A 115343-nucleotide genomic window follows, 5' to 3' on the forward strand; every position below is an offset into this window, starting at 1 on the left:
GTCTTCGGTGCCGGCTTCGCCAACGTCCAGCCCCACTCGGGGGCACAGGCCAACGCCGCCGTGCTCGCCACCCTGGCGAACCCGGGCGACAAGATCATGGGCCTGTCCCTCGACCACGGTGGGCACCTCACCCACGGCATGAAGCTGAACTTCTCCGGCAAGCTCTACGACGTGGCCGCCTACCAGGTGGACCCGGAGACGATGCGGCTGGACATGGACCAGGTCCGTGAGCAGGCCATCAAGGAGAAGCCGCAGGTCATCATCGGTGGCTGGTCGGCGTACCCGCGCCACGAGGACTTCGCGGCCTTCCGCGCGATCGCCGACGAGGTCGGGGCGAAGCTGTGGGTCGACATGGCCCACTTCGCCGGGCTCGTCGCCGCCGGGCTGCACCCCTCGCCGGTGCCGTTCGCGGACGTCACCTCCACGACGGTGCACAAGACCCTCGGCGGTCCGCGGTCGGGCATGATCGTGCTCAACGACCGTGAGCTGTTCAAGAAGATCAACTCCGCGGTCTTCCCCGGCCAGCAGGGCGGCCCGCTGATGCACGTCATCGCCGCCAAGGCCGTGGCGATGAAGATCGCGCAGACCGAGGAGTTCCGCGACCGGCAGGCCCGCACCCTCGAGGGCGCGAAGATCCTCGCTGAGCGGCTGACGGCGAAGGACGCGGTCGAGGCGGGCGTCAACGTCCTCACCGGCGGCACCGACGTGCACCTGGTGCTCGTCGACCTGCGCAACTCCGAGATGAACGGCCAGGAGGCAGAGGACCTGCTGCACGACGTGGGCATCACGGTGAACCGCAATGCGGTGCCGTTTGACCCGCGCCCGCCGATGGTCACCTCCGGGCTGCGCATCGGGACGCCCGCCCTGGCGTCCCGTGGTCTCGACGCCGCCGCCTTCACCGAGGTCGCCGACATCATCGGCACTGCCCTGGTGCAGGGGAAGAACGCGGACACCACCGCGCTGCGCGCCCGGGTCGACAAGCTCGCCGAGCAGTTCCCGCTGTACCCGGGCCTCGAGGACTGGAAGCTGGCCTGACCGGTGCGTGCCCTCATCGTGGTCGACGTCCAGAACGACTTCTGTCCCGGCGGCGCCCTGGCGACCGACCGCGGTGCGGAGGTCGCCGCGGACATCACGACGTACCTGCGTGCCGCCCGCGAGGCCGGGACGTACGGTGCGGTGGTCGGGACGAAGGACTGGCACATCGACCCGGCGGGACATTTCGCCCCGGAGGGTACGGCGCCCGACTTCGAGGAGACCTGGCCGGTGCACTGCCTGGCCGACAGTGACGGGGCGCAGAGCCACCCCGCGCTGGACACCTCGCTGATCGACGCCTGGTTCCTCAAGGGTGAGCACACTGCCGCCTACTCCGGTTTCGAGGGGCATCCCGCAGGTGCTCCGGAGTCGTCACTCGCGGACTGGTTGCGGGATCACGACGTGGACGCGGTCGACGTGTGCGGCATCGCCACGGACTTCTGTGTCCGCGCCACGGCACTGGACGCCGTCGCCGAGGGCTTCGACGTCCGGGTGCTCACCGACCTGTGCGCGCCGGTGACGCCCGGTGGTGGGGCGGTCGCCTTCACCCAGATGTCGTATGTCGGCGTCGACCTGATTGACAATCATTTCCATTAGCGGGTTAGAGTGGGGCCGTGAAGAAAATCCGGTCCCACGTCTCCGTTCCCGCCGCCCTGCTCGCCGTCGTCCTGCCGGTGGCGGTGACGGTCGCCGGCTGCAGCCCGGCCGACCAGAAGGACAGCCCCGGGACCACCGCCACGGCCTCGGCTGCCACCGGGCCCGTGGAGGTCGACCCGCTGGGTGATGTCACCCCGGTGACCGACGATCCGGGGGAGGGGCGTCCCGAAGCCGCCCGCATCGTCGCCCTCGACCAGTACGGGACGTTCACCCGGATCCTCGACGGGCTCGGTCTCGCCGACCGGATCGTGGGGCGGTCGGTGGCGTCCTCCGAGCCGGCACTCGCCGATGTCCCGGTCGTCACCCGCCACGGCCACGAGATCGACGTCGAATCGGTCCTGGAACAGCACCCCGGCCTGGTCCTCATCGACGAGAAGGACCCGGCCGGCGGCGCGTCGGCCGGTGCGGTCTCCCAGCTGCGCGGCGCGGGGGTGACCGTCGAGACGGTCGACCTGACCCGCAACCCGGACACGGTCGCCGACAACATCCGGACCGTCGCCCGGCATGTCGGACTGCCGGAGGTGGGGGAGAAGCTCGCCGACCGGTCCGCGGAGAGCATCGCGCGGGCGAAGGACACGGTCGCCGGACTCGCCGGATCCGCCGGTGGGGACCGCCCGCGGATGGTCTTCCTGTTCCAGCGCGGGACCGGCACCTTCCTGCTCATGGGCGGCCCCTCGGGCGGCGCCCCGCTGATCCCCGCCCTCGGCGGCCGCGATGTCGCAGGGGAGCAGGGCGTGGACCGCTCGGTCCCGGCGACCGCCGAGGCACTCGCCGCGATGGATCCCGAGATCATCCTCACGGTCCGCACCGGGGGCGGGGTGGACGCCCTGCTCCGGCAGCCGGGTGTCGCGCAGACGACCGCCGGCCGGGAACAGCGGGTCATCGCCCTGCCGGACGCCGAGGCGATGTCCTTCGGCCCGCAGACGGGGGAGTCCCTGGCCCGCTACGCCGAAGCAGTCTGGCAGGGGCGGTAGGCGCGGTAGGCTCATCCTCCATGAGCCTTGTCGACATCAGGGACGCCGCGGGCGTCCGTACCATCACCATCAACCGCCCCGACGCGTACAACTCGCTGAACCGGGAGCTGCGTCTCGCGCTGATCGACGCATTCTCCGACGCCGCAGCGGCCTCGACCGCCGGCGGCCCGGTGCGCGTCGTCGTTCTCGCCGCGGCCGGCAAGGCATTCTGCTCCGGCCAGGACCTCAAGGAACAGCTGCGCGACGCCCGGGAGGGGACCGGCACCGGCAAGGTCGTCGAGGAGTACAACCCGATGATGGCGGCCCTGCTGTCGATCCCGGTGCCCGTCATTGCGGCGGTGCAGGGGCCGGCCGCCGGTGCCGGCTGGGGTATCGCGATGGCCTGCGACTTCCGCGTGGTCTCTGCTGCGGCGAGTTTCAAGGGGGCGTTCTCCGGGGTGGGGCTGGCCAGCGACTCCGGACTCTCGCAGTCGTTGACGGACGCCGTGGGACAGGCCCGCGCGCTGGAGCTGCTGCTGTTCGACGAGAAGATCCCCGCCGCCCGTGCCGCGGAGCTCGGGTTCGTCACCTCGGTGGTGGAACCGGCGGAGCTCGCCGACGCGGTCGCGGGGCTGGCTCAGCGGTTCGCGACCGGGCCGACGGCGTCCTACCGGGAGATCAAGGCGTTGGTGCGGGATGCGGCCGCGGTGAATGCGCGGGCCGACGAAGAGGGGGAGGCCCAGCGGCGGTTGTTCACCACCGCGGACCACACCGAGGCGATGGCGGCCTTCCTGGAGAAGCGGGCCCCGCAGTTCCGCGGGGAGTGAGCGGGCCCCGGTGCGGGCCGTGGCGCGATGTCCCCGAGTCTGCGCCGACAATTCGCCGTGACCCCTCTTTGCCAGGCTGTGTGTGAGTCACTCCGACTCCCGCACAGAAAGGAGTCCCCGGCGATGAGCATCGCACCGGGCTACACCAACGACCAGATCCGCGAGTTCGTCTACGAATACGACCGGCAGCCCCACGGCACGAAGGCCACATGGCTGGCAGGAACGGAAGTGTCCCGCGGCGTTCTCCGCCGATGGCGCTCCGCGGTCTACGACGGGGACATCGACAAAGGACTGGTACCCAGGGACAGTGATGGGGTGAAATCCTCCAATTCCCAACGCCGGGCCGTCGCAAGTCGGCAGGACACCGAAGCTCGTCGTATCGCCGAGCTGGAAAAACAGGTCGCCGAACTGAAGTCGTCCAACTCCAAACTGGAGGCGACCAACGATGCACTGGGAAAAGCTATCGGGCTCTTGCACGACTTGAACGCGCACGGGCCCGACGACAACCCGGATCAGACCAGGCCCTCCGATTCCTGAGGATCGACAATGACCTGGTCAACGAGCTGAAACGCCCGGAATACCTCGGATCTCTGCGCAAGGCACTGAACCTGGTCGACCTGGCCCGGTCAACGTGGCACTACCGTCACCAGCCCCGTACCACGGTCGCTGATCCGGTCCACCAGGCCGACCGGGCCTACGAGTCACGCATCGACCTGGCAGACCGGGCGGTCATCGCCGCATTGATCCAGTTGGCCTGGGCGGCCGGCAATTCGGTGGACTACGCGTTCGCCACCGCGTGGGACGCCGGGATCATGATCGCGTCGAAGCGGTCCTGGTGGCGCATCGCCGGTGACCTGGACCAGGCCACCCGCCCGGTTGCCCCGACGAGGGGCACCGGCACGTCGAAGAAGCGGCCCACACCGGTGGTGGTCGCCACCGGCCCGAACCAGGTGTGGAGTTGGGACATCACGGATCTGAAGTCGCCGTACGCCCGGAAGACGTTCAAAGCGTACTCGGTGATCGACATCTACTCGCGGATGATCATCGCCTGGCGGGTCGCCGACCGCGAGGACAAGTCTCTGGTCAACGAGATGTTCTCCCAGGCGATCGAGGCCTACGGACCTCCCGGGGTCGTGCACGCTGACAACGGGACGGTGATGAAGTCCAACGACCTGAAGAACCTGCTCAGTGACCATGGTGTGCAGATGAGTCACAACCGGCCGTACGTGTCCAACGACAATCCGTACTCCGAGTCAGAGTTCCGAACGATGAAGTACCGGCCGGACTACCCGGGCGTCTTCGACTCACTCGAGGATGCCCGGACGTTCCTGCGGTCGTATGTGCCCTGGTACAACACCTGCCACAAGCACTCGGGAGTTGCGTTGTTCAGCCCGCAGGATGTCTTCGACGGGACGTGGAAGACCAAACACCAGCGCCGGGATGATGCACTGCAACGCTACTTCGACCGGCATCCGGAGCGGTTCCGTGGCAGGCCGAGGACCCGGAAGCCGGCGGAGGTCGTCGGCATCAATCACAGGCAGGAAGCAACGGTTTAGGGTCGGGTGACTCCACACAGCTTGACAGCGAGCGGACCGTGGCAACGGAAGGCCGGAATGTCGGCGCATCCTCCGGACGTCCCGCCGGACGCCGCTTTGCGGACTCAGCCTCCACCGCAGTGGAGCCGCGGTGTCCCGAGCTGACCCGAGTTGACCCGGATCGGTCAGTTCCGTCGGACCGGAAACGCAGAATCGGGTCAGCTCGGGACAACTCCGGCCGGGTCGGCCGGTAAAAGACATGCATTCTGACCATTGGCCCCCGGTGAGGCTGCGCAGGGTGACCGTACAGAGTGAGGCCCCGGTTCCCCTGGGTGACGAGCCAGGGGCCGGGGCCTCGGGTGGAAGCGCTGTGTCCGCGGGTGACGAATCCGCGGCAGCGAAACTTCCGGTTCGCCGCGGTGGCGGACGGACTGCAGTCCAGGGCGCGCGTTGGAGGTGCCGCAGCTCCGGGGCGCGGATCCGGTGAGAAGAGGAAGCCGGATCGTCGCGGGTCCCGGGGCCGAACCCTGGTATCCGTCTGCCGTTGCGGCTGATCCACAACTGCAGTGCGCCGTAGGTGACTAGCCTTCGACACGCCCATGAGGTTAGCGAGACCTAACGCAGCGTGTCAATAATTCGGCAACATAAACGTTGCGTAATTCACCGGAGCAGCGGAAAAATGTCGTCTGACCTGCGGAATGTTTATGTCATGGCCGACCGTCGAGTGGTCACCCCCGCATCATCCCCCCGTCGGCTGCGCGCGGTGGATCCGTAGAGTGGGCGATCGGGCACCCCCGCCACAACGGCCCAGGTTTGCGCGGGACGGGGTCTGCAGGGTTAGTATGATTTTGTAACAACCGGGAGACATGGATCACACCGGACATGTCAGTGCGACGCAGGTCGTCGCCCCGCTCAACCACCTCCGTCGGAAGGATGAGGATGAAGAACTTCCTGCCCCGCACCATTTTTGAAGAAGAGCACGACATGTTCCGCGAGACGTGCCGCGACTTCGTCAACTCGGAGATCAAGCCCAACGTCGACAAGTGGCACGAGCAGGGCTTCTGCGACCGCTCCATGTACAAGGCCGCGGGCTCGCTCGGCCTGTTCGGCATGACCTCCCCCGAGGAGTTCGGCGGCGGCGGAATGGACGACTACCGCTTCAACGCGATCCTCTCCGAGGAGCTCGCCGAGGCCGACTGCGGTTCCGTCATCGTCTCGATCCAGGTCATCAACGACCTGGTCATCCCGTACCTCGAGAACTTCGCCAACGACGAGCAGAAGAAGAAGTACCTCGCACCGCTGTGCGCCGGTGACAAGATCGGCGCGATCGCGATGACCGAACCGGGTGCCGGTGCGGACCTGGCGGGTATCCGGTCCACCGCCATCAAGAACGAGGACGGCGACTTCGTCCTCAACGGCTCCAAGACCTTCATCTCCAACGGTATCCAGGCCGACTTCACCATCGTCGTCGCCATCACCGACCCCGCCCAGGGTCGTGCCGGCGTCTCGCTGCTCGTCGTCGAGGACGGCATGCCCGGGTACACCAAGACCGGTCCGCTGAAGAAGGTCGGCCTCAAGGCCCAGGACACCGCCGAGCTCAACTTCGAGAACGTCGTCGTCCCGGCCGAGAACATCCTCGGGGAGGAAGGTGCCGGCTTCGGCTACCTGCGCCACAACCTGGCGCAGGAGCGCGTCTCCATCGCCGTCGGGTCGATCGCCACCTCGCGCCGCGCCTTCGACCTCGTCTACCAGCACTCCCAGGACCGGAAGACCTTCGGCAGCCGCCTCGTCGACCACCAGGCCTACCGGTGGGAGCTGGCGAAGATGGCGACGGAGATCCAGTCCGCGCAGTCCTTCGTCGACGCCTGCGTGGCGGCCAAGGTCAAGGGTGAGCTCGACGAGGTCACCGCCTCCATGGCCAAGTATCTGACCACTGAGCTGCAGATCAAGGTCGTCAACACGGCGCTGCAGCTGCACGGCGGCTACGGGTTCATGATGGAGTACCCGATCGCCACGCACTACCTCGATTCGCGTGTCCAGCCGATCTACGGCGGCCCGAACGAGATCATGCTGGAGATCATCTCCCGTCGTCTCGCCAAGGGTCTGAAGTAACCCGGCGGGACAACAGGGACGGGACCTACGCGCCGCGGTTCTCCGCGAGCGCGGTCCGGGCCGTCCGCAGCCACTCCGGCTGATCGGCCAGCAGTGCCTTGATCTCGGCGGTGGTCAGCGGGCGGTCCATGTCGTTGTTCTTCAGCGCCGTGATGGTCACGCCCAGCTTGCGGGCGACCTCGGCGCGGGGGTGGGGGCCCTCCCGCCGGAGGGTCTGCAGCCACTCCGGGGGATTCTTCTGCAGTTCCACGAACGCCTCGTGGCTCAGCGGCGTCCCGCGGAACTCCTCCGGGGCGGCGGGCAGGTAGATTTTCAGTTTCTTCGCCGCGGTCAGCGGCTTCATCTCATTCGACGGTGCGGCACTCATGGTCGATCAGTCTAGTGGGCGGGGCCGGTGCCGGTACCGCTGGCCGATAGGATGGCGCCATGCGCTATCTCAAGGTCGTGTTCACTCCGGGAGCGGCCCCCGGTAAATGGTTCGGCCGCTTCGACGACCGGATGGCGGGATGGCGGGCGGCAGGTGCGGCCGCCGACGATCCACTGGCGCACATCATGGCGGGGACTGCGGACATCGCGCTCGCCAGGTTCCCCGGGCCGGCGTGGTCCGGCGGGCTGGGTTCAGGGGAGTTCGCCGGACTCGACGATCTCACCCCGGCGGACCTCGACCGCTTCGACCTGCACCGCGTCCGGCTCTATGAGGAGCAGCCCGGCGTGGCCTTCCCGAAGGACCACGCCCTCGGGGCGCTCGACGAGACCGAGACCGCCACGCCCGGCGACCTGACTGACGAGATGGAGCTGTACCGGGGCTGTGATCCGGCGCAGGTCCGGGAGAACCTGACCGTGGTGGCCGCGAATGTCGGCATCGTCGTCGCGCCGCGACCGCTGCTCCGGGCGGTGAACCAGCGCGGCGTGGCCCACCGCGGACTCGCCGGGCTGCCGCCGACCGGCATCGGTCTGGTGTGGCGCCGGGACCGGGACGACGAGGTCATCCAGCAGTTCGTGGGGATCTGCCGGGGTCGTCGGAACGGAAGTTCACGCTGAATTTATGTGACAGTCATCACACGGTCGGCGCCATTTCTGATACACATTAAGTGTACGGCTTTAAGAAAAGCGACCCCCGACCGACACAGGAGATGCATCCCGTGAAGAAGACCACGTTCCGCCGCCCCAGCCGCACCGCCGCCATGAAGACCGCCGCCGTCTTCGCCGCCGGTGGACTCGTCCTGGGCGCCGCGGCCTGCAGCGACGACGACGATTCCGGTGACTCCGGCACCTCGACCTCGGCCAGCTCCGCGGCGGGATCCGGCGCCTCCGACAGTGCCGACGCCACCGCATCCGGGGCCGCCGGCGCTTCCGAGGGGGCAGGCGCCTCAGGTGCCGCCGGCGCCGCCGGTGACGTCACCTCCGCCGACCAGCTGCCCGACGAGGTCAAGGCCGCCTACGAGCAGGCCGGTGGAGAGAGCGGCGAACTCGGCGCCTTCACCTCCTTCGAGACCTCCGGGGACAATTCGCTGGCGACCTTCGCCAACGGCGTCATCGCCACCTCGCCGGAGACCGGAGCCCAGCCGATCATCGGCAAGATCGCCGAGACCTGGGTCGCGCAGGGATCGCTGGAGAACCCGGTCGGCCTGCCGACCGCTCCGGAACAGGGCGACGCGACCTCCGGCTGGGACCAGGAGTTCCAGAACGGCACGGTCGGCTGGCACACCGACGAGTCCGGCACCTGGGCCGCCACCGGTGCCGGTGCGGAAGGTGCAGCAGGCGCAGAAGGCGCAGCAGAAACAGCCGGATAGGACCGGTCCGACGGTTCACACACTGTTCATCTCACACCCGTGTGAGCCACACGTCGCGGCGCTAGCGTCGGCCCCATGACCGACACCACCACGACCTCACCACCGCGTCCCGCAGGGGCCGCCGCCACCGACCACGGTCAGTGCGCGGCGGCCCCTGTCGCCGTCCGGACCTACGTCCTCGACACCTCCGTCCTGCTGTCCGACCCCTGGGCACCCCTGAAATTCGCCGAACACACCGTCGTACTCCCCGTCGTCGTCATCACCGAACTGGAGGGCAAACGCCATCACCCGGACCTCGGCTGGTTCGCCCGTCAGGCGCTCAACCTCCTCGAGGATCTGCGGCGCGCCGGTGGGAGACTCGACCGTGGCGTCCCGGTCAGTCCGGACGGTGGGGTGCTGCGGGTGGAACTCAACCATGTCGACGACAGGGTCCTGCCCGCCGGCCTGCGGTTGTCGGCGGGCGGCGGCAACAGCGGCAACAGCGGCGACAGTGGCGACAATGACCGCCGGATCCTCGCCTGTGCCCTCAACCTGCGGGCCGACGGCGGCGACGTCACCCTCGTGACGAAGGATGTCCCGTTGCGGGTGAAGGCCGGCGTCGTCGGACTCCCCGCCGACGAATACCGCGCCCAGGACGTCGTGTTCACCGGCTATGACGGCATGTCCCGCGCGGAGGTCCGCTCCGGCCTCATCGACGAGCTCTATGCCGGGGGAGTGGCCGACGGCTCCGGGATCACCGACGATCTCCCGGTCCACTGCGGCGTCCAGCTCGTCTCCGGCAGCCAGAGCACCCTCGCCCGCGTCGCCGCCGGCGGCGTGCTGCAACAGGTTTCCGACCGGGAAGCCTTCGGCCTGCGGGGACGCAGCGCCCGGCAACGCATCGCCCTGGACCTGCTACTCGATGAACAGGTCGGCATCGTCTCCCTCGGCGGCTCCGCCGGCACCGGGAAATCGGCCCTCGCCCTGTGCGCCGGACTCGAGGCGGTGCTGGAGCGGCGGACGCACCGGCGGATCGTCGTCTTCCGGCCGGTGTACGCCGTCGGCGGGCAGGACCTCGGCTTCCTCCCCGGCGACGCCGACGAGAAGATGAACCCCTGGGCCCAGGCGGTGTACGACACCCTCGAGGGGATCGTCAGCGACAACGTCCTGGACGAGATCGCCGACCGTGAGCTGCTCGAGGTGCTGCCGCTGACCCACATCCGCGGCCGCAGCCTCAACGACAGCTTCGTCATCGTCGACGAGGCACAGTCGCTGGAACGCAACGTCCTGCTCACCGTGCTGTCCCGGACGGGCCGGAACTCCCGGGTGGTGCTCACCCACGACGTGGCCCAGCGGGACAATCTCCGGGTCGGCCGCCACGACGGGATCCAGGCGGTCATCGAGAAGCTGAAGGGGGAGCCGCTGTTCGCCCACATCACCCTGACCAGGTCGGAACGGTCCGCCATCGCAGATCTCGTCACTGACATGCTCGAGCAGGGGTGAAGACCGTACAATGCGCCCATGACTTTCACCATCCGCCCCATGCGCGAGGATGACTACCCTCAGGTGACGGCGATCCAGCAGGCCGGGATGGACACCGGCCATGCCACCTACGAGACCGAACCGGTGAGCTGGGAGGAGTTCACCGCCTACCGTCGATCCGGTCTCATGTTCGTCGCCGACGAGGACGGTACCGTCCTCGGCTGGGTGACCGGCTCCTGGTACTCCCACCGGGCCGTGTTCAGCGGCGTGATCGAGGACTCGGTCTACGTCTCCCCGGACGCCACCGGCCGCGGCGTGGCCGGTGCGCTGCTCGACCACCTCATCGAGGAGGCCACCGGGCAGGGTTTCTGGGCGGTGCACGCCGTCGTCTTCCCGGAGAACGCCGGTTCGATGCACCTGCACCGCTCCCGCGGCTTCAAGGAGATCGGGGTCGCGCACACCATGGCGAAGATGACCTACGGTCCGATGGCCGGCAGCTGGCGGGACATCGTCAGCTTCGAGAAAGTGCTCGAAGGGGGCCCGGCCCACCCGGAATACCATGACCGTGTCGTCAACGGCGACGGGACGACGGACGCGGCGGCGTCCTGACAGGAAGTCCGGCGGACGCACCGGACACGGCAGAGGCCCCGGTCACCGTGACGGTGACCGGGGCCTCGTGCAGATCGTGACGGGGGTGTGACGCTCTACTCGACCTCGTCCTTCAGCCTCTCCTCACGGGTGAAGAAGAGGATGACACCGGCGACGATCGCGAACGGGATGAGCACGGTGAAGATCGGGACCAGCGCATCGTTGTAGCTGGTGGTGATCGCCTCGTGCAGCGGTCCCGGCAGCGAGTCGACGATGCCCGGGGTCAGGCTGTGACTGTCACCGGAGAACATCGACATGAAGTCCTTGGCCTTGTCACCGAGCTGCTGCATGGCACCGGGGACACGGTCACCCATGTTGTCCGCCAGCCGGGAGGTGAACACCGAACCGACGACGGCGGAGCCGACGGACATGCCGATCTGCCGGAAGAAGTTGTTCGAGGCGGTGGCCGTACCGACCATGGCGACCGGGAAGGCGTTCTGGACCATGAGGACCAGGATCTGCATCGCCATACCGATACCGAAACCGAAGACGAACAGGACCAGACCCAGGTGGACCAGACCGTCGTGGGTCTCCAGACCGCCGAGCAGGAACAGGCCGACGGCGACGACGAACATGCCGACGACCGGGTACCACTTGTAGCGGCCGGTCCGGCTGACGATGAAGCCGATGACGATGGAGGTCGGCATGAGACCGGCGACCATCGGGATCATCATCAGTCCCGCCTTCGTCGGGCTCAGACCGTGGACCATCTGGATGTACGTCGGCATGTAGGCCAGCGTGCCGAGCATGACCACGCCGATGACGAGGCCCGCGCCGGTGCACAGCAGGAAGTTCCGGTTCTCGAACAGGGCCAGCGGGATGATCGGCGACTCGGCCTTCGACTCGGCGAAGAGGAAGAGGACCGCGCAGACCACGGTGGCGATGATCAGACCGATGATGGTCGCGGAACCCCAGGCGTAGTCCTTACCGCCCCAGGTGATGAACAGGATCAGGCAGGTCGCGAAACCGGCCATGAACAGCGTGCCCCAGAGGTCCAGCTTCGCACCGTGGCCGCGCTTCGGGATGTGCATGGCGAAGACCGTGATGGCGATGGCGATGACGGCGATCGGGATGTTGAACCACAGTGACCAGCGCCAGCCGGGACCGTCGGTGAACAGACCACCGAGCAGCGGGCCGAGGACACTGGAGAAGCCGAAGACCGCACCGATGATGCCCATGTACTTGCCGCGCTGCCGGGCCGGGATGACGTCGGCGATGATGGCCTGGGACAGCACCATCATGCCGCCGCCGCCGATGCCCTGGATGGCGCGGGCGACGATGATGATCCAGATGTTCGGGGCGAGCGCACCGACCAGGGATCCGATGAGGTACATGGTCAGGGCGAAGATGAACAGCGGCTTGCGGCCGACCTGGTCACCGAGCTTGCCGTAGATCGGCAGACCGATGGTCTGGGCCAGCAGGAACGCGGTGATGACCCAGCTCTGCTGGTCGGTGCCGCCGAGCTCGCCGACGACGGTCGGCAGTTCGGTGGCGAAGATCGTCTGGCCGAGCGAGACCAGCAGCATGCCCAGGACAAGACAGCTGAAAACCAGGGGCACATTGTTGTGCGACGCCGCGGGTGCGTCCGGGGTCGGGGACGCAGCGGTGGACTGCTCTTCCGTGAGTTTTTCCATTGATGTCCTCGTTAAAGTTCTCTTCTGCCGTGCGCGGTGGCGTACGGCGGTCGTGCAGTGTGGATGTCAGTCCCAGCCGTCGCTGTAGGCGGCGGCGAGACGGGTGAGTTGACGTCCGGTCCGGTTCAGTGTCTCGGTCCGGGTGTCGTCCTCGGTTCCGTAGACGAGGGGGCCGGCCACCAGAACCTGACGGATGACGGAGGTCAGCAGCAGTGCCTCCTGGTCGACCGTGAGGTCGGTGGCCTTCCGGTTGTCGGGGAACCCGGTGAGCTGACGGCGGATCGTGTCGAGGACGGATCCCGCGAGCTGGTCGAACCGGCGCATGCCGGAGATCATCAGTTCCGGGGTTTCATTGACGATCCGCCGCCGGCGTGCCCGGACCTTCATACTGGTCTCCCGGTCGGGGGAGTACCTGAGCGAGCGGTCCGGGTCACTGTCGATACAGTCGCCGATGTAGCGGAGGATGTCGCGGACGACATTGTCCGAATCGGTGGTGGCGAAGGTGTCGAGATCGTCCCGGGACAGGGGCGGTACACCCGTCCCGGCGGCGACCTCGTCCTTGGAGTTGAAGTAGTTGAAGAAGGTGCGGCGACTGATGCCGGCCTTCTCGCAGATCTCTTCGAGCGTGACATCGTGGAAACCGCGGTCGAGGATCAGCTCAGTGGCACAGTCCTCGATGCGCAGTCTCGTCTCCCGGCGCTTGCGTTCCCGCAGTCCAGGGCAGTCGGTTTCTCTTTCAGTCACGAGAGACTGTTGTACACCCGGTGCATTCTTGCACGCAATGCAAAATTGCCACCGGTCGACCCGCGGACGGGGGAGCCCCCTTGCGCCGGACGCCGGTGACGGCTAATCCGTCGGCCGGTCACTGTTCGGGAGTTGCCTGGTGGTGGCGCAGTAACCAGGATTCACCGTCGCGGACCCACAGGGAGGACCGGTGAACGGTCCCGCTCGCCCCCGAAGTGGTGTAGGTGAGCAGAATCACAGCCGGGGCGATCCGCTCCGCGGTGATGTCGGCGGCGCAGACCTGGTCGACGGCATCGAATCCGACCAGCGGGGACAGGGTGTCGAGGACCTCGTCCCGGGTGTATCGGCGTCCGGACGCGCCGGTCTCCGTCATCTCCGGGTGGAGCAGCCGGCCGGCGAGGTCCCGGTCGCCGCGGACGGCATCGGAGAGCAGGGCGAGTTCCCGGGCGACGACGTCATCTGTGTCACTGCCCACCTCACTGCCTGTGTCACTGTCGGCGACCCCGCCCGCGGCCGGCGCGGCGGGAGCGACGGCGGGGGAGGACGCCGCGGCGGCCCCCGCACCGGCACCGCTGAACCCCGGGCCCTCCTGCGGCGCCTGCTTCTTCTGGAACGCGGTGGCCGCAGCGTTCGCCCGGCGGTCGGCCGCTTCATTCATCGCATGGCCGGCATGCCCCTTCACCCACTCGAACTGCACCCGCCGGCCCTGCAGGGCAGCATCGAGGGCCTTCATGAGTTCGACATTGAGCACCGGCTTGCCGTCGCGCTTCTTCCAGCCCTTCCGCTTCCAGCCGGCCATCCACTTCGTCACCGAGTTGATGACGTACTGGGAGTCGCAGAGGACGAGCAGCTCCTCGTCGGCCAGGCCGGCGTCCGCGGTGGACTCCAGCAGGTCGAGCACCGCCTTGAGTTCCCCCATGTTGTTCGTGCCGTGCGGCCAGCCCCCGGCCCGCCAGGTGTCGTCGTCGATGTACCAGGCCCACCCGGCGGGGCCGGGGTTGCCGAGAGCGGATCCGTCAGCGGCTGCGGTGATTGTCATGCGACTCACCGTACAGGTGGGCCCGGAGGTACCGTCCGGTGACCGAGTCCGGGTCCGCGGCGACCTCCTCCGGGGTGCCGGTGGCCACGATCCTGCCGCCGTCCGCGCCACCGCCCGGGCCCATGTCGACGATGTGGTCGGCATTGGCGACCATGTCGAGATCGTGCTCGATGACGATGACCGTCGCGCCCCGGTCGCACAGCCGCTGGAGAACCTGCAGCAGGGTACGCACGTCGAGCGGATGCAGGCCGACGCTCGGCTCGTCGAGGACGAACACCGCGTCCGACTGGTCCCGGTGCAGTTCATTGACCAGTTTCAGCCGCTGCGCCTCGCCACCGGACAGTTCCGGTGTCGCCTCCCCCAGGGTGAGATAGCCGAGTCCGAGGTCCGCGAAGGCGGCGAGACGACGGTGGGCCCTGCGCAGTCCCGCCACCGCGGTGAGCGCCTCGTCGACCGTCATGGTGAGCAGCTCCGGCAGACTCACCCCGTTGCGGCGGTAGCGTGCGGCGGCCGGGGCATAGCGGGTGCCGTGGCAGTCCGGGCAGGGGATGTCGATGTCCGGCAGGAACTGCACGTCGAGTGAGATCCGGCCGGTGCCCTCACAGCGGGGGCAGGCCAGCGAGTGCTTCCGGGACCCCGTGTTGTAGGAGAAATCGCTCGCGGTGAGCCCGTCGGCCTTCGCCTCCGGCAGCCGGGCGTAGGCGGCACGGAGATCATCCATGACACCGGAGTAGGTCGCGACCGTCGAGCGGACGTTGATGCCGATCGGCGTGGCGTCCACCACATGCACCCGCGTCCCGGCCGGGGCGTCCAGTGCGGTGACATGGTCGACCGACTCCCCGCGCAACGCGGGCACCAGGGATTCGAGGACCAGCGTGGTCTTCCCGGACCCGGACATGCCGGTCACCGCGGTCAGCCGGCCGAGCGGGAACTCGACGCTCAACGGATGGACGGTGTGCACCGCCGTGGTCGACAACCGGAGCCGACCCCGGGAGAAGACCTCCCCGGCGGCCCCGCGCGGCCGCACCACGACGTCCTCGGCACCGGTGAGGAACCCCGCCAACCTGGAGGCGCCGGACGCCACGAGATCGTCGACGGTCCCGGAGGCGATGACCGTCCCGCCGTCGGCGCCGGAGGCCGGCCCGATCTCGACGAGATGGTCGGCGCGGCGCAGGACCTGGACGTCATGGTCGACGAAGACGACGGAGTTCCCGTCGGCGAGCAGGTCGACCATCACCCCGAGCAGACCCTCGACATTCGCCGGGTGCAGCCCGATCGACGGTTCGTCGAGGACGTAGAGCACCCCGGTCGTGCGGTTGCGGACCGCGCGGGCGAGCTGGACGCGCTGGCGTTCCCCGGTCGACAGGGTCGATCCCGCCCGGTCCAGGGAGAGGTAGCCCAGACCGAGTTCGGTGAGCCGGCGTGCCATGGACTGCAGCGTGTCGACCAGCCGCCCGGCCATCGGACGCATCTCCTCCGGCAGGGCGTCCGCCACACCGTCCGACCACCGCAGGACGTCGTGCAGCGGCATCGCCGTGACCTCCGCGAGATTCCGGGACCCGTCCGCCGTGGCGATCTGCGGGGTGCGGGCCGCCGCTGACAGGCGCGTCCCGCCACAGTCCGGACAGGTCCCCGTGGACAGGAACCGGTCCACCCGGGCGAGCCGCTTGCCGGACTCGTCCGCCCCGGCCCGCTCCAGCTCCTTCAGCACGGTCAACCGCGCGTTGCGGAAGGTGAAGTCGAGATCGTGGACACCTTTCACCGAGGTCACGGTGATGTGCTTCTTCTCCTCGGGACCGTCCAGCACGATCTGCCGTTCCGCCGCCGTCAGATCCCGCCACGGCACACCGGTACGGACCCCGAACTCGCGGGCGATGGCGGGCTGGACATTGAATCCGAACATGTTCCAGGGTGCCACGGCACCGTCATCCAGGGACTTCGACGGGTCGGGGACCAGGGTGGCGTCATCGACGGTCCGGACCGACCCGGTGCCGCCGCACCGTGGGCAGGCGCCGGCGGAGTTGAAGGCCAGCGCCTCCGCGCCGGGCGCGTGGACCTCGGCCCCGCATTGCGGGCAGAGCAGGGGAGTTTCCGCGGCGACGGCCAGCGAGGGCGGGACGCGGTGGCCGTTCGGGCAGCGGTGGGAACTCAGCCGCGAGAACATCAGACGCAGGACGTTGAGCAGTTCGGTCGACGTGCCGAAGGTGGAGCGGACACCCGGGACACCGGGCCGCTGGCGCAGGGCGAGGGCCGCGGGCACGTGTTCGACGGCGTCCACGTCGGCGCGGGCCGACTGTGCCATCCTGCGGCGGGTGTAGGTCGACAGTGCCTCGATGTAGCGGCGGGAACCCTCCGCGTAGAGGACGCCGAGGGCGAGGGAGGACTTGCCCGACCCGGACACCCCGGCGATGCCCACCAGCTTGTTGAGGGGGATGTCGACGTCGACGTCCTTCAGGTTGTTCACCCGGGCACCGCGGACGCTGATGTGGTCGGGGAGCGGGGGTCGGGAAGTGTGCATGGTCCCCAGGGTAGGTGCGCCGGACGCGGTGGCGCCGGGCTCCCGGTTCCGGCGAGGGGGTGATTCAGGTGCTGTATTGTCCGGGGAAACAAGGTGGCTGCCGGAGGGGCGGTCGGGGAAGAACGGAGTGGGATCTGCCGTGGATGATCAGTGGGGACGACCGGGGCCACCGCAGGGACAGGGCCATGTGCCGGGACAGGGCCAGGGCCCTCTCCGGCCGTACCCGGGACCGGGGCCGGCCGGTCCTGCCCCGGTCGCACCGGAGTGGGGGCCACCCCTGCTGGCACCGGCGGGGCCGGACCCGGCGGTGCTGGTGCTCCGGATTCTGGCGACCGTGTTCTCGGTCCTGGGGGTCGCCGTCGGCGGGTTCATGTCCCTGATGCTGCTGGGACTGTCCGCGATGTGCACCGACGACGGGGACGGCGGCGACTGCGCCGGCTGGGTGGCGACGGCGTTCATCCCGGTCTGCGTGGCGCTCGTGTCCCTGATCTGTGCCGTCGTCGCCTGGCTCGTGAAGAAGCGGCCGCTGGCGATCGGCTTCTCCGTGGCGTCCCTGGTCGGCGCTGTCGCCGTGGTCGGCGTCCTCAGCCTCATCTTCCTGTAGCGGGACGGCAGACGCCCGGGAACATGGTCACGGAGACCACGTTCCCGGGTGTCTGTCCCGCCACGGGGTGTGCCCGGGGGCCACCGTGGTGGTCCGGGCGGACCGACGACTAGTCGCGGTCGGTGTTGGCCATGGCCAGCACATCGAGGCGCTTGTCCAGCTCTTCCTCGGACAGCTTCTCCGGGACGAAGCCCAGGTCGATGACGGTCTGGCGGATGGTCTTGCCCTCCTTCAGCGCGGTCTTCGCGACCTTCGCGGCGGCCTCGTAGCCGATCGCGGAGTTCAGCGGGGTGACGATCGAGGGGGAGGACTCGGCCAGGGTCCGCATGCGGTTCTCGTCGGGGACGATGCCGTCGACGAGACGGGTGGCGAAGACGCGGGCGGTGTTGGCCAGCAGCTTGGCGGACTCGAGGACGTTGCGCGCCATCATCGGGATGAAGACGTTGAGCTCGAAGTGGCCCTGGGCGCCACCGAAGGTGATGGCGGCGTCGTTGCCGATGACCTGGGCGGCGACCTGGGTGGCGGTCTCGCACAGCACCGGGTTGACCTTGCCCGGCATGATGGAGGAGCCCGGCTGGAGGTCCGGCAGGTGGATCTCGCCGAGGCCGGTCAGCGGGCCGGAACCCATGAGACGGATGTCGTTGGCGATCTTGTTCAGCGACACGGCGATGGTGCGCATCGCACCGGAGAACTCGACGAGACCGTCGCGGGCGGCCTGGGCCTCGAAGTGGTTCTTCGCCTCCTTCAGCTGCTCGACGCCGGTGAGCTTCTTGAGCTCCTCGGTGACCTTCGCACCGAAGTCGGCGGAGGTGTTCAGGCCGGTGCCGGTGGCGGTGCCGCCGATGGCGAGCTCACCGAGGCGGGGCAGGGTGGCCTCGATGCGCTCGATGCCGGCCTCGATCTGGCGGGCGTAGCCGCCGAACTCCTGGCCGAGGGTGACCGGCACGGCGTCCATGAGGTGGGTACGGCCGGACTTGACGATGTGCTCCCACTCGGCGGACTTCGCGGCGAGCGAGTCCTTGAGCTGCGACAGGGCCGGGATGAGGTCGGTGACGGCGGCCTCGGTGGCGGCGACGTGGGTGGCGGTCGGGAACGTGTCGTTCGACGACTGGCCCATGTTGACGTCGTCGTTCGGGTGGATCTCCACACCGTTCTGCTTCGCCAGCGAGGCGATGACCTCGTTGGTGTTCATGTTGGAGGAGGTGCCGGACCCGGTCTGGAAGACGTCGATCGGGAACTCGTCGTTGTAGGTGCCCGCGGCGATCTCCTTGGCGGCCGCGATGATGGCATCGGCCTTCTCGGCGGAGAGTGCGCCGGAGTCCTTGTTGACCTGGGCGCAGGCGGCCTTCAGCAGGCCCATGGCGCGGATCTGGGTGGCCTCCAGGGGGCGGTCGGAGATCGGGAAGTTCTCCACGGCACGCTGGGTCTGGGCACGCCACAGGGCGTTGACCGGGACCTTGACCTCGCCCATCGTGTCGTGCTCGATGCGGAATTCCTGCTCGCTCATGTGTCCTGTCATGTCCTTTACTTGATGATGTGACGGAGACCATTGTGGCGCACCGCCGGTGAGGGTCGCACCGCGCACCCCGCTTCAGGGGTGAGGTGAACCTGTACTACTGGTGGCCGCGGTGGGGGCGTCCCCACCGCGGCCGGGTCGGACGACGGTTACACGTAGTCCTGGACCTCGTAGGCCCGCAGCTTCTCCAGCTGGTGGAGGGCCTCGACGCGACGGACCGTGCCGGACCGCGAGCGCATGACCAGCGAGTGGGTGCTGGCGCCGTTCTTCCGGTAGGCGACACCGCGCAGCAGGTCACCGTTGGTCACGCCGGTGGCGACGAAGTAGCAGTTGTCGGACTTGACCAGGTCGGCGGTGGTGAGCACCGTGTCCAGGTCGAGGCCGGCGTCGAGCGCCTTCTGCCGCTCGGCGTCGTCCTTCGGGGCGAGGATGCCCTGGATCTCGCCGCCCATGCACTTCATGGCGCAGGCGGTGATGATGCCCTCCGGCGTGCCGCCGGTACCCATCATGATGTCGACGGAGCTCGAGGATTCCGCGGCGTGCACGGCGCCGGCGACGTCGCCGTCACCGATGAGCCGGACCTTGGCGCCGGCGGCGCGGATCTCGGAGATGAGCTGCTCGTGGCGCGGCCGGTCGAGCACGACGACGGTGACGTCGTTGGGGTGGACGCCCTTGGCCTTGGCGACCGCGTCGACGTTGTAGGCGACCGGGGCGGAGATGTCGATGACGCCGGCGGCCTCCGGGCCGACGGCGATCTTCTTCATGTAGAACACCGCGGAGGGGTCGTACATGGTGCCGCGCTCGGCGGCGGCCAGCACCGAGATGGCGTTCGGACGCCCCTGGGACATCAGGGTGGTGCCGTCGACCGGGTCGACGGCGATGTCGATGGCGGCACCTTCGCCGGTACCGACGTGCTCGCCGTTGAACAGCATCGGGGCTTCGTCCTTCTCGCCCTCGCCGATGACGACGACGCCGTCCATCTGGACCGTGTTGATCATGGTGCGCATCGCGTCCACGGCGGCACCGTCGCCCTCGTTCTTCATCCCGCGGCCGACCCACTTACCGGATGCCAGGGCGGCGGCTTCCGTGACGCGGACGAGCTCCATCGCCAGGTTCCGGTCCGGCTCCTTGAGGGGAACTTCAGTGGGGAGGCTGGATTCTGCCGCCATGACTACCATCTTTCTTCGATACTGTCGGGAAATATTCCGTACGGTCCTATTGTTCCACGTTCCCCGTCGGCCGTGTGATACAGGTCGGCTCCACCTCCGTTATGAGGGGTCCGGGGGAGGTCTGACATAATCGGGCGGGTGAAGATCGCGAAGCCGAAACTGTTCAGCAACACCCGGGACCTCATCATCTCGCTGGCGGTCCTGGCGGTGGTGATGGTCATCTCCGTCGGCTTCACCGGGCTGTGCAGTTTCAACCCCGGCCCGGCCGACAGGGAGGGGGCGGTCCAGGAGGTCGACATCGAGACGATCCTGAAGACCGACGCGCAGGGTCTCTCGGTCCCGGTACGGCTCCCGGCCCTGCCCGACAACTGGGTGCCGAACTCCGGGCGCCGCGTGACCGTCGACCGACAGCCGTCCTCGGTGGCCGGCTGGGTCATCGACGGGAAGGAGTTCATCTCCCTGACCCAGACGGACGCCGCGACGGACAGGGCCGTGGACGCGATGGACGAGAAGGACGACGGCATCCGCGAGGAGACCGGGGAACACGTGACCCCGGCCACGGCGTCCTCGACGGGGAAGGACGTCACCTGGCAGATCTGGACGGGCGACGACGCCCGCCCGCTGTGGGTCGCCGACACCGGGGACGCCCGGCTGCTGCTCACCGGGACCGCGGGGGACGACCAGTTCGCCACCCTGGCGGACGCCGTGGTGAAGGCTCAGCCGCTGTAACTACGCCTGTCCCTGTTCCGGACCCTGTTCCCGGCCCTGTCCCTCGCCGTCACGACGGGCGAGAGCCTCCTCGACCTTCTTCGAGGCACCGTCGAGGTAGCGGCCGCAGTATGCGGCGAGTTCCTCACCACGCTCCCAGTAGCGCAGGGACTCGTCGAGGCTCATCTGGCCGAGTTCGAGGATCTTCACGACCTCGACGAGTTCGTCGCGGGCCTGCTCGTAGCTGAGATCGTCGAGGGGGCGGAAGGTCTGCTGCTGTGTCGGTTCAGTCATCGGTGTCTCCGGAGGTGGTGGGGTCGGTCGGTTCAGATGCAGGTTCAGGTGAAGATTCGGATGCAGTTTCGGGTTCGGTGGCCGGTGCCGTCGGCGTGACGCCCAGTGCCGCCGCGGTGATGCTGCCGTCGAGGACGCGGATGCGCAGCTGGGAGCCCGGGTGGACGGCGTCGACGGTCGTCACGACCTCGGCCGGGCTGTGGTCCTGCGGGACGACCTGCACGACCGCATAGCCGCGGCGCAACGTCTGGGAGGGCCCCAGGGCACTGACCCGGGCGCTCAGTGACTCGATCTGCTGGCGGGCGGAGCGTACGAGCACGCCCAGTGCGCGGTCATTACGGGTGCGTGCCTCAGTGATGATGTCCTGCTGCCGGCTGATCGGCAGCATCGGATCGGCGAGGACCGGACGGGAACGGACGTTGGCCAGCCCGCGACGTTCATTGGCGACCCAGGACCGCAGGGCGGCCGCCGCCCGCGACCGCAGTTCGTCGATGAGGGCGCGTTCGGTGGCGACATCCGGGACGACCCGCTTCGCGGCGTCCGTGGGGGTCGCGGCCCGCAGGTCGGCGACGTTGTCGAGGACGGGCGTGTCCGGTTCGTGCCCGATGGCGCTGACGACCGGTGTCGTCATCGTGCTGACGTGCCGGACGAGTGTCTCCTCGGAAAACGGCAGCAGGTCCTCCACCGAGCCGCCGCCGCGCGCGACGATGATGACGTCGACCCGCGGGTCTGCCTCCAGCTGGTCGAGGGCGGCGATGACCTGCGGGACGGCCTGGGCACCCTGGACGGCGGTGTTGACGACCTCGAACTCGACCGCGGGCCACCGGTCCCGGGCGACCGAGAGGACGTCGCGTTCGGCGGCGGACCCCCGACCGGTGATCAGCCCGATGCGGTGGGGCAGGAACGGCAGCGGTCGCTTCAGCCTGACGTCGAACAGACCCTCGGCGGCCATGGCCCGTTTGAGCTGTTCGATCCGGGCGAGCAGTTCGCCGACCCCCATGTGCTGGATCCGGGAGACCCACAGGGAGAACTTCCCGCGACCCATGTAGTACGCGGGTTTGCCGAAGACGATGACCCGGTCACCGTTCTTCAGCGGGGTGGGCATCGACTGGAGGGTCCGGGTGGCGCAGGTCAGCTCGATGGACTGCTCGACCGAGACATCACGCAGCGTGATGTAGGACAGCTTCCACGACGGCTTCATGTTGACCTGGGTGACCTGGCCTTCGACCCAGAGGTGGCCCAGCCGCTCGATCCAGCCCTTGACCTTCTCGTTGACCACGTGGACCGGCCACGGGCTCTCCGCCGACGTGGGTCCCCCCGTCTCTCCGGCCTGGTGCGGTACGGATTGTGACATGACTGAGAGTGTAGTGGTTCGTTAGTATGGGCGGTATGACTGAGCCTGTGGCAGCCGGAGCTGCGACGCCCGCACCGGCGACACCCGGGACGGGGCGGAAGGTGTACCTGGCCGCACCGCGGGGGTACTGCGCCGGGGTCGACCGCGCCGTCGACACCGTCAGCAGGGCCCTCGACCTGCACGGCGCCCCGCTGTACGTGCGTAAGGAGATCGTCCACAACCGGTATGTCGTGGAGACCTTCGAGAAGCGCGGCGTGATCTTCGTCGACGAGACCGACGACGTCCCGGAGGGCGCGAACGTCGTCTTCTCCGCCCACGGGGTCTCACCCGCGGTCCGGGAGCGGGCGAGGAGCCTGGACCTGCGCACCTTCGACGCGACCTGCCCGCTGGTCACCAAGGTCCACAACGAGGTCCGCCGGTTCGTGAAGCAGGGCTACCAGATCGTGCTCATCGGTCACCACGGCCACGAGGAGGTCGAGGGCACAGCCGGCGAGGCACCGGACGCCGTCCACCTGGTCGACGGTGCCGCCGACGTCGATGCCCTGTCGTTCGACCGGGACACGAAACTCGTGTGGCTGTCACAGACCACATTGAGCGTCGACGAGACGGTGCAGACCGTCCGGCTGCTGCAGGAACGGTTCCCGTGGATCGAGACCCCGCCGAGCGACGACATCTGCTACGCCACCCAGAACCGTCAGATCGCCGTCAAGGCGATCGCCCCGCAGGTGGACCTCATGATCGTCGTCGGCAGTGCGAACTCGTCGAACTCGAAGCGGCTCGTCGAGGTCGCGCTGCAGCACGGGGCGGGGGACGCCCACCTCGTGGACTTCGCCGCACAACTTGACCTCGCCTGGTTCGACGGGGTGCAGGCAGTGGGGGTGACGTCCGGAGCCTCGGTACCGGAGATCCTCGTCGAGGGTGTCCTGGACACCCTGGCGGACCTGGGATTCTCGGACACCGACGAGATCACCACGGCCACCGAGACGACGACATTCGCGTTGCCCCGGGAGCTGCGTCCGCACCGCCCGGCGGCGGATCAGTCGTCGAGGTCGAGGGGACGGTCGGCCGCCCGGTAACGGCGGGGACGGCGCTCCGGCGCCGGCTGGTCGCTGTGCCGGTTCCGGCGGCGCTCACTGGCGGCCCGCAGCTCGGCGGCGGACCGGGTACGGCTCTCCCCGGCAGTCGGGGGTGTGGCGGGGGAGGGGGTGCTCTCCTCCTCGTCGAGCGAGTGGCGGGACCGCACGGACGGGCGCTCGGGTGCCGCGGCCGGACCGGCTGCGGGGCTGGCGGGGGTCGCCGCCGTGGTCGGACTCTTGGTCGGACTCGTGGTCTTACTCCTGGCAGGGGCCGTGGCCGACGGTCGGGGACCGGCGGGCCGTTCGACGGTGCGGGCGCGGGTGGCGACGCGACGGTTGTCGGAATCCGCCTCCTGCAGTCGACGGCGGCGGGCGCGGGCGGCACGGCGGGTACGTTCGCGCGCCGCGGCGTCCAGCCGGTAGCGGAGCAGGGCGACGACGAGGCACACCACGAACGTGGCCAGGAGCCACATATAGTGCTGGACCGCCGGGTAGGCGGCGGTGATGACCTGTGTCTTCCTGCTGCCGGAGGAGTCGGCGCCGATCATGCCGACCGCGCCTATCCCGCAGAACCAGTACACCGGGATCAGCGAGACGGTGAGGAACATGCCGCGCAGTTCGACCAGTGCGGTGCAGACCAGGCAGGCGACAGCGAACAGGACCGCGTACGGGGTTCCCGCATCGCCGAGGACCAGTCCGGTGAAGAACACGGCCAGCATGATGAGCACGGGCGCCCACGTGGGGATGAAACCCCGCCGGTTCTGGGGAACGGGCTCGGGGGAGCTGGTGTCAGTGGTCACGGCTGGCGATGTTACCGGATCTGCCTCAGTGGTCCGAGGAGCGACCGGCCGCGCCGGTCCCACTGTCTCGTGTGTCACTCTCTGAGTCGGCTGTGCCGGCTGTGCCGGCTGTGCCGGCTGTGCTGTCGGTACCGTCGCCGGGCAGGAGCGGGGCGAGCAGACGGGAGAAACCCCGGTCGCCGTCGCGGGACTCCCGCCAGCGGCGCCAGCGCTGTGCCGCGCGCTCGCTGGACGCCCCGGACATGGCCCCGGATTCCGTGGCGAAGTCGATCTCCGCCGCCGTCTTCTCCCCGGTCGACAGGTCGGTGAGGTCGCCGATGTACCGCAGGACCTCGGTGATCATCGCCGCGACCGGCACCGCGAGGAACGCGCCGATGATGCCCCACAGGCCACCACCGACGGTCACCGAGAGCAGGACGACGACCGGGTGCAGCTTCATGGCGCGGGACTGCAGCAGCGGCGAGAGGATGTTGCCCTCGAGCTGCTGCACCGCCAGGACGATCGCGAGGACGATGAGCGCGGTGGTGAAACCGTTGGCCACCAGGGCGACGAGGACCGCGAGTGCACCGGCGGTGAAGGCACCGACGATGGGGATGAACCCGCCGAAGAACGTGATGATCGCCAACGGGCCGGCCAGCGGGACACCGAGGATCACCAGGCCGAGGCCGATGAAGAAGGCGTCGATGAAACTGACGATGGCCTGGGTGCGGATGAACCCGCCGAGGGTGTTCCAGCAGCGCGTGGCGGCCTCGGTGATGTGCCAGCCGACGCGGCGTCCGGTCACGCGCCGGACCATCGGCAGGAACTTCTCGCCGTCCTTGAGGAAGAAGAACGTGAGGACCAGCACGACGAACAGGGTGACGACGGCGGAGGTGACCGCGGAGACCCCGGAGATGGCGGTCTCGGTGATCTTGTCGGTCTGGTTCTGGACCCAGTTGGTCGCCTGGTCGATGGCGTTGTCGATCTGGTCGCTCTGCAGGTTCAGCGGCGGACCGGCGAACCAGTCCTGGATCTGCTGGACGCCCTGGGAGCCCTTGTCCACCAGATCCTCGGCCTGGTCGACGACGCTCGGTGCGATGGCGGCGATGATGCCGACGAAGGCGGCGAAGAACACCAGGATGGAGCAGAGGACGGCGATCGCGTTGGGGATGTGCCACCGGCGGAGCAGCCGGACCAGGGGCCACAGCACCGTGCAGACGATGATCGACAGGATGATCGGCAGGATGCCGGACCAGATCTTCGCCGAACCGATCCACAGGACGGTGGCGGCGGCGGCGATGACGAGGAAGCGCAGGCACCAGCCGGAGAACCAGCGCAGTGAGGTGCCGATGACCTCGGAGCGGTCCCTGATCTCCTCGGCATGGTCGGGGATGCCGTTGTCGTCGGCGTCGCCGCCGGTGACCTCGGAGACATCGGGGAGGAGGCGGGGATCGGCGTCCCCGGGGCCCTCCGGATCGGTGTCCAGCAGGGAGGACTGCTCGCCGGGCAGGGGCATGGTGGCTTCGGGGTCGAGGCGTCCGGTGCCCAGGAGGAAGTCGGCGAAGTCGCGTCCGCCGTTGCCGTCCCGCGGGTCGGTCGGGTCCGTGCCGTCGCCGGCATCGTCACGGCCGTCGTCACCGGGGTCGTTCGCTGCGGTGTTTCGGGGGTCATCGGTCACGTGCCCATTGTGCACGACGGCGCGCCTCCGGGGGAGCCGACGCTCCCGGCGGACCGGTCAGGGACCGGTCAGTGGCCGGTCAGCGGCCGCGGACGATGAGGTCGGCGTCGGTCGTCCCGGGCAGGGTACCGAGGTCGCCTTCCTCCTCGTCGACCTTGCCGCGCAGCGACAGTGCGGCGAGCACGAGGCCGCCCCAGATGACGACGATGAACAGGATGAGCATGACGACAGCTCCACCGGTCATGACAGATCACCTTCCTTGCTTGTTGCGGTGCCGGCAGCCCCGGCAGCTCCGGCCTTGCCGGCCTGGACGAGGAACCGGTTGGGTGCCTTGGCGTCCCGCGTACCGACGGGGACACCGAAATCGGAACCGGGGACGCCGTCGAGGACGGTGACCAGGTTCTTGTGCTTCATGAAGGCCAGTGCGACGGCCGCCAGTGCGATGATGATGAGCACCATCCAGCCCCAGGTGAAGACCTGGCCGGCGGTGTACTCCTCGTAGCCGTCGGAGATCAGGTTGAAGACCTCCTTGACCAGCGTGTAGATCAGCACGATCGGGGTGATCACGAAGGCGCAGAGCTTCCAGATCGGGCCCACCTTGAACGAGGAGACCGCGTTGAGGTGGCGCTGCATCTCCGCGGACCGGCGCAGGACGTAGGCGATGGTGACGGTGGCGACGATGGCGCAGAACACGATGCCGAGGTTGTTGGTGAACTTGTCCACGATGTCCACCGACATCAGGCCGGTGGAGGTGGAGAAGACCACGCAGGACACGATCGCCATCGGCACGCCGACGAGGACCGCGGAACGGCGACGGGTGATACCCACCTTGTCGGCGACGGCCGAGACGACGACCTCGATGATGGAGATCAGGGACGTCAGGCCGGCGATGAACAGGCTGCCGAAGAACAGGACGCCGAACAGCCCGCCGGCGGGCATCTCGTTGATGATCGCCGGGAAGGCCATGAACGACAGGCCGATGCCCGAGTCGGCGACCTCGTCGACCGGGACGTTCTGCTGGACGGCCATGAAACCGAGGGCGGCGAAGACGCCGATTCCGGCGAGCACCTCGAAGGCCGAGTTCGCGAAGCCGGTGACCAGGCCGGTGGCGGTGAGGTTCGTCCGCGGCTTGAGGTAGGAGGCGTAGGTGATCATGATGCCGAAGCCGATGGACAGCGAGAAGAAGATCTGGCCGTAGGCGGCGATCCACACGCTCGAGTCGGTCAGTGCGGACCAGTCGGGGGAGAACAGGGCGTCCAGACCGGTGCCGGCGCCGTCGAGGAACAGGGCACGGATGACCATGATCGTGAACAGGATGACGAGGACCGGGATGAAGACCATCGTCATCCGGCCGATGCCGACGGAGACGTCGAAGATCAGGGTGAGGATCGTGATGATCCAGACGATGACCATGACGATGAGGATCGGCCAGACGATGTTGCCGGAGAACAGGCTGTCACCGCCGGCCTGGTCGGCCTGCAGGAAGTCGTTCTGGAAGTAGGACGTCGGGTCGTCACCCCAGCCCTTGTTGATCGACTTGAAGACGTAGATCCCGGCCCAGGCGAGGATGACCGCGTAATAGAGGCCGATGAATGCGGCGACGCCGGTCTGCAGCCAGCCGATGATCTCGGCCTTCGGGTGGAGACGGCGGAAGACCATCGGGGCGGAACCGCGGAAGCGGTGGCCGAGGCCGAAGAACAGCCACAGCAGCGGGATGCCGGCGGTCAGCAGTGCGAAGAGGTACGGGATGAGGAAGGCGCCGCCGCCGGACTCGTAGGCGACGTAGGGGAAACGCCAGATGTTGCCGAGGCCGACGGCGGAGCCGATGGCCGCGAACATGAAGAGCATCCGCGAGTTGAATGTGTCGCGGGTGACCTTCTCCTCCTGTTCGGGTGTGGGTGAGGACATGTCTCCGGGAGCCTCCTGGGTTCGCTGGTGGGACGGGGATATCACTATGTGGAACACCAGAGTAGGGCACAGGGAACTGGCAGGAAAGACGGAGGTCCCCGACAGCAGGGGCGACCGGGGGTGGGGCGGAGCTCCGCCGGCGGTCCGGCCGGACACGGCCACCGTGCCGGAACCCTGTCGTCACCGGTTAGGATGGACGCCGTGTCTCTTACTCTCGGTATCGTCGGACTCCCCAATGTCGGCAAGTCCACGCTGTTCAATGCTCTGACCCGTAACGACGTGCTCGCCGCGAACTACCCCTTCGCGACCATCGAGCCGAACGAGGGGATGGTGGAACTGCCGGACAAGCGACTCGACCGTCTCGCCGAGATCTACAACTCCGAACGCATCCTCCCGGCCACGGTAACCTTCGTGGACATCGCCGGCATCGTCAAGGGCGCCTCCGAAGGCGAGGGCATGGGCAACGCCTTCCTCGCCAACATCCGTGAGGCGGACGCGGTCTGCCAGGTCGTCCGCGCCTTCGCCAACGACGACGTCATCCACGTCGACGGCCGGGTCGATCCCGCCGCCGACATCTCCGTCATCGAGACCGAGCTCATCCTCGCCGACCTGCAGACCATCGAGAAAGCCCTGCCGCGGCTGCAGAAGGAGGGCCGCAAGGACCGGGACAAGGCCGACGAGGCCGTCGCCGCCGAGAAGGCGCAGAAGATCCTCGAGGACGGCCGGACGCTGTACTCGGCGTCCGTCTCCGGCGAATTCGACACCTCGAGCGTCTACGACCTGCACCTCATGACGGCCAAGCCGTTCCTGTACGTCTTCAACTCCGACGAGGCCGTCCTCACCGACGAGGCCCGCAAGGCCGAGCTCCGCGAGCTCGTCGCCCCGGCCGACTGCGTGTTCCTGGACGCCGAGACCGAGTCCGAACTGCTCGAACTCGACGATGACGAGGCCGCGGAACTGCTCGCCTCCGTCGGCCAGGACGAGCCGGGTCTGGCGACGCTGGCCCGGGCAGGTTTCGAGACCCTGGGGCTGCAGACCTACCTCACCGCCGGCCCGAAGGAGGCGCGCGCCTGGACGATCCCGAAGGGTGCGACCGCCCCGCAGGCCGCCGGCGTGATCCACTCCGACTTCGAGCGCGGTTTCATCAAGGCCGAGATCGTCAGCTTCGACGACCTCGACAAGTACGGCTCCATCGCGGAGGCCCGTACCCACGGCAAGGTCCGCCAGGAGGGCAAGGACTACGTCATGCAGGACGGCGACGTGGTCGAGTTCAAGTTCAACGTGTAGGCCGCGCGAAGACACGGGCCGGCACAGGAGGGGAGGCACGGTGGAGGAGCCCACGACCGCCGAGGATCTGATGCGCTCGCGATTCCGGGCGTTCAAGGACGCGGACGCCGCCTGGCTGCTGCGCACCTGGCATCCCTCGACCAGGCCGGCCAGCCTCGATCTGACCGATAATCCTGTCTGGCGGGGGCTGCAGATTGTGGACACCGTCGCCGGCGGCGTGGACGACGACGAGGGGATCGTGGAGTTCCGGGCGACCTACCGGGAGCCCGGCGGGGGAGTAGGCGTCCAGCACGAGCGGTCCCGGTTCGTGAGGGAGGACGGCCGCTGGTTCTACGTCGACGGGGACGTCCGGGACTGAGCTCCACCCCGGCCGTCCCCACCCCGGCCGTCCCCTCGGGCGGCCGTTCGCGCACGGTCTCCCCGAGATCGTCACCGAATTCACCGGAGCCGGCGCACGGCGTCCCGATTCGGTGACGAAGTCGGGGAGAAGGGGATGGTCGGGGAGAGGCCGGGAAGGTCGGGGCAGGGGAGAGACGGCGCGGGGGTGGCCCGGTGAGTCGGACGCCACAGGTCGCGGCCGGGGTCGCGGAAGCACGGCTACTGTGGGTCGCGGACCCGCCGTCCCGCGGGAATGAGACCCAGGAAAGGACTCCCCATGACCGACTACGTCGCCGTCGCCACCTTCCCCGACAACGCCACCGCCTACCAGGCATTCTCCGCACTGAAGAACTCGCCGGTCAGCGCCGCGGTCGACACCGGCGCCATCGTCGAACGCGATGAGCACGGCAACGTCACCGTCCCCGAGGGCTACAACGCCGACTTCGGCGCGGGAATCGGGACCGGATCCCTCATCGGCATCCTCGTCGGCGTGCTCGGTGGCCCGCTGGGCATGCTGCTCGGCTGGGGCCTCGGCGCCTCCATCGGCGCCCTGTCGGACGCCGACCGTGCCGACACCCGGAGTTCCGCTCTGCTCGAGTTCAGCCGCCTCGTCCCGACCGGCCGCAACGCGCTCGTCCTGCAGACCGACGAGGCGGACACGCAGGCCCTCGACGACTTCGTCGCCCACTACAACGGGGAGATCGTCCGCCGGCCGCTCGACGAGGTCCTCGCCGAGATCGAGACCGCCGAGCAGGCGTCCCGGCAGGCCAGCGCGGCCGCCGAGGAGGCGCTGAAACTGCAGAAGAAGGCCGACCGCGAGCAGGCCTGGGACGACCGGAAGACGGAACTGCGGCAGAAGCGCCAGGAGCGGATCAACAGGATCCGGCAGGCCTTCGCCTGAGCCGCCCTTTTCCGGGGCACTCCCGGCGGGCCGGGAGGGACACAGTCGGCAGCAGGTGGGGGATACTCGGACCATGACATGTCGTGCGGTGCTCAGACGGTGTTTCCCCGGTCCTGCCTCGGCCGGCTCCTACCGTCTGTCCTGGCTCCGTGACGATCTCGTCGCGGGGCTCGTACTCACCGCACTGCTGATTCCCGCGGGGCTCGGTTATGCGGAGGTCGCTGGTCTTCCGCCGGTGACCGGCCTGTACGCCACGATCGCCCCGCTGCTCGTCTACGCGCTGATCGGACCGTCGCGGGTGCTCATCCTCGGGCCGGATTCCTCACTGGCCCCGATCATCGCCGCCGCCGTCGTCCCGATGGCGGTCGCCGGTCCGGACCGGGTCGCACTCGCAGGGGTCCTCGCCCTCGAGGTGGGGGCTGTACTCCTGGTCGCCGCAGTGCTGCATCTGGGGGCACTGACCCGGCTGCTCGCGAAGCCGATCCGTATCGGGTACCTCAACGGTGTCGCGCTCGTCGTGGTGGTCGGTCAGCTGCCGGGACTGTTCGGCCTCGACGTCGGCGGGGATTCGTTGTCCGGACAACTCACCGCTGCGGTGCGGGGGATCGTCGACGGGGACGCGGTGCCGCGGGCGGCGGTCCTGGGCCTCGGGTCTCTCGCCCTTATTCTCGCGTGCCGGGCCGTCAGTCGACGTATCCCCGGGGTGCTCGTCGCCGTCGTCGTCGCCACGGTCACGGTCGCGGTGTGCGGGTGGCGCGGGGATGTACCGGTGGTGGGGGCGATGCCACGGGGCCTGCCGGAGATCTCGTTCGGGTCGGTCTCCCCGGAGGAGGCCTTCGCCCTCCTCGTGCCCGCCACCGGCATCGCGCTCATCGCTTTCGCCGATACGGGGGTGTTGTCCAGTGCCTTCGCGGCCCGTGACGGTCGCCACGTCGACAGCAACCATGAGATGGCGGCACTCGGTGGTGCGAACATCGCCGCCGGGCTCTTCGGCGGGTTCCCGGTCTCCGCGTCCAGCTCCCGGACACCGGTCGCGGCCGAGGCCGGGGCCAGGACCCAGCTCACGGCGGTCATCGGCGCCCTGCTGGTTCTCACCGCGCTCCTGCTGATACCGGGGATCACCACGGACCTGCCCTCGGCTGCACTGTCGGCGGTTGTCATCACCGCGGCACTGTCGTTGGTCGATGTGTCGGCGGTCGTGTCCCTGTTCACCATCGACCGCGTCGAGGGGGCGATCTGTCTGGCCGCCACCGCCGGGGTGGCGGTACTGGGCGTGCTGGAGGGTATCGCGGTGGCGGTGGTGCTGGCACTGGTCACCTTCATCAACGCGTTCTCCCGCCCCTACCGGACGCAGCTGGGCAAGGTGCCGGGACTGCCGGGCTACCACGACATGACCCGCTACCCGCAGGCGGAACCTGTCACCGGCACGGTACTGCTGCGTTTCGACGCCCCGTTGTTCTTCGGCAACGGCGCCGCGTTCGACGAGTGGGCGCGGGGCACGGTGGATTCGGCCCTGGCGCAGGGGAGGGACATCCACACGGTGGTCTTGGCCAGTGAACCGGTCACCCGGCTGGATTCCAGTGCGATCGATGAGCTGGTGGAGTTCGACGACTACCTGCATTCCCGGGGAATCACGCTGTATTTCGCGGAGATGAAGGATCCGGTCCGCGAACAGCTCGGACGCTACCGGCTGCGGATCGGGCAGCGGCCCCGGTTCCCTGCTGACCGGTTTGCGCCGACCCTGGAGACGATCGTGGGGCGGCTCGAGGACACCGGAGATGATCCGCCCCCGCCCGGCGGAAACGACGGGATCCCACCGTCGGGGACCGCCCTGCAGTAACGTGGACGGTAATGAAGCTGATCAGCTACAACCTGCACAACAACAATGCGGCCGGGGACCTGGCGTCCCTGGTCTCCCGGCATGACCCCGACGTGCTCTGCGTGCAGGAGGCGGACACCGACCTGCTCCCACGCCGTATCGGTGATCTGGAACTGGTGCAGTCGACCGCCGAGAACCGGCAGGGTCTGGCCGTCTACCTGCGCGCCAGCCGCCTCGACCCGACCTCGACACTGCTGGTGCCGCTGGAGAAGTCGATCCACGACCGGGTGATGAAGCCCGCTCAGGAACGGATGGTCACCGTCCTCGCGCACGACGCGAAACATGACCGGGACGTCCTGCTCTCCTCGTTCCACGCCGCACCGCTGACCGCATCGAACTCACTGCGCCGCCAGCAGATCAGCACCGCCTTCGAAGCACTGCAGGAACTCGGTGCGGGGGTGCCCTCGGTGATGGTTGGTGACTTCAACTACCCGCTGTTCCAGTCCCGGCTGCAGCGCCATGTCGGGATGTTCGGCTACGACGTCGCACGCTCGGGGACGAGCACGTACCGCCGCTACGGGGTGCTGCGCGGGAACTACGATTTCGCCCTGTCCCGCGGGTTCGCCGCCTCGCAGGTCGAGTCGCTGCCGCAGCAGGGGTCCGACCACCTGCCCATTCTGGTGCACGCCTCGCTCGACCCGGTGCCGGAACTGCTGGTGCCGGGGGCGGCTGTCCCGCCGTCCTCCGCGCTGCCGACCCGCCCGTGGGTGCGGTCGAGCACCTCGGTCGGGACGTGGCGTCCGCTCCGGCGGCCGGGGCGCACCGGCCGGAACAGGACGCCGCGGGCCGGCGCCCGGCGGAAGCAGGACCGGCACCTCCTGCTGCCCTGACCGGAGAGTCCGGCTCAGCGGCGCAGCCGGCCGACCATGGTGACCACCACCAGGACCACGGTGCCGAGGACCACGCCGACGACCGCGGAGCAGGCGGTCTCGACGATCCAGGCGACGGCGTCCCCGCCGCCGACCGTCTCCTGCAGATGGTGGACGACCTCGTGCGGCAGATGCCAGCCGAGTTCGTCGACCCCGGTGACGAGGATGTGCCCGCCCACCCAGAGCATGGCCGCGGTCCCGACGACCGACAGGGTCGACAGGATCTTCGGCATGGCGCTGACGAGGAGGCCACCGAGCTTCCGGGTGGCTCCGCTGCGTCCGGCTGCGGCGAGTGCCAGTCCCACGTCATCCGTCTTCACCAGCAGACCCACCACCCCGTAGACGGCGAAGGTGATGAGGAACGCCACGACGACGAGGACCACCGCGCGTTCCAGGAAGGGCTCGTCGGCCACCTCGTTGAGTGAGAGGACCATGATCTCGGCGGAGAGGATGAGGTCGGTGGTCACCGCACCCTTGACCAGCGACTTCTCGTCGTCCGGTCCCTTGTCGACCGCGGACTCGGCGTGATCGGCATGGTCGGGGCCGTCACGCCGGTTCCGGAGTGCGGCGACGGCGTGCCAGAGTTTCTCCGCCCCCTCGAAACTCAGGTAGGTTCCGCCGACCATGAGCACCGGGGTGAGCACCCACGGTGCCAGCCAGCTGAGCAGCAGGGCGACCGGCAGGATGATGACGATCTTGTTGACCAGCGACCCCTTCGTGATCTGCCACACGATCGGCAGCTCACGGGCGGGGGTCACCCCCTGGACGAAACCGGGCGCGACCGCCGTGTCATCGACGACGACGGCCGCCGCCTTCGTCGAGGTGGTTGCCGCGGCATGGGCGACGTCGCCGGCGCTTGCCGCAGCCTTCCTCGCGATGAGGGCGACGTCGTCGAGGAGGGCGAACAGGCCTCCGGCCATGGGGAACTCCGTATTTGCGGTAGGGGCGCAGAGACACGGTCAGCCGGCGAGGAACTCCATCCACCGGTCCCATTCGTGCTGCGTCTGGACCAGACCATCGTAGTAGGCGGCCTTGAGTTTGTCCGGATTGCGTTCAGTGTTGTTGATCCGCATCTGGTCCGGGAAGAACAGGTACGCGCGGCCCTGCTTCTCCAGCTCGAGCAACCGGCGCTTCGTCCGGTTGTACCGGGTGGGCCGGGCGATGATGCGCTCGGCGACGGTCGGGTAGCGGCTCAGCAGCCGCCGGACCGCCGCAGGATGCTTGACCTCGGGACGGACATAGTCGCGCGGTCGGGTGCACAGCACGAGGAACCGCTCGAAACCGTCGGCCTCCGCGGCGTCCACCGGGATACCGCCGTTGTCGCCGAGTGCGCCGTCGACATAGGGCTCGCCGTCGACCTCGGGCATGTTCATGATCACCGGGAGGGTGGAGGACGCCCGGACCCGTTTCAACAGTGATTCCAGCGTCGTGATGTCCTCCCGGCCCCAGGTGACCGTCTCGCCGGTGAGGGCGTGCGTCGCACCGATGCGGAACGGGGTGGGGTCAGCGGTGAAGGCGTCGAAATCGAAGGGGAGGTCGTTGCCGGGCAGGCCGGCGGTCTCGTAGATGTACTCGGCGTTGAAGTAGCCGTCGCCCCGGATGAGGGACCCGACCCCGCCGGAGGCGGGGGAGGCGCTGAATTCCACGAAACTCTCCCGGGTCCGCGCCGGATCATGGGACAGGTAGTTGACCGTGTGCGACGCGCCGGCGGAGACTCCGCCGATCCAGCCGAACCGGATGTCGTGGGTCATCAGTTCGTGGACGGCGGCGGCGGTGAAACTGTTGCGGGTACCGCCGCCCTCGCACACCAGTGCCACGTCGGGGGCGGTCAGGTCCGAGAAGAGATCACTCATAGCCGGTCCCACTTCCGTCGAGGGCGGTGTCCCAGTTGATGTCGAGGTGGCGGAGCGCCTCATCGGCGGGCACGTTGCCGGCGTTGAACCGGACGGTGTGGCCCACGCACTGCGGGCAGTTCACCGCCGTCGCGATGACCTCCGCCACCGTCTCCCGGGGTACCGAGGTGCCGGCGGTCCGGCCGTCATCCTCACCGATCAGGCTGATGCAGCCGTTCCCGGGCGCGTCGGTCAGGGTGCTGGGGCCGAGGACGGTCCAGTCCAGGTCCGCCTCGCGCAGGTGGTCGTCGGCCTCCGCCTTGGCGTCCGCGTAGTAGTGGAACGGGTCGCTGTCGGGGATGCCGTGGTCGGGGTAGGAACCGCACCAGGAGACCATGATGAACCGGTGCGCGCCGACCTCCTCGGCGGCGTTGATGGTGCGGATCGCCGCATCGCGGTCGACTGCGGTGGTGCGCTCGGGGTCGCCGCCGCCGGCACCCGCCGCCCAGATGACCGTGTCATGACCGTCGAGCAGGGTACAGATGTCGTCGGTGCTCAGGGCCTCGATGTCGGCGACCCGGGCCTCCGCGCCGGTGGCGGAGACCTCGGCGGACTGGTCGGGGTCGCGGATGACGGAGGTGACCGTGTTCCCTGCGTCGACCAGCAGTGGTGCGGTGAGGAGGGCGACACGCCCGTGCCCACCGACGATGACGATGTCACTCATGGGACCCAGCCTACATACGGGGGACCGTCGACCCGACGGCTCCCGCCCCGAGGCAGAGGTGCGTACCCGGTGCCGCACCGTGGATCTCGACGAGGACGGTGCCGCCCCCGCCGTCGAGGGTGACCCACCGCTGCTCCAGGGTGGTGCCGACCGGGACGTCCACGGCACGGGAGCGCCAGGAGGCTTCGTCCTCCAGCCCGTTGGGGGTGCTGAGTGTGACGGTGACCGGCGCGGAGGCCACCGCATTGAATTCCCAGGTCCAGTCGCCGTAGGGCAGCGCCGGGAACACGTTGACCAGCTGCGGGTGGCCCACCTCGACCCTGGTCCCGCAGCCGGGCACCGGGCCGGCGTCCGAGTGCGCCCGGGGGGAGACCTCGGCCGGGACCGGGCGACCGTCCAGGCCGATGATCACCGGCCGGTCGGTGACGGTCGCCGTGCCGCCGGCCGGGGCCAGGGACCCGGCGACCCGGCTGATGCGGTTCCACGGGTGGTTCAACGGGGTGAGGATCTCCAACGGGACCGGCTGGTCGAGGAAGGGCGTCCCGTCGGCGACCGTCCGCCGCAGACCCGCGAGATAGTCGGCGGCGGGATCGTCGTGCCAGGCGTGTGTCCAGGTCGCGGTCGCCACCACCGAGGAGCAGAGGAACAGTGCGGCGGGGGCGCAACGCAGCAGGCTGCCGGGAAGTCGGACCGGTCGGGCAGGCCCCGCTGCCCCGGCCAGGCCGACGGTCACCGACAGTACCGCGACCGTCCACCAGTCGGACCAGTAGTGCAGTCCCCGCACGAGGACGTCCGAGGACCCGGATCCGCCCCGACCCACGGCCAGCAGGAGGAGAATCACCGCGAGATAGGCCAGCGGGAACAGGAACGTGGGGAGCGCGCGGCGCAGACCGGTACGCCGGACTACCACGGCCACGGCGGCCGCCACCAGCACGGCGGCGATGACCTGGAGGCCGACCGGGGTGGTGGGGAAGGGATGACTGGTGCCCCACCGCTCCCAGGTCCACGGCCCGCCCACCGCGCCGGGCAGCAGCGTGGTGCGCAGCGCATCGACGATGCCGGAGGCCACCCCGTCACCGGGCGGGGCGTCCCGGTCCGGGGGAGTGAGCCCGCCGAGCCCCAGGTAGAGCGCCGCCCACGCGACCGTCAGCAGGACCGGGGCGACCCACCGCCGCCACCGGAACTGTCCGGCCAGCACCGTGAGGACGAGCACCGCGGGCACCACGGTGAGGACCCGTTCGGTCATCAGCAGTCCGATGAGGAGCACACCGCACATCAGGGCCGACGACGCCAGGACGCCCCACCGGGACGTGCGGACCTGGATGAGGATGACCGCAGCTGCCGTCAGCTGCCAGGACAGGGCCGTCAGCGCCGCCGACCACCAGCCGGACCCGACCATGAGGAACGGGGAGAAGACCAGGGCCACCAGGGCCGTGGTCCGCAGCACCGGGCGCGCGGCGGTCGCCGGCCACACCGACAGCGTCCGCCACCACAGCAGTGCGGACAGCGCGGTGGCCACCAGAATCAGCAGGGCGGGCAGCCACCACTGCAGTGGTGCCAGGGCGTCCGCCGCGATCTGCACGGCGGCCGACCCGGGCATGAGATGTCCGTCGTAGGGCACCCACAGGCCGGACACCCGGAACCGGGCCGGGATGACCAGGTCGTCACCGTAGAAGCTCCGGTGGGCGAGCTGCCCGCCCCGGAGCACCAGAGCCAGGATCAGCAGGGCCGGTGTCAGCAGGGCCGGGACGCTCCACCGGACCGGTCGGCGGGCTGTCACGCCGGCGTGAGCGGTCCGATGTGCATGGCGACGATGTCGTCGTTGCTGCAGCCGGTCAGTCCCTGCATCGGCAGGTAGAGTGCGTCGAGCTCGTCCGGCGGGAAGATGCGCAGGCCGTCGGCGGGGGCCTCGGAGCACTGGTCACCGTAGTTCTGGACGTTCACCACCCGCAATGTCGCCGTGGCGCTCTGGCCGGGGCCGAGGGTGACCGGGTCGGCGGTGCCGGCGTCCCGGTCGGCGGGGGCGCCGACCTGTGTGCCGTTGTTCTCACCGACCATGCTGACCCCGGGGAACCCGGCGACGGTACAGGTCCGGTCCCCGGAATTCTTGAAGATCAGCGGGTGGTACACGCTGCCGGCGGCACCGTCACCGCGTCCTGCGGTGACCGTGAGCTCGGAGGTGTGGCACCGGCTGCCGTCGTCGACGGAGCCGTTGCCGTCACCGGGTGCCGGGGCATCCCCGGACGGGGGTGCGGTGGTGGGGGTCGGTCCGGTGGGGGAGGCGCCGGTGGAGGCCGCGGTCGTCTCCTGCGGGGAGCCGGACGCCGCGGTGTCGTCGTCATCGGAACCGCATGCGGCGAGGGCGAGTACGGCGGTGCACGCCAGGGCCGCTCCTGTTCTCATCGCTGTGGTGGTCATGTGTCCCAGAGTAACCGTGGCCGAAGAAACCCGGGGGCAGGGAAACCGGGGCGGGGGAACCGGGGGCGGCGGCGGCGCCGGCCGGGGGCGATTAGGCGCGGGACCGGGGTGCCCGGGATACGATGTGAACCGGTAATCATCGGCCACCCGTTGTGAGGAGTACGACACCTATGGGCTTCAACCCCGATTTCGACCTGTTCCAGCTGCCGCCGGAGTACCAGGAGCTGCGGGCCAGCATCCGGGCGCTCGCGGAGCAGGAGATCGCCCCGTACGCGGCGGAGGTCGACCGTGACGAGCGGTTCCCGGAGGAGGCGCTCACCGCTCTCAACAACAGCGGATTCAACGCCGTGCACATCCCCGACGAGTTCGGCGGACAGGGCGCGGACTCACTCGCCGCGGTCATCGTCATCGAGGAGGTCGCCCGGGTATGCGGCTCTTCCTCACTGATCCCGGCGGTGAACAAGCTCGGCACGATGGGGCTGATCCTGCAGGGTTCCGACGAGCTGAAGGCGAAGGTCCTGCCGGACATCGCCAACGGTGCGCTGGCCTCCTACGCCCTGACCGAGCGTGAGGCCGGGTCCGACGCCGGCGGCATGAAGACCAAGGCCGTCCGGGACGGTGACGAATGGGTGCTCAACGGCTCCAAGTGCTTCATCACCAACGGGTCCCGCTCCACCTGGTTCACCGTCATGGCGGTCACCGACCCCGACGCCGGTTCGCACGGCATCTCCGCCTTCATGGTCCACAAGGATGACCCGGGATTCCGGGTCGGCGGCCTGGAGCACAAGCTGGGTATCAAGGGCTCGCCGACCGCGGAGCTGTACTTCGAGGACTGCCGTATCCCCGGCGACCGCATGATCGGTGAGGAGGGGACCGGTTTCAAGACCGCCCTGCAGACCCTCGACCACACCCGTCCGACGATCGGTGCCCAGGCGCTGGGTATCGCCCAGGGTGCGTTCGACGCCGCCGTCGCCTACGTCAAGGAGCGCAAGCAGTTCGGCAAGCCGATCGCCGCGTTCCAGAACACCCAGTTCACCCTGGCCGACATGAAGATGAAGATCGACGCCGCCCGGCTCATGATCTACACCGCCGCCTCCAACGCCGAGCGCGGTGTGGCCGAGGGCGGGGCGAAGCTGGGGCTGATGGCCGCCGGGTCGAAGACCTTCGCCTCGGATATCGCGATGGAGGTCACCGTGGACGCCGTGCAGCTGCTCGGCGGTTACGGCTACACCCGCGACTTCCCGGTGGAGCGGATGATGCGTGACGCCAAGATCACCCAGATCTACGAGGGCACCAACCAGATCTGCCGCATGGTCATGGGCCGCCAGATCCTTAAGTAACGTCCTCGCGTAGCGGGGAGGCGTCCGGATCCTGTCACGGGATCCGGTCGGGGTGGTGGGGGACATGCCGCTGTGCCGGCCGATCCCTTGCCGATCCCTCAGTTCGGCCCAGCCGGCAGCGGATATGTCTGCGCGGCAGGCCAAAACGGTGTCTGAAAGGCTGTCTGACATGGTTTTGGCCTGCCGGTCAGCCGGATGGTCTGCCGGTGGGGTGATCTCGACCAGCGCACAGCCCCGGATCTGAGCGTCAGACACATATGTTCCCCGATCCGTGACACGGACCGGGGGACAGGTGCCTCCGGTGGTACGCAGGTTCGACCGGGTGGGGCGTTTAGTCGGCGGGCGTGCCCCAGGTGTAGTTACCGTCTTCTCCCATGAAACAGTGGAGGGTTGAGCCGTCAGCCGCAGTGGCGGTGTCGCCCGTGTTGGCTGCGAGTGCGCTGCACTCGTCGCCAGGCTTTACTGGCTCTTCGCGGTTGAGAGTGCGTAGCTGACGTTCGGGCGGGGTCGACGAGGACCCGGGGTGGCACAACATACAGAGGCCCTGGCCGGTACAAGATGAGAGTTACCACACCTTCATCTGACCGAACCAGGACCCTATCGTGCACCCTACTGGCAACCTCGTCGCCGACACCATCTGCCGCACTGCGGAACTCGGACTGACGATCACCGGTGCTGCCGACGCCGGCACACTCACCATCATCGACGCTGCCCCGCTGGCAGTCGCCGATTCCTGCCCGGACTGCGCGATGCCTGGGGCGAAGCGGGACCACGTCCGACGTCGACTCGTCGACCTGCCGGTCGTCGGGTTCCCCACTCGCCTGCACGTCCGGGTACCGCGCTTCACCTGCACCAACCCCACGTGCAGCAGGAAGATCTTCCAGACCTCCCTGCCGTGCGCCGACGATGGAGCCACGCTGACCCGTCGGGTGACCCGCTGGATCCTCCAGCGCCTTGCCATCGACCGGATGAGTGTCGCGGCAACCGCCAAGGCCCTCGGCGTGGGCTGGGAATTGGTCAACAAGGTCGCCGTCACCGCCACCCGGAACCTCGTCTACGCCGACCCGTCGCACCTGGCCGGAGTACGGATCCTCGGAGTCGATGAGCATGTCTGGAAGCACACCCGCCGGCCCGGCGAGCCGTCCTCAATGGTCACCGTCCTGGTGGACCTGACCCCACTGGTCGACGGGGCGGGTCCGGCCCGTCTGATCGACATGCGGCCGGGCCGCAGCGCAGAGGTTCTGCGGACCTGGCTTCGTGAACGTGACCCGCAGTTCCGGGCCGGGGTACAGGTCGTGACGATGGACGGATTCGCCGGTTACGCCACCGCCGTCGACCACGATCTACCAGCGGCGAGGAAGGTCATGGACCCGTTCCATGTCGTCCACCTGGCCGCCGAGAAGCTGACGGGGTGTCGGCAACGCCTGCAGCGCGAAACCACCGGGCGGCGGGGGAGGAAGGACGATCCGTTGTACAAGCACCGCCGGGCGCTGCTGACAAGGACGAACTTCCTCACCGACCGGCAGAAACAACGTCTGGATCTGCTGTGGGACACCGACGACGACTACGTAGCGTTGCAGGTGACCTGGGAGTTCTACCAGGACGTCATCGCCGCGTACGGCCACCCGGACAAGTCACGGGGCAAGAAGTTGATGTCCAGGGTGATCGACGCTCTGCGTCAGGGTCTACCCGCGGGGCTGGAGGAGTTGGCACAGCTTGGACGGACCCTGTGGCGCCGACGGGCCGACATCCTCGCGTACTTCGACCTTGGCGCGACCAACGGGCCGGTGGAGGCGATCAATGGACGGCTGGAGCATCTGCGCGGCATCGCCCTGGGGTTCAGAAACCTGAACCACTACATCCTGAGGTCACTGATCCACTCAGGTCAGCTGCAGGACCGGATCAACGCACTCTAGAACGCGAAGAGCCGCTTTACTGGCGGCACCGGGGGCGTGGACGGTTCTTCAGTGGTGCCTCCGTCGCCGTTGTCGTCACCGTCGACGGGGTTCTCGGGATTCTCCGGGGTGTCGCCGTTGTCGCCACCTCCGTTGTGGTCGCCGCCGCCGTTTTCTCCACCACCGTTACCGTGGTCGCCGTCGGGCTCACCGGGGTGGTTCCCGCCACCGTTGCCGCCGGGTTCACCGGGCTTACCGGGCTCGCCCGGCTCACCGGGCTGGTTGTGGCCGTCGCCGGGGCGTTCGCCCCGGTCCCGGTCCTTGGGGGCCTTGGAACTGGTGGTCGAGGTCTTGCTCGCCGACGTGGTGGCGGAGGTCGTCGTGGCGGTGGTGGACGGGGAACTGTCGTCATCCCCGCCGCAGGCGGCGAGGGAGATCGAGGCAGCCAGTGCTGCGGCGAGGACGAGAGGCTTACGGAACGTCATGGGTTCTCCTGATGGGCGTCGGGCGCCGGCCGGGACCGGTGGTGCGGACGGGCAGTGCGATGTCACCGGCGTCGACGACCGCGAAACTGTATCGCCAACGAAATGAGCATATTCACAGGATATATGACGTAAAACGTCAGGTGAAACAGGGGTTACTTTTCGGGTGGCGCGAGCGTGACGGAGGCGGGGTCGGCCCACGACAGCGGATAGCCCTCAGTGGCGAGCCACGGTTCCACACCGCCGGCGTCGATCATCCCGGTGACCAGCCGTTGGGAGGCGGTCAGTGCCCGAGAGCCGGTGGTGGCGTCCAGAAAGCCGGCGGCGAGGGCGTCGCCGAGCTCGTCGAGGTCGAGGAGTTCCCAGTGGCCGTGGGCGTAGGTGACGAGATCGACGTACAGGTCCGTGGTCGTCCACGGTGAGCCGGGCGTTCCCCCACGTCCGTCGCCGCTGCCGGGGACGACGTCCGCGATGTCGACGTAGAGCTCCTGGCCGGGCCAGGGGCCGTGGCCGGAACCGTTGCGGAAGTGGAAACGGTTCACGCGCAGGGTGAGTGCCGGGATCAGCCAGCTCTCGAGATAACCGAACCGGGGATGGTCGGCGGGCCGGGCCATGTAGAGCGCACCGGGGAGTGAATCCCAGCGGTCGACGGACCTGACGAACCCCTTCGGGTCCGTATTGGTCCCGCCCGGGATGTCGAAGGACTCGGTCTTGGGCCGGTGGAGGTCGCCCATGGTGTGTCCGTCCCCGGTCAGCCGACGTTGATGAGGCCGACCGTGGGGGAGAACAGACAGTTCGCCGGTCCGGCGGGCTCGTCGGTCGTCACCCCGCCCTCGAGGACGGCCAGGACGGTGCCGGGGCCGGTGTCGGCGGTGCCGTCGAGGGTTCCGGGACCGTCGGGGTTGATGCCGGTGAACGTCAGCGGCGTGGAACCCATGCGTCCGTCGTCGATGTTGACCCAGTGGACGGTCATGGGCTGCTCCTGCTGTCCGGCGACCGGGCCGGTGCCCAGGGCGGTGAAGACGAAGGAGATCTGGCCGGCGCCCACGCCGGGCAGGGGAAGTGCGGCGGGGCCGGGAACGGCGGAGGTGGTGCCGACCGCGCTCTGGGCGCCGCCGATGCAGCGTTCGGCGACGGAGGGCCATCCGAACTGGGTGAAGGCGGGTCCGTCGACCGGCATGTCGGCGCCGGGCTCGCCGCCGCCGCGGAAGAAGCCGACGAGGGCGTCGATCGTGGACCTGATGTCGTCGGGCATGCTCGGCTGGTCGGCGAAGGTCTGCATCTTGTCGAGCACCGGTGGGGTGGGGCGTCCGAGTTCGTCGACGGGGCTGGTGTAGGTGCCGACCGGGTCGGTCGCGTTGGCGACGCTGGGCACGGTGACCACGGGCACCGCCACGGCGGTGACGGCAGCGACCGCGGCGGTCTTCAGGCGGTGGTGCGACACAACGAACCTCTCATTGCTCATCTACAACATGAGTCACTTTGGTAACGACAGTAACACAGCTTCCGGGGCTGCAGCGGCGTGATGAGAGAAAAACGACCGTCACCGGGTACGCTGTACTGTCGTTCGTCCCTTTTTCGCCGGACCCCCGAGAACTACTTAAGGAAGACCTGGATCTGTGTCACTGACTGAATTCCGCAATGTTGCCATCGTCGCGCACGTCGACCACGGCAAGACCACCCTCGTCGACGCCATGCTGCGCCAGTCGGGCGTCTTCGACCCCCACGCGGAGGTCCAGGACCGGGTCATGGACTCCGGCGACCTGGAGAAGGAGAAGGGGATCACCATCCTGGCCAAGAACACCGCCATCCGGCGGGTCGGCCAGGGCAAGAACGGCGACGATCTCGTCATCAACGTCATCGACACCCCGGGTCACGCCGACTTCGGTGGCGAGGTCGAGCGCGCCCTGTCCATGGTCGACGGTGTGGTGCTCCTCGTGGACGCCTCCGAGGGGCCGCTGCCGCAGACCCGCTTCGTGCTCGGCAAGGCCCTCGAGGCCAAGATGCCGGTCATCATCTGCGTGAACAAGACCGACCGCCCGGACGCCCGCATCGACGAGGTCGTCGCCGAGTCCCAGGACCTGCTCCTCGAGCTCGCCGCCTCCCTTGATGACCCGGAGGCCGCCGAGGCCGCCGAGACCCTCCTCGACCTGCCGGTGCTCTACACCTCCGGCCGCGAGGGCAAGGCCTCCACCGAGAACCCCGGCAACGGCAACGTGCCGGACTCGCCGGACCTCCAGCCTCTGTTCGACGTCCTCTACAACGTGCTCCCGGAGCCCTCCGCCGAGCACGACGCACCGCTGCAGGCCCACGTCACCAACCTCGACTCGTCCAACTTCCTCGGCCGTATCGCCCTGGTCCGTATCTTCGCCGGTTCCCTGCACAAGGGCCAGCAGGTCGCCTGGATGCACTACGACGAGAACGGTGAGATCCACACCAAGACGGTGAAGATCGCCGAGCTGCTGCGCACCGTCGGCGTGGACCGGGTCCCCGCCGACGAGGTCATCGCCGGTGACATCGCCGCCGTCTCGGGCATCGAGGACATCATGATCGGCGACACCCTCGCCGACCCGGAGCACCCGGTCGCCATGCCGCGCATCACCGTCGACGAGCCCGCGATCTCCGTGACCATCGGTGTGAACACCTCCCCGACCGCGGGCCGCAACGGTGGCGACAAGGTCACCGCCCGTCTGGTCAAGGCGCGTCTCGACCAGGAGCTCATCGGTAACGTCTCCCTCAGGGTCCTGCCGACCGAGCGTCCGGACGCCTGGGAGGTCCAGGGTCGTGGCGAGATGGCGCTGTCCGTCCTCGTCGAGACCATGCGTCGCGAGGGCTTCGAGCTGACCGTCGGTAAGCCGCAGGTGGTCACCCGGACCGTCGACGGCAAGCTCGAGGAGCCCTACGAGCACATGGTCATCGACGTGCCGGAGGAGCACCTCGGTGCCGTCACCCAGCTCATGGCGGCCCGCAAGGGCCGGATGGAGTCCATGGACAACGCCGGCACCGGCTGGGTCCGCATGAACTTCACCGTCCCGGCCCGTGGCCTCATCGGATTCCGCACGATCTTCATGACGGAGACCCGCGGTACCGGTATCGCCAACAACTACTCGGCCGGCTACGAGCCGTGGGCCGGCGAGATCAAGGACCGTCCGAACGGTTCGCTGGTCGCCGACCGGACCGGTCAGGTCACCGCCTACGCGCTGACCCAGCTCGCCGACCGCGGCGACTTCTTCGTCGAGCCGGGCGCCGAGACCTACGAGGGCATGGTCGTCGGCCAGAACAACCGTGACGACGACATGGACGTCAACGTCACCAAGGAGAAGAAGCTCACGAACATGCGTTCCGCGACCGCGGACGCCACCGTGACGCTGGCCAAGGCCCGCACCCTCTCCCTGGACGAGGCGATGGAGTTCTGCGGCACCGACGAGTGCGTCGAGGTCGCGCCGGACATCATCCGCGTGCGCAAGGTAATCTTGAGCGCCAGTGACCGGGCCCGCGCGAACTCCCGCCTGAAGGCCCGTAACAAGAACTGATCACCCGGGGTACCGGGATGAAGGGAGCCGTCGGACGTGGAGCTGCGAAGCCGCACCCGGCGGCTCCCTTCTGTGCTGGCGTTCGGGACCGTCGCCGCGCTGACGCTCGCCGGCTGCCAGGCGAATCCGGGGGACGCCCCGACCGTCGAGGACCCCTCGGACGCCTCGAGTGCCGCACCCCGCAGCACGACCCGCGGGGCCGTGCCCGATGAGCTGCGGACGGTCACGGCCGGTGTGGACACGGTGCCGGCCGACAGCAACCCGCACCTCATCGGATCGCAGTCGCTGGCCACGTCGGTCATTGCGGCGCTGACCCTGCCCAGCGCGTTCACCGCCCGGGAGGGCGGCCGCACGGACCTCAACACGGACCTGCTCGACGCCGCCGAGGTCACCGCCGGCGACCGGGACGCCCCCACGGCGGTCCGGTACCGCATCAGCGGCGCGGCGCAGTGGTCGGACGGGACGCCGGTCACCGGATCCGACTTCGAGTACCTGCGTGACCAGATCACCACCCAGCCCGGCGTCCTCGACCAGGCGCTCTACGCGAGCGTGAAGGATCTCGCGGTCTCCGCCGGCGGGCGGACGGTGGACGTCACCTTCTCCGGCCCCCAGCCGGACTGGCACGATCTGTTCGCCGACCTGCTGCCGAGCCATATCTACCGGGCGGAGAACCGGCCGTTCGCCACGATGATGGAGGGCAAGCCGGCGGCGTCCGCCGCGCAGTACGCGGTGCGCGGTTTCGACGCCGGCCGGGGGACGGTGCAGCTGGCCCGCAACGACCGGTTCTGGGGCGATACCCCGGCCCGGACCGACAGTATCGTGCTCACCGTCGTCCCCGACGATGCGACGGCGGCGCAGATGCTGCGGACCGGACAACTCCAGCTCGTCGCGACGCGGCGCGGTGCGGTGACCGCGGAATCCCTCGGTTCGGTCCCCGGGGTCACGACCCGGACCACCGGACGCCGCGCGAATCTGACGCTGGCGTTGAACACGACGTCCCCGCTGCTTGCGGGGGAGTCCCGCCGGGCCGGGGTCCTCGCGGCGGTCGACGCCGGTGCCGTCGCCCGGACCGTCTCCGGATCACCGGACGCCACAGCCCCGGCACCACTGCCGTCCGCGGCGGGGACCCGCGACCGTTCCCCGGAGCCGGCGGGCGGCGCAGCCCCGGAAAGCCCGGAGAGCCCGGAGAGCGGGGTTGCCCCGCTGCGCATCGGCGCCGAGGAATCGGACCGGACAGCGGTGGAGGCCGCCCGTCGGGTCGTCGACCAGCTGGTGTCCGCAGGCATCCCCGCCCAGGTCGTCACCCCCGCCGCCGCCGACCTCTACGGGACCTTCCTGCCGCGGGGCGAGGTCGATGCCGTCGTGGCCTGGCAGGACGAGGAGGAGACGCTCTCCGACCTGCGCAGCCACTTCGGCTGCGATCCCGCCGTCCGGCAGGTCAGCGACCCGGCGACGCCGCTGCCGTCGTCGTCGGGGCGCCCCACCCGACCGTCGAGCACGCCGAGCTCTGCGCCGTCGTCCTCTGAGCCGACGTCCTCTGAACCGACGACCCCGGCACCGGCCTCCGGAGAAACGACGGAACCGAACGACCCCGGACGACCGGCGCGGGACGGTGGCGGGCGCGCGTCGAACCTCAGCGGCCTGTGCGATCCGGAGATCGACGGCCTGCTGGACGCTGCAGCCGCTGATGCCGCTGACGCCGACGCCGACAGTGCGGCGGTCCCGGCGACGATCGCCCGGGTCCGGGAACTGGCGGGCGGATCCGCCGTCGAACTCCCGCTGATGGATGACCGCCTGGTGGTCGCGGTCGACGGGGTGACCGGGCCGGGGGACGGACTGGCGGACTGGCCCATGGGCCGGGAGACCGGGCCGTTCCTCAGTGCGGGTGAATGGACCAGGACACCGGCCGGCGGAAGCCGGCAGAGTACACAGGAACCGGAGGAGAACAACAGGTGAGAGATCTCGAGGGTGTCCGGATTGTCGCGGTACACGCGCACCCGGACGATGAATCACTGTGGACCGGGCTGGCACTGGCCGCCTGGTCGCGTCGTGGCGCGGAGGTCACGGTGGTGACCTGCACGCTCGGTGAGGAAGGCGAGGTGATCGGTGACAAGTACGCCGATCTGGTCGCGGACCGGGCCGACATCCTCGGCGGCTACCGGATCGCCGAGCTGCAGCGGGCGCTGACGGCGCTCGGGGTCAACCGGGACGCCGCCACCGGCATCACCCGCCCCCGTTTCCTCGGCGGCGTCACCCGCTGGCGGGACTCGGGGATGGCGGGTACCCCGGCCGCCGGGCATCCCCGGGCCTTCGTACGCTCCGGGCAGGCGGCGGTGGACGCGCTCGTCGCGGAGTTCGCACAACTTCGTCCCGATGTCGTGGTGACCTACGGCCCGGACGGCGGCTACGGGCACCCGGACCACGTCCGGGCCCACGAGATCACCCACGCGGCGGTCCGGGCGTCCGCCGCGGCGGGGGAGCGGACCCCGGCCCGGATCCTGTGGTGCGTGACCGAACGCGAGGTCCTCGACGACGGCCTCGCTGCGGTGACCGGTGCAGCCGGCGCGACCGGCGTTCCGGCCGGTTGGCGCCTGCCGGAGCCCGGCGAACTCGCCTCGGTACCCGCGGCCGGGGTCGACGGCCGGGTCGTCGGCGAACCCGGTGACGTGGCGGCGAAGCAGGCGGCGATGGCCGCCCACGCCACCCAGCTGTGGGTGGCGGACGGCGCGGTCACCGACGTGATCGGCGAGGCCCGGTCGTCCGCGGCCGGATCCCCGACGGTGTTCTGCCTGTCGAACCGCATCGTCCAGCCGCTGACGGGCACGGAGAGCTACATGGTCGGGGAGGAGTTCGGTGCGACGTCCGGACTTTCCCGGGAGACACTGGACAGACTAGACTGTCTACTCGTGGATCGGAGGTGACGGGATGGACGTGGAACCCCACTGGGGCGACCCGGAGCGCAGTCAGGTCAGGGAGGACACCTCCCGCGGTGAACGCATCGCAGGCATCACCTGGCTGTCCGTCGGCGCCGTCGTCTCGCTGCTGATCGCCGCGCTCTACCTGGGCTCCCGGATCAGTATCGGCGACACGTCCGTCCCGGTCCCGTGGCCGGTGCTCGCCGCGCCCCTGTTCAACTGGGTGCTGACGAGAACCGCCCTGCTGTGGACCGGTGACCGCCGGATCGCCGCGATCCCGCTGTGGGTCTGGCTGGCGGGGTACCTCATCCTCGTGTTCTGGCCGGCCCTGCCGGGCCTGGGCGGGGACACCATCCTCGGCAGCTCGCTGTGGACGCTCCTGCTGCTCCCCGCCGGTCTGGCCGGGGGCGGTTGGGCGCTGCTGCGGCTCAAGTGAGAAGATTCGAACCGACTGCAGTGACGAGCAGCGCGAAGACAGCGCGACAGAGAAAACCTGATGACTGACCAGAAAGTGACGACGAGATGACCTACGTGATCGCGCAGCCGTGCGTGGACGTGATGGACAGGGCGTGCGTGGAGGAATGCCCGGTCGACTGCATCTACGAAGGCAAGCGGACACTCTATATCCACCCCGACGAATGCGTGGACTGCGGCGCCTGCGAGCCCGTGTGCCCGACCGAGGCGATCTTCTACGAGGACGATCTCCCCGACGAGTGGGAGGACTACATCGACTTCAACGCCGCATTCTTCGACGACCTCGGTGACCCGGGCGGAGCCGCGAAGCTCGGCCCGCAGGACTTCGATGTCGACGGCATCAAGAACCTGCCGCCCCAGAACCAGGACTGAGCGGCAACACCCGAGCATCCCAGCACCCCAGCATCTCAGGATCAAGGTAAAGGACCATCACATGACCGTGCCGAAGCGACGTACCCTGTCGACCGAGCTCCCCGACTTCCCGTGGGATTCGCTGCAGGGGGCGAAGCAGACCGCGGCGTCCTGTCCGGACGGGATGATCGACCTGTCGGTCGGCACCCCGGTCGACGAGGTCGCCCCGTCGATCCGGCTCGCGCTGATGGACCACGCGGGTGAACCCGGCTATCCGCAGACCGTCGGCACCCCGGAACTGCGGACGGCGATCCTCGCCGCACTGGAACGCCGCTACGGCGTCACCGGTGTGGCCGGGGACGGGATCCTCCCGGTGGTGGGCACCAAGGAGGCCATCGCCTGGCTGCCGTTCATCCTCGGGGTCGTCCCCGGGCAGACCGTGGTCATCCCGGAGCTCGCCTACCCGACCTACGAGGTGGCCGCGAAGCTCGCCGGGGCGGACGTGCTGCGCAGTGACTCGCTGCTCAAGCTCGGCCCGCAGGTCCCGGCGATGATCTTCCTCAACTCCCCGGCGAACCCGCACGGCAAGGTGCTCGGCATCGACCACCTGCGGAAGTTCGTGGAGTACGCCCGGGCCCGCGATGTCATCGTCGTCTCCGACGAGTGCTACCTCGGCCTCGGCTGGAACGAGACCCCGGAGGACGCCCCGGTCTCCATCCTCGACCCCCGGGTCTGCGACGGTGACCACACGAACCTCATCGCGGTCCACTCGCTGTCGAAGACCTCGAACATGGCGTCCTACCGATCCGGATTCCTCGCCGGTGACCCGGCGTTGATCGCCGAGGCGTTGAGCGTGCGGAAGAACGCCGGACTGATGATGCCCGGCCCGATCCAGGCGGCCTCCGCCGCCGCCTACGACGATGACGACCAGGAGACGCTGCAGAAGGAGCGGTACCGTCGCCGCCGGGAGGTCCTCGCCGCCGCGGTGCGGGACGCCGGCCTGCGGATCGACCACTCCGAGGCCGGCCTGTACCTCTGGGCGACCGAGGACCGGCCCTGCCGCGAGACCGTCGACCGATTCGCCGCACTCGGCATCCTCGTCGCCCCGGGTGAGTTCTACGGTCCGGCGGGGGAGAAGCACGTGCGCATCGGACTGACCGCCACTGACGCGGACATCGCTGCGGCGGCGGAGCGGCTTCGGACACTCGCGTAACAGCGGGGGAGCCGCGCACGGGGGTCCGGTGGTGTCCGGCGGCGGGGAGGACGCGTGTCCCCGACGTGCCCCCGGACCCGACAAGGGCCCCGACCCCTGAACCTGACACCGACCCCGACGTTCACGGAACGAACCGACGGGTCGTTTTTCCTGTCTCTGGACGGCACCCGGGTTCGTGAACCCGACATCCGCAGGGGCCGGTCGACACCTGGGTTCGTGAACCCGACGGCGCCGTCCACGAGTTCCCCGGGAAGTACAGCTAGTTCTTGTGGAGCGCCTCGTTGAGCTCCACGGACCCGGCGGCGCGCGGCACCGCCTCGACGGCACCGGTGACCGAGTTCCGTCGGAAGAGCAGGTTCGGCACACCGGACAGTCGCGCGGCCTTCACCGGCTCACCGTCGACGAGGACCTTGGTACCGAAGGTGACGTAGAGTCCGGCCTCGACCACACAGTCATCACCGAGCGAGATACCGACACCGGAGTTCGCACCGAGCAGGCAACGCTTCCCGATGGAGATGACCTCCTTGCCGCCCCCGGACAGGGTGCCCATGATCGACGCACCGCCGCCGACATCGGAGCCGTCGTCGACGACGACACCGCCGGAGATCCGGCCCTCGACCATCGAGGAACCCAGGGTACCGGCGTTGAAGTTCACGAAGCCCTCGTGCATGACCGTGGTGCCCTCGGCCAGGTGGGCGCCGAGCCGCACCCGGTCCGCGTCGCCGATACGCACCCCGGTCGGGACGACGTAGTCGACCATGCGGGGGAACTTGTCGACCGAGTACACGGTCACCGGGCCGCGGGCCAGCAGCTTCGCGCGGGTGGCCTCGAAGCCGGTGACCTCGCAGGGGCCGAAGTTGGTCCACACCACGTTGGTGAGGGTGCCGAAGAGGCCGTCGAGGTTGCAGCCGTGGGGCGGCAGCACGCGGCCGGAGATGAGGTGGAGGCGCAGGTAGGCGTCGGCGGCGTCGGCGGGCGGGGTGTCGAGGTCGGCGATGGTGGTGTGCACGACCCGACGGTGGACGCCCCGGTCGGCGTCCTCGCTCTCGAGATGGCTGAGATCGGTGGGGGAGGAGGGCGCGTCCCCCAGCCCGAACTCGGGGTACCAGACGTCGAGGACGGTCTGGTCGGCGGTCAGGGTCGCAATTCCGGTTCCGTAAGCGGCAGTCATGCCGGGAAGTCTACCGGGGTGCCGCGACCTACTGGCCCGCGGTCTCCCCGGAACGGTCACGCAGGGCGTCCTGATCGGAGGCGTCGTGGTGCCGGGTGACATAGGTGCCCAGCGCGCAGAGCAGACCGAAGGCGATGACCACCGTGATGACCTGCTGGCGGGCCGAGTCGTCGAAGAGCATGAGGATCGTCAGCGCCGCCAGGGCGACGAGAGTGAGGACCGGCAGCACCGGCCACCCCCACATCCGCAGTTTCAGCGACCCCTCGGCCGCGAGCTGCGGGCGCAGCTTCAGCTCGGAGAGCACGATCATCACCCAGATGACCAGCAGTGAACCACCGACCGCGTTGAACAGGATGTTGATCAGGTCCGTCGGACCCCAGATCTGCAGACCGACGGAGATGAAGGCGAAGACCAGCGAGCAGGCCACCGCGGCGATCGGCACCCGCTGCGAGGACAGCTTGCGGAAGAACTTTGGGGCGTTGCCCTGCCAGGCGAAGGAGTACATCAGGCGCGAGGTCGCGTAGATCTGGGCGTTGAACGCCGAGAGCAGCGCCAGGACGATGACGATCTCCATGATCCCGACGATCGCGGGCACGTCGGCCATGCTGAGCACGCGGGTGAACGGCGAGTTGGAGGCGTCCTCCTCGTCGGCGAGGTCGGTGTAGTTGATCAGCGTGGTGATCACGGCGACGGAACCCAGGTAGAACAGCATGATGCGCCAGACGACGGCGCGGACCGCCGAGGTGATGGCCTGGCTGGGCTTCTCCGACTCGGCGGCGGCGATCGTCACGATCTCGATACCGCCGAACGCGAAGGCGACGGCGAGCAGACCCGCGGAGATCCCGGAGACACCCTCCGGGGCGAACGGGGTGAGGTTGTCGGTGCCGACGGCCTCGTGACCGGGTAGCCAGCCGAAGATGAGCAGCACACCGATGACGAGGAACGCGAAGATGACGGCGACCTTGACGAAGGAGAACCAGTACTCGAACTCACCGAAGCCCCGCACCGCGAACAGGTTCACGACGGTGAACAGGACGACACAGACGAGGCCGGGGATCCAGCCGTCGACCCCGAACCACTTGCCCATGATCGCGCCGGCGCCGGTGATCTCGGTGCCCATCACCATGATGAGCATGAACCAGTAGAGCCAGCCGAGCGAGAACCCTGCCCAACCGCCGAAGGCCTGACGGGCGTAGGTGGCGAAGGTGCCGGAGGCGGGGCGGGCGGCGGCGAGCTCGCCGAGCATCCGCATGACGAACACGACGACGATGCCGGCGACGATGTAGGAGATGAGGACCGCGGGTCCCGCGGCCTTGATGCCCACACCGGTTCCGAGGAAGAGTCCGGCGCCGACGGCGGATCCCAGGCCCATCATGGTCAGATGCCGGGTTTTCAGGCCGTGCCCGAGGTCCCGCTGTTCATCGCTCTTGGAAGCTGTCATGGACCTCATCTTCCCACAGCGCCTGTCAGGTGAGTCACCGCTGGTGGCACTACACTGAACGGCGATGAGTGAGTACACCCTTGATCTGAGCGCCCCGCCGGTCGACCTGACCCGGCAGCTGGTGGACATCCCCAGCACATCCCACGAGGAGACACCGATCGCGGACGCCCTGGAGCACGCCCTGCGCGACTTCGCGGCGGACCCGGCGACCACCCCCGGGCGGGTGGAGGTCGAACGCCACGGCAACACGGTCCTCGCCCGTACCCGTCGTGGCCTTCCGTCCCGGGTGGTGCTCGCCGGGCACATCGACACGGTCCCGCCCGCCGACAACCTGCCCTCACACCGGGGGCCGGACGCCGACGGCGTGGACTGCATCCACGGCCTCGGCTCCGTGGACATGAAGTCGGGGGACGCGGTCTACCTCCACGCCTTCGTCACCCTGGCCGCCGGCGACGACCTGGTCAGTGACCTCACCCTCGTCCTCTACGACGGGGAGGAGGTCGCCTCCCGCTACAACGGCCTCAAGGCGCTGGCGGAGAGCCGCCCCGACCTGCTCGCCGGCGACGTCGCCCTGCTCGGGGAACCCTCCGGGGCCGTCATCGAGGCGGGCTGCCAGGGCACCCTGCGGCTGCGGGTCACCGCGCACGGCACCCGGGCGCATTCGGCCCGGGCCTGGCTCGGTGACAATGCCGCCCACCGGCTGTCACCGGTCATCGCCCGGATCGCCGCCTACGACCCCCGGGACGTCGACATCGACGGCTGCGTGTACCGGGAGGGGATGAACATCGTCCACCTGGAATCCGGCGTGGCGACGAACACCATCCCGGACGAGGCCTGGCTGTTCGTCAACTTCCGCTTCGCCCCCGACCGGTCGGCGGAGGAGGCGCTCGCGCACACCCTGGAGGTTCTCGGCGTGGGGACCCCGGAACACCCGGCCGAGGGGTTCAGCATCGGGATCGACGACCTGTCCCCGGCCGCCCTGCCGGGACTGCACCAGCCGGTCGCCGCCGCACTCGTCGAGGCCACGGGCGGCCGGGTCCGCGCGAAGTACGGCTGGACCGACGTCGCCCGGTTCGCCGCCCTCGGGATCCCGGCGGTCAACTTCGGTCCCGGCGACCCCGGCCTCTGCCACACCCCGCAGGAGAACTGCCCGGTGGAGATGATCGACACCGTCAGCGACCAGCTGCTGCGCTACCTCACCACCCCACCGACCACGTCCGCCCCGACCCCCACGACAGACTGACCGGAAAGGATCCGCACACCGATGGCACCCATCCGACCGCAGCACGACAACCACGACGAGACCGCCGCCTTTGTCCACCAGGGCCCGGTGATGCGCCGCGGTGAGGCACTGCGGTTCGCGCCGACATCCACCACCGACCAACGGCTGCTCGATGAACAGCCGAACGCCGACTGGCTGCACACCGATCCCTGGCGGGTGATGCGGATCCAGTCGGAGTTCGTCGAGGGCTTCGGTGCCCTCGCGGAGATCCCGAAGGCCGTGACGGTGTGGGGATCGGCCCGCGTCGACCGGGACAGTGACTACTACCGCGCCGGGGTGGAGCTCGGTGCCGCCCTGCACGAGGCCGGGTACGCCGTGATCACCGGCGGCGGCCCCGGCCTGATGGAGGCGGCGAACCGGGGCTGTGCGGAGGCCGGTGGCCTGTCGATCGGGCTGGGCATCGAGCTGCCCCACGAACAGAGCATCAACGCCTGGGTGAACCTCGGCCTGAACTTCCGCTACTTCTTCGTCCGCAAGACGATGTTCCTCAAGTACTCCCAGGCCTTCATCGCCCTGCCCGGCGGCTTCGGCACCCTGGACGAACTGTTCGAGGCCCTCGTCCTCGTGCAGACCGGGAAAGTCCGGCAGTTCCCCATCGTCCTCATCGGGACCGACTACTGGGGTGGCATGACCGAGTGGATCCGGGCCCGGCTCATCGACGACGGGATGATCGCCGAAGGGGACCCTGACCTGTTCATCGTCACGGATGACCCGCAGGAGGCGGTCGCCCACTGCGTGGCCGCGCACCGGGGCCGCGCCGAGGAACTCCGCCGCCGGCGGCACGAACTGCGCCGGGAACTGATCGACCTGGAACGTCGCTTGCTCGAGGACAGTGACGACGACCGTGAGTGACCACAGTGATCTCCTGACACTCCCGCAGCCGGTCCCCACGGTCACCGTCGGCGGCACCCGGACCGGGTCCGAGGTCATCGACTGCCGGATCGTCCACCCCGGTGACGCCGGGCGGACGGCTCCAGCGCCGGCCGCTGGACCGGCCGCTGGACCGGCTGCTGAACCGGCGCTGACCGGGCCGGTCCGGGGCGCCGACGGCGTCTGGGAGATCACCGTCCCCGACCACCCCGCCCCGTTGACCGACCTGGTCGACCCGGCGGAGGAGCCCCACATCCTCGACGACGGCTGGCTCACCGCGGGAGCCCGGCTCGCCCGGCGGCTCAGCGAACTCGTCGCCGTCCACCCGGTGCGGGCGAAACGGCACCTGGTGCAGGTCGCGGTGCCGGCGGACACGGCCCGGCGGTCGCTGCGCGGGCTGGTGACCGGGCTGTGCCTCGGCGGCCACGTCCTCGATGTCGCCGGCGCCCGGCGGACCGGGCGCCACCCGGTCCTGCAGGCCGTGCACATCGACATCTCCGCGACGACGCTGGGCGAGGGGGAGGTGCGCAAAGCCGTGCGCACCGGAACCGTCCTCGGTGCGGCGACGGCCTGTGCCCGCGATCTCGGTGCGGTGCCGGCGTCCGCTGCGACGCCGGCCTGGTGGCGCCGGACCGCGAAGGCGGTCCTGGGTGACCTGCCGGGGACCCGGGCGAAACTGCACGGCGCCGGCTGGCTGCAGCGCAAGGGGTTCACCGGGCTGCTGTCCGCCGCCGCCGGTGAGGCCGCCGACCGGGAGACCCCACTCGGCGAGGGGGAGGCCGCGCTCCTGGAACTGGTGTGGGACCCGGACGCCGCCGGTGGTGAACTCACCGACGCCCGACCGGACACCGTCCTCGTCGGGGGCGCGACGGTGCCTGCCGCGGTCCGGGCGCTCGCCGAGCTGGGGGCGTCCCGCAAGGTCGTCGGACTGGTGCCGGTCACCGGTCCGTCGACCGCTGCGGTGGAGGTCCGGCCCGGTCGGCCCGACGAGTTCGTCCGTCACATCAACGGCCTGGTCACGCGGGTGAACGTCCGGGGTAATCCGGCGCGGCGTGCCGAGGTGACACAGCGGCTGCCGCTGGCGGACACCGTCGCGTGGGCGGTGCACCGCTACCGGCCCACGCAGGTCATCACGGTGGGCCCGCTGTCCGCGGCGACCCGGGTGGCCCTCGGCGACCGGACCGGGGCCGTCGTCACCGGAGACCCGGCACTCGCCCGACGACTCGCCCTGCGCGGGGCGAAGGTGGGGGAGCGGTGGTGGCCGTTGCCGGCACCCGACCACCTCGATGCGGCGGTGACGGCGCCGGACGCCGACCTGCTCCTCGTCCCGCCCGGACCGGACGTGGTCACCGGGGCACTGTATCTGCGCCGGTTCGCCGCAGGTACCGGCTTCATCCACCTCGACACCACCGGGCCGGCACTGTCCTGCCGTACCGCCGGAGAGTGTGACGAGGGCATCACGGGGTTCGGGGCGCGCACTCTAGTAGAGTGGTTGCGGAACTGACCTCTTCCAGTGAAAGAACGGTGCCGTGCTCTCTGACGTCATTGACCTGCTCGCCGATCCGGTCGACGGAAGTCCGCTGCATGCGGGTGACGTGTCCGAGGGAGGCGACTGGCGCACGCTCGTCTCGGATTCCGGCCACAGCTACGATGTCGCCCGTCAGGGCTACGTCACCCTGGCCGGCGGGGCCGGGCTGCGCTACAGCGGCGACGACGCCGAGATGATCTCCGCCCGGGAGACCTTCCTGTCCGGCGGCCATTTCGCCCCCTTCGTCGAGGCCGTCAGTGAGAATGTCGCCGACGTGCTCGACGATGCGGGCGTGGCCGATGACGCCCACCCCGCCATCGTCGAGATCGGGGCGGGGACCGGCTACTACCTGTCCCACACCCTCGACAGTGTCCCCGGCTCCCGTGGGGTGGGCATCGATGTCTCAGTCCCGGCCGCCAAGCGGCTGGCGCACTGCCACCCGCGGGTGGGCGCGGTTGTCGCGGACGCCTGGTCCCGTCTGCCGCTGCTCGACAACAGTGTGGACGCGGTCACCGTCATCTTCGCGCCCCGGAACGCCGCCGAGTTCGCCCGCATCCTCACCGAGCACGGTCAGGTGGTCGTCCTCACCGCGGACGCCGGGCACCTGGCGGAGCTGCGTGCCCCGCTCGGCATCATCGATGTGGAGGAGGGCAAGGTCGAGCGCATGATCTCCCAGGCCTCCGGTCACCTCGTCCCGGTCGGGGAACCGGAGACCGTGGAGTTCACCATGAACCTGGACCAGGCCTCGATCGCCGCGCAGATCGGGATGAGCCCCTCGGCCCGCCACATCCACCCCGACGTGCTGGCTGAGCGGATCGCGACACTGCCGGCGACGATGGAGGTCACCGCGCGGGCGAAGATCACCCGGCTCGGCCGGGATCCCCGCCTGGCCCGCAGCTAGCGTCGGGCGCGGAGTCCACCGTCGGCCCGGGCGGCCCCCGTGGATGAGGCGTTCCGGTGTGCCGGGGAGGCCGTGGACGCCGCCGTCGGTGTCGGGGTCACGAGCCGAGGGGGCGGTCGGCGCCTGCCGATGTCGGGGTCACGAGCCCAGGTGCTGTCCGGCGACGGAAAATTCGACCTGTCGGTTCGTTCCGCGGACAACAGGTCCGGTGTCGGGGCCGGGGCGGGTCCGATTCCTGGACGACACGCTCCCCGGGAAGTACACCTAGCGTCCGGCGCGGAGTTCACCGTCGGCCCGGGCGGCCTCGTGGATGAGGCGTTCCTGCTCCGCGGGATCGTCGAGTGCGGCGAGACGGCGCTCCAGGCTCCGCCCGAGCGACTCCATCGACGTCAGTACCCGGGCGCCGTCGGCCGCGTCCACCCGGAATCCGGCGAAGCGGTGCCCGTCCGGCTGCACCGGGAGAGCGGAGGTCAGTGAGACCAGACCGCCGTCGGCGAAGACCTCGCACACCGGCCCGTCGACGAGGACGGTGAGCGTGTCACTGTCGGCGTCGGCCAGTGTCGCGGACCGGGTCATCTCTCCGTCGGGGCCGGGACGGGTCACGGTGACGGCGTCCCCGGTGTGGACGACACGCAGCAGCACGTCCTCTGCGTCGTCGACGGCCGTGACGGTCACCGACCCGTGGCTGACGTCGAGTTGTGCGGTGAGGACGGCCGCACGGTCGGTGTAGGAGCGCACGGCCCGGGGCAGCCCGCGGACATCCTGGTAGAGGTGCCCGTCGTGGAGGGTGAGGTAGCGCGGCACGGACAGGCAGTTCGCCCAGGTACCGCCCTCCGTCTCTGCGGCGGTGGGGAAGGTCCCGACGAGACCGACGAGGACCGGGGCATCCTGCCCGGCGGACTGGGTGACCCGCGGCCGGGTGAAGTCGAGGCCGTGGTCGAGGACCTGGTAGGGGGCGGAGACCGTGAAACGGCACCCGTCGAGGGAGCCGACAAGATAACCGGCGGTTTCACCGTCACCGTCGGGGTACGTCACGAACAGGACGTCACGGGGTTCCCCGGTGGCGGTGTCGGTGAGCGGAACGATGCGCGGGGCGAACGGACGGCCGGTGGGCAGGTCGGACCGGCCGACGACGTCGAGCGGGCCGTCGACCGTCCAGGACTGCCGGTCCGGGGAGGTGAGGACGACGATGTGGGCGTCCTCGTCATCGTCGAGTGACAGGGCGAGCATGAGCCAGCCGGTACCGCGGCGGATGACCGAGGGGGTGACCAGCGGGCCGACCGGGTGGGCGGTGTCGTCGATGTCGACCGGGCCGAGCCGGCGGACCTGCGGGGCGACGACGGAGGGATCGTCCGAGATCTCGGCGGTGATCTCCGCGAGGTCCGGGATCAGCGCCCGCTCGATCCGGAAGGTGCGGTCGCCCCGGCGGTTGTGGGGCAGTGCCGTGGCGAGATCGCCGTCGGTGGCGACGAAGAACAGTTCCACCGCACTGTCGTCGACGACGACGGCGGAGCCGGCGAGACAGTCTGCCTCGTCGCCCCGGGGGGCGATGATGTCGTCGCAGACGTCCCAGCCGTAGGGGATGCCCGTGGCCGTCTGGTGGGCCCAACGGGCACCGGCCTGCGGGACCGGGCGGAACTGGTGGAAGACGTGGAGGGTGCTGCCCCGCCGCACGGCGCCGGCGGGGGCCTCGAGCACGCCGGTTTCGGCGGTGACGTGGAGTTCAGGGCGGAATCTGTTCACGTTCTCCCTGTATACCAGCGGCGGCTCAGTCGGTGGGGTCGTCGACGGCGAGAGGTGCGCCGGCACCGGTACCGGTGGTGTCTGTGGTGGCGGTGGTGCCTGTGTCACTGCTGTTGCGCACATTCCGGCGACCGCGCCACCATTCGAAAGCGATCGGGATGATCGTGAGGAGCACGATGACGATGATGATGGCGTCCACGTTGTCGCGGATGAACTGGATGGACCCGAGGAAGTAGCCCGCCACCGGAATGATGCAGGCCCAGGCGATGCCGCCGATGATGTTGTACGGGATGAACCGGCGCCGCGACATCCGGCTGACGCCGGCGAGAACCGGGACGATGGTCCGGATGATGGGGACGAACCGGGCGAGGATCACCGCGTAGGGGCCACGGGTCTCGAAGAACTCGTGGGCCTTGTCGATGCGTTCCTGTCCGATGATGCGTGCGGCGCGCGACCGGAGGATCGGCGGGCCCGCCCACCGGCCGATCTGGTACCCCGTCTGGTCGCCGACCACGGCGGCGATGCTGGCGACGAGCAGCAGCAGCCACAGCGGGGTGAACGGGTTGTCACCACCGGTGAACAGTCCGGCGACGAAGAGCAGTGAGTCGCCGGGCAGGAAAAAGCCGATGAGCAGGCCGGTCTCCGCGAACAGCACGATCGCGATACCGATCAGGCCGAAGCTGGCGACGATGTGTTCGACATCGGTGATGTCGTGGAAGAAGTCGGTGATGGAATCCACCGGGGAGACGTTAGCACGTGGCCCTGTGACAGTCGGTGCCGCGCGGCCGCGGCCGGGTCACGGTACGGCCACGGTACAGCCACGGTGCAGTCACGGCCCCGTCACAGTGCGGCCGTCAGGCGGCCAGCTTGGTCACCAGGGTGGCACCGGCGCCGAGCGGGAGGCGTGCCAGGGCCAGGTCCGTCCGGTCCCGGAGCTGCTGCTGGGTCTCGCGCACGGCGGTCGTCTCGCGGTCGGTGCGGGCCGGATCGGCGGCGGTGCCGTCGAGCAGTGAGTCGAGGAGGACGAGGATGCCGCCGGGACGCAGGGCCGGCAGCGCGGCGTCCACGGTCGCGGCGACGAGCTCCACAGGACAGTCGGAGACGACGATGTCGTAGGCGTCGACGGCGAGTCGCGTCACGCCCTCGAGCGGTGACGAGGGAAGGAACCGGAAGGCGCTGGGCCGGATTTCTGCGGCGGCGAACGCCTGCCGGGCGAGATGCTGGTGGGCGGCCTCCGGGTCGATGCAGGTGACGTGACCGCGGTTTCTGCCCCCGTCCTCCCCGAAGCCGGCGAAGAGGTACAGGCCGGTCACACCGGCGGCAGGTGACATCACCACGGCCGTCGGCTGTTCGCCGCCGGTGGCGCCGGACGCGGCCCGGGCGGCGAGGAAACTGAGCAGCTCACCGGTCATGGCGTCGGGGGTGAGCAGGCCGTATTCGTCGGCGGCGGTGCGGGCCTCGGCGAGCGGATCGTCGACGACGGCCGTGGCATCGACGTAGGCGCGGACGGCGTCGAGAGCGGAACCTGTATTGACATTCACGCAGCCAGGATAGGCCGGTCGTCGGGGCGGTGGTGGAAGACTCACCGGGGTGGCGGGCAGGGGAGACCCAATCTGAAACGTATGTGACTGGTGGGGGTAGTGAGGTTACATCTCAGTATGTTCGGGGGTTCCGTTCAGCCCGTTCGACGTGTATATTTCGGGACGAGAAGCATACCGGTGACGGTGCCGTCGTCGTGAGACGTCCCCGAGGCCCTCCCGAGACCTCCTTGCCAGGGAATGTCCAGCGGTACCGGATGCTGCGCCAACCCCGGCACTCCAGAATGGAGAACCATGAGCAGCGCGAGTTCGACCCCCGCCCGACCGGGCCCGGTGACGGAGCGGCAGACCGATGCGTTCGACCGCGGCGAAGGGGCGATGCCGAGCTGGGGGGACCTGGTCGACGAGCACGCCGACAGTGTCTACCGGCTCGCCTACAGCCTCAGCGGCAACCGGCAGGATGCCGAGGACCTCACCCAGGACACGTTCATGCGGGCATTCCGCTCCCTGAAGTCCTACCGGCCGGGCACCTTCGCCGGCTGGCTGCACCGCATCACCACGAACCTCTATCTCGACCTGGTCCGGCACCGCGCGACCGTGCGGATGGAGGCACTGCCGGAGGACTACGAGCGGGTCGCCGGGGAGGATCCGGGACCGGAACGGGTCTTCGAGTTCAACAACCTCGATCCGGCACTGCAGCGGGCCCTGGAAGGCCTGTCCCCGGAATTCCGGGTCGCCGTCGTCCTCTGCGACGGTTTCGACATGACCTACGAGGAGATCGGCGAGACGCTGGGGCTCAAGCTCGGCACGGTCCGGTCACGGATCCACCGGGCGCGGACGCAGCTGCGGGCCAGCCTCGACCGGTCCGCGGGGGAGCTCAGCTACGTCCGTCCGCTGTGACCGACCCGGCGCCGTCTCCGGCAGTATTGTCGGGATGGACGGGGTACCGCGGACGGCGGGGACCCACACAGAGAACGAGGAGAGCACGGTGGCGGAGAAGTTCCGGTTGACGGCCGTGGGACATCTCACTCCGGAGGTGACGGCGGCACTGGTCGACGGCGAGCTGAGCAGGGGCGCCGAGAACCGGGCGAAGGTCCACCTTGTCAGCTGTCCCGAGTGCCGGGCCGAGGTCCGGGAACAGCGGCAGGCCGCCCAACGCCTGCGGGGGGCGGCGGAAACGGCCCTCGGCGGCATCCACGCGCCCGGTGGGCTCCGTGCCCGGCTCGCCGGCATCCCGGAAACCTGTGCTGACGGTGGGGGAGACAGTCCGGACCCGGGGGACAGTGACCGGGTCGGTGTCGACGGGCGGCGGCGTCCTGAGTCCGTCGTCGCCCGGGTGGGTGGTGCGGTGCGCCGGACACTGCGCAGGTCGCCGCGCTACCACGGCCGGCGGTAAGATACCCGGGTACCGTCCACCCGTCCCCGCCCCGTGCGCGGCGGGTGGACCTTCAGCGGACAGCCAGAAGAGGAAGTGCAGCGTTGTTCTCGAGCATCGGTTGGGGCGAGGTCCTCGTCGTCGTCATCGTGGGCATCATCGTCATCGGCCCGGAGCGGCTCCCCCGGTTGATCACGGATGTCCGGGCGATGATCAAGGCGGCGCGGGACGCCGTCGCGACGGCACGCAAGGAACTCGACGAGGAATTCGGTGACGACTTCGACGAATTCCGGAAGCCGTTGTCCCAGCTCAACGACGTGCGCCAGATGGGGGCGAAGGGACTCATCACCAAGACCCTGCTCGACGGCGACGATTCCTTCCTCACCGATCTGGAGTCGTCCGCACGGTCGGTGTCCGATGCCGCGCGGGGGAGGGGACGCGACGCGGGACAGTCCGGGAGCGATGCCCGGGAGACATCGCAGCCGGAACGGTCGTCGCAGCCGGAACGGCAGGAGCAGCCGTCACAGTCAGAGCAGTCTGAACAGCCTGCGACGGCACCGGCCGACCCCGCCACGACGACGGCGGGTACAGCCGCAGCCGCCGGAACGGAACCTGCCGGGCCGGCGGACCGGACAGGGGATCAGGGCACGGACGACGAGGCCCGCGTCGAGCTGCCGCAGCAGCAGGACGTGGGCACGAGCCGGGACTGGAGCGCCGGGTCCGACTTCGACGACGCCCTCTAGTGACGACGGCCTGTGGTTGTACATTCTCCGGGGCCGCATGAACACGATGCCCGCGGAACGAACCGGCAGGGCGGATTCTGTCCCCGGACGACACCCGGGTTCGTGAACCCGACATCTGTAGGAGCGGGTGGCCCCTCAGTTCGGGGTCACGCCGAGGTTCAGCGACCGGCCCGCCAGCGAATTCCGCCGGGTCTTGAGGTGGTCGGCGAGGGCACCGAGTGCCGAGCCCGCGGGGGACTGCGGCTCGGAGATCGCGATCGGGTTACCGACATCGCCGCCGATCCGCAGATCGGGATCGAGCGGGATCTGGGCCAGCAGCGGAACCGTCGAGCCGGTGATCTGGCTGAGCCGGTCGGCGACGACCTGGCCACCACCGGAACCGAAGATCTCCATCCGGCTGCCGTCGGGCATCTCCATCCAGCTCATGTTCTCGATGACCCCGGCGATACGCTGCCGGGTCTGCTGGGAGATGGAACCGGCGCGCTCCGCGACCTCCGCGGCCGCGGCCTGCGGGGTGGTCACGATGAGCAGCTCGGCATTGGGCACGAGCTGGGCGACCGAGATCGCCACGTCCCCGGTTCCCGGCGGGAGATCGAGCAGCAGGATGTCCAGGTCGCCCCAGAACACGTCCGCGAGGAACTGCTGGATGGCTCGGTGCAGCATCGGGCCACGCCAGATGACCGGGGCGTTGCCGTCGAGGAAGTGACCGATGGAGATCATCTTCACACCGTGCGCCTGCGGCGGGATGATCATGTCGTCGACCTGGTTCGGCCGGGCCTCCGACCCCATCATGCGGGGCACCGAGTGCCCGTAGATGTCCGCGTCGACGATGCCGACATGCAGACCGCGCTGCGCGAGCGCGACTGCGAGGTTGACGGTCGTCGAGGACTTGCCGACCCCGCCCTTCCCGGACGCGACCGCGTAGACCCGGGTGGTCGAGTCCGGCTGGGCGAAGGGGATGACCGGTTCGGTGGTGGACCCCCGGACCTTCATGCGCAGCTCGCGGCGCTGCTCATCGGTCATGACGTCGGTGGTGACCGTGACGGAGCCGACGCCGTCGACCGACTCGGTCGCGGATTTCGTCCGCTCGGTCAGGGTGGATTTCATGGGGCAGCCCGCGATGGTGAGGTAGATCTCGACGGCCACGTCGGCGCCGTCGATGTCGATGGATTTCACCATCCCGAGGTCGGTGATCGGGCGGTTGAGCTCCGGATCCTCGACCGCATCCAGTGCGCTGCGGACAGCAGATTCAGTGACTGTAGACATCGTCGCCGATGTTACCCCTCAGAACCGTCCCGGCTGCCGTCGAGGTTGCTGTCGAGCCGGGCACCGGTCTCCGGGGTCCGGTGTTCGTGCCGCTGATCCTCCAGCTTGTCCTCGATGCGGTTGAGCAGGTCGGTGAGATCGTCGAGTTCGTGCCGCAGATAGTCCCGGGTGACCGTCTCACCGACCGCGATGCGGACCCCGGCGAGTTCGCGGGCGAGGAACTCGGTGTCCGCCTTCGTCTCCGCCGCCCGTCGGCGGTCCTCGTTGAGGGAGACCCGGTCCCGGTCATCCTGCCGGTTCTGCGCCAGCAGGATCAGGGGGGCCGCGTAGGCGGCCTGGGTGGAGAACGCCAGGTTCAGCAGGATGAACGGGTACGGGTCCCAGCTCCACCACAGGCCGCCGACGTTGAGGGCGATCCAGACGACGACGATCACCGTCTGCCACATGAGATACCTGCCGGTACCCAGGAAGCGGGCGACTTTCTCTGCGCCGACGCCGATGGCGTCCGCGTTCATCGAGAAGAACCGACGGCGGCGTCCGGTCGACGGGGTGTCGAGCTCGGAGCGGGTGTAGTTGTCCGGCACGGACGTCTCCTCCCAGGTCAGTGGTGGTCAGTGTTGCTCAGGCAGGTCAAGCGGGGTCAGTCGGGCTCAGACGGCTCAGACGGTCAAGCGGGGTCAGGCGCCCGCGGCAGCCCGCTGACTGTCGCGGTGGACCCGCCAGTCGTCGTCCCGCCAGTCCTCCGGCAGCAGGTGGTCGAGCAGGTCATCGACACCGACCGCGCCGAGCAGGTGACCGTCGTCGTCGAGGACCGGTCCGCAGACCAGATTGTAGGTCGCGAAGTACCGGGCCGCGGTCTCCTCACTGTCGTCGACGCCCAATGCCGGAAGGTCCGGGTCGAGGATCCCGCCCACGAGCGCCGACGGCGGTTCCCGCAGCAGTTTCTGCAGATGCACGCAGCCGAGGTACTTGCCGGTGGGCGTCGCCTGCGGTGGCCGGACCACGAAAATCAGACTGCTCAGTGACAGTGGAAGTTCGGGATTCCGGGCGTGGGCCAGGGCCTCGGCGACGGTCGCCTGCGGCAGGAGGACGATCGGCTCCGGGGTCATGAGGGCGCCCACGGTCTCCGGGGTGAACCGCATGAGCCGGCGCACCGGTTCCGAATCCTCCGGATCCATCAGCTCGAGGAGGACGTCCGCCCGCTCGTCGGACAGTTCCCCGAGCAGGTCGGCGGCATCGTCGGGGTCCATCTCCTCGAGCACGTCGGCCGCGCGCTCGATGCTGAGGTCGTCGAGGATCTCGGTCTGCTCGTCATCCGGCAGTTCGGCGAGGACATCGGCGAGACGTTCGTCGTCCATCTCCCGGGCGATCCGCACGCGCCGCTCCTGGGACAGGTCGTGGAGCTGCTGGGCGACGTCGGGGCTGCGCATGTCCTCGAATTCGGCGATGAGTTCGGCATCCGCGTCGACCGGTGCGGCACCGGAGGCGGACAGGCCGCGGACACTGTCGAGCGGGACGACCGACGGCGCACTGGGACGCCCCAGCCGACCACGGGTCACCACCGCCACCCGCCTGACCTCCCAGTCGCGGGTCCGGGTGCGTTCGAGCTCGACGTCGACGATCTCCACGGCGCGGCCGGACAACTGCGGGAACTCCGGGTCCTCCACATGCACCCGGGACCCCATGAGATCGTCGATTGCGGCGACCTCCCCCGCCCGGGAGCGGAACGGGCGCAGGTTCACCGAGCTGGTGTTCATCGTGACCTCCTTCGGATCGACGGAGGCGATACGCAGCATCGGCACGAAGATCCGGCGCTTCCCGGCGACCTCGCCGACCAGGCCGAGGGCGCGGGCGCCGCTCGGCCGGATGCTCACGACGACATCCCGTACCCGCCCCACCGACTCGCCGTCGGCGCCGAGGAGGATCATTCCCGCCAGCCGTCCGACGAAGACACGTGATGCACTCATGCCGTCGAGAATACGTGACCGTCAGGGCAGCCGGTCACCGCCGCCGGTCACAGCCACTTGTTGCGGCGGAAGAGGAACAGCAGCCAGCCGCAGACCGCGAGCATGGCGAGCAGGCACAGCGGGTACCCGAACGGCCAGGTCAGTTCGGGCATCTTCTCGAAGTTCATGCCGTAGATGGCGGCGACGATGGTCGGGACCAGGGCGATGCCGGCCCAGGCCGACATCTTGCGCATGTCGGTGTTCTGCTGCAGCGTGATCTTCGCTGACGCGGCGTCCACCAGGGATCTCAGCCGTTCGGCGAAGTTGCGGACGCGGTCGGCGGCATGGACCTGGTGGTCGACGACATCCCGGAAGTAGGAGTGGGATTCCCCGGAGAAGAGGTCGGGTTCGGTCAGCAGGCGCTGCATCGGCGGTGTCAACGGATCGATGGCGTGCCGGACCTCGAGGACCTCCCGCATCATGAGGTAGACGTCCTGGATGCTGAAGTGACCGTCCGGGGCGAACACGGCGTTCTCCAGCTCATTGATGTCGTCCTCCATCTCGTCGGCGACCGCCGTGTAATGGTCCACGATGAGGTCGGTCGCGGTGTAGAGGACGGTGTGCGGCCGGAAGTCCCGCGCCAGATCGTGGGTCAGCCGTTCCAGCGGGTCGGGGACGCGTCCGTGGGAGACCGTGACGACGAACCGGTCGCCGAGGATGACGAGCACCTCGCCGGTGGACACGTCCGGCGTCCGCCCCGCGTCGTCGTCCCTGGTGTAGGCGATGGTGCGCAGCACCACGAGCACCTGGGAGCCGTAGCGTTCGAGTTTCGGACGCTGCCGGGCGGTCACCGCGTCCTCCACGATGAGGTCGTGGATGTGCAGGACATCGGCGACGGCGCGCATCTCCGCGGTCGTCGGGGAAGCCAGCGAGATCCAGAGGAAGCCGTCGTCGTCGAGCGAGTCCCATGCCCGACGGATGTCGTCGCTGCCGGACAGTGGCACCGCGGTCCGGTACGGTCGGTCGCCGGTCGCGGTGCCGGGCCGGAACAGGACACCGCGGTCGGGCAGTGCGGCGCCGTCGGTCGGTCGGTCAGGGTGCTCGTCGGACATGCCCCACATCGTAGACAGGCAGGTCGACCGGCCGGAATCGGACGCACCGCGCGGTGACGGCTATTGTTGGTGCGGACAGTCCCGGGGCAGGTCGGCGTGACGGCCGACCGCCGGCACAGGGACGACCGGAACGACAGTGGCGACAGCAGCAGAATGAGGCGGTGACCGGTGGGATGGCGAGACTGATCGCGGGAGGCCTGTGCGGTATCGCCGTCATCCTGGCACTGCTCGGCAGCCCGCTGTGGGTGGCGCACGCCGTCGCCGGTGTGGTGGCGGTTGTCGCGGTGTTCCTCAGTGAACGCTCCGGCTGGTGGCTCGTCGTCCCGTATGTGGCACTGGTCGCCGTGATCGCGGTGGCCTGGTTCTGACAGCTACAGAGAGGTTGTGACGCAGGCGTGATGAGGACAGGCAGACTGGTGGCCGTGGTCGCCGGCACAGCGGCGACGGTGACTGCGGCCGCCACGGTGACGGCCTGCGGGACCGGGGACGTCACCGGCCCGGCCGTGCCGGTGGTGGACGCGGCGACGCAGGCCCCGGTGCGGCTCGCCGTCGCCGACGACGACCCGTTGCAGCGGGCCCTCGCCGGGGAGTACCGGTCCGAATTCTCCGACGTCGACCGCGATGTCGAGGAGGTGCCGGTGGCCTCGCAGAACCGGCTGACCCGGCTGCGGGACGGGGACGTGACGATGGTCATGGGCTGCGTCGGGGAACTGCTCGACGAGCTGGACGCCGCCAAGGGCCGTGAGCTCAGGGAGCTCTACCGTAAGGACGGCGGCCGGGCGGAGGCGGATCCGGCGATGTGGCGCGACATCACCCACACGACGATGATCTCGGCACTGCCCGGGGATCTGCAGGCCGGCGATCCGGGGATGGCGGTGGCCTGCGAGGATGAGAGTCTGCCGCAGAACACGGTCGCCCTGTACCGGAAGACGACGATGGACCGGAAGGACCGGAAGGCACTGTCGAACGTGGCCGGGGGCATCACGACGGCGGATCTGCGCTCGGCGGCGCAGTCAGCGGGGGAGTAGGGCGGGGTCACCGGCGGGTCGCGGGCCCGGTGTTCCTGTCCGCTCCGGTGCTGTCCTTCCCCGAAGGGGATTTTCAACAGCGGCTCCGGACGTTGCAGTGCGCTCCCTCCGGACCCGACCTCCGGGTGTGCGTCGGCAGGGTGGATTTTCCCCGCCGGGCCACCCTGCCGACGCACACCCGGCACACGACACACATTCCGACTATTGATCCGCGGACAGCCGGCCGGGCCGGGCAGAGGGGGCACGCCCCATGACGAAACCCCGCCACCGGTGACGGTGGCGGGGTCTGACGGCCGGTCCCGGGCCGGGGCCTGCCGGCTAGTCGGCGAAGGCCTCCTCGAGGAGGGCGGCCTCCTCGAGCTGGTGGACCTTGGACACGCCGGTGGCGGTCGAGGACTGCGCACGGCGGGAGATCCGCTTCATGGTGAAGCCCGGGATGCGCTCGGCCAGGTTGAGGGCCAGGAAGGACCAGGCGCCCTGGTTGGCGGGCTCATCCTGGACCCAGCGGACCTCGGCGCCGGGGTAACCCTCGGCGACGGTCTCACGGATCCGGTTGTGGGGGATCGGGTGGAGCATCTCGACGCGCACGATGGCGACGTCCTCACGGCCGTCCTTGGCGCGCTTCTTCTCCAGATCCCAGTAGATCTTGCCGGTGCACATGATGACCTTCTTCACACCGGACCGGTCGGCGGTACCGTCGGCGAACCGCGGATCGTCGATGACCGACTGGAACTTCGTGGTCTCGGTGAAGTCCTCGACCGAGGAGACCGCGGCCTTGTTGCGCAGCATCGACTTCGGGGTGAAGACGACCAGCGGGCGGCGCATGGTGCCCAGTGCGTGGCGGCGCAGCAGGTGGAAGTGGTTCGCCGGGGTGGACGGCTGGGCGATGGTCATCGAGCCCTCGGCGGCCATCTGCAGGAACCGCTCGATGCGGGCGCTGGAGTGGTCCGGACCCATGCCCTCGTAGCCGTGGGGGAGCAGCAGGATCAGGTTGGACAGCTGACCCCACTTCGCCTCACCGGAGGAGATGTACTGGTCGATGATGGTCTGGCCACCGTTGGCGAAGTCGCCGAACTGGGCCTCCCAGGCGACGACCGCCTCGAGGTTACCGACGGAGTAGCCGTACTCGAAGCCCATTCCGGCGTACTCGGTGAGCGGCGAGTTGTAGGCACGGAAGGAACCGCCGTTGCCGGCGCGACGGGCGACGACCTCGAGCGGGCTGTAGGCCTCCGTGGTCTCCGAGTCGAACAGCACCGCGTGGCGCTGGGTGAAGGTACCGCGCTGGGTGTCCTCACCGGCCAGGCGGACGAGCCGGCCCTCGCGGGCGAGGGAGCCGAAGGCGAGGAGTTCACCGAAGGCCCAGTCGATCTTGCCGTCGCGGGACATCTCGTGACGGCGCTTGGCGACCGGCTTGACACGCTGGTGGACGGTGAAGCCCTCCGGGGTGGTGACGAAGCTGTCACCGATCTCGGCGACGACATCCTTGGTGATGGAGGTGTCCAGGTCGCGGCTGAGCTCCTGGGAGGCAGCGATGCCGGTCTGGGCGTGCGGGTCGCCCTTTTCACCGGAGCGGACCTGGTTGAACACGCTCTCCAGCTGGCCGTGGAAGTCGTCCGCGACGCGCTTGGCGTCCTCCTCGGACAGCTCACCGCGGCCGACGAGGGTGTCGTGGTACTGGGCGCGGACGGTCGGACGGTCCTCGATGATGTGGTACATCTCCGGCTGCGTCATCGACGGGTCGTCGGCCTCGTTGTGGCCGCGGCGGCGGTAGCAGACCAGGTCGATGAAGACGTCCTTGCCGAACTTCCGGCGGTACTCGACGGCCAGACGGGCGACCCAGACGACGGCCTCGGGGTCGTCACCGTTGACGTGGAACACCGGGGCGTCGAAGCCCTTGGCGATGTCCGTGGCGTAGTGGGTGGACCGGCCGCGGTCCGGGGTGGTGGTGAAACCGATCTGGTTGTTGACCACGATGTGCACGGTGCCGCCGACCGAGTAACCGGTCAGCTTCGCCATGTTGATGGTCTCCTGGACGATGCCGAGACCGGTGAAGGCCGCGTCACCGTGCATGAGGATCGGCATGATCGGGTGCTCGGCGGCGTTGGCGGACAGGTCCTCGTGGGACCGGGCGAGTCCCTCGACGACCGGGTCAACGGCCTCCAGGTGGGACGGGTTGGCGGTCAGGGTGACCTTGATGTCGTTGTCGCCGAACATCTGGGTGTACACACCCTCGGAGCCGAGGTGGTACTTCACGTCACCGGAACCGCCGGCGGCGGCGGGCTCGATGTTGCCCTCGAACTCCGTGAAGATCTGGGAGTACGGCTTGCCGACGATGTTCGCCAGGACGTTGAGACGGCCACGGTGCGGCATACCGATGACGACTTCTTCGAGGCCCTCCTCGGCAGCCTGGTCGGCGGCGGCGTCCAGCATCGGGATCAGTGCCTCGGCACCCTCCAGGGAGAACCGCTTCTGGCCGACGTACTTGGTCTGCAGGAAGTTCTCGAACGCCTCGGCGGAGTTGAGCTTCTGCAGCAGGTACTTCTGCTCGGTGTTCGTCAGCTTCGGCTGGCCGGACTCGATGTGCTCCTGCAGCCAACGGCGCTCGTTGTGGTCGAGGATGTGCTCGTACTCGGAGCCGACCTTGCGGGTGTACGCGTTGCGCAGGGTGTTCAGCACCTCGCGCAGCGTCATCTTCTCGCGGCCGGCGAAGCCTCCGACGTTGAAGCTGCGGTCGTAGTCCCACAGGGTCAGACCGTGGTTCTCGATGTCGAGATCCGAGTGGTCCGGCACCGGCAGGCCCGGCTGCGTCCAGTGCAGCGGGTCGATGTCGGCGAGCAGGTGACCACGGCTGCGGTAGGCCTCGATGAGCTGCATCACGCGGGTGGACTTGTCCACACCGGTGTTCGGGATGTCCTGGCTCCAGCGGACCGGGGCGTAGGGCACCGCCATGGCGCGGAAGATCTCGTCCCAGAACTCGTCGCTGATGAGGGAGCGGCTGATGTCGCGGAGGAACTCGCCGGACTCGGCACCCTGGATGATGCGGTGGTCGTAGGTCGAGGTCATCGTGACGAGCTTGCCGACGCCCAGTTCGGCGAGCCGGTCCTCGGACGCACCGGCGAACTCCGCCGGGTAGTCCATCGCGCCGACGCCGAGGATGGTGCCCTGGCCGCGGGTGAGCCGGGGCACGGAGTGCCGGGTCCCGATTCCGCCGGGGTTCGTCAGCTGGATGGTGACGCCGGAGAAGTCGTCCATCGTCAGCTTGCCGTGGCGCGCACGGGTGACGATGTCCTCGTAGGCGTCCACGAAACCGTCGAAGGTGAGGGACTCGCAGTTGCGGATCGCGGCGACGACGAGGTTCCGGGTGCCCTTCTTGGAGACGAGGTCGATCGCCAGACCCAGGTTGATGTGCTCCGGGGTGACGAGCGTGGGCTTGCCGTCGACGACGGCGTAGCTGTTGTTCATCGTCGGGTGCGCGAGAACGGCCTTGACCATGGCCCAGCCGATGATGTGGGTGAAGCTGATCTTGCCGCGGCCCTGGGAACGCAGGTGGTCGTTGACCATCGAGCGGTTCTCGAACATGAGCTTGGCGGGCATGTCGCGCACGGTGGTCGCGGTCGGGAGCTCGAGCGAGATGTCCATGTTCTTGGCGATGGTGCGCTGGGCGCCCTTGAGGGGATGCTCACCGGCCTCGGGGAGACCCAGTGCCGACTTCGGGGCCGACGGGGCGATGCGCTCGGGGATCAGACCCGTGGAGGAGGGTGCCTTGTCGGAGATGGCGGCGATCCGGGCGGCGGCGGAGGGCTGCCCCGGCGTGCCGGTGCGGGCCGGTGCGGCGGCCGCCGCCGGGGCGGCTGCGGGTGCCGCTTCCGTTGTCTTTGTTGTTGCAGTGGCGGCACCGGAGGTGGTGGTGCCCTGGTTTCCGGCCTGACCGTCAGTGAATAGATCCCGCCATTCCTTGTCGACGGACTGCGGATCTTCCTTGAACTGCTGGTACATCTGGTCGACCAGCCATTCATTTTGGCCGAAATTGTTGCTGTTCACAGCAGGTCCTCGCCTCAATTCGTTATGTGCTCAATCTCGCCCGTCCACCCTACTACAAGGCAGCCGTGTCCCGTGTGTCGGGGGACACAGCGTGGACCGAGGAGAAACCACAGATCATCTTATGTTTTTATGCTCTTCCGGCGGCGGTCCAGAGCGCCGCATAGCGGCCCCCGCGGGCCAGCAGTTCGCGGTGCGTTCCGGACTCCACTACCCGGCCGTGATCGAGGACCACCACCCGGTCCGCGCGCGCCGCCGTGGACAGCCGGTGCGCGACGATGACGGAGGTCCGGCCGGACGTCGCCGCCGCGATCGCCGCGACGACATCCTGCTCCACCTGCCCGGTCAGGGACGCCGTCGCCTCGTCGAGCAGCATGACCCGTGGCTCCGTCAGCTCGGCCCGGGCCAGGGCGATGATCTGCCGTTGCCCCGCGGACAGTCCCGCACCACGTTCCCGGACCGGGGCCGTGAACCCGCCGGGGATCGTCGCGATCACCGGCAGTCCGCCGATCCGGTCGACGGCGGCGGTCACCTCGGCCCAGTCGGCGTCCGGCCGCCCGTAGGCGATGTTGGAGGCGACGGTGCCGGCGAACAGGTATGCCTCCTGCGGGACGACCCCGACCTGGCGCCGCCAGTCGGCCAACCGCGCCTCACGCAGATCGGTACCGCCCACCGTCACCGCACCGGTCGTCGGGTCGTAGTACCGCGCGAGCAGTTTGATCACCGTCGACTTACCGGCGCCGGTGGAACCGACGAGGGCGGTCGTCCCGTGGAAGGTCAGGTCGACGTCGAGCAGCGGCCGGGCGTCCGGCGGGGGCGTCCCGTAGGAGAACGTGGCGTTGATCGCCGGCGTCCCGCTGACCTGCCGGTCACCGTCGGTGATGGACGGGCGACGACGCAGCAGGTCACCGATCCGGTGCAGGCTGACCAGCGCCTGCTGGAACTGGTCGTAGACCTGGGAGAGCTGCTGGACGGGGCCGAAGAACTGGGTCATGTACAGCGAGAAGGCGACGAGCACTCCGGGGGAGACCTCACCCCGGGCGACCATCGAGGTCCCGATCCCCAGCACCACCGCCTGCGCCAGATCGGTGAGGAAGGAGATCCCGGGGAAGAACACCGCCACCGTGGTCTGTGCGTGCATCCGCAGCCGCCGGTAGTGGTCGGACTCGCCGGTGAAGCGGGCCAGCGTCGCGGCATCGTAGCCGTACACCTGGGCGGTCGGCAGACCGGCGACGTCCTCGTGGAAGGACGCATTGAGCGTGCTCGCCGTCTGCCGGGACTCCCGGTAGAGCCGCGAGACAATACGGCGGAAGACCAGCGCGGCCACGAGGATGACCGGCAGAATCACCGCGGTGACCGCCGCCAGGGTCGGATCGGTGACGACGAGCATGACCATCACCCCGACCAGCATGGAGACCGAGACGATCGCCTGCGCCAGCCCGGTCTGCAGGAACCGTGAGCAAGTGTCGATGTCCGTGGTCATCCGGGTGAGGATCCGGCCGGTGCTCGTCGTCTCGAAGTAGTTCATGTCGAGCGTGCCCAGATGACGGAAGATCCGCAGCCGCAACGTGTACAGCAGCCGTTCCCCGGTCCGGGCGGTGAGGATCTCGGTCGCCGCCTGTGCCGCCCAGCTGACCAGGACCACACAGAGTGCGGCGGCGGCCGTCCGCCACACCACGTCCATCCGGGCGGTGGCGACGCCGGTGTCGACCGCGTGCCGGATGAAACCGGGGAGGGTGACGTCCGCGGCCACCGACACGAGCAGGACGACGACGGTGGCGGCGATGAGGCCCCGCACCATGCCGAACAGTGAGCGCAACGAGAACGGGGCGGTGTATTCGCCGATGCGGGGTTGCTCCTGCGCCGGCGGCAGCGCCGCCAGGTCCGCCCGGAGAGTGGGGTCGTGGGCCAGGGCGGACTCCCAGCGCCGCAGGTCGGCGGACTCCGCCGACCCTGCCGATCCTGCCGACCCTGCCGACCCGGCCGACCCTGCGGGGCCGGCCGCCGCCGTGAGGTCGGCGCCGGCCGGCCACAGTGCACTGCGCGTCGGTTCCGGCAGCGTGATGACCGTTTCCGGGGCGAGGATCGCGGCGGCCCGGTGACCGGTGACGACGAGAGTGAGGGTCCCGTCGCTGTAGAGGTCGCGGATGTTGGCGAGGATCCGGGCCTCGGTCTCGGCGTCCGTCGCCGAGGTCGCGTCGTCGAGGACGAGGACCGACGGTCGGCGCAGCAGGGCGCGGGCCAGGGCGATCCGCTGCCGTTGTCCGCCGGAGAGGGTGAGACCCCGTTCGCCGACGACCGTGTCGAGACCGCCGAGTTCGTCGATGAACTCCTCGGCGCACGCGGCGCGCACGGCCTGCCGGACGGCGCTGTCGGTGGTGTCTGCGCTGCCGGTGCTGCAGGTGTCGAGTCCGAGGAGGATGTTCTCCCGCAGCGACAGGGAGTACAGGAACGGCTCGTCGAAGACGAGCACCGGCCGGTCCTCGTCGACGACGTCGTCGAGCGGGACGGACCGTGCGTCCGACGGGTCGGCTGACGTCCCGACGAGGTCCAGCTCCACCCCGGGACCCGTCACCAGGCCCGCCAGGGCCGACGCGAGCAGTGTCTTGCCCGACCCGGCGGGCCCCTCGATCCCGACCGTGCTGCCCGCCGGGAGGTCGACGACCGTGTCGAGCGGACCCAGCCGGACACTGCCGCGTACCCCGGTCGGGCCCGGCATCCGGTGCGTCCCGGCCGGACGGTGGGGCAGTCGCAGGACATCGGTGACGCGGGTGACCGCTGAGCTGGCGAGCTGGATGGTGACCGTCATCGACGCGGCCTGCCGGGTGGTCCGGGCGATCATCGTGACGAAGGTGCTGGCGGTGAGGAACTCACCGACCGAGATGGTGCCGTGCACCGTCATCCAGCCGCCGACGACGATGGTGGCGACCATGCCGATGTTCGGGATGCTCGTGAGCACCGGCTGGAAGACCGCGGTGGTCCGGGCCTCACGCATCCGCAGAGCGAACAGTCGCCGCGCCAGCCGTCGCAGGGTGCCGTACTCGCGCTCCTCCTGGACGAAGGCCTTGACGATGCGCACCCCGGAGACGGTCTCCTCGACATGGGTCGCGACATCCGCGGTCTGCTGCTGGGATGCCCAGGTGGCGGCTTTCAGCCGTCGCCGGCTCCGTGCGGCGACGGCGGCGAGGACCGGGACCTGGACGAGGACCACCAGGGCGAGCGGCAGTGACAGCCAGAGCATGACCGCGGCGATGGCCACGGTCTCCACCGCCGCGCCGACGGCCATCGGGGCCATGGAGAGCATCATCTGGATCTGGTTGAGGTCGGAGATCGACCGGCTGACCAGCTGGCCGGAACTCAGTGTCCCGCGGACCTCCGGATCGACCCGCTGCAGCGACTGCAGCAGGTGGACCCGCAGGTCGTGCTGCACACCGATGGCGAGGCGGCCCGCGGTGTACCGGCGGAGGAACTGGAAGCCGTAGCGGAACACGGCCGCGACGACGAGGCCGGTGACCGCACCCCGGTGCCCGTCGACGGCATTGCCGGCCATGACCGGGAGAACAACCTGGGTGAGCGAGGCGAGGACCGCCGCCACAATGGAGGTGACCAGGGAGAAGGGGCGTCCGCGGAGATGACCCGACAGGGTGGTGGGGGTGGGGTCGGAGCGGGTTGGCGCCGGCGCGGCCGCGAGGGTCATGTGGCCTCCTGGGGGACGGGATGTGCGGCGGGGACGCCCGGGCGGAACCCATTGTAGGATGGTGCCTGGTCCACCACTTTCATCCCGGGCAGCGCGCCCGGGTCCGTACCGAGGAGGTATCGCCCGTGGGGTTCTATGAGGAGATCGCGGAAGCGCTCGACGCGGAGGGGATAGAATCCCGGGTCAATGACGGTACGTTGTTCGTCCCGGTCTCGGGTGACCTCGAGATCCAGTTCGTGGACATCACCGGCGGCGCCGGGATTCCGGGTGCCAATGTCTTCCTTGCGATGGCGGATGTCGCGGAGGAGGACGAGGACTTCGAGGCCGCGCTGGTCGGCGTGGTCTTCTCGGTGCGGGACGCCGTCTCGACCGTCGCCCGTCATGTCGCCACCGACCAGGTCGTGACCGTGGTCCGGGATCTGATCGAGGGGACGGACCCGCGCATCGCCGACCTGGACTTCGTGCAGGACGGGATCGATGCCCTCACTGTGAGTGCCGAGGTCGGGGCGGACTCGGAGATCGTCGTGACCCTCGATGCCGAGGGTGAGGAGCCGACAGCGACCGTGCGGTTCGTGACCCTGGGGGACGACTTCGAGGACCTCATGGACCAGGCGATCGGGGAGATCTGGGACGAGGGGGACGACGGTGACGAGGATGATGACTTCCCGGGGTCCGAGGAGGAGCGGCAGGCCGCGTTCCAGGGGCTGGTGCATGATGTCGCGGACATGACCGAGGAAGTGCTCGACCTGGGCCGGTTCACCGACTTCGACATGCTCTTCGATGTGCTCCAGGTCGCGCAGGAACAGGCAGGTTCGTGGGAGGAGCTGCTCGTCCCGCTCGATGACATCTGGGACGCGGACGAGGACGGCGACGACGCCGACGAGGACATCGACGAGGACATCGACGAGGACATCGACGAGGACACGGACGGCGAGGCCTGACCGGGCTCCGGTCTCCCGGGCGTCCCCCGCGTCCCTGACCTTCCCGGTGTCCCCGGCCTTCCTGGCGTCCTGCCGACGTGGTCTCAGGCCGCCGAAGAGTGTGGCCCGTCGGCGGGGCCGTCAGACTCCAGATTCTCCTGGGTCAGCAGCGCGTGCCACACCCAGTCCAGGGCGTCCCCGTCCGTGGTGGTCGGCGCCGCGCACCGGTCCTGGCGCACCCAGGCCGGGGCGCCGTCAGATCCGGCGGTGCCCGTCGGGTCGAGGACGCGGCGGAACAGGGAATGGACTCCCACGGTCGTGTCCCGGACGCCGGCGCTCCGGGTCTCTTCGGCAGAGACCCGGGCGCTGAGGGTCACGAAGAACATCGGGGTGCCGGCGGCGTCCGGTGGGGAACCGGTCAGTTCCTCCCACAGGCGGGGTGTGATCCGGTGGCGGGAGACATGCACGGTGGCGGAGACACGGGTGCCGCCGCAGGGCAGGACCGCGGTGACCGACGGCGCCTGCCATCCCGGTATGACGCGGACGCGGCTGCGTGGGTGGCGGAGCATGCTGCGGCATTTCGCCGCGGCACGGAGGACGGGACGCCCCGCCCGCAGTGTGCTGAGCGGGAAACGGACGAGGTTGCTGGTCGTGGTGGAGTTGTCGGGTGCTGTGGTACCGGGTGCTGCGGTCCCGGAGACTGTGGCGGTGTGCCGGGTGCTGTGGTGGGTGGTGTTCGACATGGGCAGGACATTACGGGTGGGGCAGGACAGCTCCTGCCGTGCGTCGAACATGTGTTCTCATCGTGTCGGGACGGCGCCACCGTCGACGATGACGGTCATGGCCGGTGCGCCGCGGGGGAGAGGGGCGGGACACCGAAGGGCGCTGGATTCCCACCCGCGGCGTGTACCTGAGCCCGACACTGAGCCCGACACTGAGCCCGACACTGAGCCCGACACTGAGCCCGACAATGGCCCCGATGCCCGCCCCGATGATCGCGGAACGAACCCACAGGACGTTTTTCCGGTCCCCGGACAGCACCTGGGTTCGTGAACTCGACATCTGCAGGAGCAGACCGACCCCTGGGTTCGGAAAACCGACACCGATGCCGGCCGGGCTGGGGCTGAGACTCAGGCCGAGGCTCGGGCTGAGATTCAGGCTGAGTTTGGGGTCGAGGCTCGGGCCCGAGGGGTGGGCTCAGCCCAGGGGTGCATTACAGCGGGCACGCAGAAGGCCTCCTGGTCCCCGCTGCCGGTGGTGGTTCACCCCGCAACGGTTACCGGAGGCCTTCTCCGACGTCATCCCGCTCCGACGTCATCCCGCTCCGACGTCATCCCGCCCTGACGCCATCCCGGTGATCGTGTCCGCAACCTCCCCGGGAACTACAGCTGGCCCGGCGATTCAGTCAGCCCAGCGCCTTCAGCTAGCCCAGCGTCTTCGCGGAGACCCGCTTCGGCCAGACCTGCGGGCGGACCCCGGCGATCTCCTCGACGATGCGGATGACCTGGTTGGAGTAGCCGAACTCGTTGTCGTACCAGACGTAGAGCACCAGGTTCGTGCCCTCGGCGATGGTCGCCAGGCCGTCGACGATGCCGGCATGGGTGGAGCCGACGAAGTCGGACGAGACCACGTCGGGGGACTTGATGTAGTCGATCTGCTGACGCAGGTAGGAGTGCAGCGCGACCTTGTTGAGGAAGTTGTTGACCTCGTCGCGCTCGACCTCGGTCGCCAGGTTGAGGTTGAGGACCGCCATGGAGACGTCCGGGGTGGGGACGCGGATCGCGTTACCGGTGAGCTTGCCCTCGAGTTCCGGGAGCGCCTTGGCGACGGCCTTGGCGGCACCGGTCTCGGTGAGGACCATGTTCAGCCCGGCGGCGCGTCCACGACGCGGCCCCTTGTGGAAGTTGTCGGTGAGGTTCTGGTCGTTGGTGAACGAGTGGACCGTCTCGACGTGGCCGTGGACGATCCCGTACCGGTCGTTGATGACCTTGAGCACCGGGGTGATGCCGTTGGTGGTGCAGGAGGCCGCGGACAGCACCCGGTCGGCGTCGTCGTCGGTGATGTCGTCGTGGTTGATGCCGTAGACGATGTTGCGGACGTCGCCCTTGCCCGGGGCGGTGAGCAGCACCTTGGACACCCCCTTGGACTCGAGGTGCTTCGACAGACCGGCACGGTCACGCCAGACACCGGTGTTGTCGACGACGATCGCGTCGTTGATGCCGTAGGCCGTGTAGTCGATCTCGGCCGGGTCGGAGGCGTAGATCACCTGGATGGCGGTGCCGTTGGCCCAGATGATGTCGTTCTCCTCGTCCACGGTGATGGTGCCGTTGAAGGCCCCGTGGATCGAGTCGCGGCGCAGCAGGCTGGCCCGCTTCTCGATGTCCTCGCCGGACTTCTTCCGCAGCACGACGGCGCGCAGGCGGGCGCCACCGTAGGTGGCCTCGCGGGAGATGAGGATGCGGGCGAGCAGCCGGCCGATGCGTCCGAAACCGTAGAGGACGATATCGGCGGGGGTACGGTCCTCGGCGGTGCCGATGACCGGGGCGAGCTCCCGCTCGAGGTAGCCGCGGAGATCGGTGGAGTCCTCGGCGGCGAAGCCGACGGCGAGGCGGCCCAGGTCGATCGAGGCGGTGCCCAGGTCCATCTGGACCAGTTCCTCGATGATCGGGAGGGTGGCGGTCAGCGGGAGTTCCGTCTCGGTGACGAGTCGCGCGTAGCGGTGGTGCTTGATGATGTCGATGTCGGTGACGTCGACCAGCAGGCGTCCGAAGATCGAGGTGACGACGTTCTTCTCGTTGTGGAGGCGGGTCAGCAGGGGGAGCATCTGCTGGGCCAGCTGGACGCGGGTGTTCCAGTCGCTCTGGTTGGCGGGGGCCTGTGAGGTCATGTGGGTCGTGTTCCTCCGGTGAAAGCGGTGGCGCGACATCGGCGCGCGCGGGTACTCCCGGCGGTGCCCCGTGTCGGGGGAGCCGGTACCCCCTAAGGTAGATCAGGATCCACAGGACATCCCAGTCGGGTGCCCGTTATCACCCCTGGGCGGACGCCTTCCGGTGGGTGAGCGGGTAGAGGAGCGTCATGACGACGGTGAACACGACGCCGGCGACGAGCGCGGAGCGGAACTCCTCGAGCCACACCATCGTCCCGAAGGTCACGAGGATCAGGGCGACGGCGAAGTACTGGCCGACCGGCCAGAACGGGACCCGGAAGCGCAGTTCCCCCGGGTCGACGGGGGTGCGTCCGCCCCAGCCGTGGCGGCTGGCGAGGTGGGCGAGCAGGATCATCAGCCAGACGAAGACGGTGGCGAAGGTGGCGAGCGCGGCGATGTCGGCGAACAGGTCCGCGGCCGTGTCGTTCCACAGTTGCAGGGCGACGCCCACGACGAGGACCACGAGCATGACCCCGATGGTCATCACCGGCACCCCGCGGTAGTTGAGGCGTCCGAAGACGGTGGGTGCCAGGTGCTCGCGCGCCATGCCGAAGACCACGCGTCCGGCCCCGTAGAGGTCCGAGTTGATCGCCGAGAGGGCGGCGGTGATGACCACGACGTTGAGGGCGGTGGCCGCCCAGCCGATGCCGAGGCTGCTGAAGATCTGGACGAAGGGGGATTCCTCACCGGTGATCTCCCGCCAGGGGATGACGGAGACGATGACGAGGATGGCGAGGACGTAGAACAGCAGGATGCGCAGCGGGACGGTGTTGATCGCCTTCGGGATCGTCTGCTCGTGGTCCTCCGCCTCACCGGCGGCCACCCCGATGGTCTCGGTGCCGCCGAAGGCGAACAGCACCAGGATGAGGGACGCCAGGACGCCGCTGAAGCCGTTGGGGAACAGTCCGCCGTCGTTCCACAGGTTGTCGACGCCCGCCGAACCGCCGGTGTCCACGTTGAACACGAGGATGGCGGCGCCACCGACGAGCATGGCGACCACGGCGAGCACCTTGACCAGGGTGAACCAGAATTCCAGTTCGCCGTACCAGCGGGCGCTGGCGAGGTTGGCGGCGGCGACGACGACGATGGCGACGGCGACCCACACCCACCCGGCGGTGTCCGGGAACCAGAATTTCATGTACAGCGAGATCGCCGTGAGGTCCGCCAGGCAGACGATGATCATCTCGAAGGCGTACATCCAGCCGGTGATGTAGCCGGCCCAGGGGCCGAGGTACCGGCGGCAGTACTCGGCGAAGGAACCGGCGACCGGGTTGGCGACCGCCATCTCGCCGAGGGCACGGAGCATGAAGTAGACCACCGCGCCGCCGAGCAGGTAGACGAACACCACGCCCGGGCCGGCGGCCCCGATGGCGTCCGAGGAGCCGTAGAACAGCCCGGTGCCGATCGCGGATCCGAGGGCGATGAAGTGGATATGGCGGTGGCGCAGGGTGCGCTTGAGTTGCCGGGTGTAGGCGGTTTCCTCGACGGTGTCAGTCACATCCGGTATCCTATATCCTGGCCTGGCGCGTCCCACCTGGTGGGCCGCGTAGTCTGGTATGCGCCCACGAATCGCTTTTGGGGGCGTCGGCACGTACTGTGGGGGTAATGACTGAAACTGAGAACGTTTCCGGCGACGATATGCCGGACACCTCCCAGTCGTCAGTATCTCAGGAACCTCTGCACGAAGAAGGCACCACGGGGCTCGCCCCGCTGGGTGTCGGTGACGTTGTGGGCGCAGAACTTCCCGAGATCACTGCGGACGGGGACGTCATCGACGAAGACACTGACAACACCGACACCGGCGACACCAGCCCCGCTGCGGGCGCGGACGACAAGGATCAGGCCGGAGCCTCCGGTTTCGCGGGCCTCGGCCTGCCCGCGGAGATCCTCGACGCCGTCGCGAAGGTCGGCTACACCACTCCGTCGCCCATCCAGGCGGCCACGATCCCGGCCCTGATGGAGGGACACGACGTGGTCGGTCTCGCGCAGACCGGTACCGGCAAGACCGCGGCATTCGCCCTCCCGGCACTGTCGCGGCTGGACCTCCACGACCGCCACCCGCAGGTGCTCGTGCTGGCCCCGACCCGGGAGCTCGCCCTGCAGTCGGCGGACTCCTTCGAGTCCTTCGCCGGCCATCTCGGCAACGTCAACATTCTGCCGATCTACGGCGGCGCCCCCTACGGTGCCCAGCTGTCGGGTCTGCGTCGCGGCGCCCACGTCGTCGTCGGCACCCCGGGCCGTATCATCGACCACCTGGAGAAGGGCAGCCTGGACCTGTCCCACCTCCGCTTCCTCGTCCTCGACGAGGCCGACGAGATGCTCAACATGGGCTTCCAGGAGGATGTCGAGCGCATTCTCTCGGAGACCCCGGAGGAGCGTCAGGTGGCGCTGTTCTCTGCGACGATGCCCTCGGCGATCCGCCGGCTGTCGAAGCAGTACCTCAACGACGCCCAGGAATACACGGTCAAGTCCGAGCAGCGGACCGCGGACAACATCACGCAGGACTACCTGTTCGTGACGTTCCGTAACAAGATGAACGCGCTGACCCGCATTCTCGAGGTCACCGACTTCGACGCGATGATCCTGTTCGTGCGCACCAAGAGTGACACGGAGGATGTCGCCGAGAAGCTCCGCGCCCAGGGGTTCAAGGCTGCCGCCATCAACGGTGACATCGCCCAGAACCAGCGCGAGCGGACCGTCGACCAGCTCAAGGACGGCACCCTCGACATTCTCGTGGCCACCGACGTCGCCGCCCGTGGTCTCGACGTGGACCGCATCACCCACGTCTTCAACTACGACATCCCGCGGGACACCGAATCCTACGTCCACCGCATCGGCCGCACCGGCCGTGCCGGACGCCACGGTCGGGCCATCCTGTTCGTCACCCCGCGTGAGAAGCGGATGCTGAAGAACATCGAGCGCGCGACGAAGTCGCACATCAACGAGATCGACCTCCCCGGCGTGGAGGAGGTGAACGAGGCCCGGAAGAAGAAGTTCTTCACCTCGATCACCACTGCGCTGGAGGGTAAGCAGGTCGACACGTTCCGCGAGCTGGTCACGGCCTACGCCGAGGCCAACGACGTCACCCCGACGGACATCGCCGCCGCTCTCGCCGCCAGCATCCAGGGCAAGGAGCCCTTCTACATGGCGGAGCAGCCCGAGCCGCAGCGCCGGGAGCGTCGCGACCGCCGGGACTGGGACGACCGCGACAACGGTGGGGACACCGGCACGTACCGTTCGTTCAAGGACCGCTTCAACCATGAGGCGCCGACCGTCACCGACCGCAGGGGCAACACCCTCGCCGTCTACCGTGTCAGCGTCGGGCACCGTCAGCGCGTCCGGCCGGGCGCCATCGTCGGCGCCCTGGCCAACGAGGGCGGCCTGAACTCCCGCGACTTCGGCCGCATCAGCATTTTCTCGGAGCACTCCCTCGTGGAGCTGCCCGCGGATCTGCCGAAGGACGTCTTCGAGCGTCTCGACCAGACCCGTATCTCCGGCAAGCTCATCAACATCGAGCCGGACCCGGGTGCACCGGCCGGGCGTCCCGCCCACAACCGTCGCGACCGCGATGACCGAGGCGACCGGGGCGGACACGGCGGACACGGCGGACACAGCCGCGGCGGCTACCGGGGCGACCGGGACCGCGGCGGACGCGGTCGGGACCGGGGTAACGACCGGGGCCGGTTCGACCGGGACCGCGGCGACCGCGACCGGGGCGGCCGCAGCAGCTGGCGCGGTAACCGCAACGACCGGTACGACCGGGGAGACCGTGGTGACCGCCGGGGGTGACCGGGGCCGTCGCGGCGACCGGGACTGAGTGATATTCCCGGGGTGTGACATGGGGGAGTGACACCGGGGGTACTGCGGACGCCGCAGTCTCACAGTCGGCAGGACCGACGTGAGGCTGCGGCGTCCGCGTCACTGACGGTCAGCCCGTAACTGACCGACACAGTGAGGTACCGGGCGACGTAGGCGCAGGGCACGGCGCCGTCACCGGGCGGGAGCCATTCCCCGGGGGTCCCGTCGCTCTTGGCCTGGTTCACCGGACCGCCGACGGCGACGAGGTTGAGTGCGAGGTCATTGGCGAAAGCCACCCGACGGTCCCGGGGCCAGGCGTGTGCGCCGTGGTCCCAGGCGGCGGCCAGGGGCACGACATGGTCGATCTCGACCTCGCCGGGGGATATCCGCCGGCCGGTGTACACGTCGACGGCGCTCGGGCCGGGATCCGGACACGACGGGGGACCGGCGGAACCGGGGCGGCGTCCGAACGTCGTGATGAGCACCGCCTCGCGGGAGGTGCAGTACCCGCCGTCGGCGGTGACCCCGGAGGTCCAGCCGCCGAACTGGTCCCGGTCGTAGCCGAGGACACGGACCCGGCGGTCGACGACGGTCACCCGGTCGAGCAGTGCAGCGACGGTCTGCCGGTCGGCGGCGGCCGGTGACGTCCGGCCGCCCGTCGGCGAGAGGGTGACGACGGCGATGACGGCGAGGACCGCGACGACGGCGAGGACGGCGACGGGGAGACGGGCGGAGGCGCGGCGGGGCATTCCCATACCGGGAGAGACGCTCCGCGCGCCCCGGAGGTTCCCGGCCGGGGACGGTGCTGTCCGGTGGGCGTGGTACACAAGGGGAGTGACTGAACACCGGGTACATCTGCTGTGGCTGACCGGCCGCGGCCTCCACCTCTGGGCCGAACAGGTCGAGGGACACGCTGTGGTGGTGGACGCGTCCTCGGTCGGCCCCGGTGACCTGCCCGGACCACTGCGCGACGTACTGACGGCCCGGCCGCTGCGGCGCCGGCAGCCGGTCCGGGTGGCGACGCCGAAGGGGGTCCTGCGCGAGCTCCCGGTGCCCACCCAGGCGTACACACCGGAACAGGCCGTGGAGGTCCTGGCGACGCTCTCGGACTACCTCGCGGGTGCAGGACAGGACGGGCCGGACGGGCAGGGCGGGTATGACGGGCTGGGCCCGGACGCCGTGTGGTTCATCCGCTTCCACGATTTCCTCCGTGACGTCGTCCGGGCCGGCCGGGTGATGGTGCGGATGCACTTCGAGGACGGTCAGTGGTTCCCGGTGTGGTGCCTGTCCAGCGCCGGCGACCACAACCGCATCCTCCACGGCTTCGAGGTGTCCGCCCCCGCGGTGCTCACGGTCAACGGCGGGCCCGGTGTGGTGCGTCGGGCGGCGGACGAACTGGTGCACTGGATGTGCGTCGGTATGCTGCGGGCGGCCGGCTACCGGCCCGACAACCATCTGGTCCGGGCCCTGACCGAAGGCACCGCCGACCGGCGGCTGAATCCGACCGTGGCGGAGAAACTCACCGCCTGGCGGATCTCGGCGCAGGACGCCGTCACACAGCTGGTCCTCACCCTCGACGATCCGGGCGACCGGCAGCGCAGCGCGGAGAGCGAGGACCTCACGGCCGCCGCGGCGGCGGAAGAGGCCGCGACCGCGCCCCGCTGGCGGCTCGGCGTCCAGCTGTCGGTGGATGGCAACCCGGCCGAGCCCGTCCCGGCCGCGGAGGCCACCGACCAGCAGAAGCGGGCGCTGCGCCGCAGCCTCGACCTGGCCTACCGGGCGTGGCCGGCGCTGGAACGTACCGGCACCGCCGTGGAGGGATGGCTCACCTCAGGAGTGTGGTTCCCGCCCGCCGACATGCTGACCGGGGACCCGACGACGGACCGTTCCCTCGCCCTGGCACTGACGACCGGCGACGTCGAGGAACTGCTGGCCTCGGGGGCCTCCGCCCTGCTGGACGCCGGCATCGTGGTGCAGGTCCCGCGGGCCTGGTCGCGGGTCCGCCCGACGGTGCGGGCGAAGGCGACCCCGGTCGGTACCGGCCCGGGCGAGGGACGGACCGGGACCGAACAGGTCCTGTCCTTCGACTGGTCGATCGCCGTGGACGGTGAAGAACTCACGGAGGCCGAGAAGCACGACCTGCTCACCACCGCGCGGACCATCGTGCAGGTCCGGGGCCGGTTCGTCCGGCTCGACGGGGACGCCCTGCAGCGGGCCCGGGCCTATTTCAGGGCGATCGCGGAGACCCAGGAGAAGCAGCGGAAGCAGGCGGAGAAGGAACGGCTGCTGCGGGAACGCATCGCGGCCGAACTCGCGGAGAAGAAGGCGGCCCGCGGCGACAACGTCGTGGACCTCCACCCCGATCTCCACCCGCTGGTGACCGTGGCGGATCTGCTGGACGCCGAACTCGCCGCCGGCGAGGCCGTCCGGGAGACCGACGACGACCTCCACGTCGACCTCGACGGCTGGATCGGCACGATGATGGACGCCATCGGCAACCGGATGGAGGGGGTCGGCGGCCCCCGGTTCGGGTTGCCGGTCTTTGAACCGCCGGAGCAGGTGGACGTACCGGCGGCGGTCACCGTGCCGTTGCGCGACCACCAGCGCCGGGGACTCAACTGGCTGGTCTGGATGTACCGGCACCGGCTCGGCGGGATCCTCGCCGACGACATGGGGCTGGGCAAGACCCTGCAGGTGCTCGCCCTGCTCGCCTGGGAGCGGGAGACCGGGAACGTCACCGGCCCGACCCTCGTCGTCGCACCGACCACGGTGCTCGAGGCGTGGCGCCGGGAGGTCACCGACCATGTCCCGTCGCTCACCGTGCTGCTCGACCACGGCTCCCGTAAGGTCCCGGCCGAGGACTTCGCCGCCCGCGCGACGGCCGCGGACCTCGTGGTGACCAGTTACGGCACGGTGGCGCGGAACCCGGACCGGTACCGGCAGGTCGCCTGGGGCCGGGTCGTCGCCGATGAGGCGCAGAACATCAAGAACCCCGGCACCACCCAGAGCGAGGCACTGCGCAGTCTGCGGGCCGACCACCGTCTCGCGCTGACCGGCACACCGGTGGAGAACCGGCTCGGCGAACTGCATTCGCTGATGGATTTCTGCAATCCGGGCGTGCTCGGCAGTGCGAAGGCCTTCCACAACCGGATGGGTGCGGGCATCGAGCGCGATTTCGACGAGGAGATGATGGCCCGGCTGCGCGCCGTCGTCTCCCCGTTCATCCTGCGGCGGGAGAAGACCGATGACTCGCTCGGCCTCGGTCTGCCGACCAAGTCGGAGATCGTCGATCTCGTGCCGCTGACCGGGGAGCAGGCGGCGCTGTACCAGGCGTACACCGAGGAGGTGGAGTTCCAGCTCCTCCACAGCGCCAGCGCGCGGCGCAGCGGTCTCATCCTCGCCGCCCTGTCGCACGTCAAGCAGATCTGCAACCATCCCGCCCATTTCACCGGTGACGGGTCCGGACTGCTGACCCCGGACGGGGAACACCGTTCGGGCAAGGTGGAGCGGCTGTTCGAGATCGTCGGACAGGCCGTCGCCGACGGCAGGCGGGTGCTGGTCTTCACCCAGTTCGCCACCTTCGCCCGGATGCTCACCCCGGAGCTTGAACGGGCCTACGGTGGACCGGTCCCGGTCCTCGACGGCAGTGTGCCGCGTGCCCGCCGCACCACGCTGGTCGACGATTTCCAGTCCGAGCACGGTCCGAAGGTGATGATCCTGTCCACCCGGGCCGGTGGTACCGGGATCACCCTCACCCACGCCAGTGTGGTCGTCCACATCGACCGCTGGTGGAATCCGGCGGTGGAGGACCAGGCCACCGACCGGGCGTACCGGATCGGTCAGGACCAGGACGTCACCGTCTACAAACTCGTGGCGACCGGTACGCTCGACGAGAAGATCAATGACGTCCTCAGTGCCAAGCGTGAACTCGCCGAGGGCGTGGTCGGCCAGGGTGAACGCTGGTTGACACGGCTGGACAATGACACACTGCGGGAGATGTGGGCGCTCAACGACTCCTCGGTCAAGCGCAGCCACCGGTTCCGGGAGCGCCATCCGAAACTGGCCGGGAAGATGTCGGATTCGGTGGTGCAGTTCGAGAGCCAGTTCGCCCGCGGACCCCGGTGGGGTGTGGCGGCGAGCGACGGGAAGAAGGGGGACGACAGTGACGGACAGGACTGACGGGACCGGCGGGACCGGCGGCACCGGCAGGAACCGGAAGACCGGTTCCGGGCGGCTCGGTCGGCCGCACCCCGAGTGGGGCGACAACGTCATCGAGGGTGACTTCGGGGCGGCGTCCCGCCGTCGTGCCGGTCGGCGCCGCGCCGAACGTGACCGGCAGGAGGCGGAACAGCGGCAGGAACAGGCGTCCCGGCAGGTCGCCTCGCGCACGCGACGCCGTGAGACGCGCCGCAGCGAAGCGTCGGGGAAGGAAGGCTGGGCCGCCGAACTGGTGCTGCGCTCGGTGTCCGCCGGGGCGGACACCGGCCGGATGTCCCGCGGACTGACCTACTACCGTGACGGCGCGGTCTTCCAGCTCTCCGCCGAACTCGGCCAGGTCAACGCTCTGGTCCGTGGGTCGCAGCTCGAACCGTTCGAGGTGCAGATGCGGTGGCGCCCGCTGTCGCCGCACCAGGTCTCCTACGTGACCGGGGAGATCACCGAGCATCCGGACAATCTCCGTCTGCTGCTCGCCGGGCGCGCCCCGCAGGACGCGGTGTCCGCCGTGCTGTTCCGGGAGAGCGACTTCATGGACTCCTGGTGCACCTGCCCGGACCACGGGGTGGTGTGCAAACACCGGATCGCCGTGGCCCATGAGCTGGGTGTCTGCTTCACCCGCGACCCGGCGGAGTTCCTGTCGTGGCGCGGACTGGATCCGGAGGCGCTCATCGCCGCGACGACCGCCGGAGCCTCCGGTGGCGACGGTGCAGCCGCCCCGGTCGGAGCCTCCGGTGTCGGCGGTGCTGACGCTGCGGGCGGTGCCGGCGGGGACGCCACCGTGGTACCCGACCACCGCTACACCCCGACGGAATTCTGGGGCGATCCCGACCGGATCCCGCAGTGGGACCCGCTGGTGCCCGAACCCGGCCTCGAGCTCGGCGACCACTCTGCCCGGGACACCGCCGTCCGGGCGGTGAGCTGGAACACCGTCGACCAGCTCAACGTGCTGAGCCAGCTCGAGGACTGCTACGACATCTTCACCGGCCGGGACAGTGACGGGCCGACGGTGTCCGACGGGCGTGATAGGAGTGACCGTCATGACTGAGAACATGGTTGGGAACACGGTTGGGAACACTGCCGGGACGCCGCACACCGTCCGCATCCTCCACACCTCCGACTGGCAGCTGGGCATGGACCGCTGGTTCCTCGGCGACGAGGCCGGCCCCCGGTACCGCGAGGCGCGGCTGTCCGTCATCGAACGACTGCTCGCCCTCGCCGCCGAGCGGGACTGCAGCGCCGTCGTCGTCGCCGGTGACGTCTTCGACGACAACCTCGTCGACGACCGGACCTGGCGCCGGGCCGTCGACATCCTGCGCGGCGCCACAGTGCCCGTGTACCTCCTGCCCGGCAACCACGACCCCTACGATCCCGCCAGCATCTACCGCAGTCCGGTCTTCGCGGACCTCGCCCCGACCGTGCAGGTCCTCACGGACACGGTGCCGCGTCCGGTCCCGGGGACGGTCGCCGAGATCGTCGGCGCCCCGCTGCTGTCGAAGTACATGAGTTCCGACCCCGTGGCCGGTGCCCTGCGTGACCTGCGGGACCGCGACGGGGACACACCACAGGGGGACCGCATCCGGGTACTCGTGGGGCACGGTGCGACGAGCAGCAGGTCCTCGACCGGGGACCCCGCGGTCATCGATGTCGATGCCGCCGCGGCGGCCTGCCGGGAGCGCACCGTGGACCTCATCGCGCTCGGCGACACCCACTCGGCAACCCGGCTGCACCCCGACGGCACCGTCTGGTACTCGGGCAGCCCGGAGCCGACCGACTTCCGGGAGGAGGACGGTGGCGGCGAAGGCCGCTCCGGCATGGTCCTGGTCACGGAGATCCGGGTGGACCCGGCCGCGCCGACGGCACCGGCGACGGTCGAGGTCGACGAGGTTCCCGTGGGGCAGTGGCATTTCCTCGCCCTGGCGGCGACCGTGGACTCCGACGACGACCTCACCGCCTGGGTGGAACGGCTCGAGGCACTGCCGGACAAGCGGACCACGGTGGTGAAGTATGCCCTGACCGGGAGCGTCGACCTGGCGACCGGAGCCAGGCTCGACCGCGAGATGGCGCGGCTGGCACCGTCGTTCGCCGCACTCTACGAACGGGAGAGCAGGATGGACCTGCACACCGTCCCGGCCGACGCGGAACTCGCCGATGCCGACTGGCCGGGCGCCGTCGGGGACGCCGCCCGTGACCTTGCCGACCGGACCCGCGCAGGGGACGGCACCGCACGGGACGCACTGCGCCTGCTGTACCGACTGTCCGACAGGGAGGCCTGACGTGCTCACCGTCCATTCACTCACCCTCGACCATGTCGCCGGGGTGGACCACGCCCACCTCGACCTCCCGCCGTCCGGGGTGGTCGTCGTCCACGGCCCCAACGAGATGGGCAAGACCACCCTGCTCACCGCCTTCCGGCTGCTGCTGTCGGAGGTTCCGGTGAGCTCGAAGGCGAAACGGGTCAGGGACCTCAAGAGCGCCTCACAGGACGTCGCCTCCACCATCAGCGCCGAGCTCACCGTCGGTGACCACCGGTTGACCGTGACGAAGAGCTTCAACAAGGGATCCGGCGGCTGCGAACTGGTCGTCACCTCACCACGACGGGAGAACCTCACCGGCCGACAGGCCGCGGAGCGGTTCAGCAGTCTGCTGTCCACCGAGGTGGACACGGGTCTGCTCAAGGCACTCACCATCGACCAGGGGGAGAGCCTCGACATCCTCGCCGCGGCCGGTATCCGGTCACTGGAGCAGGCTCTCGGTGACGACGACGCGGTGTCCGGTACCGCCGATGGTGCCGACACCGCCGATGGTGCGGGCGCCGGGAGCGGCGACGACCAGGGGGCGGCCGCGCTCATCGGCGCGGTCGCCGAGGAAAATGCACGCTACTACACGAAGACCGGCCAGCCGGCCCGCGAGCTCAGGACGGCCCGCGCCGCCCTCGCCGAGGCCATCGACGCCGAGGACGGTGCCCGGCAGCGCTACGACCGGGCGCAGGGGATCATCGCCGACCTCGAACGGCTGCGCGGGGAGAAGGACGACATCGCCCGGCAGGAACCCGGTGCCGTCCGGGCGGCCGGGGACGCGGCCGAGTCGCTGGCCGCCGGACGTCGGGCGGCCGAGGAACTCGACCGTCACCGGAGTGCCCTGACCGCGGCCCGGGAGCGACTGCAGGTCGCCGACCAGCGCCGCGACGCCCGTGCCGACCAGATCCGGGCCCTGGCAGACGCGGATGCGGAGGTTGAGGAACTGACGGCGACCGTCGAGCGGGCGGTCACGGCAGCCGAGGAGGAACAGGCCCGGTCGGAAGGACTGCGCACCCGGCTCACCGCGACGCGTCGGGAATCCTGGGTGGCCCGGGCCTGGAGCACCTGGCTCGCCGCCCGGCAGCGGCACCGGGAGCACGCCGGCACACTGGCGGACCTGACCGGCCGGTGCGACAGAGCGGCGGAGATCAGCGCGGCGGTCGACGACCGGGACCGTGCCCTGCGGGCGGATCCTGCGACACCGCAGGCACTGGAGGACCTGCGCCGGTCGGCGGAACGACTGGCCCAGGCGGTGACGGTCCGGAACACCGCATCGACCACCGTCCACGTCAGCGGGCCGGTCGACGGCAGGGCGACGGTCGACGGCGTCCCGCTCGACCTCGACGGCAGCGGGGAGGACGGTGCCGGCAGCGCGACCGTCCACGCCACGGCACGGCGCGACCTGCAGCTGGGGGACTACACCGTCACCGTCATCCCCGCCCGGGACGTCCACGAGGCCGACGACGACGTCGACCGCGCGACCGCGGACCACAACCGCCGGCTCACAGCACTCGGAGCCGCGGACGTGTCTGCGGCAGAGGACCTCGGCCGGCGCCGGAGCGTCCTCGAGGAGGAACTGCGCGAACTCCGGCTGTCGCTGGCACAGGTGACCGGAGACCGGACGGTCGCCGAGCTTGCCGCGGCCCGGGACCGGGCGGCCGCCGAGGTCGGGGTGGCGGCCCAGGACATGACCGAGGCCCTCGACCGGCTGCGGGAGGAGGATCCGGACGACGAGGTCGGCGTCGACGGCATCCCGGTCGGCGCGGTCACCGACCCGGAATCAGTCTCCGCCACCGCCGATGATCTGCGGTCGCTGTCGGACGCCGCAGCGCGCCGGGCGGAGTCGCTGCAGGAGGAGCTCGACACGGCCACCCGGGCCGGGGCCGTCGTGCGGCTGGAAGGACGGCGACGCGAACTCGCCCGGTCGGTCTCGGTCCGCGACCGGCTGTCGGCGGCCCTGCAGGCGGCGCGGGAGGAGACCCCCGACAGTGACCTCGACCGGGTCGTCGACGAGCGGCGTGCCGCGGTGCAGGACGCGGAGGAGGCCTGCACCGCCGCCGAGGAGAAGGCGGGGGACGTCGATGTCGACGATCTCGCCGCGCTCGCCGATGCCGCCGCGGTCCGCGTCCGCCGGCTCCGGGAGCGGGCGGTGGCGACGGGTAACGCACTGTCGGAGGCCTCGGGGAAGTTGAGCCAGCACGGCGGTGTCGCCGAGGATCTGGCGGAGACCCGGACCACGCGGCAACGTGCGGAACGTGAGGCCCGACGGGTGGAGCGGCAGGCGGCCGCGGCCCACCTGCTGCACACCACGGTGCAGCAGGCTCTCACCGCCGCCCGGGAACGCTATGAGGCACCGTTCCGCGGGACCTTCGAGAAGCTGGCCCGTACGCTCTACGGGGCGCCGGTCGACTTCGAGTTCGACGCCGATCTCACGGTCGCCAGGCGCTCTTTCCAGGGCGTGTCGCTCGACACCGCCCAGCTGTCCGGGGGAGCGCGGGAGCAGCTCTCCGTCCTCACCCGGTTGGCGGTGGCAGACCTCGTCGGCGGGGGCGATGCGGTCCCGGTGTTCATCGACGACGCACTGGGCTTCTCCGACCGGGGCCGTATCGGGCGGATGAACCTGGTGCTGGACGCCCTCGGCCGGGACCACCAGATCATCGTGCTGACCTGTGATGTCGCCCGGTTCGAGGGCATTGCGGGGGCAGAGTTCGTACCGATGGAGCAGGTGCGCGCCGGGGCATAGCCGGAACGGGCGCCCTGTCCGGCGGCGGAGGGGCAGGGCGGGGTGGCAGGCCAACCTTTCGGTCGGCAGACCAAACTTGCGCCCCTGCCCCGCCGCCTCACGACCCCACCACGGCGGCTCGTGGTGAACAGCAGATACTGCACTGGGAGACACCGCTTCAACCCGACCAACGGTGACAGGGAGAGCAGTATCCGCCGTTCACCTCGGAATACCCGCCGGAAGTGGCGGCGCGGGGGAGAGGCGGGGCCGGGACCCCGGAAGAGCCGGCGCTGGCGGACCCGGCCTCCCGCCCGCGGGCCCCTGCGGACCCGGCCTCCCGCCCCCAGTGGAGCCGTGGTGCCCCCAGTTGACCCGATTCCGCCGTTTCCGGCGGACTGAATCGTCCGAACCGGGTCAGCTCGGTACACCGTCGACATGTCGCACAACCGGCTCGGGGGACACGCATTCTGACTATTAACCCGGCCGCGGCGTCCGGTCCGGCAGCGCACCTGTTCGGCTGGCAGGCCAAAACTACGCCGGAGACGGTGGTGAGCGGCGTTTTGGCCTGCCATGCCGACGGTTGCGCTGCCACCGACCGGCCGGCCATCCCGAGGACGTCGTGGTGACCGAGTTGACCCGGATCGGTCAGTTCCGTCGGACCGGAAACGCAGAATCGGGTCAGCTCGGGACAACTCCGGCCGGGTCAGCCGGTGACACGCCGGTAAAAAGCACACATTCTGACCATTAACCCTTAACCCTCAGTTCGGGACCCCGGACATGCAGAAAACCGCCGGTCTGAGACCGACGGTTCACATACTGCGTGCCCCCGAGACGATTCGAACGTCCGACCGCTGGTACCGGAAACCAGTGCTCTATCCCCTGAGCTACGGAGGCAATGACGAAACTATAACACCGTGATCGCCGCGATCTGCAAACCCCCTGCAGAGCGCGCCGCAACCCCCGCCCCGGCGGCACCTCGCGGGCGTCCGGCGGGGTCGCCGTCGGCTCCCGGGGAATGCGGTCCGGGTGCGGTGCGGTCCGGGGCGTGGCACGTTGGTATCCTCAGACCCTGTGACTCCAGCAGACCTCTCCGTCATCATCTCCGGTGCGGCCCGGACCGTTCTCACCGACCACGGGTTCGACGCCTCCGTCGTCCCCGACAGCCCGACGGTCGAGCGTCCGCGCAACCCCGAGCACGGTGACTACGCCACCAACATCGCCCTGCAGACCGCCAAGAAGGCCGGCACGAACCCCCGCGAACTGGGCACCTGGCTCGCCGAGGCACTCGCCGCCACCGACGGCATCGACGAGGCGACCGTCGCCGGCCCCGGCTTCATCAACATCCGCCTCGCCGCGGACGCACAGGCCCGCCTCGTCCCCGAGATCCTCGCCGCCGGCGACACCTACGGCGCCGGTGACGAATACGCCGGGCAGAAGATCAACCTCGAGTTCGTGTCCGCGAACCCGACCGGCCCGATCCACCTGGGCGGCACCCGCTGGGCGGCCGTCGGCGATTCGCTGGGCCGCATCCTCGTCGCCCGCGGTGCCGAGGTGACCCGCGAGTACTACTTCAACGACCACGGCACCCAGATCGACCGCTTCGCCCGCTCCCTGGTGGCCGCCGCCAAGGGCCTGCCGACCCCGGAGGACGGCTACGGCGGCGAGTACATCAAGGACATCGCCGACCAGGTCATCGCCGCGAACCCCGACTGGGCCGACGGGGACGACGCCGCCGTCCAGGAGCTCTTCCGCTCCGAGGGCGTGGAGCTGATGTTCGCCCACATCAAGCGGACCCTCGCCGAGTTCGGCACCGAGTTCGACGTCTTCTTCCACGAGAACTCCCTGTTCGAGTCCGGTGCCGTCGACCGGGCGATCCAGACGCTGAAGGACAACGGCAACCTCTACGAGGCCGACGGTGCCTGGTGGCTGCGCAGCACGAAGTTCGGTGACGACAAGGACCGGGTCGTCATCAAGTCCGACGGCAACGCCGCCTACATCGCCGGCGACATCGCCTACATCGCCGACAAGATCGACCGTGGCCACAACCTGTGCATCTACATGCTCGGCGCGGACCACCACGGCTACATCTCCCGGCTGAAGGCAGCCACCGCGGCCCTGGGCTACGACCCGGACCAGGTGGAGGTGCTCATCGGGCAGATGGTCAACCTCGTGCGGGACGGCAGGGCCGTCCGGATGTCGAAGCGTGCCGGGACCGTCATCACCCTCGACGACCTCGTCGAGGCCATCGGGGTGGACGCCGCGCGCTACTCCCTGATCCGTTCCTCGGTCGATTCCTCGCTGGACATCGACATGGACCTGTGGACCAGCCAGACCAGCGACAACCCGGTCTTCTACGTCCAGTACGCCCACGCCCGACTGTGCTCGCTGGCCCGCAAGGCCGCCGACCAGGGTGTGGAACTGCCGACGGACCTGTCGGAACTGGACCTCTCCCAGCTCAGCCATGAGCGCGAGGGTGACCTGATCCGCACGCTCGGCGAGTTCCCCGGGGTTGTCGCCACCGCCGCGGAGCTGCGCGAGCCGCACCGCATCGCCCGCTACGCCGAGCACCTGGCCGGGACCTTCCACCGGTTCTACGATGTCTGCCAGATCCTGCCGAAGAAGACCGACGAGGGGACCGATGAGCTGGCCCCGGTCCACCTGGCCCGCCTGGCCCTGGCCCGGGCGTCCCGCGTGGTGCTGGCCAACGCGCTGGGACTCGTCGGCGTCTCCGCCCCCGAGAGGATGTGACCTGATGGACCCCGAGGTGCACCTGCCCGAGGTTCCGCTGCGCAAGCGGACCGACACCCTGGACGAGTTCAACGCCCTGCCGGCACACGTGTTCCCGGCGTCCGCACGACGGCTCGCCGACGGCGAGCTGACCCTGGGCGGGGTGCGGGTCTCCGCCCTCGCCGAGGAGTTCGGCACCCCGGTGTTCGTCATGGACGAGGGCGACTTCCGCGCCCGGTGCCGTCGTCTCGCCACCGCGTTCGGTGGCGGCCGCCGCGTGCACTACGCCTCGAAGGCGTTCCTGTCCCGCACCGTCTGCCGCTGGGTCGACGACGAGGGCCTGGCCCTCGACGTCGCCAGCCAGGGTGAGCTGGAGATCGCGCTGGCCGCCGGGTTCCCGGCCGACCGGATCACGGTCCACGGCAACAACAAGTCCGCCGCGTTCCTGGAACTGGCCGTCGCCTCCGGCGCCGAGCTCATCGTCATCGACTCGTCCGAGGAGATCGGACGCCTCAGCGCGGTCGCCACGGAGCTGGGCCGCACCCAGGACGTCCTGGTGCGGGTCAAGCCGGGTGTCCACGTCGACACCCACGAATTCATCGCCACCAGCCACGAGGACCAGAAGTTCGGCTTCTCCCTGGCCTCCGGCTCGGCCGAGCAGGCCTGCCTCACCGTGATGGGGACCGCGGGACTGCGGCTGCGGGGACTGCACTGCCACGTCGGCTCCCAGGTCTTCGACGCCGACGGATTCGGCCTGGCCGCCGACCGGCTGCTCGGACTGTGGTCCAGGCTGCTGGCCGACCACGGCACCGAGGACGCCGCCGCGGCCCTCGACGTCCTCGACCTCGGTGGCGGATACGGCATCGCCTACACGCCGGACCAGGAGGAACTCGACGTCGAGACGGTGGCGGCCGACCTGCTGCGCCGCGTCCGGCAGACCGCCACCGAATACGGTCTGGCGACCCCGGTCGTCAACGTCGAGCCCGGCCGGGCGATCGTCGGACCGTCGACGGTGACCCTCTACCGGGTCGGCACCGTCAAGGACGTCCACACCTCCGATGACACGGTCCGCCGCTACATCTCCGTCGACGGCGGCATGAGCGACAACATCCGCCCCGCCCTCTACCAGGCGGAGTACGACTGCCGGCTGGCGAACCGGTTCGCCACCGGGGATCTCGTCGCGTCCCGGGTGGTGGGCAGCCACTGCGAGTCCGGGGACATCCTCATCAATGACGCGCTCATGGCCTCCGACATCGCCCCCGGTGACATCCTGGCCGTTCCGGCGACCGGCGCCTACTGCTACATGATGGCGTCCCGCTACAACATGATGACCCGGCCGCCGGTCGTGGTCGTCGGGGACGGCACCGCGCGGCTGATGATCCGCCGCGAGACCGTGGCGGACGTCATGGCCCTCGAAGAATTCGCCGACTGACCCTCGTCTATCATCGGACGAAAGCAACCCTCGTACGCGACCGCAACCTCACGGGAGAACAATGGCTGATCAGAACAACAACGCGACCGGCTCGGGGAACCACACCGTCGGCGTCGCCCTGCTGGGCATGGGCACCGTCGGTCGTGAGGTGCTCCGCATCCTCGGTGAGGCGGAGACCGATTTCACCGCCCGTATCGGCGGACGCCTCGAGGTCCGCGGCATCGCCGTCTCGGACCTCTCGCGGCCGCGCGAGGGAGTGGACCCGGCACTGCTCACCGATGACGCGATGGGCCTGGCGACCCGGGACGACATCGACCTGGTCATCGAGGTCATCGGCGGGATCGACTACCCGCGCACCGTCGTCCTGGCCGCACTGAAGGCCGGCAAGTCGGTCGTCACCGCGAACAAGGCGCTCGTCGCCGCCCACGCCAACGAGCTGCAGGAGGCGGCGGACTCCTCCGGCGCCGACCTGTTCTTCGAGGCGGCCGTCGCCGCCGCGATCCCGGTCGTCGGCCCGCTGCGCCGGTCGCTGGCCGGGGACAAGGTCAATGTCGTGATGGGCATCGTCAACGGGACGACGAACTTCATCCTCGACGCGATGGACAAGCGCGGCGCCTCCTACGACGAGATGCTCGCCGAGGCCACCGAGCTCGGTTACGCCGAAGCCGACCCCTCGGCCGACGTCGACGGCTATGACGCGGCCAGCAAGGCCGCCATCCTCGCCAACCTCGCCTTCCACTCGCCGGTCTCCTTCGACGACGTGCACTGCGAGGGGATCCGGAACATCACCTCCGACGACATCGCCGCCGCCCGGTCCGCCAACTGCACCATCAAACTGCTGGCGATCTGCGAGCGCCTCGTCGACGACAACGGTGCCGAGTCCATCTCCGCCCGCGTCTACCCGGCCCTGGTGCCGCGTGACCACCCGCTGGCGACCGTCTCCGAGTCCTTCAACGCGATCTTCGTCATCGCCGAGCACGCCGGCCGGCTCATGTTCTACGGCAACGGGGCAGGTGGCGCGCCCACGGCGTCCGCCGTCCTCGGTGACGTCGTCGCCGCCGCCCGCAACGTCGTCCACGGCGGCCGGGCGCCGGGGATGTCCACCTACGCGAACCTGCCGATCGCCGACTTCGGCCAGGTCCGCACCCGGTACCACGTCGACATGACCGTGCAGGACCGGCCCGGTGTGCTGGCGGAGGTCGCCTCGACCTTCTCCGCCAACGGGGTGTCGATCAAGACGGTGCGGCAGGAGGAGGGCGACGACAGCGCCCGCCTCGTGGTCATCACCCACCACGCCACCGAGCGTGACCTGGAGGAGACCGTCGACGCCCTGAAGAACCTCGACGCGGTGAAGAACGTCCGTAGCGTTATCCGAATGGAAGGCAACTGATGACCGACAAGCACACTCCGGTGCTCCACCACTGGACCGGACTGATCAACGAGTACCGGCAGTGGATGCCCTTCGCCGCGGACTGGGAGCCGGTGACCCTCTACGAGGGCGACACCCCGCTGATCCGCGCGAACCACGTCTCCGAACTGACCGGGTGTGACGTCTGGCTGAAGGTCGAGGGCGCGAACCCGACCGGCTCCTTCAAGGACCGCGGGATGACCGTCGCAGTGACCGACGCCGTCCAGGCCGGCAAGAAGGTGCTGATGTGCGCCTCCACCGGCAACACCTCCGCCTCGGCCGCGGCCTTCGCCGCCCGCGCGGGCATCAAGAGCGCGGTGCTCATCCCCGAGGGCAAGATCGCCCAGGGCAAGCTCTCGCAGGCCGTCATGCACGGCGCCCGGATCATCCAGGTCAAGGGAAACTTCGACGACTGCCTGGAACTGGTCCGCAAGACCACCACCGATTTCCCCGAGATCGCGCTGGTCAACTCGGTCAACCCGATGCGTATCGAGGGCCAGAAGACCGCCGCCTTCGAGATCGTGGACGCCCTCGGCGACGCCCCGGACATCCACGCCCTCCCGGTCGGCAACGCCGGCAACATCACCGCCTACTGGAAGGGCTACGGCGAGTACGCCGACGCCGGCCTGGCCTCGCAGCGCCCGGTCATGCTCGGTGTGCAGGCCGCCGGCGCCGCCCCGCTGGTCAACGGTGAGCCGGTGCTCAACCCGGAGACCATCGCCACCGCCATCCGCATCGGCAACCCCGCCTCCTGGCACCAGGCCGTCGCCGCCAAGGAGGAGTCCGGCGGACAGTTCCGGGCCGCCACCGACGACGAGATCCTCGCCGCCTACCACCTCATCGCCGAGCGCGAGGGCGTGTTCGTCGAGCCGGCCTCCGCCTCCTCCGTCGCCGGCGTCCTCGCCGCCCACGCCGAGGGCTGGATCCCCGAGGGCAAGCGCATCGTCTGCACCGTCACCGGTCACGGACTCAAGGACCCGACGACGGCCCTGAGCGTCATGGGCGAGCCCACACTGATCGACGTGGACACCAACGCGGTGGCCGAGGCACTCGACCTGGCATGAGCGCGACAGCACAGAATCCGGTGAACCTGCCGGTCGGGCGGGCCGTGCGCGTCACCGTGCCGGCATCCACCGCCAATCTCGGGCCGGGCTTCGACTCGGTCGGCATGGCCGTCGGCCTCCACGACACGGTCGAGGCCGAGATCATCCCCGCCGGACTCGAGGTCATCGTCTCCGGTGAAGGTGAGGGCGAGGTCCCGCTCGATGAACGGCACCTCGTCGTCCGCGCCCTGCGCGCAGGCCTGCGGGAGGCCGGCGTCACCGTCGGCGGACTGCGGGTGACCTGCCACAACGCCACCCCGCATTCACGCGGCCTGGGTTCCTCGGCCGCCGCCGCGGTCGGCGGGGTCGCCGCCGCCTCCGGCCTGGCCGCGGACCCGACGCCGCAGAATCCGACCGGCGCCCTCTCCGATGCCCGGCTCGTGCAGTTGGCCGCCTCGTTCGAGGGACACCCCGACAACGCCGCGGCCAGCGTCCTCGGCGGCGGCATCGTGTCCTGGACGACCATTCCGGTCGACGGGCGCAGTGCCCCGGAGTACCGGGCCGTCGACGTGCCGGTGCACCCCGATATCCGGGTGACGGCGCTGATCCCCGACTTCCACGCCTCGACCGAGGCGGTCCGCCGGGTGCTGCCCAGCGATGTCTCGCACCTCGACGCCCGCTTCAACGTCTCCCGCGCGGCCCTGCTGCCGGTGGCACTGAGCCGGCACCCCGAGCTGCTCTGGGAGGCGACCCGGGACCGGCTCCACCAGCCGTACCGGGCGGAGGTGCTGCCGGTGACCACGGAGTGGGTCAACCGCCTGCGCAACCTCGGCTACCCGTCGTTCGTCTCAGGTGCGGGCCCGACGGTGATGGTGCTGTCCACCACCCCGGTGGACCCTGCACTGCTCGACGAGGCCAGGTCCCGCGGACTGCGGGTGCTGGAGACCGGGGTGGGGGACCGGGTCTCCGTCGAGGTGCGCTGACCGCGCCGTCGAGGTGCGCTGACCGGTCAGTCGGCGGTGGGGTCGCCGCTGCCGGGGTCAGCAGGGGCTGCACCGCCCGCCGGTCCGCCGACGTCGGCGACATCGTCGTGGCGGGGGAGCCGGACCACCTCGTAGTCGCCGCGGGCCTGGTGGGCGCGCAGATCCTTCTTGTCGAACTTCTCCACCGAGGTCCGGTCGATGCCGTCGACGATCGTCCAGTACTCCGGCACCATCCACAGCGGCGCCTTCTCCGCGACCGTCGCCGAGATCGCCGCCAGCGTGTCCCGGGTGCGGGGCACCCCCGGCCCGGTGACGACGACCGCGAGCGGCCGCTCGCCCCATTTCTCGTCGGGGATGCCGATGACCGCGGCCTCGGCGACGAGCGGGGACTCCATGACGATGTTCTCCAGCGTCGCGGAGAAGATCCATTCACCGCCGGACCGGATGACGTCGGCCTGCCGGTCCTGCACCGTGAGATAGCCGTCGCCGGTGATGGTCCCGATGTCCCCGGTGCGCAGCCACCCGTCGTCGGTGAACCGGTCAGCGCCGTCATGACCGGCGGCGACGGACTCGCCGCGGAAGACGCTGGCGGGGCCGTCCCCGTCCTCGGTGGGGGAATGGTGGTAGGACGCCGTGACGGTGTTGCCGCGCACCTGGATCTCCCCGCTGGAGCGGTCGTTGGCTGGCAGGACGTGTCCGCGGTCGTCGACGATCCGGATCGCCATCCCGGCCGGCACGCGGCCCTGACTGTCCCGGTAACGGCGGCGGGCGGCCCCACCGGCGCCGGCCGGCGGGCGGGCGACGGTACCGACCGGGCCGGTCTCGGTCATGCCCCAGGTGTGGACGACGTCCACGCCGTACCGCTCCTCCCAGGCGTCGATGAGCGCCGGGGGGACCGGGGATCCGCCGGAGATGATCTCCTGCAGGCTCATCTTCGTCGGGGGATTGCGTTCGTAGTGGACGATGAGCTGCGTCCAGACCGTGGGGGCGCCGTGGGCCTTGCGGGGCATGGCGTCCTCGATGACATGGGCGAGGTGGGTGGGGCTGGCGTCCCCGCCGGGGAACACCAGCGGGGTGCCGGACATGAACGCCGCGAACGGGACGCCCCAGCTCAGGACGTGGAAGATGGGCACCAGACACAGGAAGCTCTCGCCGTTGCGGATGTCGAAGGAGTCCGCGGTGCGCAGGTTCATCGAATGCAGCCAGACCGAGCGGTGGGAGTACACGACGGCCTTGGGCTCTCCGGTGGTTCCGGTGGAGTAGCACATCGCCACCGGGGCGGTCTCGGGCAGCTCGGGCCACGGGTAGCTGGTCGGGCGACCGTCGAGGCACTCCTCGTAGTCGAGGACCCGGATGTCGGGGCGGCCCAGGTCGGTGAGCCGGTCGCGCAGCTGGCCGACGGTGGTCCCGGTGTGGCGTCCGGCACCGGTGAACACGATGGTGCGGACGTCGGGGCAGTGGGGCAGCAGCGGCAGGAGCACGTCGATGAGGCCGGCGGCCACGACGATGACGCGGTCGTCGGCGTGGTTGATCACGTGGGTGATCTGGTCGCCGGTGAGATGGGGGTTGAGCGGCTGGAACACCGCGCCCATCGCCCCCACGGCGAGCAGTGTCTCGAGATGTTCGGTGGTGTTGGGCATCAGGGACCCGACCCGGTCGCCCACGGCGACGTCCGCCCGGTCGTGGAGCGCGTGTGCGAGGGCGGCGGCCCGTGCCCCGACCTCGGCGAACGTGCTGGTCTCCGGCCCGACGGCGCCGCGGTAGTACGTGGTGACCGACGTCCTGGCGTGGACGGTGCGGCCGTACTCGAGGAGGCGGGCGAGCGACAGCGGAATGACCTGCATTGTCGAGGGGGCGGGGGCCGGGCGCGTGTTGTCCACCATGACCGCCAAGGATAGGCCGTGTGTGTACCGGATTGGTGGACGGGGGCGGACACAGTGGTAGCATGGCGGCGAGATTCGATCACTGCCGTCGCCATGACTGCACGGCGGGCAGTGTCCGGTCCATCGGGAAACACGGGCGACGACGGCCATGCGGCCGCGAACGGGGACGGATTCCACCTCCCCGGCCCGGATACCGCTTTCACCATCCGACGACTCAACGAGAGCACGTCACCTTCCTCCTTTCCGGGTGAGTTCCGTCATGGACGGAGCCACCGGGTACCCCGGGTGCCGGAGGATCCTGTGCAGGATCCTCCGAGGACTTTTCCGGCTGTTGCCGGCACCTGTCGGCGACGGAAGGTGAACCGAAAGGACACCTGTGACTTTGCCTGACATTGTCTCCAGGGCGCAGAATGACGGGCTCGCCAGCCTCAAGCTGACGGAGCTCAGGCAGATCGCCTCCTCGCAGGGACTGCGGGGGACATCCGGTCTGCGGAAGGGGGACCTCATCAACGCGATCAGCGCGGCGGGCATCGGGGGCGGCGCACCGGCGAAGAGTGCACCGGTACAGAACGCACCGGCACAGAGCGCACCGACGAAGAGTGCGCCGGCACAGACCGCACCGGAGCAGGAGAGGGCGTCCGCGCCCGAACCGGCCCGGACGACCGGACCGCAGGAGAACCGGGACAACGCTCCCGCGACCACCGACAGCACACCGGACACGGGGGCTGCAGCGGCCCCGGCAGAGGAGAAGCCCCGGACAATGCACAGCGACGACACCGCCGGAGACAACCGTCACGACGCGCACGACGACCAGTCCGGGGACGGGCAGGGGGGTGGACGCCGCAGCCGGCGTAACCGCCGCAACCGCCGCAACCGGGGGCGCGACGGCCAGGGGAACCAGAACGGCCAGGGCAACCAGAACGGTGCCCGGGACGGTGGCGAGGGGCGCGGTGGCCGTGACGGCAACCGGGACAACAACCAGGGAAACCGGGGGAACCGGGGGAACCGGGACAACAACCGGGGCGGCCGCGACCGGAGGGACGGCAACTCCCAGGGCAACCAGGTCGAGACGACGCCGGTGGCCGGGATCCTGGACTTCGCCGACGCGAACACCGCCTTCATCCGCACGACGGGCTACCACGCCGGTCCGACGGACGTCTACGTCCCGATCCAGATGGTCCGCAGGTACGGCATGCGTCACGGCGACGCGGTCACCGGCACGATCCGGCCGGGTGCCAAGCAGCAGGCCGGTGGCGGACGCCGCAACCGGCAGAAGTACACCCCGCTGAACAGCGTGGAGACCGTCAACGGTCTCACCCCGGAGGAGGCGGCCCAGCGGCCCCACTTCCACAAGATGACCCCGCTGTACCCGAACCAGCGGCTGCGTCTCGAGACCGAGCCGAAGGTCCTCACGACCCGCGTCATCGACCTCATCATGCCGATCGGCAAGGGCCAGCGCGCGCTCATCGTCTCGCCGCCGAAGGCCGGTAAGACCACGATCCTCCAGGACATCGCCAACGCCATCGCGACGAACAACCCGGAGTGCTACCTCATGGTCGTCCTCGTCGACGAGCGTCCCGAGGAGGTCACGGACATGTCCAGGTCGGTCAAGGGCGAGGTCATCGCCTCGACGTTCGACCGTCCGCCGAGCGACCACACCGCCATCGCCGAGCTCGCCATCGAGCGGGCGAAGCGGCTGGTGGAGCAGGGCAAGGATGTCGTGGTCCTGCTGGACTCCATCACCCGCCTGGGCCGGGCGTACAACAACTCCTCACCGGCCTCCGGACGCATCCTGTCCGGTGGTGTGGACTCGAACGCCCTCTACCCGCCGAAGCGTTTCCTCGGTGCCGCCCGCAACATCGAGAACGGCGGGTCGCTGACCATCATCGCCACCGCCATGGTGGAGACCGGCTCCGCCGGTGACACGGTGATCTTCGAGGAGTTCAAGGGCACCGGCAACGCCGAGCTGAAACTCGACCGCAAGATCGCCGAGCGCCGGATGTTCCCGGCCGTCGACGTCAACCCCTCGGGCACCCGCAAGGACGAACTGCTGCTCGTCCCGGAGGAGGCGCGCCTCATGCACAAGCTGCGCCGCATCCTGTCCGCCCTGGATCCGCAGGCCGCCATCGACCTGCTGCTCAAGCAGCTGAAGAAGACGAAGTCCAACGGTGAGTTCATGATGCAGATCGCGTCCTCGGCACCGCTGGCAGGTGGCGACGACGATGAGTGATCTGGCAGCGTCCCCGTCGAAGGTCGACGACATCCTCTCGGAGTACCAGGGACTCGAGGCACAGCTCGCCGACCCCGACCTGCACAATGACGCCGCGGCGGCCCGCCGCGTGTCGAAGCGGTACAGCGAACTGCAGCCGGTCATCCAGACCTGGAACGCCCTGACCCAGGCGCGGGAGGACCATGAGGCGGCGGCCGAGATGGCGTCCGAGGACGCGGATTTCGCCGCGGAGGCCGACCGGCTCGCCGCGGAGATCCCCGGCCTCGAGGAGAAGCTCACCGACCTGCTCGCACCCCGTGACCCGCATGACGGCGACGACGTCGTCATGGAGATCAAGTCCGGTGCCGGTGGCGAGGAGGCCGCGCTGTTCGCCGGTGAACTGGCCCGGATGTACCAGCGTTACGCTGAGCGGCACGGCTTCACCTGCGAGGTGCTCGACGTCAACGAGACCGACCTCGGCGGTGTCAAGGACATGACCATGTCGATCCGGTCGAAGCACCCGTCGCGCGACGGTGCGTGGAGCGTCTTCAAGTTCGAGGGCGGCGTGCACCGGGTGCAGCGCATCCCCGTCACCGAGTCGCAGGGCCGGATCCAGACCTCCGCCGCGGGCGTGCTGGTCTACCCGGAGCCCGACGAGGTCGAGGACGTCCAGATCGACGACAAGGACCTGCGGGTCGACGTGTACCGGTCCTCCGGTAAGGGCGGTCAGGGTGTGAACACGACAGACTCGGCCGTGCGCATCACCCACCTGCCGACCGGCATCGTGGTGACCTGTCAGAAGGAGCGCTCGCAGATCCAGAACCGGGCGCGCGCCATGCAGGTCCTCGCCGCCCGCCTCCAGCAGATGAAGGAGGAGGAGGCCGAGGCCGAGGCCGCGGAGGGCCGTCACGCGCAGATCCGGACGATGGACCGTTCGGAGCGGATCCGGACCTACAACTTCCCGGAGTCCCGCGTGTCCGACCACCGCATCGGCTACAAGGCGAACAACCTCGACGCCGTCCTCGACGGCGACCTGGACGCCCTGTTCACCGCGTTGCACGATGCAGACCGCGCCGCGCGGCTCGAGGCGGAGGACTGACACTCTGTCCACGACGCCCAGCTCTCACAGCCCGAACAGCGCTGACCGGCAGCCGCCGCAGCGGACCGTCTCCCAGGCGGTGCGCGCGGCGGCTGCCGCGCTGACAGCCGCCGGCGTCCCCTCCGCCGGCCATGACGCGCGCGCCCTCATGGCTGCCGCCCTGACCCGGGAGACCGGTCGGGAGACCTCGGTCACCGATCTTGTCCTGCGCGGTGGGGACGCCGCCCCCGGGTCCTATGACGGGCTGGTGGACCGTCGGGTGCAGCGGGAACCGCTGCAGCTCATCCTCGGCACGGCCCCGGTCGTCGGTGTCGACCTCGCGGTCGGGCCGGGGGTGTTCATACCCCGGCCGGAGACCGACCTGCTCATCGAGTGGGCGGCCGACAAGCTAGCCGCCCGGGCCGCTGCCCGGCAGGACGATCCGCAGGGCGACGGCCTGGCGGCCCGGCTCACCGGGCCCCGCGTGACTGTGCTCGACCTGTGCTCGGGTCCGGGCACCATCGCGCTCGGCGTCGCCTGCCTGGCCACCCGGCGGGGGCTGACGGACACCCTCGACCTCCACGTCATCGGACTCGAGAAGTCCCGGACCGCGCTGGACTACGCCCGCCGCAACCTCGCCGACTGGGTGGAGCGGGGGGACATCGACCCGAAGGTCACGGTGGACTTCCACCGGGCCGACGTCTCCGGCCCCCGGGACCTGGTCCGGCTGGGGCTGGTCGCGGCGGCGGACATCGTCGTCTCCAACCCGCCGTACGTTCCCTCGACGACCCCGGTCGACCCGGAGGTGGCCGCGGATCCGGCGGAGGCGGTGTTCTCCGGTGCCGACGGGCTGGAACTCATGCGCCCGCTGGCCCAGGTGATCACCCTGGCTGCGGCGCCGACCTCCGAGGTGGCGGTGGAGCACGACGACAGTACCGGGCCGCAGGTCCGTGCACTGCTCGAGGACGCCGGGGTGGGGCAGACCCGCCAGCACCGTGACTTCGCGGGGCGGGACCGCTTCGTCTCCGGGCGGGTGCGCCGTGATCCGGGGTACCGTCCGACTAAGATCAAGAATCTGTAACGACTGAGCCGGCGAACCGCCGACAGTCGGTCGATGACCCGCCGACAACCTACGCCGAACCAGGAGACGAGAGACCGTGCCGCAGACCTACGACTGCACCGACCCCCAGGGGAGAGAAGAAGGACTGGCCGCCGCCGTCGCCGCGGTGAAGGCCGGCCGGCTCGTCGTCATCCCCACGGATACGGTCTACGGTATCGGGGCGGACGCCTTCGACAACGGCGCGGTAGCCGCACTGCTGCGGGCCAAGCACCGGGGCCCCGACCTGCCGGTCCCGGTGGTCGTAGGCTCCTGGGACACGGTCGCCGGACTCGTCCGCGACAACGATGCGCGGATGCGCAGTCTCGTCGAGGCCTTCTGGCCCGGCGGGATGACCATCGTGACCCATCAGGCGCCCAGCCTGCCGTGGAACCTGGGGGACACCCGGGGCACCGTCGCCCTGCGCATGCCCGCGCACCCGCTGGCGGTGGAACTGCTGCAGCAGACCGGCCCGATGGCACTGTCGAGCGCCAACACCCACGGGAACCCGCCGGCGCGGTCGGCGGCCGAGGCCGAGGCCATGCTGGGCAACAATGTGGCGGTGTACCTGGAGGGCGGCCCGGCGACGATCGGGACGGCCTCGACGATCGTCGATCTCTCGGCCGCCCGTCCGCGCATCCTGCGGGAGGGTGCCATCACCGCCGAACAGGTCGGCGAGGTGCTCGGCCTGTCCGCCGGATCGCTGCGCGGGGAAGACGGCCGGTAGCGGCGATGGCGGTGTCGGTACTGGCCGCGGGCTCGGCGGGGGTGGGCATCCCGTTCCGGGAGCTCGCCCTCGTCCTGCTCGTCGGCCTGGTCGCCACATACCTGACGACGGGCATCGTCCGGATGCTCATGGTCCGCTTCGGCCCGATGTCGGCCCCGCGCGCCCGCGACGTGCACACGGTACCGACCCCGCGTCTCGGCGGGGTGGCGATGTTCACCGGCGTGATCTTCGCCGTGCTCACGGCGTCCAACCTGCCCGCGCTCAACCGTGGCTTTCCCCCGGTGACACCCGACATGACGGCGGTCATGGCGGCCGCCTTCGTCATCGTGGTGGTCGGGGTGATCGACGACCTCTGGGACATCTCCTGGGTCCTCAAGCTCGGCGGGCAGGTCGTGGGCGCGGTCGTGATGAGTATCGCCGGCCTGTCCTGGTACCTCATCGTCTGGCCGGTGGGGGACGGGACCACCCTGATCCTCGACCAGGTCCAGTCAACCGTCTTGACTGCGGTGCTGACGGTCGCGATCATCAACGCGATGAACTTCGTCGACGGTCTCGACGGGCTCGCCGCCGGACTCGGGATGATCGGCGGCGGGACGCTGCTGGTGTACTCGCTCACGGTGCTCCACGACCAGGGCGGGACCGTCAGCGCCTACCCGCCGGCGATCATCTCCGCGGTGCTGGTGGGGGTCTGTGCCGGGTTCCTGCCGCACAACTTCTCCCCGGCCCGGATCTTCATGGGGGACTCCGGCTCGATGCTCATCGGCCTGCTGCTGTCGGCCGCCTGCGTCTCGGCCTCGGGGCGGATCAACATGTCCCTGTACGGCACCGCGGACCTCGTCGCCCTACTGTCGCCGATCCTCGTGGTGGTCGCCGCACTGTCCATCCCGCTGCTGGACCTGGTGCTCGCCGTTGTCCGCCGTCTGGCGGCGGGCAAGAGCCCGTTCTCCCCGGACAAGAAGCACCTCCACCACCGGCTACTGCGCCTCGGGCACAGTCAGAAACAGGTCGTGCTGGTGCTCTACTCCTGGGTCGGGGTGGTCGCCCTCGGCGCGGTCGGGGCGACCGTCCTGCCGACGACCTGGGCGGTCGTCATCTTCGTGGTGGCCGTCGTGGCGGTCGGTACCGTGACGTGGATTCCGCTGATGCGGGGGCGTCACGGTGATTCGGGCCGCGTGACATCCGGCGGCTAGGCTGTCCAGCGTGACTGAGCAGAACACCCCTGAATCCGCACCGGACCCCGAGCGGGAACCCACTCCGGTCTCCGAACTCCCCGACATCAACGTCTCACCCGACGGCGACATCGCTGACCACCAGCGTCCGCTGTTGAGGGCCGCGCGGCTGGGCGGAATCGGCATCCTCGTCCTCACCGTCATCTCGCTGGCGGTGTGGGGAGGATCACGGGAGCTCCCGGGGATCTGGGGTGTCCTCATCGGTGCGGCCATCGGCGGCGGGTTCGTCCTGGCGACCGTCGGTATCGTCCTGCTCACCTCGAACACCACGCCCCAGACGACGATGATCGTCGTGCTGGGCTCCTGGCTGCTCAAGTTCATCGTCGTGCTGGTGATTCTGCTGCTGATCAAGGACTTGGACTTCTACGACCACACCGCAATGGCGGTCACGGTCATTCTCGCGCTGGTCGTGGGCCTGGCGACCGAGAGTGTGGGCGTCCTGCGGACGACCACCACCTACGTCGGGTAGCGGATCTCCTGCCGCGGAAAGCGGACACGGCGGGCGCCGGGGATGTCCGACCACGCGGGGGAGGGGGTGCCCGTTAGCGTGGTATGGGGGGAGGCTGCTAAGGTTCCACGAGGGTAATCAGGCGTCCGGTGCTCACCGCAGTGTGTTCAGGGACAGTCCTGGTAAACTCCCCCGGCACCGAGCGGATGTGCGACGGAGTCCACGGCGGCCGGGTACACCTGACGACCTCCATCGCACCGCGCCTGACACAATCACGCGGCCCAACCTCGGGAGAGAACGCTGAGCGTTACAACCTTGGCCCTGGAGGGCGAATTCCATACGCCCAACCTGGGGCATGAATTCTTCCCGGGTGGAGACAAGTCCCCGACGGCCGATATCCCCGGCCGTGACGGACTGTGGCTCAACGACTTCGCAGGCGGCCTCTTCGCGGTTGACCGGCTCATGCTCATCCGACTGCTGATGATCGTCATTCTGGCGCTCTTCTTCTATGTCGCGATGCGCCGGCCGAAGCTCATCCCGCGGGGCGTCCAGAACGTGGCGGAAATCGGACTTGACTTCGTACGGGTCAACGTCGCCGAAGAGATCCTGGGGAAGAAGGAGGGGCGCCGGTTCCTGCCGGTGATCACCACCATCTTCTTCGTCGTCCTCATCGGCAACCTCCCGTCGGTCATCCCCTTCCTCAACGTGTCGCCCAACGCCAGGATCGGCATGCCGATCATCCTGGCGGCTGTGGCCTACATCGCCATGATCTACGCGGGGGTGAAGCGCTACGGCTTCGGCAAGTTCATGAAGTCCTCTCTGGTCATCCCGAACCTGCCCCCGGCGCTCCACATCCTCGTGGTGCCGATCGAATTCTTCTCCACCTTCATCCTCCGCCCGGTCACGCTGACCATCCGTCTGATGGCCAACATGCTGGCGGGCCACATCATCCTCGTCCTGCTCTTCAGTGCCACGAACTTCTTCTTCTGGCAGCTGAACGGCTGGACGGTGCTGTCGCTGGGAACCCTGGCCGCCGGCCTGGCATTCATGCTCTTCGAGATGCTGATCATCTTCCTGCAGGCGTACATCTTCAGCCTGCTGACGGCGGTCTACATCGAGCTCTCGCTCCACGCGGACGAGCACTGACATATCCCTGACGGGCACAACGCACAACCCCACCTGACCCCGCTACCGGACAGGACGACACAGTCCCCGGTACGGATTCACGAAAAGGAACGGAAACACAATGAACGAGCTGCTTCTCCTCGCTGACGACGCCGAGTCCAAGATCAAGGGCCTCGGTTCCATCGGCTACGGCCTGGCCGCCATCGGCCCGGGCATCGGTATCGGCATCGTCGCCGGTAAGACCGCCGAGGGCATGGCCCGCCAGCCCGAGATGGCCGGCCAGCTGCGCACCACGATGTTCCTGGGTATCGCCTTCACCGAGGCCCTCGCCCTCATCGGCCTGGTCGCCGGCTTCCTGTTCTAGTGCACCCGGTATCCGGTGACGGGTACCAGGACCACTTACTTACGCACAAGAGCGAAAGCTGGAGACTATGACGAATTATCTCATTTTGGCAGAGGGTGACGATCCACAGCAGTGGACCGACAACCCCAACCCGCTGCTGCCTGCCGGCTACGACCTCGTCTGGTCCCTGATCTGCTTCATCATCATCTTCCTGCTGTTCTGGAAGTTCGTGCTGCCGGCCTTCAAGAAGGTCCTCGCCGACCGCGAGGAGCAGATCGAAGGCGGCATCCAGCGTGCTGAGGCGGCCCAGGACGAAGCCAAGGCGGCGCTGGAGAAGTACAACTCCCAGCTCGCCGAGGCCCGCACCGAGGCCGCGCAGATCCGTGATGACGCGCGCGCCCAGGGCCAGAAGATCGTCGCCGAGGCACAGTCCGAGGCGAAGGCGAAGGCCGACCTGGAGACCGAGAAGGGTCAGAAGACCCTGCAGCAGGAACGCGAGCGTGTCGTCGGCGAGCTCCGGCAGGAGATGGGCACCACGTCCGTCAACCTCGCCGAAAAGCTGCTGGGCCACGACCTGGCCGACGAGGCCAAGCGTTCCGGCACCATCGACTCCTTCCTCGCTGATCTCGACAGCGTCGGTTCGGGGAAGTGACGCCCGTGCACGCAGCGAGCAGAGCAACCCTGGACCAGCTGTCCGAGTCACTGGACGGCACCCTGCGCGGAGCAGCTGACTCCGCGTCCCTCGGCGCACAGACCGGTACGGAGATCTTCGAGGTCGCCGACCTCCTGGACTCCGACCGGACGCTGCGCATGGCCCTGGTCGACACGACCATCCCGGCCGACCGTCGCGTCGGGCTGGCGGAGAGCCTGCTGGGTTCGAAGGTGTCCGCCACGACCCTGGAGATCATCTCCTCGGCCGTGAAGGCCACCTGGACGAACACCCGCGATCTGCGCCACGGCCTGGTCGAGCTGGGCCGCCGCGCCCTGCTGCGTGCGGCCCAGGAACAGGGCCAGAAGGCCCGCGTCGACGACGAGCTCTACCAGCTCGCCCGACTCCTCGAGAAGGAGCCGGAGCTGGAGATGCTCCTGGCCGACCGACTGGCCTCTGCGGACGCCCGTCGCGACCTGTTCGCCAAGGTCCTCTACGGCAAGGTCAGCGCGATCACCGAGGCGCTTGCGCTGCAGGTGGTCGGCCGGCCCCTCGACCGTCCGGTCGAGGACCTTGACGCGGTCGGAGTCTTCTCCGCGGCCCTCGACGGTAAGACCGTCGCCCGCGTGATCTCCGCCGCACCGCTGAACGGATCGCAGGAACAGGTCCTGGAGCAGAAGCTGGAGAAGATCTACGGTTCCGCGATGTCCGTCCATTCCGAGGTTGACGCCAGCCTCCTCGGTGGTGCGGTCATCCGGGTCGGCGATGAAGTGATCGACGGCAGCACCACCGGGAAGCTGGAACGGCTGCGCCGGTCCCTCGCCTGAGCCTGGATCGACCCACTTATTTTGAGTACATGCTGGAAGACAACACCGAGAGCAGGAAGAACATGGCGGAGTTGACGATCTCCTCCGATGAGATCCGTAGCGCTATCGCGAACTACACCTCAAGCGCTTCCGCGGAGGCCTCCCGTGAGGAGGTCGGCGTGGTCACGATGACCGCGGACGGCATTGCCCAGGTTTCGGGCATGCCCTCCGTGATGACCAATGAGCTGCTTGAGTTCCCCGGCGGCGTCATCGGCGTCGCACAGAACCTGGAGACCGACCACATCGGTGTCGTGGTTCTGGGTAACTACGAGTCGCTGAAGCAAGGCGACGAAGTCAAGAGGACCGGAGAGGTCCTCTCGGTCCCGGTCGGGGAGAAGTTCCTCGGCCGCGTGATTAACCCCCTCGGCCAGGCCATCGACGGCCTGGGCGACATCGAGTCCGACGAAGAGCGTGCCCTCGAGCTGCAGGCCCCGTCCGTGCTGATGCGTCAGCCGGTCCACGAGCCGATGCAGACGGGCATCAAGGCCATCGACGCGATGACCCCGATCGGCCGCGGTCAGCGTCAGCTGATCATCGGCGACCGTAAGACCGGTAAGACCTCGGTCTGCATCGACACGATCCTGAACCAGCGCGAGAACTGGGCCTCCGGCGACCCGACGAAGCAGGTCCGCTGCATCTACGTCGCCATCGGTCAGAAGGGCTCGACCATCGCGTCGGTCCGCAAGACCCTCGAGGACAACGGCGCCCTGGAGTACACCACCATCGTGGCTGCCCCGGCGTCCGACTCGGCCGGCTTCAAGTGGCTCGCACCGTTCTCCGGTGCGGCCCTGGGCCAGCACTGGATGTACCAGGGCAAGCACGTCCTGATCATCTTCGACGACCTCACCAAGCAGGCCGAGGCCTACCGTGCCATCTCCCTGCTGCTGCGCCGTCCGCCGGGACGCGAGGCCTACCCGGGTGACGTCTTCTACCTGCACTCCCGTCTGCTGGAGCGCGCGGCGAAGCTGTCTGACGAGTACGGCGCCGGTTCGATGACGGCCCTGCCGATCATCGAGACCAAGGCGAACGACGTGGGTGCGTTCATCCCGACGAACGTCATCTCGATCACCGACGGCCAGGTCTTCCTGGAGTCCGACCTGTTCAACCAGGGCGTCCGTCCGGCGATCAACGTCGGTGTGTCCGTCTCCCGTGTCGGTGGTGACGCACAGACCAAGGGTATGAAGAAGGTCGCCGGTAACCTGCGACTCGACCTGGCCGCCTACCGCGACCTCGAGGCGTTCGCCACCTTCGCGTCCGACCTGGACGAGTACTCCAAGGCCCAGCTGGACCGCGGTGAGCGTCTCGTCGAGCTGCTGAAGCAGAACGAGACCGAGCCGCAGGCCGTCGAGGACCAGATGGTCTCCATCTACCTCGCCGGTGAGGGCGAGTTCGACACCGTCCCGGTGCAGGACGTCCGCCGTTACGAGGCCGAGCTGTGGGAGTACCTCCACGCCAGCTACAAGGGCGTCTACGACCAGATCGCCGGCGGTAAGCCGCTGACCGACGAGTCGAAGCAGACCCTGGTCGCCGCCAACACGGAGTTCGCCAAGAGCTTCCAGACCACCGACGGCACCCCGGTCATCAACGAGCCGGAGCCTGCGGCCCTGGCCGACAAGGACCTGGACCAGGCCCAGATCACCGTCTCCACCAAGAAGTAGGGGCGACGATGACTGACCAGGCCAAGTACACCGAAGAAGGGAGGTAGGAACGATGGCAACACTTCGCGAGCTCAAGGACCGCATCAAGTCGGTCAACTCGACGAAGAAGATCACCAAGGCGCAGGAGCTCATTGCGACCTCGAAGATCACGAAGGCACAGGCGCGGGTCTCCGCGGCCCAGCCCTACGCCGACGAGATCACCAAGGTCGTCCAGCGACTGGCGTCGGCCTCCTCCCTGGATCACCCGATGCTCGACGTGAACGCCGAGACCCGTCGGGCAGCCATCCTGGTGATCACCAGTGACCGCGGCATGTGTGGCGGCTACAACCACAACGTGCTGAAGACCACCGTGGAGCTGCGTAAGAAGCTCCAGAACGAGGGCAAGGACGTCGTCCTCTACGTCGCAGGTTCCAAGGGCGTGGACTACTTCTCCTTCCGCAGCGAACCGCTGGCGGGTGCGTGGACCGGATTCTCCCAGGATCCCGACTACGCCCTGAGCCACGATCTGCGCCACCACCTCATCGACGGCTTCACCGCCGGCCTCGACGGCACGACCCCGCCCCGCGAGGGGCTGAGCGCGCCGGAGGGCCAGGGCCTCCCGGGCTTCGACGAGCTACACGTGGTCTACACGCGCTTCCAGTCGATGCTCACCCAGACCCCGCAGGCGATCCGCATGCTGCCGATCGAGCCCCGCGTCGAGGACGACCTCGCCACCGGCGAGGACATGCTCTCCGACGCAGGCTCCGTGGTGGCGGACTTCGACTTCGAGCCGGACCCGGACACGCTGCTCGCGCAGCTGCTGCCGCAGTACGTCTCGCGGGCGATTTTCGCACTCCTGCTGGAGTCGGCCGCCAGTGAATCCGCCGCCCGACGTACCGCCATGTCGGCGGCGACGGACAACGCGAGTGCACTGGTCAACGACCTCTCGCGCGTGGCGAACCAGATGCGCCAGGCGAAGATCACCCAGGAAATCTCAGAGATCGTCGGCGGCGTGGATGCGCTGGCCGACAGCGGAGAAAGTGACTAACTAATGACTACAGCTACTCAGGCGCAGCGTGAGGACGCCGCGTCGACTGCTGCCGGACGCGTTGTCCGTGTCATCGGCCCGGTCGTCGACGTGGAATTCCCGCGCGGCGAGCTGCCGGCACTGTACAACGCCCTGCACGTCGACGTGGCTCTCGAAGCTGTCGCGAAGACCATCACCCTCGAGGTCGCCCAGCACCTCGGTGACAACGTCGTGCGCACCATCGCCATGGCCCCGACCGACGGTCTGATCCGCGGCCAGTCCGTGGCGGACTCGGGCGCCCAGATCTCGGTGCCGGTCGGCGACATCGTCAAGGGCCACGTGT

97 protein-coding genes and 1 tRNA gene (2 of these 98 cut by a window edge) are annotated in these 115343 nt (G+C 69.3%); 60 read left to right on the top strand and 38 right to left on the bottom strand.

The genetic code is table 11. From position 1 onward, the window contains the following. From glyA to FSW06_RS00355, 7 genes are all read left to right on the top strand, one after another. A protein-coding gene (gene glyA / locus FSW06_RS00325) for a serine hydroxymethyltransferase (protein WP_010119384.1) crosses the window boundary here: on the top strand, positions 1 to 1035 show its 3' portion. 261 nt of this gene lie to the left of the window's left edge; 1035 of the gene's 1296 nt are visible here — the last part of the coding sequence; its start codon lies beyond the left edge, outside the window; the stop codon is at positions 1033 to 1035. Positions 1036 to 1038: 3 nt separating this feature from the next. Next, the gene (locus FSW06_RS00330; protein ID WP_010119383.1) at positions 1039 to 1629 is read left to right on the top strand and encodes an isochorismatase family protein; all 591 of its coding nucleotides are present in this window, start codon (positions 1039 to 1041) and stop codon (positions 1627 to 1629) included. A gap of 17 nt (positions 1630 to 1646) precedes the next feature. Next, positions 1647 to 2663 (top strand): heme/hemin ABC transporter substrate-binding protein, encoded by a 1017-nt coding sequence (locus FSW06_RS00335; RefSeq protein ID WP_010119381.1) that lies wholly within the window; start codon positions 1647 to 1649, stop codon positions 2661 to 2663. A 20-nt stretch (positions 2664 to 2683) separates the two neighbouring features. Further along, positions 2684 to 3469: an enoyl-CoA hydratase/isomerase family protein gene (locus tag FSW06_RS00340; protein ID WP_010119378.1), complete on the top strand. Its 786-nt coding sequence runs from the start codon at positions 2684 to 2686 to the stop codon at positions 3467 to 3469. Positions 3470 to 3592: 123 nt separating this feature from the next. After that, positions 3593 to 4006, top strand: coding sequence for a hypothetical protein (locus tag FSW06_RS00345; RefSeq protein WP_010122930.1), 414 nt, complete (start codon positions 3593 to 3595; stop codon positions 4004 to 4006). Positions 4007 to 4218: 212 nt separating this feature from the next. After that, positions 4219 to 5025, top strand: a complete 807-nt coding sequence (locus FSW06_RS00350) for a DDE-type integrase/transposase/recombinase (RefSeq protein WP_146881279.1) — start codon at positions 4219 to 4221, stop codon at positions 5023 to 5025. A gap of 918 nt (positions 5026 to 5943) precedes the next feature. Beyond that, positions 5944 to 7116, top strand: a complete 1173-nt coding sequence (locus FSW06_RS00355) for an acyl-CoA dehydrogenase family protein (protein WP_010119370.1) — start codon at positions 5944 to 5946, stop codon at positions 7114 to 7116. Positions 7117 to 7141: 25 nt separating this feature from the next. Here the strand turns inward: FSW06_RS00355 and FSW06_RS00360 are convergent, their stop codons facing one another. Then, a complete protein-coding gene (locus FSW06_RS00360) occupies positions 7142 to 7483 on the bottom strand; it encodes a DUF5997 family protein (RefSeq protein ID WP_029449078.1) in 342 nt (113 codons plus the stop codon). 59 nt (positions 7484 to 7542) lie between these two features. Here FSW06_RS00360 and FSW06_RS00365 point away from each other — a divergent pair, with 59 nt between their 5' ends. From FSW06_RS00365 to FSW06_RS00380, 4 genes are all read left to right on the top strand, one after another. After that, positions 7543 to 8157 (top strand): type 2 periplasmic-binding domain-containing protein, encoded by a 615-nt coding sequence (locus FSW06_RS00365; RefSeq protein ID WP_010119366.1) that lies wholly within the window; start codon positions 7543 to 7545, stop codon positions 8155 to 8157. Between the two features lie 92 nt (positions 8158 to 8249). Further along, the gene (locus FSW06_RS00370) at positions 8250 to 8909 is read left to right on the top strand and encodes an LGFP repeat-containing protein (protein ID WP_420838756.1); all 660 of its coding nucleotides are present in this window, start codon (positions 8250 to 8252) and stop codon (positions 8907 to 8909) included. A 75-nt stretch (positions 8910 to 8984) separates the two neighbouring features. Continuing rightward, the gene (locus tag FSW06_RS00375; RefSeq protein ID WP_010119362.1) at positions 8985 to 10391 is read left to right on the top strand and encodes a PhoH family protein; all 1407 of its coding nucleotides are present in this window, start codon (positions 8985 to 8987) and stop codon (positions 10389 to 10391) included. A gap of 18 nt (positions 10392 to 10409) precedes the next feature. Continuing rightward, positions 10410 to 10979, top strand: a complete 570-nt coding sequence (locus tag FSW06_RS00380; RefSeq protein ID WP_010119360.1) for a GNAT family N-acetyltransferase — start codon at positions 10410 to 10412, stop codon at positions 10977 to 10979. Between the two features lie 95 nt (positions 10980 to 11074). Here FSW06_RS00380 and FSW06_RS00385 read toward each other — a convergent pair whose 3' ends face one another. The 4 genes from FSW06_RS00385 to FSW06_RS00400 all read right to left on the bottom strand — a co-directional run bounded on the left by FSW06_RS00385 (position 11075) and on the right by FSW06_RS00400 (position 16953). Continuing rightward, positions 11075 to 12652 carry an MDR family MFS transporter gene (locus FSW06_RS00385; protein ID WP_010119358.1) on the bottom strand — a complete coding sequence of 526 codons (1578 nt, stop codon included), beginning with the start codon at positions 12650 to 12652 and terminating at the stop codon, positions 11075 to 11077. A 66-nt stretch (positions 12653 to 12718) separates the two neighbouring features. Beyond that, positions 12719 to 13396: a TetR/AcrR family transcriptional regulator gene (locus FSW06_RS00390; protein WP_010119356.1), complete on the bottom strand. Its 678-nt coding sequence runs from the start codon at positions 13394 to 13396 to the stop codon at positions 12719 to 12721. Positions 13397 to 13514: 118 nt separating this feature from the next. Continuing rightward, positions 13515 to 14435: a ribonuclease HI family protein gene (locus FSW06_RS00395; protein WP_010119355.1), complete on the bottom strand. Its 921-nt coding sequence runs from the start codon at positions 14433 to 14435 to the stop codon at positions 13515 to 13517. Then, positions 14413 to 16953, bottom strand: a complete 2541-nt coding sequence (locus tag FSW06_RS00400; RefSeq protein WP_040429944.1) for an excinuclease ABC subunit UvrA — start codon at positions 16951 to 16953, stop codon at positions 14413 to 14415. The genes FSW06_RS00395 and FSW06_RS00400 overlap by 23 nt, the downstream gene beginning before the upstream one ends. Before the next feature lie 313 nt (positions 16954 to 17266). On the opposite strand from FSW06_RS00400, the gene FSW06_RS00405 reads away from it, so the two are divergent. Beyond that, entirely contained in the window at positions 17267 to 17557 is a 291-nt protein-coding gene (locus FSW06_RS00405) for a hypothetical protein (protein ID WP_139024402.1), read from the top strand. 109 nt (positions 17558 to 17666) lie between these two features. Here the strand turns inward: FSW06_RS00405 and FSW06_RS00410 are convergent, their stop codons facing one another. Both FSW06_RS00410 and glpX read right to left on the bottom strand, forming a co-directional pair. Beyond that, entirely contained in the window at positions 17667 to 19064 is a 1398-nt protein-coding gene (locus tag FSW06_RS00410) for a class II fumarate hydratase (RefSeq protein WP_010119349.1), read from the bottom strand. 158 nt (positions 19065 to 19222) lie between these two features. Beyond that, complete coding sequence (gene glpX / locus FSW06_RS00415; protein ID WP_010119347.1) at positions 19223 to 20242, bottom strand: class II fructose-bisphosphatase; 1020 nt, start codon at positions 20240 to 20242, stop codon at positions 19223 to 19225. Between the two features lie 138 nt (positions 20243 to 20380). Between glpX and FSW06_RS00420 the strand changes: the two genes are divergently transcribed. Then, on the top strand, positions 20381 to 20971 hold the full coding sequence (locus tag FSW06_RS00420; protein WP_010119345.1) for a DUF4245 domain-containing protein: 591 nt from the start codon (positions 20381 to 20383) through the stop codon (positions 20969 to 20971). On the opposite strand, the gene FSW06_RS00425 is transcribed toward FSW06_RS00420, so the two are convergent. Together FSW06_RS00425 and xseA are read right to left on the bottom strand one after the other, a co-directional pair. Further along, positions 20972 to 21244 (bottom strand): exodeoxyribonuclease VII small subunit, encoded by a 273-nt coding sequence (locus FSW06_RS00425; protein ID WP_010119344.1) that lies wholly within the window; start codon positions 21242 to 21244, stop codon positions 20972 to 20974. Continuing rightward, positions 21237 to 22598: an exodeoxyribonuclease VII large subunit gene (gene xseA / locus FSW06_RS00430; RefSeq protein ID WP_050801935.1), complete on the bottom strand. Its 1362-nt coding sequence runs from the start codon at positions 22596 to 22598 to the stop codon at positions 21237 to 21239. The genes FSW06_RS00425 and xseA overlap by 8 nt, the downstream gene beginning before the upstream one ends. Positions 22599 to 22624: 26 nt before the next feature. Between xseA and FSW06_RS00435 the strand changes: the two genes are divergently transcribed. Next, positions 22625 to 23674, top strand: coding sequence for a 4-hydroxy-3-methylbut-2-enyl diphosphate reductase (locus FSW06_RS00435; RefSeq protein WP_040429943.1), 1050 nt, complete (start codon positions 22625 to 22627; stop codon positions 23672 to 23674). Here the strand turns inward: FSW06_RS00435 and FSW06_RS00440 are convergent. From FSW06_RS00440 to FSW06_RS00455, 4 genes are all read right to left on the bottom strand, one after another. Continuing rightward, positions 23635 to 24474 (bottom strand): DUF6542 domain-containing protein, encoded by an 840-nt coding sequence (locus tag FSW06_RS00440; protein ID WP_010119339.1) that lies wholly within the window; start codon positions 24472 to 24474, stop codon positions 23635 to 23637. The genes FSW06_RS00435 and FSW06_RS00440 overlap by 40 nt on opposite strands. Before the next feature lie 25 nt (positions 24475 to 24499). Further along, complete coding sequence (locus FSW06_RS00445; protein WP_029449067.1) at positions 24500 to 26131, bottom strand: AI-2E family transporter; 1632 nt, start codon at positions 26129 to 26131, stop codon at positions 24500 to 24502. Positions 26132 to 26210: 79 nt separating this feature from the next. Continuing rightward, positions 26211 to 26375, bottom strand: a complete 165-nt coding sequence (gene metS, locus FSW06_RS00450) for a methionine/alanine import NSS transporter subunit MetS (protein ID WP_010119335.1) — start codon at positions 26373 to 26375, stop codon at positions 26211 to 26213. Then, on the bottom strand, positions 26372 to 28039 hold the full coding sequence (locus tag FSW06_RS00455) for a sodium-dependent transporter (protein ID WP_010119332.1): 1668 nt from the start codon (positions 28037 to 28039) through the stop codon (positions 26372 to 26374). The genes metS and FSW06_RS00455 overlap by 4 nt, the downstream gene beginning before the upstream one ends. A gap of 201 nt (positions 28040 to 28240) precedes the next feature. Here FSW06_RS00455 and ychF point away from each other — a divergent pair, with 201 nt between their 5' ends. The 5 genes from ychF (at position 28241) to FSW06_RS00480 (ending at position 33314) form a co-directional block, all read left to right on the top strand. After that, positions 28241 to 29326 (top strand): redox-regulated ATPase YchF, encoded by a 1086-nt coding sequence (ychF, locus tag FSW06_RS00460; protein WP_010119330.1) that lies wholly within the window; start codon positions 28241 to 28243, stop codon positions 29324 to 29326. Between the two features lie 40 nt (positions 29327 to 29366). Further along, complete coding sequence (locus FSW06_RS00465) at positions 29367 to 29684, top strand: YchJ family protein (RefSeq protein WP_010119328.1); 318 nt, start codon at positions 29367 to 29369, stop codon at positions 29682 to 29684. Between the two features lie 297 nt (positions 29685 to 29981). After that, the gene (locus FSW06_RS00470) at positions 29982 to 30605 is read left to right on the top strand and encodes a DUF1269 domain-containing protein (protein ID WP_010119327.1); all 624 of its coding nucleotides are present in this window, start codon (positions 29982 to 29984) and stop codon (positions 30603 to 30605) included. A gap of 73 nt (positions 30606 to 30678) precedes the next feature. Continuing rightward, entirely contained in the window at positions 30679 to 32445 is a 1767-nt protein-coding gene (locus tag FSW06_RS00475) for a SulP family inorganic anion transporter (RefSeq protein ID WP_040429942.1), read from the top strand. An 11-nt stretch (positions 32446 to 32456) separates the two neighbouring features. Beyond that, entirely contained in the window at positions 32457 to 33314 is an 858-nt protein-coding gene (locus FSW06_RS00480; RefSeq protein ID WP_010119325.1) for an endonuclease/exonuclease/phosphatase family protein, read from the top strand. A gap of 14 nt (positions 33315 to 33328) precedes the next feature. On the opposite strand, the gene FSW06_RS00485 is transcribed toward FSW06_RS00480, so the two are convergent. From FSW06_RS00485 to FSW06_RS00505, 5 genes are read right to left on the bottom strand one after another with little or no spacing between them, the layout of a single operon-like run. Beyond that, positions 33329 to 34273, bottom strand: coding sequence for a DUF808 domain-containing protein (locus tag FSW06_RS00485; protein ID WP_010119324.1), 945 nt, complete (start codon positions 34271 to 34273; stop codon positions 33329 to 33331). 39 nt (positions 34274 to 34312) lie between these two features. After that, on the bottom strand, positions 34313 to 35206 hold the full coding sequence (locus tag FSW06_RS00490; RefSeq protein ID WP_010119323.1) for a patatin-like phospholipase family protein: 894 nt from the start codon (positions 35204 to 35206) through the stop codon (positions 34313 to 34315). Further along, on the bottom strand, positions 35199 to 35909 hold the full coding sequence (locus FSW06_RS00495; protein ID WP_010119322.1) for an SDR family oxidoreductase: 711 nt from the start codon (positions 35907 to 35909) through the stop codon (positions 35199 to 35201). The genes FSW06_RS00490 and FSW06_RS00495 overlap by 8 nt, the downstream gene beginning before the upstream one ends. A 10-nt stretch (positions 35910 to 35919) precedes the next feature. Beyond that, positions 35920 to 37689, bottom strand: a complete 1770-nt coding sequence (locus FSW06_RS00500; RefSeq protein ID WP_010119321.1) for a hypothetical protein — start codon at positions 37687 to 37689, stop codon at positions 35920 to 35922. Further along, positions 37686 to 38327 (bottom strand): DUF4232 domain-containing protein, encoded by a 642-nt coding sequence (locus tag FSW06_RS00505; protein WP_010119319.1) that lies wholly within the window; start codon positions 38325 to 38327, stop codon positions 37686 to 37688. Before FSW06_RS00505 ends, FSW06_RS00500 begins: the two co-directional genes overlap by 4 nt. Positions 38328 to 38497: 170 nt before the next feature. On the opposite strand from FSW06_RS00505, the gene FSW06_RS00510 reads away from it, so the two are divergent. Together FSW06_RS00510 and FSW06_RS00515 are read left to right on the top strand one after the other, a co-directional pair. Further along, a complete protein-coding gene (locus FSW06_RS00510) occupies positions 38498 to 39667 on the top strand; it encodes an acyl-CoA dehydrogenase family protein (protein WP_010119317.1) in 1170 nt (389 codons plus the stop codon). 602 nt (positions 39668 to 40269) lie between these two features. Beyond that, positions 40270 to 41583, top strand: coding sequence for an ISL3 family transposase (locus tag FSW06_RS00515; protein ID WP_010122905.1), 1314 nt, complete (start codon positions 40270 to 40272; stop codon positions 41581 to 41583). On the opposite strand, the gene FSW06_RS00520 is transcribed toward FSW06_RS00515, so the two are convergent. The 3 genes from FSW06_RS00520 to FSW06_RS00530 form a co-directional block, all read right to left on the bottom strand. Further along, positions 41580 to 42047 carry a hypothetical protein gene (locus tag FSW06_RS00520; RefSeq protein ID WP_146881281.1) on the bottom strand — a complete coding sequence of 156 codons (468 nt, stop codon included), beginning with the start codon at positions 42045 to 42047 and terminating at the stop codon, positions 41580 to 41582. The two genes, FSW06_RS00515 and FSW06_RS00520, sit on opposite strands and share 4 nt — an antisense overlap. 152 nt (positions 42048 to 42199) lie before the next feature. Continuing rightward, positions 42200 to 42778 (bottom strand): DUF402 domain-containing protein, encoded by a 579-nt coding sequence (locus tag FSW06_RS00525; RefSeq protein ID WP_010119313.1) that lies wholly within the window; start codon positions 42776 to 42778, stop codon positions 42200 to 42202. 17 nt (positions 42779 to 42795) lie between these two features. Continuing rightward, complete coding sequence (locus tag FSW06_RS00530; RefSeq protein WP_029449041.1) at positions 42796 to 43509, bottom strand: Rv1157c family protein; 714 nt, start codon at positions 43507 to 43509, stop codon at positions 42796 to 42798. Between the two features lie 154 nt (positions 43510 to 43663). Here FSW06_RS00530 and typA point away from each other — a divergent pair, with 154 nt between their 5' ends. From typA to dapC, 6 genes are all read left to right on the top strand, one after another. Continuing rightward, entirely contained in the window at positions 43664 to 45577 is a 1914-nt protein-coding gene (typA, locus tag FSW06_RS00535) for a translational GTPase TypA (protein ID WP_010119311.1), read from the top strand. A gap of 36 nt (positions 45578 to 45613) precedes the next feature. Continuing rightward, entirely contained in the window at positions 45614 to 47533 is a 1920-nt protein-coding gene (locus FSW06_RS00540) for an ABC transporter family substrate-binding protein (RefSeq protein WP_139024401.1), read from the top strand. After that, positions 47530 to 48498: an N-acetyl-1-D-myo-inositol-2-amino-2-deoxy-alpha-D-glucopyranoside deacetylase gene (mshB, locus tag FSW06_RS00545; protein ID WP_010119309.1), complete on the top strand. Its 969-nt coding sequence runs from the start codon at positions 47530 to 47532 to the stop codon at positions 48496 to 48498. Before FSW06_RS00540 ends, mshB begins: the two co-directional genes overlap by 4 nt. 4 nt (positions 48499 to 48502) lie before the next feature. Beyond that, positions 48503 to 48928, top strand: a complete 426-nt coding sequence (locus tag FSW06_RS00550; RefSeq protein ID WP_010119308.1) for a hypothetical protein — start codon at positions 48503 to 48505, stop codon at positions 48926 to 48928. A gap of 86 nt (positions 48929 to 49014) precedes the next feature. After that, positions 49015 to 49338 carry a ferredoxin gene (gene fdxA / locus FSW06_RS00555; protein ID WP_010119307.1) on the top strand — a complete coding sequence of 108 codons (324 nt, stop codon included), beginning with the start codon at positions 49015 to 49017 and terminating at the stop codon, positions 49336 to 49338. 61 nt (positions 49339 to 49399) lie between these two features. Beyond that, on the top strand, positions 49400 to 50530 hold the full coding sequence (dapC, locus tag FSW06_RS00560; RefSeq protein WP_010119306.1) for a succinyldiaminopimelate transaminase: 1131 nt from the start codon (positions 49400 to 49402) through the stop codon (positions 50528 to 50530). Between the two features lie 259 nt (positions 50531 to 50789). On the opposite strand, the gene dapD is transcribed toward dapC, so the two are convergent. Next, positions 50790 to 51701, bottom strand: coding sequence for a 2,3,4,5-tetrahydropyridine-2,6-dicarboxylate N-succinyltransferase (dapD, locus tag FSW06_RS00565; protein ID WP_010119305.1), 912 nt, complete (start codon positions 51699 to 51701; stop codon positions 50790 to 50792). Between the two features lie 28 nt (positions 51702 to 51729). Further along, a complete protein-coding gene (locus tag FSW06_RS00570; RefSeq protein WP_010119304.1) occupies positions 51730 to 53142 on the bottom strand; it encodes an amino acid permease in 1413 nt (470 codons plus the stop codon). 64 nt (positions 53143 to 53206) lie between these two features. Here FSW06_RS00570 and dapE point away from each other — a divergent pair, with 64 nt between their 5' ends. Genes dapE through FSW06_RS00590 form a run of 4 tightly spaced genes read left to right on the top strand, consistent with a single transcriptional unit; the run spans position 53207 to position 57723 of the window. Further along, positions 53207 to 54385 carry a succinyl-diaminopimelate desuccinylase gene (dapE, locus tag FSW06_RS00575; protein WP_010119303.1) on the top strand — a complete coding sequence of 393 codons (1179 nt, stop codon included), beginning with the start codon at positions 53207 to 53209 and terminating at the stop codon, positions 54383 to 54385. A 21-nt stretch (positions 54386 to 54406) separates the two neighbouring features. Continuing rightward, positions 54407 to 55276, top strand: coding sequence for an LOG family protein (locus FSW06_RS00580; protein ID WP_010119302.1), 870 nt, complete (start codon positions 54407 to 54409; stop codon positions 55274 to 55276). After that, the gene (locus FSW06_RS00585) at positions 55269 to 56798 is read left to right on the top strand and encodes a M17 family metallopeptidase (RefSeq protein WP_010119301.1); all 1530 of its coding nucleotides are present in this window, start codon (positions 55269 to 55271) and stop codon (positions 56796 to 56798) included. The genes FSW06_RS00580 and FSW06_RS00585 overlap by 8 nt, the downstream gene beginning before the upstream one ends. A gap of 25 nt (positions 56799 to 56823) precedes the next feature. Then, entirely contained in the window at positions 56824 to 57723 is a 900-nt protein-coding gene (locus FSW06_RS00590; protein ID WP_010119300.1) for a methyltransferase domain-containing protein, read from the top strand. A gap of 264 nt (positions 57724 to 57987) precedes the next feature. Here FSW06_RS00590 and FSW06_RS00595 read toward each other — a convergent pair whose 3' ends face one another. The 3 genes from FSW06_RS00595 to FSW06_RS00605 all read right to left on the bottom strand — a co-directional run bounded on the left by FSW06_RS00595 (position 57988) and on the right by FSW06_RS00605 (position 61007). After that, positions 57988 to 59466 carry a glycoside hydrolase family 32 protein gene (locus FSW06_RS00595; RefSeq protein ID WP_010119299.1) on the bottom strand — a complete coding sequence of 493 codons (1479 nt, stop codon included), beginning with the start codon at positions 59464 to 59466 and terminating at the stop codon, positions 57988 to 57990. Positions 59467 to 59491: 25 nt separating this feature from the next. Next, positions 59492 to 60205: a DedA family protein gene (locus FSW06_RS00600; protein ID WP_010119298.1), complete on the bottom strand. Its 714-nt coding sequence runs from the start codon at positions 60203 to 60205 to the stop codon at positions 59492 to 59494. Between the two features lie 115 nt (positions 60206 to 60320). Continuing rightward, positions 60321 to 61007 (bottom strand): O-methyltransferase, encoded by a 687-nt coding sequence (locus tag FSW06_RS00605; protein ID WP_010119297.1) that lies wholly within the window; start codon positions 61005 to 61007, stop codon positions 60321 to 60323. Between the two features lie 291 nt (positions 61008 to 61298). Between FSW06_RS00605 and sigE the strand changes: the two genes are divergently transcribed. The 3 genes from sigE (at position 61299) to tatB (ending at position 63122) form a co-directional block, all read left to right on the top strand. Then, positions 61299 to 61904 carry an RNA polymerase sigma factor SigE gene (sigE, locus tag FSW06_RS00610; RefSeq protein ID WP_010119296.1) on the top strand — a complete coding sequence of 202 codons (606 nt, stop codon included), beginning with the start codon at positions 61299 to 61301 and terminating at the stop codon, positions 61902 to 61904. An 88-nt stretch (positions 61905 to 61992) separates the two neighbouring features. Next, a complete protein-coding gene (locus tag FSW06_RS00615) occupies positions 61993 to 62400 on the top strand; it encodes an anti-sigma factor family protein (protein WP_010119295.1) in 408 nt (135 codons plus the stop codon). Between the two features lie 83 nt (positions 62401 to 62483). Continuing rightward, the gene (gene tatB / locus FSW06_RS15010) at positions 62484 to 63122 is read left to right on the top strand and encodes a Sec-independent protein translocase protein TatB (RefSeq protein WP_010119294.1); all 639 of its coding nucleotides are present in this window, start codon (positions 62484 to 62486) and stop codon (positions 63120 to 63122) included. A gap of 135 nt (positions 63123 to 63257) precedes the next feature. On the opposite strand, the gene FSW06_RS00625 is transcribed toward tatB, so the two are convergent. From FSW06_RS00625 to FSW06_RS00640, 4 genes are all read right to left on the bottom strand, one after another. Then, positions 63258 to 64388: an Mrp/NBP35 family ATP-binding protein gene (locus FSW06_RS00625; protein WP_010119293.1), complete on the bottom strand. Its 1131-nt coding sequence runs from the start codon at positions 64386 to 64388 to the stop codon at positions 63258 to 63260. An 11-nt stretch (positions 64389 to 64399) separates the two neighbouring features. After that, the gene (locus FSW06_RS00630; protein WP_010119292.1) at positions 64400 to 64972 is read right to left on the bottom strand and encodes a DUF1003 domain-containing protein; all 573 of its coding nucleotides are present in this window, start codon (positions 64970 to 64972) and stop codon (positions 64400 to 64402) included. Positions 64973 to 65065: 93 nt separating this feature from the next. Further along, a complete protein-coding gene (locus tag FSW06_RS00635) occupies positions 65066 to 66355 on the bottom strand; it encodes a magnesium transporter MgtE N-terminal domain-containing protein (RefSeq protein WP_029449024.1) in 1290 nt (429 codons plus the stop codon). 47 nt (positions 66356 to 66402) lie between these two features. Beyond that, complete coding sequence (locus FSW06_RS00640) at positions 66403 to 67446, bottom strand: magnesium and cobalt transport protein CorA (RefSeq protein ID WP_010119290.1); 1044 nt, start codon at positions 67444 to 67446, stop codon at positions 66403 to 66405. A 173-nt stretch (positions 67447 to 67619) separates the two neighbouring features. Between FSW06_RS00640 and FSW06_RS00645 the strand changes: the two genes are divergently transcribed. Together FSW06_RS00645 and FSW06_RS00650 are read left to right on the top strand one after the other, a co-directional pair. Beyond that, a complete protein-coding gene (locus FSW06_RS00645) occupies positions 67620 to 67814 on the top strand; it encodes a hypothetical protein (protein WP_010119289.1) in 195 nt (64 codons plus the stop codon). A 30-nt stretch (positions 67815 to 67844) separates the two neighbouring features. After that, positions 67845 to 68474 carry a hypothetical protein gene (locus tag FSW06_RS00650; RefSeq protein WP_029449020.1) on the top strand — a complete coding sequence of 210 codons (630 nt, stop codon included), beginning with the start codon at positions 67845 to 67847 and terminating at the stop codon, positions 68472 to 68474. 318 nt (positions 68475 to 68792) lie between these two features. Here FSW06_RS00650 and FSW06_RS00655 read toward each other — a convergent pair whose 3' ends face one another. Then, positions 68793 to 72515 carry a multifunctional oxoglutarate decarboxylase/oxoglutarate dehydrogenase thiamine pyrophosphate-binding subunit/dihydrolipoyllysine-residue succinyltransferase subunit gene (locus tag FSW06_RS00655; RefSeq protein ID WP_010119287.1) on the bottom strand — a complete coding sequence of 1241 codons (3723 nt, stop codon included), beginning with the start codon at positions 72513 to 72515 and terminating at the stop codon, positions 68793 to 68795. 127 nt (positions 72516 to 72642) lie between these two features. After that, positions 72643 to 76209: an ABC transporter ATP-binding protein gene (locus FSW06_RS00660; protein WP_010119286.1), complete on the bottom strand. Its 3567-nt coding sequence runs from the start codon at positions 76207 to 76209 to the stop codon at positions 72643 to 72645. 125 nt (positions 76210 to 76334) lie between these two features. On the opposite strand from FSW06_RS00660, the gene FSW06_RS00665 reads away from it, so the two are divergent. After that, complete coding sequence (locus tag FSW06_RS00665) at positions 76335 to 77150, top strand: hypothetical protein (RefSeq protein ID WP_010119285.1); 816 nt, start codon at positions 76335 to 76337, stop codon at positions 77148 to 77150. A gap of 83 nt (positions 77151 to 77233) precedes the next feature. On the opposite strand, the gene FSW06_RS00670 is transcribed toward FSW06_RS00665, so the two are convergent. The 3 genes from FSW06_RS00670 to FSW06_RS00685 all read right to left on the bottom strand — a co-directional run bounded on the left by FSW06_RS00670 (position 77234) and on the right by FSW06_RS00685 (position 81553). Continuing rightward, positions 77234 to 77872 carry a hypothetical protein gene (locus FSW06_RS00670; RefSeq protein ID WP_139024395.1) on the bottom strand — a complete coding sequence of 213 codons (639 nt, stop codon included), beginning with the start codon at positions 77870 to 77872 and terminating at the stop codon, positions 77234 to 77236. A gap of 680 nt (positions 77873 to 78552) precedes the next feature. Further along, positions 78553 to 80016 carry a glyceraldehyde-3-phosphate dehydrogenase gene (locus FSW06_RS00680; RefSeq protein ID WP_010119283.1) on the bottom strand — a complete coding sequence of 488 codons (1464 nt, stop codon included), beginning with the start codon at positions 80014 to 80016 and terminating at the stop codon, positions 78553 to 78555. A 139-nt stretch (positions 80017 to 80155) separates the two neighbouring features. Continuing rightward, positions 80156 to 81553: an amino acid permease gene (locus FSW06_RS00685; RefSeq protein WP_010119282.1), complete on the bottom strand. Its 1398-nt coding sequence runs from the start codon at positions 81551 to 81553 to the stop codon at positions 80156 to 80158. A gap of 107 nt (positions 81554 to 81660) precedes the next feature. Here FSW06_RS00685 and FSW06_RS00690 point away from each other — a divergent pair, with 107 nt between their 5' ends. Further along, on the top strand, positions 81661 to 83844 hold the full coding sequence (locus FSW06_RS00690) for a DEAD/DEAH box helicase (RefSeq protein ID WP_029449009.1): 2184 nt from the start codon (positions 81661 to 81663) through the stop codon (positions 83842 to 83844). Between the two features lie 89 nt (positions 83845 to 83933). Here the strand turns inward: FSW06_RS00690 and FSW06_RS00695 are convergent, their stop codons facing one another. Then, entirely contained in the window at positions 83934 to 84608 is a 675-nt protein-coding gene (locus FSW06_RS00695) for an HNH endonuclease family protein (RefSeq protein ID WP_238525921.1), read from the bottom strand. A 79-nt stretch (positions 84609 to 84687) separates the two neighbouring features. Between FSW06_RS00695 and FSW06_RS00700 the strand changes: the two genes are divergently transcribed. From FSW06_RS00700 to FSW06_RS00715, 4 genes are read left to right on the top strand one after another with little or no spacing between them, the layout of a single operon-like run. Next, the gene (locus FSW06_RS00700; protein ID WP_010119279.1) at positions 84688 to 88032 is read left to right on the top strand and encodes a DEAD/DEAH box helicase; all 3345 of its coding nucleotides are present in this window, start codon (positions 84688 to 84690) and stop codon (positions 88030 to 88032) included. After that, positions 88016 to 89116 carry an SWIM zinc finger family protein gene (locus FSW06_RS00705; protein WP_010119278.1) on the top strand — a complete coding sequence of 367 codons (1101 nt, stop codon included), beginning with the start codon at positions 88016 to 88018 and terminating at the stop codon, positions 89114 to 89116. Before FSW06_RS00700 ends, FSW06_RS00705 begins: the two co-directional genes overlap by 17 nt. Continuing rightward, positions 89109 to 90344, top strand: coding sequence for a metallophosphoesterase family protein (locus FSW06_RS00710; RefSeq protein ID WP_010119277.1), 1236 nt, complete (start codon positions 89109 to 89111; stop codon positions 90342 to 90344). Before FSW06_RS00705 ends, FSW06_RS00710 begins: the two co-directional genes overlap by 8 nt. A gap of 1 nt (position 90345) precedes the next feature. Then, complete coding sequence (locus FSW06_RS00715; protein WP_010119276.1) at positions 90346 to 93111, top strand: ATP-binding protein; 2766 nt, start codon at positions 90346 to 90348, stop codon at positions 93109 to 93111. An 800-nt stretch (positions 93112 to 93911) separates the two neighbouring features. Here FSW06_RS00715 and FSW06_RS00720 read toward each other — a convergent pair. Next, positions 93912 to 93984 (bottom strand) — tRNA-Arg (locus tag FSW06_RS00720). Between the two features lie 177 nt (positions 93985 to 94161). Between FSW06_RS00720 and argS the strand changes: the two genes are divergently transcribed. The 5 genes from argS to thrB all read left to right on the top strand — a co-directional run bounded on the left by argS (position 94162) and on the right by thrB (position 100683). Beyond that, entirely contained in the window at positions 94162 to 95838 is a 1677-nt protein-coding gene (gene argS / locus FSW06_RS00725) for an arginine--tRNA ligase (RefSeq protein WP_010119275.1), read from the top strand. Positions 95839 to 95842: 4 nt separating this feature from the next. After that, positions 95843 to 97249 carry a diaminopimelate decarboxylase gene (gene lysA, locus FSW06_RS00730; RefSeq protein ID WP_010119274.1) on the top strand — a complete coding sequence of 469 codons (1407 nt, stop codon included), beginning with the start codon at positions 95843 to 95845 and terminating at the stop codon, positions 97247 to 97249. 61 nt (positions 97250 to 97310) lie between these two features. Continuing rightward, positions 97311 to 98639: a homoserine dehydrogenase gene (locus tag FSW06_RS00735; protein WP_010119273.1), complete on the top strand. Its 1329-nt coding sequence runs from the start codon at positions 97311 to 97313 to the stop codon at positions 98637 to 98639. Then, positions 98639 to 99721, top strand: coding sequence for a threonine synthase (gene thrC / locus FSW06_RS00740; RefSeq protein ID WP_010119270.1), 1083 nt, complete (start codon positions 98639 to 98641; stop codon positions 99719 to 99721). The genes FSW06_RS00735 and thrC overlap by 1 nt, the downstream gene beginning before the upstream one ends. Continuing rightward, positions 99718 to 100683 (top strand): homoserine kinase, encoded by a 966-nt coding sequence (gene thrB, locus FSW06_RS00745; RefSeq protein WP_010119268.1) that lies wholly within the window; start codon positions 99718 to 99720, stop codon positions 100681 to 100683. The genes thrC and thrB overlap by 4 nt, the downstream gene beginning before the upstream one ends. 26 nt (positions 100684 to 100709) lie before the next feature. Here the strand turns inward: thrB and FSW06_RS00750 are convergent, their stop codons facing one another. Further along, on the bottom strand, positions 100710 to 102566 hold the full coding sequence (locus FSW06_RS00750) for a long-chain fatty-acid--CoA ligase (protein ID WP_010119265.1): 1857 nt from the start codon (positions 102564 to 102566) through the stop codon (positions 100710 to 100712). 382 nt (positions 102567 to 102948) lie between these two features. Between FSW06_RS00750 and rho the strand changes: the two genes are divergently transcribed. The 13 genes from rho to atpD all read left to right on the top strand — a co-directional run. Further along, the gene (gene rho, locus FSW06_RS00755; RefSeq protein ID WP_010119263.1) at positions 102949 to 104796 is read left to right on the top strand and encodes a transcription termination factor Rho; all 1848 of its coding nucleotides are present in this window, start codon (positions 102949 to 102951) and stop codon (positions 104794 to 104796) included. A 1-nt stretch (position 104797) separates the two neighbouring features. Further along, positions 104798 to 105874, top strand: coding sequence for a peptide chain release factor 1 (prfA, locus tag FSW06_RS00760; protein WP_029448999.1), 1077 nt, complete (start codon positions 104798 to 104800; stop codon positions 105872 to 105874). Between the two features lie 79 nt (positions 105875 to 105953). Next, positions 105954 to 106934 carry a N5-glutamine methyltransferase family protein gene (locus FSW06_RS00765; RefSeq protein WP_010119259.1) on the top strand — a complete coding sequence of 327 codons (981 nt, stop codon included), beginning with the start codon at positions 105954 to 105956 and terminating at the stop codon, positions 106932 to 106934. Positions 106935 to 107010: 76 nt separating this feature from the next. Further along, positions 107011 to 107676 carry an L-threonylcarbamoyladenylate synthase gene (locus FSW06_RS00770; RefSeq protein ID WP_010119257.1) on the top strand — a complete coding sequence of 222 codons (666 nt, stop codon included), beginning with the start codon at positions 107011 to 107013 and terminating at the stop codon, positions 107674 to 107676. Positions 107677 to 107681: 5 nt separating this feature from the next. Beyond that, a complete protein-coding gene (locus FSW06_RS00775; RefSeq protein ID WP_010119255.1) occupies positions 107682 to 108866 on the top strand; it encodes an MraY family glycosyltransferase in 1185 nt (394 codons plus the stop codon). A gap of 10 nt (positions 108867 to 108876) precedes the next feature. Beyond that, positions 108877 to 109374: a Cg1360 family ATP-synthase-associated protein gene (locus tag FSW06_RS00780; RefSeq protein ID WP_010119253.1), complete on the top strand. Its 498-nt coding sequence runs from the start codon at positions 108877 to 108879 to the stop codon at positions 109372 to 109374. A 300-nt stretch (positions 109375 to 109674) separates the two neighbouring features. After that, positions 109675 to 110499 carry a F0F1 ATP synthase subunit A gene (gene atpB / locus FSW06_RS00785; RefSeq protein ID WP_029448995.1) on the top strand — a complete coding sequence of 275 codons (825 nt, stop codon included), beginning with the start codon at positions 109675 to 109677 and terminating at the stop codon, positions 110497 to 110499. A gap of 100 nt (positions 110500 to 110599) precedes the next feature. After that, on the top strand, positions 110600 to 110842 hold the full coding sequence (locus tag FSW06_RS00790; protein ID WP_010119249.1) for an ATP synthase F0 subunit C: 243 nt from the start codon (positions 110600 to 110602) through the stop codon (positions 110840 to 110842). A gap of 67 nt (positions 110843 to 110909) precedes the next feature. Next, a complete protein-coding gene (locus FSW06_RS00795) occupies positions 110910 to 111473 on the top strand; it encodes a F0F1 ATP synthase subunit B (RefSeq protein WP_029448994.1) in 564 nt (187 codons plus the stop codon). Positions 111474 to 111478: 5 nt separating this feature from the next. After that, complete coding sequence (locus FSW06_RS00800) at positions 111479 to 112297, top strand: F0F1 ATP synthase subunit delta (RefSeq protein WP_010119245.1); 819 nt, start codon at positions 111479 to 111481, stop codon at positions 112295 to 112297. A 62-nt stretch (positions 112298 to 112359) separates the two neighbouring features. Continuing rightward, positions 112360 to 113994, top strand: coding sequence for a F0F1 ATP synthase subunit alpha (gene atpA / locus FSW06_RS00805; RefSeq protein WP_010119242.1), 1635 nt, complete (start codon positions 112360 to 112362; stop codon positions 113992 to 113994). Positions 113995 to 114046: 52 nt separating this feature from the next. Further along, the gene (locus FSW06_RS00810; RefSeq protein WP_010119240.1) at positions 114047 to 115021 is read left to right on the top strand and encodes a F0F1 ATP synthase subunit gamma; all 975 of its coding nucleotides are present in this window, start codon (positions 114047 to 114049) and stop codon (positions 115019 to 115021) included. Between the two features lie 3 nt (positions 115022 to 115024). Continuing rightward, positions 115025 to 115343 carry the 5' portion of a F0F1 ATP synthase subunit beta gene (gene atpD / locus FSW06_RS00815; RefSeq protein WP_010119239.1) on the top strand. 1130 nt of this gene lie beyond the right edge of the window, so 319 of the gene's 1449 nt are visible here — the first part of the coding sequence; the start codon lies at positions 115025 to 115027; its stop codon lies off the right edge, out of view.

The sequence above is a fragment of the Corynebacterium nuruki S6-4 genome, from assembly GCF_007970465.1.
Lineage (GTDB): Bacteria > Actinomycetota > Actinomycetes > Mycobacteriales > Mycobacteriaceae > Corynebacterium > Corynebacterium nuruki.

Bases quoted from the DNA above. Each gene is read 5' to 3' on its own strand.
- FSW06_RS00340 (WP_010119378.1), top strand. From the start codon at position 2,684: ATGAGCCTTGTCGACATCAGGGACGCCGCGGGCGTCCGTACCATCACC.
- FSW06_RS00345 (WP_010122930.1), top strand. From the start codon at position 3,593: ATGAGCATCGCACCGGGCTACACCAACGACCAGATCCGCGAGTTCGTC.
- FSW06_RS00355 (WP_010119370.1), top strand. From the start codon at position 5,944: ATGAAGAACTTCCTGCCCCGCACCATTTTTGAAGAAGAGCACGACATG.
- FSW06_RS00360 (WP_029449078.1), bottom strand. From the start codon at position 7,483: ATGAGTGCCGCACCGTCGAATGAGATGAAGCCGCTGACCGCGGCGAAG.
- FSW06_RS00365 (WP_010119366.1), top strand. From the start codon at position 7,543: ATGCGCTATCTCAAGGTCGTGTTCACTCCGGGAGCGGCCCCCGGTAAA.
- FSW06_RS00370 (WP_420838756.1), top strand. From the start codon at position 8,250: ATGCATCCCGTGAAGAAGACCACGTTCCGCCGCCCCAGCCGCACCGCC.
- FSW06_RS00375 (WP_010119362.1), top strand. From the start codon at position 8,985: ATGACCGACACCACCACGACCTCACCACCGCGTCCCGCAGGGGCCGCC.
- FSW06_RS00380 (WP_010119360.1), top strand. From the start codon at position 10,410: ATGACTTTCACCATCCGCCCCATGCGCGAGGATGACTACCCTCAGGTG.
- FSW06_RS00385 (WP_010119358.1), bottom strand. From the start codon at position 12,652: ATGGAAAAACTCACGGAAGAGCAGTCCACCGCTGCGTCCCCGACCCCG.
- FSW06_RS00395 (WP_010119355.1), bottom strand. From the start codon at position 14,435: ATGACAATCACCGCAGCCGCTGACGGATCCGCTCTCGGCAACCCCGGC.
- FSW06_RS00400 (WP_040429944.1), bottom strand. From the start codon at position 16,953: ATGCACACTTCCCGACCCCCGCTCCCCGACCACATCAGCGTCCGCGGT.
- FSW06_RS00410 (WP_010119349.1), bottom strand. From the start codon at position 19,064: ATGAGCGAGCAGGAATTCCGCATCGAGCACGACACGATGGGCGAGGTC.
- glpX (WP_010119347.1), bottom strand. From the start codon at position 20,242: ATGGCGGCAGAATCCAGCCTCCCCACTGAAGTTCCCCTCAAGGAGCCG.
- FSW06_RS00425 (WP_010119344.1), bottom strand. From the start codon at position 21,244: ATGACTGAACCGACACAGCAGCAGACCTTCCGCCCCCTCGACGATCTC.
- xseA (WP_050801935.1), bottom strand. From the start codon at position 22,598: ATGTCACAATCCGTACCGCACCAGGCCGGAGAGACGGGGGGACCCACG.
- FSW06_RS00435 (WP_040429943.1), top strand. From the start codon at position 22,625: ATGGGCGGTATGACTGAGCCTGTGGCAGCCGGAGCTGCGACGCCCGCA.
- metS (WP_010119335.1), bottom strand. From the start codon at position 26,375: ATGACCGGTGGAGCTGTCGTCATGCTCATCCTGTTCATCGTCGTCATC.
- FSW06_RS00455 (WP_010119332.1), bottom strand. From the start codon at position 28,039: ATGTCCTCACCCACACCCGAACAGGAGGAGAAGGTCACCCGCGACACA.
- FSW06_RS00470 (WP_010119327.1), top strand. From the start codon at position 29,982: ATGACCGACTACGTCGCCGTCGCCACCTTCCCCGACAACGCCACCGCC.
- FSW06_RS00475 (WP_040429942.1), top strand. From the start codon at position 30,679: ATGACATGTCGTGCGGTGCTCAGACGGTGTTTCCCCGGTCCTGCCTCG.
- FSW06_RS00480 (WP_010119325.1), top strand. From the start codon at position 32,457: ATGAAGCTGATCAGCTACAACCTGCACAACAACAATGCGGCCGGGGAC.
- FSW06_RS00485 (WP_010119324.1), bottom strand. From the start codon at position 34,273: ATGGCCGGAGGCCTGTTCGCCCTCCTCGACGACGTCGCCCTCATCGCG.
- FSW06_RS00490 (WP_010119323.1), bottom strand. From the start codon at position 35,206: ATGAGTGATCTCTTCTCGGACCTGACCGCCCCCGACGTGGCACTGGTG.
- FSW06_RS00495 (WP_010119322.1), bottom strand. From the start codon at position 35,909: ATGAGTGACATCGTCATCGTCGGTGGGCACGGGCGTGTCGCCCTCCTC.
- FSW06_RS00505 (WP_010119319.1), bottom strand. From the start codon at position 38,327: ATGACCACCACAGCGATGAGAACAGGAGCGGCCCTGGCGTGCACCGCC.
- FSW06_RS00510 (WP_010119317.1), top strand. From the start codon at position 38,498: ATGGGCTTCAACCCCGATTTCGACCTGTTCCAGCTGCCGCCGGAGTAC.
- FSW06_RS00520 (WP_146881281.1), bottom strand. From the start codon at position 42,047: ATGACGTTCCGTAAGCCTCTCGTCCTCGCCGCAGCACTGGCTGCCTCG.
- FSW06_RS00525 (WP_010119313.1), bottom strand. From the start codon at position 42,778: ATGGGCGACCTCCACCGGCCCAAGACCGAGTCCTTCGACATCCCGGGC.
- FSW06_RS00530 (WP_029449041.1), bottom strand. From the start codon at position 43,509: ATGAGCAATGAGAGGTTCGTTGTGTCGCACCACCGCCTGAAGACCGCC.
- FSW06_RS00550 (WP_010119308.1), top strand. From the start codon at position 48,503: ATGGACGTGGAACCCCACTGGGGCGACCCGGAGCGCAGTCAGGTCAGG.
- fdxA (WP_010119307.1), top strand. From the start codon at position 49,015: ATGACCTACGTGATCGCGCAGCCGTGCGTGGACGTGATGGACAGGGCG.
- dapC (WP_010119306.1), top strand. From the start codon at position 49,400: ATGACCGTGCCGAAGCGACGTACCCTGTCGACCGAGCTCCCCGACTTC.
- dapD (WP_010119305.1), bottom strand. From the start codon at position 51,701: ATGACTGCCGCTTACGGAACCGGAATTGCGACCCTGACCGCCGACCAG.
- FSW06_RS00570 (WP_010119304.1), bottom strand. From the start codon at position 53,142: ATGACAGCTTCCAAGAGCGATGAACAGCGGGACCTCGGGCACGGCCTG.
- dapE (WP_010119303.1), top strand. From the start codon at position 53,207: ATGAGTGAGTACACCCTTGATCTGAGCGCCCCGCCGGTCGACCTGACC.
- FSW06_RS00580 (WP_010119302.1), top strand. From the start codon at position 54,407: ATGGCACCCATCCGACCGCAGCACGACAACCACGACGAGACCGCCGCC.
- sigE (WP_010119296.1), top strand. From the start codon at position 61,299: ATGAGCAGCGCGAGTTCGACCCCCGCCCGACCGGGCCCGGTGACGGAG.
- FSW06_RS00625 (WP_010119293.1), bottom strand. From the start codon at position 64,388: ATGTCTACAGTCACTGAATCTGCTGTCCGCAGCGCACTGGATGCGGTC.
- FSW06_RS00635 (WP_029449024.1), bottom strand. From the start codon at position 66,355: ATGAGTGCATCACGTGTCTTCGTCGGACGGCTGGCGGGAATGATCCTC.
- FSW06_RS00640 (WP_010119290.1), bottom strand. From the start codon at position 67,446: ATGTCCGACGAGCACCCTGACCGACCGACCGACGGCGCCGCACTGCCC.
- FSW06_RS00645 (WP_010119289.1), top strand. From the start codon at position 67,620: ATGGCGAGACTGATCGCGGGAGGCCTGTGCGGTATCGCCGTCATCCTG.
- FSW06_RS00650 (WP_029449020.1), top strand. From the start codon at position 67,845: ATGAGGACAGGCAGACTGGTGGCCGTGGTCGCCGGCACAGCGGCGACG.
- FSW06_RS00660 (WP_010119286.1), bottom strand. From the start codon at position 76,209: ATGACCCTCGCGGCCGCGCCGGCGCCAACCCGCTCCGACCCCACCCCC.
- FSW06_RS00670 (WP_139024395.1), bottom strand. From the start codon at position 77,872: ATGTCGAACACCACCCACCACAGCACCCGGCACACCGCCACAGTCTCC.
- FSW06_RS00680 (WP_010119283.1), bottom strand. From the start codon at position 80,016: ATGACCTCACAGGCCCCCGCCAACCAGAGCGACTGGAACACCCGCGTC.
- FSW06_RS00690 (WP_029449009.1), top strand. From the start codon at position 81,661: ATGACTGAAACTGAGAACGTTTCCGGCGACGATATGCCGGACACCTCC.
- FSW06_RS00695 (WP_238525921.1), bottom strand. From the start codon at position 84,608: ATGGGAATGCCCCGCCGCGCCTCCGCCCGTCTCCCCGTCGCCGTCCTC.
- FSW06_RS00710 (WP_010119277.1), top strand. From the start codon at position 89,109: ATGACTGAGAACATGGTTGGGAACACGGTTGGGAACACTGCCGGGACG.
- lysA (WP_010119274.1), top strand. From the start codon at position 95,843: ATGGACCCCGAGGTGCACCTGCCCGAGGTTCCGCTGCGCAAGCGGACC.
- FSW06_RS00735 (WP_010119273.1), top strand. From the start codon at position 97,311: ATGGCTGATCAGAACAACAACGCGACCGGCTCGGGGAACCACACCGTC.
- thrC (WP_010119270.1), top strand. From the start codon at position 98,639: ATGACCGACAAGCACACTCCGGTGCTCCACCACTGGACCGGACTGATC.
- thrB (WP_010119268.1), top strand. From the start codon at position 99,718: ATGAGCGCGACAGCACAGAATCCGGTGAACCTGCCGGTCGGGCGGGCC.
- FSW06_RS00750 (WP_010119265.1), bottom strand. From the start codon at position 102,566: ATGGTGGACAACACGCGCCCGGCCCCCGCCCCCTCGACAATGCAGGTC.
- FSW06_RS00775 (WP_010119255.1), top strand. From the start codon at position 107,682: ATGGCGGTGTCGGTACTGGCCGCGGGCTCGGCGGGGGTGGGCATCCCG.
- FSW06_RS00790 (WP_010119249.1), top strand. From the start codon at position 110,600: ATGAACGAGCTGCTTCTCCTCGCTGACGACGCCGAGTCCAAGATCAAG.
- FSW06_RS00795 (WP_029448994.1), top strand. From the start codon at position 110,910: ATGACGAATTATCTCATTTTGGCAGAGGGTGACGATCCACAGCAGTGG.
- atpA (WP_010119242.1), top strand. From the start codon at position 112,360: ATGGCGGAGTTGACGATCTCCTCCGATGAGATCCGTAGCGCTATCGCG.
- FSW06_RS00810 (WP_010119240.1), top strand. From the start codon at position 114,047: ATGGCAACACTTCGCGAGCTCAAGGACCGCATCAAGTCGGTCAACTCG.